Source organism: Streptomyces sp. AC602_WCS936, from assembly GCF_019049125.1.
In the GTDB taxonomy this organism is placed as follows: domain Bacteria; phylum Actinomycetota; class Actinomycetes; order Streptomycetales; family Streptomycetaceae; genus Streptomyces.
In genome coordinates, this window is the sequence record NZ_JAGMUF010000003.1 from 113,556 (window position 1) to 203,454 (window position 89,899).

General features: G+C 69.2%; 64 protein-coding genes, 3 pseudogenes and 3 riboswitches (1 of these 70 running past the window's edge). Of the genes and pseudogenes, 29 read left to right on the forward strand and 38 right to left on the reverse strand.

The genetic code is table 11. The features are described 5' to 3' along the window. Both KUM03_RS01475 and KUM03_RS01480 read right to left on the reverse strand, forming a co-directional pair. Window positions 1-360: the beginning of a 3-keto-5-aminohexanoate cleavage protein gene (locus KUM03_RS01475; RefSeq protein ID WP_217245036.1), read on the reverse strand. It extends 534 nt beyond the left edge of the window; the window shows 360 of its 894 coding nt (coding positions 1-360); the start codon lies at window positions 358-360; its stop codon lies beyond the left edge, outside the window. Between the two features lie 54 nt (window positions 361-414). Beyond that, complete coding sequence (locus KUM03_RS01480) at window positions 415-1,266, reverse strand: TetR/AcrR family transcriptional regulator (RefSeq protein WP_217245038.1); 852 nt, start codon at window positions 1,264-1,266, stop codon at window positions 415-417. Between the two features lie 188 nt (window positions 1,267-1,454). Here KUM03_RS01480 and KUM03_RS38065 point away from each other — a divergent pair, with 188 nt between their 5' ends. Continuing rightward, on the forward strand, window positions 1,455-3,983 hold the full coding sequence (locus tag KUM03_RS38065) for a DUF1963 domain-containing protein (protein WP_254398648.1): 2,529 nt from the start codon (window positions 1,455-1,457) through the stop codon (window positions 3,981-3,983). Window positions 3,984-4,237: 254 nt separating this feature from the next. On the opposite strand, the gene KUM03_RS01490 is transcribed toward KUM03_RS38065, so the two are convergent. Beyond that, the gene (locus KUM03_RS01490; protein WP_217245041.1) at window positions 4,238-5,056 is read right to left on the reverse strand and encodes an isocitrate lyase/phosphoenolpyruvate mutase family protein; all 819 of its coding nucleotides are present in this window, start codon (window positions 5,054-5,056) and stop codon (window positions 4,238-4,240) included. A 919-nt stretch (window positions 5,057-5,975) separates the two neighbouring features. Further along, a riboswitch (cobalamin riboswitch) is annotated at window positions 5,976-6,175 on the reverse strand. A gap of 239 nt (window positions 6,176-6,414) precedes the next feature. On the opposite strand from KUM03_RS01490, the gene KUM03_RS01495 reads away from it, so the two are divergent. The 3 genes from KUM03_RS01495 to KUM03_RS01505 all read left to right on the forward strand — a co-directional run bounded on the left by KUM03_RS01495 (window position 6,415) and on the right by KUM03_RS01505 (window position 8,815). After that, window positions 6,415-7,401 carry a ferric reductase-like transmembrane domain-containing protein gene (locus KUM03_RS01495; protein ID WP_217245043.1) on the forward strand — a complete coding sequence of 329 codons (987 nt, stop codon included), beginning with the start codon at window positions 6,415-6,417 and terminating at the stop codon, window positions 7,399-7,401. Between the two features lie 70 nt (window positions 7,402-7,471). Further along, window positions 7,472-7,599: riboswitch (cobalamin riboswitch) on the forward strand. Between the two features lie 62 nt (window positions 7,600-7,661). Next, window positions 7,662-8,069, forward strand: a complete 408-nt coding sequence (locus tag KUM03_RS01500; RefSeq protein ID WP_217245045.1) for a (2Fe-2S) ferredoxin domain-containing protein — start codon at window positions 7,662-7,664, stop codon at window positions 8,067-8,069. 35 nt (window positions 8,070-8,104) lie between these two features. Continuing rightward, window positions 8,105-8,815, forward strand: coding sequence for a (2Fe-2S)-binding protein (locus KUM03_RS01505; RefSeq protein ID WP_217245047.1), 711 nt, complete (start codon window positions 8,105-8,107; stop codon window positions 8,813-8,815). Window positions 8,816-8,934: 119 nt separating this feature from the next. Here KUM03_RS01505 and metE read toward each other — a convergent pair whose 3' ends face one another. From metE to KUM03_RS01525, 4 genes and pseudogenes are all read right to left on the reverse strand, one after another. Continuing rightward, complete coding sequence (metE, locus tag KUM03_RS01510; protein WP_217245049.1) at window positions 8,935-11,253, reverse strand: 5-methyltetrahydropteroyltriglutamate--homocysteine S-methyltransferase; 2,319 nt, start codon at window positions 11,251-11,253, stop codon at window positions 8,935-8,937. Window positions 11,254-11,422: 169 nt separating this feature from the next. After that, a riboswitch (cobalamin riboswitch) is annotated at window positions 11,423-11,645 on the reverse strand. Between the two features lie 187 nt (window positions 11,646-11,832). Continuing rightward, window positions 11,833-12,327 (reverse strand): annotated as a pseudogene (locus KUM03_RS01515) (3-hydroxyacyl-CoA dehydrogenase family protein); the annotation flags it as partial. Window positions 12,328-12,444: 117 nt separating this feature from the next. Further along, window positions 12,445-12,918 (reverse strand): MFS transporter, encoded by a 474-nt coding sequence (locus tag KUM03_RS01520; RefSeq protein ID WP_254398649.1) that lies wholly within the window; start codon window positions 12,916-12,918, stop codon window positions 12,445-12,447. 291 nt (window positions 12,919-13,209) lie between these two features. Next, entirely contained in the window at window positions 13,210-13,986 is a 777-nt protein-coding gene (locus KUM03_RS01525; protein ID WP_217245050.1) for an IclR family transcriptional regulator, read from the reverse strand. 79 nt (window positions 13,987-14,065) lie between these two features. Between KUM03_RS01525 and KUM03_RS01530 the strand changes: the two genes are divergently transcribed. The 8 genes from KUM03_RS01530 (at window position 14,066) to KUM03_RS01565 (ending at window position 21,202) form a co-directional block, all read left to right on the forward strand. Then, window positions 14,066-15,226, forward strand: a complete 1,161-nt coding sequence (locus KUM03_RS01530; RefSeq protein WP_217245052.1) for a cupin domain-containing protein — start codon at window positions 14,066-14,068, stop codon at window positions 15,224-15,226. Window positions 15,227-15,228: 2 nt separating this feature from the next. Then, entirely contained in the window at window positions 15,229-16,056 is an 828-nt protein-coding gene (locus KUM03_RS01535) for a fumarylacetoacetate hydrolase family protein (RefSeq protein ID WP_217245056.1), read from the forward strand. After that, the gene (locus tag KUM03_RS01540) at window positions 16,053-16,685 is read left to right on the forward strand and encodes a maleylpyruvate isomerase family mycothiol-dependent enzyme (protein WP_217245058.1); all 633 of its coding nucleotides are present in this window, start codon (window positions 16,053-16,055) and stop codon (window positions 16,683-16,685) included. The genes KUM03_RS01535 and KUM03_RS01540 overlap by 4 nt, the downstream gene beginning before the upstream one ends. Window positions 16,686-16,697: 12 nt before the next feature. Continuing rightward, window positions 16,698-17,966, forward strand: coding sequence for an FAD-dependent monooxygenase (locus tag KUM03_RS01545; protein WP_254398650.1), 1,269 nt, complete (start codon window positions 16,698-16,700; stop codon window positions 17,964-17,966). Continuing rightward, on the forward strand, window positions 17,963-19,156 hold the full coding sequence (locus KUM03_RS01550; protein ID WP_217245059.1) for a thiolase family protein: 1,194 nt from the start codon (window positions 17,963-17,965) through the stop codon (window positions 19,154-19,156). Before KUM03_RS01545 ends, KUM03_RS01550 begins: the two co-directional genes overlap by 4 nt. After that, window positions 19,153-19,845: a 3-oxoacid CoA-transferase subunit A gene (locus tag KUM03_RS01555; RefSeq protein WP_217245061.1), complete on the forward strand. Its 693-nt coding sequence runs from the start codon at window positions 19,153-19,155 to the stop codon at window positions 19,843-19,845. The genes KUM03_RS01550 and KUM03_RS01555 overlap by 4 nt, the downstream gene beginning before the upstream one ends. Beyond that, window positions 19,845-20,513, forward strand: coding sequence for a 3-oxoacid CoA-transferase subunit B (locus tag KUM03_RS01560; protein ID WP_217245062.1), 669 nt, complete (start codon window positions 19,845-19,847; stop codon window positions 20,511-20,513). The genes KUM03_RS01555 and KUM03_RS01560 overlap by 1 nt, the downstream gene beginning before the upstream one ends. 80 nt (window positions 20,514-20,593) lie before the next feature. Continuing rightward, window positions 20,594-21,202 (forward strand): TetR/AcrR family transcriptional regulator, encoded by a 609-nt coding sequence (locus KUM03_RS01565; RefSeq protein WP_217245064.1) that lies wholly within the window; start codon window positions 20,594-20,596, stop codon window positions 21,200-21,202. A 7-nt stretch (window positions 21,203-21,209) separates the two neighbouring features. Here the strand turns inward: KUM03_RS01565 and KUM03_RS01570 are convergent, their stop codons facing one another. Continuing rightward, a complete protein-coding gene (locus tag KUM03_RS01570; RefSeq protein WP_254398651.1) occupies window positions 21,210-21,938 on the reverse strand; it encodes a hypothetical protein in 729 nt (242 codons plus the stop codon). 191 nt (window positions 21,939-22,129) lie between these two features. Between KUM03_RS01570 and KUM03_RS01575 the strand changes: the two genes are divergently transcribed. The 6 genes from KUM03_RS01575 to KUM03_RS01600 are packed head-to-tail and all read left to right on the forward strand — an operon-like array spanning window position 22,130 to window position 28,885. Then, window positions 22,130-23,104: a phosphotriesterase gene (locus tag KUM03_RS01575; RefSeq protein ID WP_217245066.1), complete on the forward strand. Its 975-nt coding sequence runs from the start codon at window positions 22,130-22,132 to the stop codon at window positions 23,102-23,104. Window positions 23,105-23,153: 49 nt separating this feature from the next. Continuing rightward, window positions 23,154-24,110, forward strand: a complete 957-nt coding sequence (locus KUM03_RS01580; protein ID WP_217245067.1) for a phosphotriesterase — start codon at window positions 23,154-23,156, stop codon at window positions 24,108-24,110. Between the two features lie 12 nt (window positions 24,111-24,122). Beyond that, on the forward strand, window positions 24,123-25,235 hold the full coding sequence (locus tag KUM03_RS01585) for an NAD(P)/FAD-dependent oxidoreductase (protein ID WP_217245069.1): 1,113 nt from the start codon (window positions 24,123-24,125) through the stop codon (window positions 25,233-25,235). Window positions 25,236-25,239: 4 nt separating this feature from the next. Further along, window positions 25,240-26,163, forward strand: coding sequence for an alpha/beta hydrolase (locus KUM03_RS01590; protein WP_217245070.1), 924 nt, complete (start codon window positions 25,240-25,242; stop codon window positions 26,161-26,163). 20 nt (window positions 26,164-26,183) lie between these two features. Continuing rightward, the gene (locus KUM03_RS01595) at window positions 26,184-27,125 is read left to right on the forward strand and encodes an MBL fold metallo-hydrolase (protein ID WP_217245072.1); all 942 of its coding nucleotides are present in this window, start codon (window positions 26,184-26,186) and stop codon (window positions 27,123-27,125) included. A gap of 17 nt (window positions 27,126-27,142) precedes the next feature. Then, window positions 27,143-28,885, forward strand: a complete 1,743-nt coding sequence (locus tag KUM03_RS01600) for a CocE/NonD family hydrolase (protein WP_217245074.1) — start codon at window positions 27,143-27,145, stop codon at window positions 28,883-28,885. 621 nt (window positions 28,886-29,506) lie between these two features. On the opposite strand, the gene KUM03_RS01605 is transcribed toward KUM03_RS01600, so the two are convergent. The 3 genes from KUM03_RS01605 to KUM03_RS01615 all read right to left on the reverse strand — a co-directional run bounded on the left by KUM03_RS01605 (window position 29,507) and on the right by KUM03_RS01615 (window position 32,031). Then, on the reverse strand, window positions 29,507-30,016 hold the full coding sequence (locus tag KUM03_RS01605) for a hypothetical protein (protein WP_217245076.1): 510 nt from the start codon (window positions 30,014-30,016) through the stop codon (window positions 29,507-29,509). A 590-nt stretch (window positions 30,017-30,606) separates the two neighbouring features. Continuing rightward, entirely contained in the window at window positions 30,607-31,200 is a 594-nt protein-coding gene (locus KUM03_RS38985; protein WP_308406222.1) for a hypothetical protein, read from the reverse strand. 522 nt (window positions 31,201-31,722) lie between these two features. Then, window positions 31,723-32,031 carry a hypothetical protein gene (locus KUM03_RS01615; protein ID WP_217245077.1) on the reverse strand — a complete coding sequence of 103 codons (309 nt, stop codon included), beginning with the start codon at window positions 32,029-32,031 and terminating at the stop codon, window positions 31,723-31,725. Window positions 32,032-32,389: 358 nt separating this feature from the next. On the opposite strand from KUM03_RS01615, the pseudogene KUM03_RS01620 reads away from it, so the two are divergent. The 6 genes and pseudogenes from KUM03_RS01620 to KUM03_RS01645 form a co-directional block, all read left to right on the forward strand. Then, a pseudogene (locus KUM03_RS01620) lies at window positions 32,390-32,653 on the forward strand (transposase); the annotation flags it as partial. A gap of 478 nt (window positions 32,654-33,131) precedes the next feature. Then, window positions 33,132-36,185, forward strand: coding sequence for a DEAD/DEAH box helicase family protein (locus KUM03_RS01625; protein ID WP_217245079.1), 3,054 nt, complete (start codon window positions 33,132-33,134; stop codon window positions 36,183-36,185). Beyond that, window positions 36,179-37,531, forward strand: a complete 1,353-nt coding sequence (locus KUM03_RS01630; protein WP_217245080.1) for a hypothetical protein — start codon at window positions 36,179-36,181, stop codon at window positions 37,529-37,531. The genes KUM03_RS01625 and KUM03_RS01630 overlap by 7 nt, the downstream gene beginning before the upstream one ends. Further along, a complete protein-coding gene (locus KUM03_RS01635) occupies window positions 37,528-39,027 on the forward strand; it encodes an N-6 DNA methylase (RefSeq protein ID WP_217245081.1) in 1,500 nt (499 codons plus the stop codon). The genes KUM03_RS01630 and KUM03_RS01635 overlap by 4 nt, the downstream gene beginning before the upstream one ends. A gap of 34 nt (window positions 39,028-39,061) precedes the next feature. Continuing rightward, window positions 39,062-40,702, forward strand: a complete 1,641-nt coding sequence (locus KUM03_RS01640; protein WP_217245082.1) for an AAA family ATPase — start codon at window positions 39,062-39,064, stop codon at window positions 40,700-40,702. 5 nt (window positions 40,703-40,707) lie between these two features. Beyond that, window positions 40,708-41,823, forward strand: coding sequence for an HNH endonuclease (locus KUM03_RS01645; protein ID WP_254398652.1), 1,116 nt, complete (start codon window positions 40,708-40,710; stop codon window positions 41,821-41,823). Window positions 41,824-42,218: 395 nt separating this feature from the next. Here KUM03_RS01645 and KUM03_RS39155 read toward each other — a convergent pair whose 3' ends face one another. The 3 genes from KUM03_RS39155 to KUM03_RS38080 form a co-directional block, all read right to left on the reverse strand. Further along, a complete protein-coding gene (locus KUM03_RS39155) occupies window positions 42,219-42,500 on the reverse strand; it encodes a transposase (protein ID WP_217245083.1) in 282 nt (93 codons plus the stop codon). Window positions 42,501-42,970: 470 nt separating this feature from the next. After that, window positions 42,971-46,513, reverse strand: coding sequence for a hypothetical protein (locus tag KUM03_RS01655; RefSeq protein ID WP_217245084.1), 3,543 nt, complete (start codon window positions 46,511-46,513; stop codon window positions 42,971-42,973). 164 nt (window positions 46,514-46,677) lie between these two features. Next, a complete protein-coding gene (locus tag KUM03_RS38080; RefSeq protein WP_254398653.1) occupies window positions 46,678-47,190 on the reverse strand; it encodes a hypothetical protein in 513 nt (170 codons plus the stop codon). Between the two features lie 79 nt (window positions 47,191-47,269). Between KUM03_RS38080 and KUM03_RS38085 the strand changes: the two genes are divergently transcribed. Further along, window positions 47,270-48,037: a hypothetical protein gene (locus tag KUM03_RS38085; RefSeq protein WP_254398654.1), complete on the forward strand. Its 768-nt coding sequence runs from the start codon at window positions 47,270-47,272 to the stop codon at window positions 48,035-48,037. Window positions 48,038-48,107: 70 nt separating this feature from the next. Here KUM03_RS38085 and KUM03_RS01660 read toward each other — a convergent pair whose 3' ends face one another. Further along, window positions 48,108-51,683, reverse strand: coding sequence for a hypothetical protein (locus KUM03_RS01660; RefSeq protein ID WP_254398655.1), 3,576 nt, complete (start codon window positions 51,681-51,683; stop codon window positions 48,108-48,110). 499 nt (window positions 51,684-52,182) lie between these two features. Here KUM03_RS01660 and KUM03_RS01665 point away from each other — a divergent pair, with 499 nt between their 5' ends. Continuing rightward, on the forward strand, window positions 52,183-53,280 hold the full coding sequence (locus KUM03_RS01665; RefSeq protein ID WP_254398656.1) for an IS110 family transposase: 1,098 nt from the start codon (window positions 52,183-52,185) through the stop codon (window positions 53,278-53,280). 524 nt (window positions 53,281-53,804) lie between these two features. Here KUM03_RS01665 and ccsB read toward each other — a convergent pair. The 6 genes and pseudogenes from ccsB to KUM03_RS01695 all read right to left on the reverse strand — a co-directional run bounded on the left by ccsB (window position 53,805) and on the right by KUM03_RS01695 (window position 61,636). Beyond that, on the reverse strand, window positions 53,805-54,920 hold the full coding sequence (gene ccsB / locus KUM03_RS01670) for a c-type cytochrome biogenesis protein CcsB (RefSeq protein ID WP_217245086.1): 1,116 nt from the start codon (window positions 54,918-54,920) through the stop codon (window positions 53,805-53,807). Beyond that, a pseudogene (locus KUM03_RS01675) lies at window positions 54,917-55,380 on the reverse strand (cytochrome c biogenesis protein ResB); the annotation flags it as partial. The gene ccsB and the pseudogene KUM03_RS01675, both read right to left, overlap by 4 nt. A 284-nt stretch (window positions 55,381-55,664) precedes the next feature. Continuing rightward, window positions 55,665-57,029 carry an FAD-binding oxidoreductase gene (locus KUM03_RS01680; RefSeq protein WP_217245088.1) on the reverse strand — a complete coding sequence of 455 codons (1,365 nt, stop codon included), beginning with the start codon at window positions 57,027-57,029 and terminating at the stop codon, window positions 55,665-55,667. 172 nt (window positions 57,030-57,201) lie between these two features. After that, a complete protein-coding gene (locus KUM03_RS01685; protein WP_308406223.1) occupies window positions 57,202-58,164 on the reverse strand; it encodes a dihydrodipicolinate reductase in 963 nt (320 codons plus the stop codon). Window positions 58,165-58,630: 466 nt separating this feature from the next. Then, the gene (locus tag KUM03_RS01690) at window positions 58,631-60,028 is read right to left on the reverse strand and encodes a flavin monoamine oxidase family protein (protein ID WP_254398658.1); all 1,398 of its coding nucleotides are present in this window, start codon (window positions 60,026-60,028) and stop codon (window positions 58,631-58,633) included. A 546-nt stretch (window positions 60,029-60,574) separates the two neighbouring features. Next, complete coding sequence (locus tag KUM03_RS01695; RefSeq protein ID WP_217245092.1) at window positions 60,575-61,636, reverse strand: zinc-binding dehydrogenase; 1,062 nt, start codon at window positions 61,634-61,636, stop codon at window positions 60,575-60,577. A gap of 249 nt (window positions 61,637-61,885) precedes the next feature. Between KUM03_RS01695 and KUM03_RS01700 the strand changes: the two genes are divergently transcribed. After that, on the forward strand, window positions 61,886-65,101 hold the full coding sequence (locus KUM03_RS01700; RefSeq protein ID WP_217245093.1) for a bifunctional cytochrome P450/NADPH--P450 reductase: 3,216 nt from the start codon (window positions 61,886-61,888) through the stop codon (window positions 65,099-65,101). A gap of 70 nt (window positions 65,102-65,171) precedes the next feature. Here KUM03_RS01700 and KUM03_RS01705 read toward each other — a convergent pair whose 3' ends face one another. Both KUM03_RS01705 and KUM03_RS01710 read right to left on the reverse strand, forming a co-directional pair. Next, the gene (locus KUM03_RS01705; protein WP_217245094.1) at window positions 65,172-65,798 is read right to left on the reverse strand and encodes a TetR/AcrR family transcriptional regulator; all 627 of its coding nucleotides are present in this window, start codon (window positions 65,796-65,798) and stop codon (window positions 65,172-65,174) included. A 123-nt stretch (window positions 65,799-65,921) separates the two neighbouring features. After that, entirely contained in the window at window positions 65,922-68,102 is a 2,181-nt protein-coding gene (locus KUM03_RS01710; RefSeq protein WP_217245095.1) for a SpoIIE family protein phosphatase, read from the reverse strand. Between the two features lie 153 nt (window positions 68,103-68,255). Here KUM03_RS01710 and KUM03_RS01715 point away from each other — a divergent pair, with 153 nt between their 5' ends. Then, a complete protein-coding gene (locus KUM03_RS01715) occupies window positions 68,256-69,686 on the forward strand; it encodes a diacylglycerol kinase family protein (protein WP_308406224.1) in 1,431 nt (476 codons plus the stop codon). A 66-nt stretch (window positions 69,687-69,752) separates the two neighbouring features. On the opposite strand, the gene KUM03_RS01720 is transcribed toward KUM03_RS01715, so the two are convergent. From KUM03_RS01720 to KUM03_RS01785, 14 genes are all read right to left on the reverse strand, one after another. Then, a complete protein-coding gene (locus KUM03_RS01720; RefSeq protein ID WP_217245096.1) occupies window positions 69,753-70,619 on the reverse strand; it encodes a phytanoyl-CoA dioxygenase family protein in 867 nt (288 codons plus the stop codon). A gap of 177 nt (window positions 70,620-70,796) precedes the next feature. After that, window positions 70,797-72,404 (reverse strand): transporter, encoded by a 1,608-nt coding sequence (locus KUM03_RS01725; RefSeq protein WP_217245097.1) that lies wholly within the window; start codon window positions 72,402-72,404, stop codon window positions 70,797-70,799. Next, on the reverse strand, window positions 72,398-72,631 hold the full coding sequence (locus KUM03_RS01730) for a hypothetical protein (protein ID WP_217245098.1): 234 nt from the start codon (window positions 72,629-72,631) through the stop codon (window positions 72,398-72,400). The genes KUM03_RS01725 and KUM03_RS01730 overlap by 7 nt, the downstream gene beginning before the upstream one ends. A 158-nt stretch (window positions 72,632-72,789) precedes the next feature. Continuing rightward, window positions 72,790-73,890, reverse strand: coding sequence for a phosphotransferase family protein (locus KUM03_RS01735; protein ID WP_254398659.1), 1,101 nt, complete (start codon window positions 73,888-73,890; stop codon window positions 72,790-72,792). Continuing rightward, window positions 73,890-75,128: an acyl-CoA dehydrogenase family protein gene (locus tag KUM03_RS01740; RefSeq protein WP_217245100.1), complete on the reverse strand. Its 1,239-nt coding sequence runs from the start codon at window positions 75,126-75,128 to the stop codon at window positions 73,890-73,892. The genes KUM03_RS01735 and KUM03_RS01740 overlap by 1 nt, the downstream gene beginning before the upstream one ends. A gap of 213 nt (window positions 75,129-75,341) precedes the next feature. Continuing rightward, entirely contained in the window at window positions 75,342-77,021 is a 1,680-nt protein-coding gene (locus KUM03_RS01745; protein WP_217245101.1) for a class I adenylate-forming enzyme family protein, read from the reverse strand. 42 nt (window positions 77,022-77,063) lie between these two features. Continuing rightward, a complete protein-coding gene (locus KUM03_RS01750) occupies window positions 77,064-78,620 on the reverse strand; it encodes a long-chain fatty acid--CoA ligase (RefSeq protein ID WP_217245102.1) in 1,557 nt (518 codons plus the stop codon). Window positions 78,621-78,712: 92 nt separating this feature from the next. Next, window positions 78,713-79,864 (reverse strand): aminotransferase class III-fold pyridoxal phosphate-dependent enzyme, encoded by a 1,152-nt coding sequence (locus KUM03_RS01755; RefSeq protein ID WP_308406225.1) that lies wholly within the window; start codon window positions 79,862-79,864, stop codon window positions 78,713-78,715. Between the two features lie 122 nt (window positions 79,865-79,986). Further along, window positions 79,987-81,102: a Zn-dependent alcohol dehydrogenase gene (locus KUM03_RS01760; RefSeq protein WP_217245105.1), complete on the reverse strand. Its 1,116-nt coding sequence runs from the start codon at window positions 81,100-81,102 to the stop codon at window positions 79,987-79,989. A gap of 29 nt (window positions 81,103-81,131) precedes the next feature. Next, window positions 81,132-82,490, reverse strand: a complete 1,359-nt coding sequence (locus KUM03_RS01765; RefSeq protein WP_254398660.1) for an NAD-dependent succinate-semialdehyde dehydrogenase — start codon at window positions 82,488-82,490, stop codon at window positions 81,132-81,134. A gap of 26 nt (window positions 82,491-82,516) precedes the next feature. Continuing rightward, the gene (locus tag KUM03_RS01770; RefSeq protein WP_217245107.1) at window positions 82,517-83,221 is read right to left on the reverse strand and encodes a transporter; all 705 of its coding nucleotides are present in this window, start codon (window positions 83,219-83,221) and stop codon (window positions 82,517-82,519) included. Then, the gene (locus tag KUM03_RS01775; RefSeq protein WP_254398661.1) at window positions 83,218-84,612 is read right to left on the reverse strand and encodes a flavin monoamine oxidase family protein; all 1,395 of its coding nucleotides are present in this window, start codon (window positions 84,610-84,612) and stop codon (window positions 83,218-83,220) included. Before KUM03_RS01775 ends, KUM03_RS01770 begins: the two co-directional genes overlap by 4 nt. Continuing rightward, the gene (locus KUM03_RS01780; protein ID WP_217245109.1) at window positions 84,596-85,531 is read right to left on the reverse strand and encodes an alpha/beta fold hydrolase; all 936 of its coding nucleotides are present in this window, start codon (window positions 85,529-85,531) and stop codon (window positions 84,596-84,598) included. The genes KUM03_RS01775 and KUM03_RS01780 overlap by 17 nt, the downstream gene beginning before the upstream one ends. Next, on the reverse strand, window positions 85,524-87,062 hold the full coding sequence (locus KUM03_RS01785; protein WP_217245111.1) for an NAD(P)/FAD-dependent oxidoreductase: 1,539 nt from the start codon (window positions 87,060-87,062) through the stop codon (window positions 85,524-85,526). Before KUM03_RS01785 ends, KUM03_RS01780 begins: the two co-directional genes overlap by 8 nt. 599 nt (window positions 87,063-87,661) lie before the next feature. Between KUM03_RS01785 and KUM03_RS01790 the strand changes: the two genes are divergently transcribed. Then, window positions 87,662-89,110: an APC family permease gene (locus KUM03_RS01790; RefSeq protein WP_217245115.1), complete on the forward strand. Its 1,449-nt coding sequence runs from the start codon at window positions 87,662-87,664 to the stop codon at window positions 89,108-89,110. Here KUM03_RS01790 and KUM03_RS01795 read toward each other — a convergent pair. Continuing rightward, the gene (locus KUM03_RS01795) at window positions 89,107-89,706 is read right to left on the reverse strand and encodes a helix-turn-helix domain-containing protein (RefSeq protein ID WP_254398662.1); all 600 of its coding nucleotides are present in this window, start codon (window positions 89,704-89,706) and stop codon (window positions 89,107-89,109) included. The two genes, KUM03_RS01790 and KUM03_RS01795, sit on opposite strands and share 4 nt — an antisense overlap. Window positions 89,707-89,899 lie beyond the last annotated feature (193 nt).

The following is an 89,899-nucleotide window of genomic DNA, read 5'->3' on the forward strand; positions in this document are numbered from 1 at the left end:
CTCGACGTGCGGGAGGCGCTCCAGACCGCTGACGAGGTCGGTGCCGGGGAGGTGGGTGAGCGGGTGGTCCGGGTCGATGACCAGGTCGCCGCCCATGCCGGCGGTGAGGTTGATGACGACGTCGGTGCCGGTCTCCTTGATGCGCTCGACGACCTCCCGGTACAGCTTCGGGTCGCGGGACGGCTCGCCGGTCTGCGGATCGCGTACGTGGATGTGGACGACGGCCGCTCCGGCGGCGGCCGCCTCCACGGCGTTCCTGGCTATCTGCTCCGGGGTGACGGGGACGTGCGGACTCTTGCGGACGGTGTCACCGGCGCCCGTGAGCGCGCAGGTGATGATGACGTTCTCGGTCATGGGCATGCGGGGACCTCCCGGAAGGGCAGGGGCGGGTACGGGACTTCGGTGGCCTCTGGCCTACTGAGCCAGAATCGTGTGGTTGACGTGGGCGGTCAGTGCGGCGTGCATCGCGTCCGCGGCCGCGGCGGACGACGACCCGCTCACCGAGAGGACGTGCGTCGCCAGGCCGTCGATCAGCGCGGTCAGCGTCAGTGCCGCCGCCCGCGGATCGACCCCGGCGCGGAACACGCCCTGTCCGACACCCCGGTGTACGACGTCGGCGACGGTCTCCCGCCACTGTCGGTAGTACTCGGAGTGCAGTCGGCCGACCGTCGTGGAGCGCGCCGCCTCGGCCCACAGGTCGAGCCACACCGCCCACTGGCGGCGCTGCTGCTCGGTGCGCGGCGTCTGCAGCGCGATGAGCTGGCGCAGTTCCTGAGCCGCGTCGTCCGCCTCGGCGAGACGGGCGGCACGCCGCGCGGTGTCCTCGTCCATGCACCAGCGCACGGCCGCCTCCAGGAGTTCGGCGCGGCCCGGGAAGTGGTAGTGGATCGCGGCGCTGCTGGTGGCGCAGGCGCGGGCGATGTCGGCGACCCGCACCGCGTGGAAACCGTGCTCCGCGATCAGCCGGACCGTCTCGCGGACGATCTGCAGCGGTCGCCCGCCCTCGACGCCCGCGACCGGCGCCGAGTCCTTCTCGCGGGGGCGGGTGCCGAGCAGCCAGCCCGCGTCCACCCGGCCCTCGTCGGCGATCCGCGCCAGCTCCGCGGCCGTGAAGCGGCGGGTGCCGCTCAGCGAACGCGAGAGCTTGGACGGGTCCATGACGACCCGGCGCGCGAACTCGCGCTGGCTGACACCCGCGGCCGCGATGACCTCGCGTACGCGGGTGGCGGCGGTCGGTGTGCCTTCGAGGGCGTCGTCGGTTTCCACGAGGCACGACCCTAGGCATGCGTTGCGGAAAACTCAACACGGACGGACAGAGAAGTAGCAGATGGATGATGTGATTGAGATACCTGACTTGCGGATCAGTCAGACGAGCGGCGTCCTGCACGGACCAGCCGCGCGCCGGCCCGGTGCCCGGCGTCGGAGGCTGCCCCGGAGCTCGGTAGGCTCCCCGAATGCCGCAGGACGAGATGGAAAAGACCAGGACCGCTCAACTCGCGACGGGCACACCGGACGACCTCGCAACCGCCTTACGCACCTGCCTCGCGCCACTGAGGCTGTGCCAGGCCTTCGACGGCGCGGCCGGGTACGTCCTGCGGGGCACGGGACCGGAGGCCCTGGCCGCACTGGACGACGTACGATCCACAACGGCCGGGAAGATGGTTTCCGCCGGCGGCAACTGGTCGGACGAGCACGTCGCCGCCGTCGCGGACCTGCAGCCGGGATGGAGCTCCGAGGCCGCCGACGCCGCTCGGCTCATCGTCTACCGCGACGCACCGGCCGACGTCCTCGCCCGGTTCGGACACCTGCTGCACGCGATCGCCACCTCGGACCGGCCGGATTCCACCACCTGGCTCACCACACTGACGGACAACGTCCTCAAAGCCACCGGGCCCCGGTCCGAGGCGGCCCACCAGGCGCGCACGCGATGGACCCCCGACCTGGTGAGCGAAGTCGCCCGAGCCGGCGGAGCGCCCGGCCGCACGCCCGTGCACACGACGCTGACGACGCTGCTGCACATCGACGACGACAGGTACTCGACGCACCGGTACGCGCTCCTGGCGACGGACGCCGGCGACACGTTCCTCGCCCGGCACGCCGACGTCCTCGCCGAGATCGTCACGGCGGCGGGGCCCGGCCCCCGCCGGCTCCTGACACTCCGGTGCGCGCGGGACGCCGAACAGCACGCCGGCCTACTCGCCGCCCTGGCCGTCGACGAGGACCGTTCCGTGCGGGCCGAGGCGCTCGCCGCGCTGGCCTGGCTCGACGGGCCCCGGCAAGTGGAACTGCTGCGCCCGCACCTGCGGACGGCGGCACCGGACCGCCTCACCGGAGTCCTGCGGCGCCTGTCCGACGTCGACGGCGGTCTCGCGGCGATCGGAGACGCGCTGCGGGCACCGGAAGGGCACCCGCTCGACGCGGAGCGCGCGGAGTCGCTGCGCCGGGCGGCCGACCGGGCGTCTCTCGCGAAGGGGCCCGGTGCCGTCGTCCCCCTCCCGCCGATCGCGCCGCCGACCGACGCCGACCTCCTGGCGGAGCTGGAAACCCGCCCCGCCGCCACCCGCCTGGAGGGTGACTACTTCTGGCCCGGCGTCCAGCAGCGGCTGGCGCTGATACCCGACGTCCGCGTGTTGCGGAACGCACTGCGGCAGGCCGGGATGACCGACGCCGACCGCCGGGTCATGGCGCTCCTGACGACCCGGAGCACCAGGGCGTTCGGCCGGAACATCGGCGCGGTCCTGACGCTCGAGGACGCCGGGCGGTGGTGGCCGCTGTTCGCCGAGCGGCCGGACCTGGTGGACGAGTACCTGGAGGGCTTCGACGCCAGGAGGCACCCTGACGACGAGGCCGTCGACACGACCCACATGACGCTGACGATCCTCGAGTGCTTCCAGGAAGTCCCGAAGGCGTTGGCCCCTCGCCTGACGTCGATCGCGCTCGGTGTCTCACGGCACCGCCTGGCCGCGCGCCGGGTGCTCGGCGACGGCCCGGGCGTCCGGGCCGCCGCGCGGGCGGCGCTGGACGACGCCGAGGAGATGACGCGCAGGTCGGCGGCGGAGTGGCTGGCCGGCCTGGGCGAGCCGGGCATCACGGCGCCGGAACCCGGCTGGGAGTTCGGCGACGGGGTGCTGGCCCCGGCCACCCGGACCTTGCCCGCCGCAACGCTCTGGTGGCTCGACCGCTTCAGGGAACAGGCCCTGGACCGAGGCGTTCCGGCGCCGGACGTGGACCGGTGGCTCGGGCTCGCCCGCCCGATGCTGCGGACGGCTCCCGACGGAAGCGGGCCGGTGGTGGGCAGGCTCGGCGGGCCACTGATGCTCCCGCCGGATCTCCCCACCCCCGGCGACAGCTACGGGTCGGCGGGCGAGGAGGACGAGGAATACAGCGACCACCACCAGCTCATCCTGACGCTCGATCTCTCCGCCGTCCCGGACGGGTTGACCGACCTGCCGCTCCCGCCGGACGGCACGCTGCTCCTCTTCGTCAACGCCGACCTGGAACCCTGGCCCGCGGGCGGCGCCGTGTACGTACCGGCCGGAGTCCCGGTGGAGGAACGGGAGTCGTCCCCCGACTACGAGATCTACGAGTACGACAGCCCGGAGGAACTGGACGCCGAGTTGCGCAGGGCCGGCGAGCTGCGACTCGCGCCCGGTGTGTCCCTGCCGTCCACGCCGCCCGACGAGGAGGCGCTCGCCCGGCATCCCCACGCGGAGACCCTGCGGGACGTCTGGTCCGACCAGACCGACGGCGGCGGGGACTGGCAGCTCGGCGGCCACGCCGCCAACTTCGACGACTACGGCGACCCGGTGGCCGCGTCCGCGGACCCGGAGGTGGGTGACCAGGACTCCGACCCCGGCGACTGGGTCCTGCTCGCGCAGTGGGTGGGATTCCCCATGTCGATCGTGTACTGGACCATTCCCCGCCAGGACCTCGCGGCCCTCCGCTTCGACCGGGTCACCGTCCAGATGCACGCCAACCCCTGAACACCGGGACGCCGGCGGCCTTGTGTACCTGGCCGCCCCCGCACTCCCGGGGGCGGAACGGAGTCGCGCGATGGGATGGAGCACCTGGCACTCGATGTCTGGATCACCGACGTCCATGACCTACACGTCCGGAGCAGCCGAAGGCCACGTCACCATGATCAAGAAGGGGCCCCCGGGCTCGCCTCAAATCAGCGACAGAGCCCCAGAGCTGAGCCAGAACGGAACCTCGTGAACAGAGCCGGGCGGCCTGACGGTCAGCGGGGCCCGGGGAACAGGCCGTTGAGTTCGGGGAAGGACATGGCATCGGCGAGCGGTTGGTAGTCGCCGGTGTCGTACAGACGCTGCGCGGCGTGGCGGGTGGCGGTGTAGGCGGTCTGAGCGAGGCCCGAGCCGAGGCTGACGCGGGCGACGCCGAGCGCGCCCAGCTCGGCGACGGCGGGCGCTCCGGGGCCCGCCATGACGTTCAGCGGCACGGAGACGCCCGCGGCCAGTTCCGCGACGACGGCGGGGTCGGTGACGCCGGGAACGAAGATGCCGTCGGCGCCGGCTTCCGTGTACCTGCGCGCCCGCTCCAGGGTGTCCTTCAGCCGGGTGGCGGGGTCACCGAGGCCGAACAGGTAGGTGTCGATACGGGCATTGAGGAAGAGGGACGCGCCTGCTCGCTCCGCAGCGGACCGGGCTGCGGCGAGCCGCCCCTCGAGTTCGGCCGGAGGCCGGGTGCCGTCCTCGATGTTGACGCCCACGGCACCTGCTTCCCACACCCGTGCGACGGTCTCGGCGACGTCGGTCGCGTCCAGCCCGTATCCGCCCTCGATATCGGCGGTGACGGGTACGTCGACCGCCGCGACGATGCGGGCGATCAGGTCCACCACCTGGTCGGCAGAGAGAGCTTCCCCGTCCGGGCGGCCGAGCGACCAGGCGATCCCGGCGCTGGTGGTGGCGATCGCGGGTGCCCCCGCGGCCTCGATGACACGGGCACTGGCTACGTCCCAGGCGTTGGCCAGCGCGAGCGGGTGTGCGGCGTTGTGGAGGGAGCGGAAGAGCAAGGCTTTGTCCATCTGCGCTGTGATCATGCGCTCAGCCAACCAACACTCCCAGCCCTCTGTCCGGCAGGAATCCGACACCACGGTGCCGGCGCAGCGGTCACCGCGGTTCGGACCTTCGGGCCGATCACCCGGACTTCGACGCCGAGCGCGACCGCCTTCCGCATGCCCTCGGGCTTGCCTCCATCGCCGAGGAGGAGACCGACTGCCGTTCGTCTGCGGCGGTGGCTGCATGCACGGCCCCGGACCAGGCACCGCGCGTACCGGAGGACGATTTTCAGCGGGAGCGCGCGTCGGCTCAACTACCGCGGTGACCGGCAGGCGAACGCGGCCCGAACACCGTACCCAGGAGGGCAAAACCCGACGCGTAGTCATCCGATGTCTCGAACGGCATGCCGTCCGAGAGGTCTTCAACCTGGGCACACCGATTTCCCGGCCCTATAGGGGTGCCGACGGCCGGTGTGGCCTGGCCGGCGCTGTCGAGGTCCGGCACGTGAGGAACAGCGCCCCCAACCTCGAACAGGACTTGCACGTAACGCCCATGATGTGCGTACCGCCGCCACCCGCCATGGTGTTCGGTAGCTACTTCGAGGCGGTGGTGGAGAACCGGTGGGAGAGGGAACGTCTGCTGTCGGCGCTGGAGGGGCGCCACGATCTGGGCGACCTGCTGGCTCTCGAGTTGGTTCCGGCCGACGTGGTGGAACTGGTGACGGCCATCGTGACGGCGGACGGGGACCCGGAGGCTCTCGGCGACCTGGAGGCGCGGTTGGGCTACCGGGCCGAGCAGGAGGTCCCGAGCCTCGTGACAAGGCTGCGCGGTGATCCCGACACCTTGGCGTTCCTGCTGGCCGCTTGTGTCTTCGAGGGGCTGGACCAGGAGGCGCGGCCAACGCACGACGTACGACCGCCCATACCGCCGACCCCGTCCACGAGGTCACGTGCACAGCCCGCGGGACGCGGGCGCAGTGGCAGGTCTTCGGACTCGCGGGCACATCCGCCGGAAGGGCGGACACCTACCGGCCGTCTCTTCCCCGGCCCTGACACGGGCCCAGTGACATCGACGGCTTTCGTTCCCACTCACCGCTGCGGGACAGCCCCGGAATCGCACCGGGTTCCCTCTTGCGTCGCACCACCGGGCATCCGGGCGGACGGGAGGCGCGAACCGACTGCGTGCATCAGCGTAAGGGCACTCATACTCCTGCGACAGCGAGGATTCAACGGTTGTCTTGAATGTGGGGGGAAGCAGAAACCAGGTGTGTCCCCGTCCAGTTGCCTTGACGGCTCTGGCCGGAAAACGCCTCAGGAGAGCGTTGCCCCATCAGCCAGACTTGTTGCCTCACGACACATGCACACCGTTGCCGCGGTGGCCCGTGCCCGGGAGGCCCCTGATGACGTCAGACACGAGGCCGGACGAAGACGGGGCAGCAGCCCCGCCCGGAAGGCAACGGTCTCCCGGGGGCCGCGTCGTACTGCGCGGCGACATGCGGTCCGCCCTGCCCGACGCCACGGCGGCGGTGGTGGTCACGGCGCTCGTGTTCGCCCTCCTGTGGACGCGCATGGAGTCGGGTGCTTCGGACACCGTCGCGGTCATGCCGTTCATGGACGATGCGGGCACCTACTGGATGTACTTGCTCAGCCAGGCGTTCGGATGGTCGGGTCTGCTGTGGGCCTGGGGCACGGTCATGCTGGGTCTGTTGCTGTCGGGGCCGCGCCCTGCCCGGCGGCCGGTCTCCCGGCAGGTGCTGGAGCGCTGGCACCGCACCACGAGCCTGACGACGATGGCGCTGATGTTCGCGCACGCGCTGATGTTCGCGGCGGAACTCGTACGCTATGAGACGAAGGTGGACTGGGCCGAGCGGCTGTGGGTGGGCTTCGCCGACAGCTTCGTGCCTGGCTGGTACGACTCCGGCACCGGCCGCGTCGCCATCCCGCTCGGGCAAGGTGCCCTGTATCTGGCGATCCCGCTGGGGCTGCTGTTCTACGTCCGCCACCGCATCGGAGCGAACACCTGGCGACGGCTGCACCGTTTTGTGATCGTCGTCTACGTGCTGAGTGTGTGGCACACGCTGCTGTACGGGACCAACGTCTGGTACGGGGAGTGGCCGCGCACCGTCCTGTGGCTGCTGCAACTCCCGGTCGCGGTACTGCTGTTGCTCCGTCTGCTGAGACCTGCTCGGCGCGCCGAACGGTTGGAGCCGCCGGGAGGAGGCGCGAGCGCGGCCCGTCCGGGCTGGTGGGCGCGCGCGGCCGGACGCGTCATCGCCGGAGCCGTCGTCGTCGGGCTGGTCATCGTGGTGGTGTCCGGCCGGGACGGTGGGCGGGACCGTCCGACCCATCCGCCCGCCACGGCCCCGCACTCCCAGGAAACGGACTGACGGCGGCACGGGGGGCACGGGGGGCACGGCACCCCGGGATGGGATGATGGCCGGCGACAGGGCGACGGCGGAACGAGGAAGCCGGTGTGAATCCGGCGCGGTCCCGCCACTGTGATCGGCGAGCGACTCCCGACAGGCCACTGCCCTGCAGTGGGTGGGAAGGCCGGGACGAGCATCGACCCGAGAGCCAGGAGACTTACGCGGTCGCCTCCTCGACGGACCACCGGGGCGGATCTCCCCGGAGAGAGGGACGGCACCGCATGCCCGCAACGCCGACCGGACGAACGCCGGACGACACGAGGGCCGCAACGGCCACCGCCCCGGTGCCGTGCCGCATCGTCGTGTGCCGCGACTGCTGCTGCGGCAGCCCCAAAGTGACCGGCGTCGACCACACGGCCCAGACCGAACGCCTGCGTGCCGCAGCACCGGTACGCGTCTCCGACTGCCTCGACGTCTGCGACCAGGCCAACGTCATCGTCGTACAACCCTCCGCGGAAGACCGCGCCGCCGGTGCCCGACCGGTTTGGCTGGGGCTGGTCAACGACCCGGACGCGACCGAGGACATCGCCGCGTGGGCACGCGCGGGCGGACCCGGCGTGGCACCGTTGCCGGACATCCTCGACCTGTACGCCATCACGCCGCCGCGCCGACGGCGTACGGCCTCGTGACCGTACGGACGGAAGCCGGAGGGAGGACAAAAGCCGTGCACGGAGCCCGGGCCTCGACGGCGTCCGTTGCCACCGCCCTGCACGACGTGGCCGGCCTCGGCGGCTTCTTCGCCCTGCAGGTCGGCGGGCCGGACGACGGATGGCATCCGGTCGCCCACTCCTACGCGGATGGTTTCACTGAACTTGCCGCAGCCGTCGCACGCCGTCACCGCACTCGGGAACCACGCGTCGCCATATCCATCGCCCAGCTCGGTCACGCTGCCCGCCTCTGGTCACCGGCACTGGCCTGCGTCGTTCTGCACCGGATCGTCCCCGACCTGGAGGGATTGCAGCGCGCCGAGGACGGACCGGCCCTCCGGGTGCCCCGCCCGGACGGCTGGTACGCCGACCGGCTCGACGGCGGCCCCGTCCGCGTCCTGTACGAGCAGGTGACGGATCATCTGTCGGCACTGGCCGACGGACTGCGCGTCAAAGTCGCCCCGCGTCTGCTGGACGGCAACTCGGCGTCGGCGCTCGCCGGGGCGGCCCACGCCCTGCACGCACTCCGTCCCGCCGAACGCGGACCGCTCGCCGACCTCACGACCGCGCTGCTGAACACCGGACGCCTGGCGGGCACCGGTGTACTCACCCGCTCCGACCTCGCGTTCCGCCGTCGGAGTTGCTGCCTCTACTACCGTGCGCCGAACGGCTCGAAGTGCGGTGACTGCGGGCTGGCCGGAGGGGTGCCGCGCCGAGGCCCGCGGTGAGGTACCGCTGCCTCCGCCCGGCCGACGGGCGGACGGAGGCTGGGGCACACCTTGCTCATGGCGGTGCTGTGGGACGGGGCCGGGACGCTTGCGGCGTCCCGGCCCACCGCGTTCCTCGGTCAGGAGGCGGACAGCTCACCGCGGACAGTGCGGGCGGCGGCGACCAGGTTCTCCAGAGAGGCGCGGGTCTCGGGCCAGGCGCGGGTCTTCAAACCGCAGTCGGGGTTCACCCAGAGCCGTTCGGCGGGGATCGCCTTCAGGCCGGTGCGCAGCAGTTCTGCAGCCTCCTCAGCGCTCGGCACGCGTGGGGAGTGGATGTCGTAGACTCCCGGACCGGCCTCGCGCGGGTAGCCGTGGGCGGCGAGTTCCCGGGCCACCTGCATATGGGAGCGGGCGGCCTCCAGGCTGATCACGTCGGCGTCGAGGTCGTCGATGGCCTGCACGATGTCGCCGAACTCGGCGTAGCACATGTGGGTGTGGATCTGGGTGTCCGGCCGCACGCCGGCGGTGGTGAGCCGGAACGCCTCGGTGGCCCACGTCAGATACGTCGCACGGTCCGCGGTGCGCAGCGGCAGGGTCTCGCGCAGGGCGGGCTCGTCGACCTGGATGACCGAGGTGCCGGCCGCCTCCAGGTCGTTCACCTCGTCGCGCAGGGCGAGGGCGACCTGCCGGGCGGTGTCGCCGAGTGGCTGGTCGTCGCGGACGAAGGACCAGGCGAGCATGGTGACCGGACCAGTGAGCATGCCCTTGACCGGGCGGTCGCTCAGTGACTGGGCGTAGGACGTCCAGCGGACCGTCATCGGCTCGGAGCGGGAGATGTCGCCGGCCAGGATCGGCGGGCGGACGTAGCGGGTGCCGTAGGACTGGACCCAGCCGTGCTGCGTGGCCAGGTAGCCGGTGAGCTGTTCGGCGAAGTACTGGACCATGTCGTTGCGTTCGGGCTCGCCGTGCACGAGGACGTCGATGCCGGTCTTCTCCTGGAAGGAGACGACCTCCTGGATCTCGGTCTTGACGCGCTCCTCGTAACCGGCCGTGTCGATGCGGCCCGCCCGCAGGTCGGCCCGTGCGGTGCGCAGTTCGGTGGTCTGCGGGAACGAGCCGATGGTCGTCGTGGGCAACAGCGGCAGGCGCAGGTGGGCGCGCTGGGCCGCGGACCGTTCGGCATACGGCTGTGAGCGGCGGGCGTTGGCGTCCGTCACGGCCTCGGCCCGGGCCCGGACGGCAGGATCGCGGGTGATCGGTGACCCTGCGCGGGAGGCCAGGTCGGCGCGGTTGGCGGCGAGTTCCCCGGCGATGGTGTCGGTGCCCTGGGCGAGGCCCTTGGCGAGGGTGACGATCTCCGTGGTCTTCTGCCGGGCGAAGGCCAGCCAGCGCAGGACCTGCGGATCGATGTCCCGCTCGGCCGCCGTGTCCAGGGGCACGTGCAGCAGGGAGCAGGAGGCGGCGACGTCGACTCGGTCGGCGAGCCCGAGCAGGGTGCCGAGGGTGGACAGCGACTTCTGGAGGTCGTTGATCCAGATGTTTCGGCCGTTGACCACGCCGGCGACCAGGCGCTTGCCGGGCAGCCCGCCGACGGCGGCGAGGGCGTCCAGGTTGGCGGCGGCGGCATCGGTGAAGTCCAGCGCGAGACCCTCGACCGGGGCCTTGGCCAGCACCGGCAGTGCGTCGCCCAGCCGGTCGAAGTAGGAGGCGACGAGCAGCTTCGGCCGGTCGGTGAGGGAACCCAGTTCGCGGTAGGCGCGCTCGGAGGCGTTCAGGTCGGCCGGGGTGCGGTCCTGGACGAGGGCGGGCTCGTCGACCTGCACCCACTCGGCACCGGCCGCCCGCAGGTCGGCGAGGACCTCGGCGTACACGGGCAGCAGACGGTCCAGCAGGGTCAGCGGCTCGAAGTCGGCCGGCACGCCGGGGGCCGGCTTCGCGAGCAGGAGGTAGGTGACGGGGCCGACCAGCACGGGCCGTGCGGTCAGGCCCTGGGCGAGGGCTTCCCTCAGTTCGGCGACCTGCTTGGTGGAGTCCGCCGTGAAGACGGTGCCGGGGCCCAGCTCGGGGACCAGGTAGTGGTAGTTGGTGTCGAACCACTTGGTCATCTCGAGCGGAGCGACCTCCTGGGTGCCGCGGGCCATGGCGAAATAGCCGGCGAGGGGGTCGGATGCGACGGTGGCACGGTGCCGGTCGGGGACGGCGCCGACCATGACGGTGGTGTCGAGGACGTGGTCGTAGTACGAGAAGTCGCCGGTGGGCACCTCCTGGACGCCGGCGTCGGCGAGCTGCCGCCAGTTGCTGCGGCGCAGCTCCGCGGCGGTGGTCCGGAGGGCGTCGGCGGTGACGCGGCCCTTCCAGTAGCCCTCGACGGCCTTCTTCAGTTCCCGGTTCTGACCCTGGCGGGGATAGCCGTACACGGTGGCCCGTGCTGCCGCGGCTGCGGACTTCGCTGTCACGGAGATCTCCTTCGCGAGATGAATCCCTGAGATCCCGGAGACGGGACGAGAGCGCGAAGGGAATGACGAACCTGACGGCAAGGAACCCGCGCGGCAAGGGCACGGTCGTTCCGTCTGGTGTGTACGCCGACCCGCCCTCGAGGTCACCGAGATGTCCGCGTACGGATCGGTCCGCACGCGGGCAGTTGGCAGGTCTTCGGACTTACGGGCACGCCCTCCGTGACGGAGGACCCCTACTGGCCGTCGCTTCCCAGATCCGGTACGTCGGACCCAGTGCGTATGACGGCGGTCGTTCCCGCTCACCGCTGCGGGGCAGTCCCGGATTCCCACCGGGTTCCCTCTTGCGACACCCCGCCTGGCGAACGGGGCGAACCAGCTGCTGCGGTCACCTTACGGGGTGTCGCCGCGAATGGAAGAGCACCGTCCATCATCCGGAAGGCGGGTCGGGCCTCTTGGCAGGTGGCAGCGGTGAGGGGCGGTGAGCGCCGCACTCGCCTCACCGCCCCTTCCCGTCGTGCCGCAGGGGACCCTCACCCCAAGGGGCGCTGCGGGCCCCTCGACTCGCGTCGTACCAGGCCCTCAGCCCTGGTCGTAGGAGTGGAACCCCCGGCCGGTCTTCCGGCCGAGCAGTCCCGCCTCCACCATCCGCTGGAGCAGCGGAGGCGGGGCGTAGAGGGGCTCGCGGAACTCGTCGTAGAGGGAATGCGCGATGGACGCCACGGTGTCCAGGCCGATGAGGTCGGCCAGCCTCAGTGGTCCCATCGGGTGGGCGCAGCCCGGCTCCATGCCCGCGTCGATGTCGGCGGCCGTGGCGAACCCGGACTCCGCCATCCTCACGGCCGAGAGCAGGTAGGGGATGAGCGGCGCGTTGACGACGAAGCCGGCCCGGTCCTTGGAGCGGACGACCGTCTTGCCGAGCGTCCGGGTCGCGAAGTCCTCCACCAGGGCGGTCGTCCCGGCCGACGTGTGCAGTGAGGTGGCTGCCTCGACCAGCGGCAGGACGGGAACGGGGTTGAAGAAGTGCAGGCCGACGACCCGGTCCGCCCGCGCGGTCGCCTTGCCGAGCCGCATGAGGCCGGCCGCGAAGGTGACCTGACCTGCTACGTCGAACTTGCGGCCCTCGGGTGCTTTGGACTCCGTCGCCAGCGCCATGGTGAGCACCATGCTGATCAAGGCGAGTCCGACGAGTACTCAGAAGGAGCCGCGCCACGACCCGATCCTGGCGAACATGCCGCCGAGCAGGGGGGGACACGGCGGCGCCGGCGGACAAGACCCGCTCCAGACCGCGATGGCGTGCGCCCGCTGCCGTACGTCGCGGGTGACCGCGGTGAGTGCGGTGAGCGAGCCGGGGAACATGGCCCCGGCGCCCAGTCCATTCAGGGCGGCGCCGAGCCAGAACACCTGGACGGTCGGGGGGAGCGCGGCGACGGTGCTGCCGGCGGCGACCAGAGCGGTGCCCGCAAGGACGAGCCTGCGCCGCCCGAACAGGTCGCCGAGGACGCCGAAGGTGAACTCGAAGCACACCGCCGCGATCATGAACGCGGCGGTGACCCAGGTGAGTTGTGAGCCGTGGGTGTTCAGATCCTGTTGGGACAGTCCGTTCAGCGAGGCCGGCAGCGCGTTCGCGACTTGGGCCACGAAGACCGCGCCGCAGACGGCAGCCAATGTTCCCGCGTAGCCCGGCTTCCGGGCGGCCCCCGCGGTTGGGCCCGGGGACGTCGTCGTCCCCTTGTTGAGCGTCATTGGTGTTTCTGCCTGACTGGGGACTTCGGGTCTCCCGGAAGCGGGAACCCCGAAGCGTGGAAGCGCTCGGCTCCGCGCACGCGGTGGGGGGAGAGAAGGCACGTCGCGCGTCCGGCGTGGTGCCGTGGAGAATGACACTCGGCTTACGTCGCGTCAAGGAAATGTTCAGGAGATAGAGATACTGTTCTCCGAGTAAGATCGATGGGTCGGGCTCTACGGCTGGTCGGCCAGGTCCTCTTCAAGGGCGTGCGCCGCGGCCTCCAGCGTGGCGACCAGGGAGGGCAGGCGCCGCGGGTCGTAGCGCACGCTGGGCATCGAGACGGAGAGGCCGGCCAGCGCGGTGCCGTCGCGGCCGCGCACCGGGACGCCGACGGCGACGAGACCGCGCTCGGACCGCTCCTTGTTGACGGCGAAACCGTTGCGGCGCAAGCGCCTGAACTCCGTCCGCAGCCGCGCGAGGTCGGGGCGGTCGGCCGGGCGGTCGCGGTAGCGCTCGGGGGCGTAAACCTTCTCCAGCTCCTCGTCGGCCAGGTGGGCGAGCAGGAGGAGTCCCGCCGTGGTGCGGTGGGCGGGGAAGACCATCCCCTCCCGGGACCCGACCCGAAGGGCCTGTCGGCACTCGACGCTGGCGATGAACCGCACCGTCTCCCCGGTGCGCACGATCAGGTTCGCGGTCTCGTCGAGGAGATCGACGACCCGGCGCAGGTGAGGAAGGGCCACAGCGCGCAGCCGTGACACGAGCGACTGGGAGTGGGCGGCCAGCTCCAGCACCGGGCCCGCCCGGTAGACGCGGTCCTCACCCCGCACGGCGAAGTCCCGGTAGACGAGCATCGCGAGGACGCGGTGGGCCGTCGACCGGGCGACACCCAGGCGCTCCGCGAGCTGCGCCACGGTCGCGCCGCCCTCCATCTGCAAGATGGCCGCCGCTCGCAGCGCGTGGTCCACGCTGGCGATGGGATAGGGCGGCGGCGTCTTCAGCGGCTTGTCCATGGCGACCCTCCCGACGCTCCCGAATTCTGCTGTGCAGAATCTACATGTTCCAACAGCAGACGCCATGCACGCTGGCTCCGTGACTGAGTCCTCCCTCACCCAAGACATCGCCACGGGCTCCCCGGTGCGGCTCCAGGCCGTCACCGCCGAGGGGCAGCCCGAGGTCACCCCGGCGCTCGAGGAGCTGTACCGGGGCTTCGAGCAGGAACTGCTCGTGCCGCTGTGGACCGAGATCGGTGATCTGATGCCGGCCCACCCGCGCTCGCGCGCCGTGCCGCACCTGTGGCGCTGGGAGCGCCTGCGCGAGCTGGCCGCACAGGCCGGCGACATCGTGCCGGTCGGGCGGGGTGGGGAGCGCCGCGCGATCGCGCTGGCCAACCCGTCCCTCGGCGGCAGGCCCTTCGCCACCCCGACGCTGTGGGCGGCCATCCAGTACCTGATGCCCGGCGAGGACGCGCCCGAGCACCGCCACACCCAGCACGCCTTTCGCTTCGTCGTCGAGGGCTCGGGCGTGTGGACGGTCGTCGGCGGCGACCCGGTGCCGATGAACCGCGGCGACTTCCTGCCCCAGGCCGGCTGGAACTGGCACGCCCACCACAACGCCACCGGCGAGCCGATGGCCTGGATCGACGGTCTGGACATCCCGTTCCAGTACGTCACCGAGGCGCAGTTCTTCGAGTTCGGCCGCGACGAGATCACCGATGCCGAGCGGATCACCCCCGAGCGCTCCCGCTCCGAGCGGCTGTGGGGCCACCCCGGCCTGCGCCCGCTGTCGGCCACCCCGGCCACGCCCGGCAGCCCGCTGCTGTCGTACAAGTGGGAGTACACGAACGCCGCGCTGCGCGACCAGCTGCTGCTGGAGAAGGAGGGCTTCGGCGGCACCGTCGAGCCCGGTCACGCCGCGGTGCGCTACAGCAACCCGCACGACGGCTCCGACGTCCTGCCGACGATCCGCGCCGAGTTTCACCGCGTCGTCCGCGGCGCCCGGACCGCGCCGGTGCGCGAGACCGGCTCCTCCGTCTACCAGGTCTTCGACGGCTCCGGCGTGGTCACCGTCGGCGACACGTCCTGGACGGTCACGCGCGGCGATCTGTTCGTCGTCCCGTCCTGGGAGCCGTTCTCCGTGAAGTCCGAGGCCGGTGACTCCGACTCCGACTCCGGCGCCCTCGACCTGTTCCGTTTCTCCGACGCGCCCGTCTTCGAGGCGCTGAAGCTCGACCGCACTCAGAAGGACGGCTGACCATGAAGCTCGCCACCCTCCGCACCGCCGACGGCACCCGGGCGGTCCGCCTCGACGGCGACCTCCTCGTCGACCTCGGCTACGCCGATCTGGGCGAGCTGTTCGCCGAGGACGACTGGCTGGGCAAGGCCGCCACCGCGTCCGGCACCGCCTACCCCGTCGAGGGCGCCGACTTCGCGCCGGTCGTCCCGAACCCCTCCAAGGTCGTCTGCGTCGGCCACAACTACACCAACCACATCAAGGAGATGGGCCGGGAACTGCCCAGCCACCCGACCCTGTTCCCGAAGTTCGCCGAAACCCTGATCGGCGCGAACGACGACATCGCCAAGCCGGCCGAGACCGGCACCCTGGACTGGGAGGTCGAACTGGCCGTCGTCATCGGCAAGCAGGTCCGGCGCGCCGACGAGCAGCAGGCCGCCGACGCCATCGCCGGCTTCACCGTCATGAACGACATCTCGCTGCGCGACTGGCAGTTCCGCACCATCGAGTGGACCCAGGGCAAGATCTGGGAGGCCACCACCCCGCTCGGACCGTACGTCGTCACCCCCGACGAGGTCGGCGGCGTACGCCCCGCGCTCGAGGTGCGGACGGTCGTCGACGGCGAGGTCATGCAGCAGGACGACACCGGCACGCTGCTGTTCGACCCGGTCTTCCTCGTGCGGTACATCTCCACCGTCATCACCCTGAAGCCCGGTGACGTCATCGCCACCGGCACTCCAGCCGGCGTCGGCAACGCCCGCGACCCGAAGGTCTTCCTGCTGCCCGGCCAGACCGTCGTCACGGAGATCGCCGGCCTCGGCGCCTGCACCAACAAGGTGGTCGAGGGATGACCGGCGCCCCACGCACCCACGACGACGCGCGCGCCTGGGCCCGTACCGGCACCGAGCTCCTGCTCGACGCCGTCGCGGGCCTGGACGAGGACGCCTTCTCGGCGCCCAGCGTGCTGCCGGACTGGACGCGCAAGCACCTGGTGGCGCACGCCGCCGCCAACGCCGACGCGCTCGGCAACCTGGTGCACTGGGCGGCCACCGGCGAGGAGACCCCCATGTACGCCTCCGCCGAGGAGCGCGCCGTCGGCATCGCCAAGGGGCCCACACTGTGGGCGGACGAACTGCGCTCCTGGCTGACGGACAGCGCGCAGAAGCTCGCGGCGGGACTGGACCGGCTCACCGAGGCACAGTGGGGCCACCAGGTCGTCACCGCCCAGGGCCGAACCGTGCCCGCCACCGAACTGCCGTGGATGCGCGCCCGCGAGGTCTGCGTCCACGCCGTCGACCTCGGCACCGGCGTCGCCTTCGCCGACCTGCCGAAGGGCTTCCTGACCGCGCTCGTCGCCGAGATCAAGGCGAAGCGCGGCCTCGCCGAGCTGCCCGACGGCCCGCTGCCGGAGGTCGCCGCCTGGCTGGCGGGCCGCCCCCACTCGCTCATCGACGCCCCCGAGCTCGGCCCCTGGCTGTAGAGGAGTGCACCCATGTCCCACCCAGATGTGATCGTCGTCGGCGGCGGCATCGGCGGCCTCGGCGCCGCCTTCTCGCTCATCCGCCAGGGCCTGAGCGTCCGCCTGCTGGAGAGCGCCCCCGCCTTCGGCGAGGTCGGCGCCGGCATCCAGCTCGCCCCCAACTGCACCCGCATACTCGACGACTACGGCCTTCTCGACGAGGCCAGGAACCTCGGCGTCGTCCCCGACGCGATGGTCATGCGGGACGCCGTCGACGGCGAGGAGCTGACCCGCCTCGACCTGCGTGACCTGGAGACCCGGTACGGCTACCCCTACCTGGTCATCCACCGCAGCGACCTGCACGGCCTGCTGCTGCGCGCCTGCGAGCGCGCCGGGGTCGAGCTGGTCAACGACGCCCAGGTGACCTCGTACGAGAACACCGACGCCGGGGCCCGCGTGATCCTCGCCTCCGGCGCGACCCACGAGGCCGGGACGGTGATCGCCGCCGACGGCCTGCACTCCGTCGCCCGCAAGTTGTTCGTCGACGACCGGCCCGTCTCCTCGGCGTACGTCGCCTACCGCGGCACCGTCCCCGCCGAGCAGCCACGGGTACGGTCCGTCGACCTCAGCGAGATCGCGGTGCACGTCGGCCCGGGCTGCCACTTCGTCCACTACGGTCTGCGCGGCGGCGAACTGCTCAACCAGGTCGCCGTCTTCGAGTCGCCCAAGGCCCTGGCCGGCCGGGAGGACTGGGGTACGCCCGACGAGCTCGACGCCGCCTTCGCCGGCACCTGCGACTTCGTCCGCGACGGCCTGCCCTTCATGTGGCGGGACAAGTGGTGGCGGATGTTCGACCGGAACCCGATCATGCAGTGGGTGCACGGCCGGATCGCCCTGCTCGGCGACGCCGCGCACCCGCCGCTGCAGTACATCGCACAGGGCGCCATCATGGCCATCGAGGACGGCTGGGTGCTGGGCGAGCACGTCGCCCGCAACCGCGCCGAGGACGGCACCGTCGACTGGACCACCGCGCTCGCCGCCTACGAGGCCGTCCGCCCCGAGCACTGCCGGCGCGTCCTGACCACGTCCCGCAAGTGGGGCGAACTGTGGCACCTCGACGGTCTCGCCCGCGAGCAGCGCAACGCCCTGCTGCGCGCCCGCGACACCTACGACTACTCCTTCACGGACTGGCTGTACGGGCCGACCGCCCTGACGCCGGACCAGGAACCCGAGATGTTCACGCCGATCCCGCTCTCCTCGGCGGCCGTCGGCGAGGCGGCCCTCGCCGGGGGCGCGGCATGAGCGACGCCTACCTCTACGCGGCGGCCCGCACCCCGTTCGGACGGTTCGGCGGCGCGCTCGCCGGGGTACGCCCCGACGACCTCGCCGCGACCGCGCTGACCGGCCTGCTCGACACGAGCCCGGACCTGGACCGCGCCGCCATCGGCGACGTGGTGTGGGGCAACGCCAACGGCGCCGGCGAGGACAACCGCAACGTCGGCCGGATGGCCGCGCTGCTGGCCGGACTGCCGGTGAGCGTGCCCGCCGCGACCGTGAACCGGTTGTGCGGCTCCAGCCTCGACGCGGCGATCATCGCCTCCCGCGCTCTGGAGTCCGGCGACGCGGACATCGTCGTCGCCGGTGGCGTGGAGTCCATGACCCGCGCCCCCTGGGTGCTGCCCAAGCCGGACCGGGCCTTCCCCGCCCGCGACGTCACGGCCGTCTCCACCACCCTCGGCTGGCGGCTGGTGAACCCCGCGATGCCGAAGGAGTGGACGGTCTCGCTGGGCGAGTGCAACGAACAGCTCCAGGAGAAGTTCTCCCTCTCCCGCGAACGCCAGGACGCGTTCGCGGTGCGCTCGCACCGCCTCGCGGCCGCCGCCTGGGACGAGGGCTTCTACGACGACCTGGTCGTGCCGGTGGACGGACTCGCCCGCGACGAGGGCATCCGCCCGGGCACCTCCCTGGAGAAGCTGGCGGCCCTGAAGCCGTCGTTCCGCCCGGACGGGACGATCACCGCGGGCAACGCCTCACCGCTGAGCGATGGCGCCTCGGCCCTTCTGCTGGGCACCGCCGCCGCGGCCGGCCGGATCGGCCGGGACCCCGTGGCCCGGGTCGCCGGGCGCGGTGTGCACGCGGTCGAACCGCAGGGGTTCGGCTACGCCCCCGTGGAGGCCGCCGAGAAGGCGCTGCGCCGAGCCGGCATCGGCTGGGCCGACGTCGGCGCGGTCGAGCTGAACGAGGCGTTCGCCGTCCAGTCGCTGGCCTGCGTGGACGCCTGGGACGTGGACCCGGAGATCGTCAACACCCGCGGCGGGGCCATCGCCCTCGGGCACCCGCTGGGCGCCTCCGGCGGCCGCCTCCTGGGAACGCTGGCCGCGGTGCTGCGCGAACGGCGCCGGCGTTGGGGCCTCGCGGCCATCTGCATCGGAGTGGGCCAGGCCCTCGCCGTCGTCCTGGAGAACGTGACCGACGAGGTGAGCCTGGGATGACCACGACCATCGCCGCCGGCCCCGACGAGGCCGTCGCCGACGTCGAGGACGGCTCCACCGTGCTGGTGGGCGGATTCGGCCTGGCCGGCATGCCGTTCGACCTGATCGACGCCCTCATCCGGCAGGGTGCCGGGGACCTGACGATCGTCTCCAACAACGCCGGCAACGGCGACGTGGGCCTGGCCGCGCTGCTCAAGGCCGGCCGGGTGCGCAAGGTGATCTGCTCCTTCCCCCGGCAGAGCGACTCCTACGTCTTCGACGCCCTGTACCGGGCCGGCGGGGTCGAGCTGGAGGTCGTGCCGCAGGGCACGCTCGCCGAGCGGATGCGGGCCGCCGGGGCCGGCGTCGGCGCCTTCTACAGCCCGGTCGGCGTCGGCACGCCCCTGGCCGAGGGCAAGGAGACCCGGGAGATCGACGGACGCGTCCACGTCCTTGAGTTCCCGATCCAGGGCGACGTGGCGCTGATCTCGGCCCACCGCGCGGACACCATGGGCAACCTCGTGTACCGCAGGACCGCCCGGAACTTCGGCCCCGTCATGGCCACCGCGGCCCGGACCGTCGTCGCCCAGGTCACTGAGATCGTGCCCGCCGGCGGGATCGACCCGGAGACCGTGGTCACCCCGGGCATCTACGTCGACCGCCTGGTGCGGGCCGAGGCCCGCCGGCTGACCGTGCAAGGAGCCCGCTGATGACGACCGCCGCCCCCGCCGTGGAGCACACCGACCGCGGTCCGCTCACCACTGACGAACTCGCCGCCCGGATCGCCCGCGACATCCCGGCCGGCTCCTACGTCAACCTCGGCATCGGGCAGCCGACCCGGATCGCCGAGCACCTGCCGCGGGACGCCGGGGTCGTGCTGCACACCGAGAACGGCATGCTCGGCATGGGCCCGGCCGCCACCGGCGACGCGATCGACCCCGACCTTACTAATGCCGGCAAGGTGCCCGTCACCGAGCTGCCCGGAGCGGCCTACTTCCACCACGCCGACTCCTTCGCGATGATGCGCGGCGGGCACCTGGACGTGTGCGTCCTCGGTGCCTTCCAGGTGTCCCAGCACGGTGACCTGGCGAACTGGCACACCGGCGACCCGGACGCGATTCCCGCCGTCGGCGGCGCGATGGACCTCGCCGTGGGAGCCCGGCAGGTCCTGGTGATGATGAAGCTGTTCACCCGGTACGGCGCCCCGAAGCTCGTGCCCGCGTGCACGTACCCGCTCACCGGGCCGGCCTGCGTCCACCGCGTCTACACCGACCACGGCGTCTTCGCCGTCGGCCGGGACGGCGTCCGGGTCCTGGAAACGTACGGCATCTCCGTCGCCGCCCTGCGGGAGCGGCTGGACGTCGAACTGACCGGCTGAGGACTTTACGCGACGTCGGTGCCGCGGGCTGTGCGTAAGCTGAGCGTTCGCCGTGCCGGGACAGGGTTAGGATCTCCGGCATGGCCACCCTTCGTGAGGCACAGAAGCAGATGACCCGCCGTCTGCTGCTGGAATCGGGACTCAAGCTCTTCAAGGCGAAGGGATACGCCGCCACCACGGTGGACGACATCGCCACCGCCGCGGGCACCACACGCGTCACCTTTTACGCGTATTTCCCCTCCCGCAGCGAGCTGATGCGGGCGCTCATCGACGAGCAGCTCAACGAGGCGCTGCAGCGCGTCCGCTCGCCCGAGCACGGCTCCACCGCCAAGGACCTGGTGGCCACCGTCACTGACGGGACACCGGAGGCGATCATGGCGTGGCTGCGCCGGACCGCCGAGAGCTGGCCGGTGATCCGGCCGATCATCCGGATCGGCCGGGACGCCGCGGTGATCGATCCGGACCTGCCCGACCTGGTGGAGCGCTGGCTGGAGGAGGCCATCAGTGACATCGAGGACGGTCTCACCGCGGGCGGCCGCTTCGACCCCCACCAGCGGCACTTCCGCGGTGTGCTCGCCATGTCCCAGCTCGACTACGTGGCCCAGCACTGGGACGGCTCCGACTGGAAGCTGACCCGCGACCAGATGCTGGAGGAACTCGCCGACAGCTGGGTGCGCCTGCTGAACTGACCGGCGCTCACAGCCCTGCCGCGACCTCCTGGAGCAGCGCCCGCAGCCGAACGACAGATGGTCCACCGGGTTGCGCCCGACGAGGAACGCATCCGGGTTCTCGTAGTGGCGCGGGTCCCGGTTGCCGGCGCCGAACAGGATTGCCACCCGCGCGCCCGCCGGGATGTCGACCCTCGATCGTGACGTCCTTGGTGACGCGGCGGCCCCAGGCGTGCACGGGAGCCCAGAAGCGCAGCACCTCGTTGAACGCTGCGGGCACCAGCGAGGGGTCCTCGCGGACCAGGGCGAGCTGCTCGGGGTGGCGGGCGAAGAGGGCGACGAGGTTGCCGATGGCGGCGATGGTCGTGTCGACGCCGGCCCCGAGGTACTGGTGGATGATGTGGCCGGCCGTGTCCGGCGGGATCGCGCCGCGGGCCTCGGCGTCGAAGATGCCGCGTCCCACGGAGCCCTCGGCGAGGTCGCCGGCGGCGACCTGGGAGCACCAGGCGTACAGCTCGCCGGCGATCGGGAGGTTCTCGGCGGTGCGCTGGTTCATGGGGCCGAGGACCTGCATCGCGGCCTGCCCCCAGCGCAGCATGTTGGCGCGCACCTCGCCGGTGAAGCCGATGAGGTCGGCGACGGCCCCGAGCGGGAAGGCGCGGGCCAGGGCGTCGATGGCCTCGAAGGAGCCCTTCTCCACCAGCTCGGCGACGAGGGCGTCGGCCTTCGCTGTGATGGAGCCCTTCAGGCCGCGCAACGCGCACGACGGGGCCGCGTTTTCTCAGGTCTTCCGGACCCGCGTAAGGCGGTTTCGAAGCGCTCGCGCAACCCATGGCGAATTGTTTTTTCGTGGTGTTCGTTTCATTGACGGCATGTAAAGCGAATCGATACCGTGACGGCAGCCACAGGGTGCGCGGGCACCCCACGCCGGACATGTGAGGCATGCGCATGAGTGTCGAGAGCAACACCGTCAACACCGTCCTGGGCCCGGTGCCGGCCGCCGAGCTGGGCGTCGTCTCGGTCCACGAGGCGCTGCTGTCGGTGGTGCCGGGCGCCGAGCACGCCTACGACATCACCCTCGACCGCGCCGAGATCTTCGAGACCCTCGCCGCCGGGCTGAAGGACTTCAAGGCCCACGGCGGCGGCACGATCGTCGACAGCACCGGCATGTTCCACGGCCGCGACGTCCGGCTCTACGAGACCCTCGCCCGGGCGACGGGCGTGCACATCGTCGCCTCGACCGGGCAGGGCCCCGAGGACATGCTCGGCGGCTACTTCCTCACCCCGCAGACCAACCCGCCCACACCGTGGCCGGCCGAGAAGTTCGCCGACCTCTTCACCCAGGAGGTCACCGAGGGCATGGTCGTCCCGCGCGTCGAGCGCCGCGGCCCGGCGGGCCTGGTGGCCACCACCGCCACCCGCACCGGCATGACCGCGACCGACGAGAGCCTGTTCCGGGGTGCGGCCCGGACCGCGCTCGCCACCGGCGTCCCCCTCTCCATCCGCCCCGGCGCCGACGCCGTGCACGACCTCGACGTCGTCCTGGAGGAGGAGCTGCCCGCCGACCGCGTCGTCGTCGGCGGACTCGACCGCAAGGACGCCGTCGCCTCCGGGGCGGCCCGGGAGATCGCGCGCCGAGGCGCCTACGTCGCCCTCGACCACGTCGGCACGGAGGACGAGGACCGCGTCACCGACGCCGAACGGGCCGCTCTGGTCGCCGAGCTGGCCGGGGCCGGACTCGCCGGCCGGATTCTGCTGTCCAGCAGCGCCACCGGCGTCGCCAAGGGGCACGCCGGCACCGACGTGCCGTACAGCCACGTCCTGACCAGCTTCGTCCCGCTGCTGAAGGCCCGGGGTCTCAGCGACGAGGACGCGCGCCGGATTCTCGTGGACAACCCGCGGGACCTGCTGTCGGTGCGCTGAGCGCACCGGCACCGACGACCATCAAGTCTCTTACTCAAAGGTGAGTGTTGTGTCGAGAGTGAACACGGTCCTGGGGCCGGTCCCGGCCGAGGAACTGGGCCTCGTCGCCGTCCACGAGCACATCGGGTACGGCATGCCCGGCTCCGAGCTGGACACAAAGTGGTGGAAGACGCCCGAGCAGCGGTACGAGGAGACCGTCCCCAAGCTGCGCCGCTTCCACGAGCTGGGCGGCGGCACCTTCGTCGACGCCACCGGCATCTGCAACGGCCGTGACGTCGACTACTACAAGTCCCTGTCCGCGAAGACCGGCGTGCACATCGTCGCCTGCACCGGCTTCGTCGGCGGCGACACCGCCCTGCCGCACTTCGCGAACGCCGACGTCGATTACCTGGTGCGGCAGTTCGTCCACGAGATCACCGTCGGCATCGGCGACACCGGCAGCCTCGCCGGCGTCATCAAGGTCGGTGTGAGCCGGGGCGGCCGGATGACCGACCTGGACAAGCGGATCTACCGGGCCGCCGCCCGCGCCGCCCTCAGCACCGGCGTGCCGATCCTCACCCACCTCGCCATCGACGCCGAGAACGCCGTCGCGATCTTCGACGAGGAGGGACTGCCCCTGGACCGCGTCCTGTTCGGCCACGTCGACGACGGCGTCAACGCCGACAAGACCCGCGACGTGTGGATCGCCGAGCAGGGCGGCCGCATCGGCTTCGACACCTTCGGTTACGAGACCGAGTTGCCCGACCCGCCGTTCTGGGCCCGTCCCCGCAGGGAACGCCTCGACCACTTCCTGCGCTTCATCGACGGCGGCCGCCGGATCCACCAGGTCCTCGCCTCCGCCGACGCCAACTGCTCCCCGCTCGGCTGGCCCGGCGTCAAGGGCCACACCGTCAACTACATCTTCGAGGACCTCATCCCGGACCTCCGCGCCGCCGGCCTCGACGAAACCGCGATCAAGACGATCTTCGTCGACAACCCCGCCGCCTTCCTGACCCTCCAGAAGTAGAGAGAACCAACGATGCAGCTCTCGGACATCAAAGACCTCAAGATCGCCGTCGTCGGAGCGGGGTACGGCGGTGCTGCCGCCGCCAAGGCGCTCAGCCTCCTGGGTGCCCGCGTGGACGTCTACGAGCAGGCCAGCCGGATCCGCGAGGTCGGCGCCGGCATCGGTCTGCGCCCCTCGGCCATGAACCGCTTCCGCGAGTGGGGGGTCTTCGACGCGATCGCCGAGGTCAGCTCGCCCAGCGACTACTTCGAGATCCTCACCGCCACCGGCGACCCGATCATGAAGGAGGCGTGGCCTGCCGCCGGCGAGCAGGTTCACACCCACCTCATCCACCGCGGCGACTTCATCGACGCCCTCATGGGCGTGCTCCCCGAGGGCATGGTGCATCTCGGCCACAAGCTGGAGAGCGTCGAGGACAAGGGCGAGGGCGTCGTCCTCACCTTCGCGGGCGGCACCTCGGTCGAGGCCGACCTGGTCGTCGGCGCCGACGGCATCAAGTCGGTCGTCCGCCACCAGCTGTTCAGCCAGAAGCCCCCGGTGTTCTCCGGCGAGCACGCCTACCGCACGGTGATCTCCACCGATGCCGCCCACGGCATGGTCGTCGACGACAACCTGCGCATGTACATCGGCCGCGGCACCAAGATCTACCTGCTGCCGCTGCGCCACCGCGGCCAGGTGTCCTTCGACATCACCGCCCTGGACCCGGACGGCACCTGGGCGCCGCAGGTCACCAAAGAGAACCTGCTCAAGACGGTCGACGGCTTCGACGAGCGCCTGGTGGCCATCACCCGCGACCTCGACATGGACACCGTGAACATCCGCGCCGTGTACGACATCGACCCCGTCGACACCTGGCACACGGACTCCGTCGTCCTCGTCGGCGACGCCGCCCACTCGATGCTCCACCACCAGGGCCAGGGAGCCAACTCGGCCATCGAGGACGGCGGAGCGCTCGCTGACGCCCTGCAGCAGGCCGACTCCCTGAAGGAGGCGCTCGCCCTCTACCAGGCCACCCGCAAGCCCGTGACCGACGAGCTGCAGCGCATCTCGCGCCAGGGCTGGACCGAGGAGGAGATCAACGACGTCTTCCCCGGCCAGAAGCCCGCCGCCGCAGGACAGGAGTGACCCCGTGACGCTGCACCCCGAGATCGCGAAGTTCCTCGCGACCCTGCCGGCCCCGCCCGAGGGTCCGCTGGACCCGGTCGCCCTGCGCGCCGCCGACGAGGCCCACGTGGCACCGCCGCACGAGCGCCTGCCGCTGCACGCCGTCGAGGACGTGACGGCCACGACGGCCACCGGCGAGGTACCGGTCCGGATCTACACGCCCGCCGAGGCCGAGCGCCACGGCGTCCTCGTGTACGTCCACGGCGGCGCTTTCTTCCTCGGCAGCCTGAACACCCACGACCACGTCGCCCGCTCGCTGGCCAAGGAGACCGGCCTCAAGGTCGTCTCCGTCGGCTATCGCCTGGCACCCGAGGCGGCCTTCCCGGCCGGCCTCGACGACTGCTACGCGGTCGTGCGCTGGGCCGCCCAGGACGGCAACGGGCTGGACTGGGACGGCACGACCCTGGCCGTCGCCGGCGACAGCTCCGGCGGCACCTTCGCCGCGGCCGTCGCCGCCCGGGCCCACGACGACGGCTTCGACCGGATCACCCACCAGATCCTGTACTACCCGTCGCTCGACCTGGACTTCGACGTCGACCGCTACCCGTCGCTGCGGGAGAACGCCGTGGGCTACGGCCTGGAGACCGCGGGCCTGAAGCCGTTCAACGCGTTCTACCTCGACAGCGGCGCCGACCCCGCCGACCCGCTCGTGTCGCCGATCAAGCGGGCCGACCTCACCGGCCTGCCGCCGGCCCTGGTCGTCACCGCCGAGCACGACCCGATGCGCGACGAGGGCGAACTCTACGGCGCGCGGCTGCGCGACGCCGGTGTGCCGGCGACGGTCAGCCGGTACGAGGGCGCGGGCCACGGCTTCGTCCAGCACTTCTCGTGGATCCCGGAGTACCACCGGGTCCTCGAGGAGACCGCCGCCTTCCTCGGCCGGCGCTGAACCCGCAGGGAGGGAACACCATGACGCACGACCCGGTCGCCGTCCACCCCCTGGTCTCGCCGTGGGGCCGGTTCGGGCTGTACAGCTTCTTCATCGACGCGCCCGAACCGGCGATCGTCGACACCGGGATCGCCTCCTCGCCCGCCGAGGGCATGGCCCCCGCGCTCGAGGCGATCGGACGCCGCATCGAGGACGTGCGGTGGATCCTGCTGACCCACGGTCACATCGACCACGTCGGCGGCGCCCACGCCCTGTGGGAGCTCACCGGACGCCGCGCCCAGGTCGTGATCCACGAGGCCGACGCACCGCTGCTCCGCTCGCGCCGCGCCCACGTCGAGGAGTACCTCGCCGGTCGGGGCCGGTACCTGGCCGACCCCGACGGCGAGGCCAAGGTGACGGCCGCCGCGAACGCCGTCATCTCCGGCGAGATGGAACCCTCCCTGCTGGTCAAGGGCGGCGAGACACTCTCCCTCGGCGGTGACGTCACCGTGTCGGTGCACGCGATCCCCGGCCACACCCCGGGCTCGGTCGCGTACGTCGTCGACGGACAGCGCTCCGTCTTCACCGGCGACGCCGTCCAGGTCCACGGCGCCGCCAACGGCTTCCCCGGCTACACGGACCCCGCGGCCTACCGCGCCGGCCTCGCGTACCTGCGCGACGAGATCCGTCCGCGCCACCTCTACCTGGGGCACCCCTACCGCCGCGCCGACGGCACCCCGTACGGCGTCGAACTCGACGAGACGCAGGCCCGGGAGGCCATCACCCAGAGTCTGGACATCGAGGCGCGGGTCGCCACGGCCGCCTGCGGATGCCTGGCCGCAGGCCTGCGGCAGACGGACTCCCCGTACTCCCCGTTCGCCCCCGCCGCCGAGGAACTCGACTACACCGGCGACCCCGCGCTGGAGCCGTCGCCGTTCTTCACCTCGATGCACGGCTACCGCCTGCGCAACCAGAATTCGTGACTCAGGAGCACCCCCTCATGACCGACCCCCAGACGATCCGCGCGGGCGAACAGAGCATCGCCGTCCGCAAGGATCTCCGTGTCCCGATGCGCGACGGCATCACCCTCGCGGCCGACACCTACAGCGGCGTCGACGACACACCCCGGCCCGCGCTCGTCGCCCTCAGCCCGTACGGCAAGGAGCTCCAGGCCCTCGCGCTGACCACCCCGCCGCAGCGCCGGCCCAGCCCCATGTGGGACGGCTGCATCGAGGCCGGCGACATCGCGCGCGTCGTCAAGGAGGGTTACGTCCACGTCATCGGCGACCTGCGCGGCTCCGGCGCCTCCGAGGGCGAGCACATCGGCAACTACAACGCCGGCGGTGTCCCCCTCGGCCAGGACGCCTACGACTTCATCGAGTGGGTCGCCGCGCAGCCGTGGTGCGACGGCAACGTCGGCATGATCGGCATCTCCTACTTCGGCTCGATGCAGGTGCTGGCCGCGGCCGAACGTCCGCCGAGCCTGAAGGCGATCTTCGTCAGCGGCGGCCACTACGACTTCTACGAGACCACCTACCACGGCGGCGTCATGTGGTTCATGCCCCGCGCCGCCCGCGAGGGCCGCGGCGGCGACTCCGGCTGGGCGTTCACCGACGGTGTCAAGTCCCGCATGCTGGAGACGTACTCGCCCGACGAGATCAGGAAGCGGGTCGCCGAGCGCCTGAAGGACCCGGACGTGGCCGCCTGGCCCAACCTCGTCCACGTGCTCAACTACCCGAAGAACCACGAGGCGTGGTTCGACATCGTCATGAACGAGGTCGACGGCGACTGGTACGAGGAGCGCAACCCGATCACTCTCGCGCCGAACATCGGCATTCCGGTCTGGCTCCAGATCGACCAGGGACGCGGCTGGACCGTGGACGGCACCATCGAGGTGTACAAGGCGCTCAAGGGCCCCAAGAAGCTCGACATCGGCCCCTACCCGCCCATGCAGTCGCGGCCGTTCATCGAAGAGCACGACAAGATGTTCCGCTGGTACGAGTACTGGCTCAAGGGCATCGACAACGGCGTCATGGACGAGCCCCCCGTCACCGTCCACGTCGAGGGGTCTCGCGAGAGAGTCACCGGCGCGCAGTGGCCCCCGAAGGACGTCGAGTTCCGGTCGCTGTACTTCCGTCCGCGCCGCAAGCTCTCCTTCGAACCCGAGCTGATGGGCGCCGAACACGCCGCCCCCGACGGCTTCTACCAGGCGCCCCTGACGGTCACCGACAAGGTGGAGATCCTCAGCTGGTCCACCGCCCCCTTCACCGAGCCCACCGAGATGATCGGGCAGGGCGCGGCCCACCTCTTCGCCGAGATCGACCAGCCCGACACCAACTTCATCCTGCGCGTGTGGGACGAGGGGCCGGGCGGCAAACGGCAGCTCATCACCACCGCCTACCTCAAGGCGTCGCACCGCGAGCTCGACGGGGAACGCACCACCGAGGGCGACCCGCACCACCCGCACACCCGCGCGGTGCCGGTCGAGCCGGGGAGGATCGAGGAGTACGTGCTGCGGATCTACCCCTTCGCGGCGACCTTCCTGCCGGGGCACCGGCTGGTCGCGGAGCTGTCCAACGACGAGCCGCTGGCCGACGAGCACAACGCGCTGTTGCCACCGGACGCCTTTCACCTGCCGGTGGGCCGGCCCGTCACCCACAAGATCTACCGGGACGCGGCACACCCCTCACGCCTGGTGCTGCCGTTCACGACGACGGCGGTGGCAAGGGACGCGAGTCGGTAGAGGGCGCGGCACGCAGCAGGGAGACGGCCGGTGCGGGCCCCAGGGGTGCGGCACCGGCCGTAGTGGCGCCGCTGTCATCCCGCGCGCTGGATCCGGGGTCAGGGACGAACTCTAGGCGCCGCAGGGTGACGGTAGGTCGTCGTGCTGCCGTGGGCCGGTGCGCTGCGGCTGTCGCGCATGCGTACCGCCTGCGGAGAGCGACGCGAACATATCGGGCCGGTCGGGTTGACGTGGCGGTTGGTCAAGGACGAGGGCGAATCGGCCGGCGCTCCCGCCGGCCATACGTATTACTGGGCGGTATGACTCGCACGTACGTGCCGACTGGCATTCATCGTGGTCGGTTGAAGGTTTTGGTCCCCTTCCCGCTGGACATCGATCTCGACACGCTCGTGCCCTGACCGGCATCCGGACGCGGATAGAAACGCGGAAGGACGGGGGAGCGGCGACGGATCGGCCGGCTGATCATTGCTCTCCTCCATTCCTCCGCGTTCTGTGGCCGCAGACGCGAGTGCTTGTTGCAAATGGCCGGCTCACCCCCCATCCGCGCGCACTACCTTGGTGACCGGGTTGGTCCTCCGGTTCGTAGGGTGAGGACGTCCAGGGGGGCGCCGGGTGTGGCTGTCAGGCCGCTACGAGCGCGGCGCGGGCGTCGACACGCTGGTGATGGCGGCGCATGACCTGCCGGGCGACCGGCTGGGCGAGCAGCGCCTCGACGAGGAACGCGATGGTGCAGTTCCGCGGCCACAGGTGTGCGAACTGCTCGAGGGGCTCGGTGGAAACCTGCCGCGTGCCGATCCACGTGCCGACCACCGTCATCACGAGGGAGATCAGCGGCACGCTGCACAGGGCGTTCAAGATCATATGGGCGCGGAAGCTGTCGCCCGGGCGCACGAGCCGCGCGGTGAGCATGTGGGCGGGCTTCATCGTCAGCAGCACGACGGCCACGACCGCGACCAGCAGGACCGGCATCACCCGCAGCAGATCGGTCCACATGGCCACGGTGAAGCCGGCGGTCAGGCCGCCGATCACCACCGGGATGGTGTTCACCGAGATCACTGCGATGACCAGCATGAACGCTACAAACTCCTTCGGGTTGCGCGGCAGGTGGGTGTGAAAGGGGTTGTCGCTCACAGGGCGGCTCCTCGTAGCTCGATACGGAGACCGGCAACAAAAAAGCGCCCGCCCCCCGAGTCGGCTCGGGAGACGGGCGCTGTTTCGAAATGCTTGTACGCGCCGGACTTCGCAGCAAAGGATACAGACCCGCAGCGTCTGTCGCTGACGAGGACGGCGACGTGCGGCCTCTGCTCATTCCTACGGCAGGGCGCCTCTGCGGCAGCGGTACGGCGAGTGGCCGCTCCGTCCGCCAACCGGAGTGCGTGATGCAGCCCACCGTGGCTGGCGCGGTCGGCCAGTTCCTGATCATGGTCCCGGTACGTTCATTGGCAGGCCCGGCCCGGGCCGCGCGACAAGTGAAGGAGCACTTATTGTCCCTCCCCCGAACGCCGTCCGCCCCGGCGGCCCGCGCCGCCGGCCGCCGAGCCCGCCTCGCTGGCGCACATCAAGCTCTCCGTGCCCGCCGCCCAGCTGACCTGCGGCTTTCCGGGTCGAGGGAAGCCGGACATGTTTCCTATGACTCACCACGTCGGTGTGCCGCGATCCTTGAACCGGTCGAGAAGAGCTCCTGAACTGCGGTTGTGTGCGCGCAATTGCGGTGCGGGCGTTCAGTAAGTGGGGCCGTAAGGGCTCCAGTGTCCGAGAAAGGGTTTCAGGTCGTCGGCTCGTGGCTTGGGAATGTCGGGCAGCCGGGGCGGTGTGTTCAATGGGTCGAGGCGCTCAACGGAGGCCGCTGCCCAGCTGATCCATTCCTCGGCTTCGGTTCTGGCCTGGCCCGGAGGCATGGCCTCGACTCGCGTGCGTACGGCGCCCACGTATTGGGTCAGTCGGGTGGCGTGGCGCCATGCCGCTTCCTGAGCTTCTAGGTGTCGGACGCGGTGCGCCTCGGCGTACCGGATGCGGGCTTGTTCCATGGCGGCTTCCCAGCGGATGCGCTTCTGGCGTGCTGCTTCGGCCTCGTCCTGGCGTCTGCGTTCGGCGGCTTGGCCGCGAAGCGTGACCTCCTGTGCCTCAACCGCGGCGGCGACCGGCAAGCGAACGCGACCCTGCACCGGATCGTGCAGACCCGCCTGCGCGTCGACCCGCGCACCCAGGACTACTACGAACGCCGCAGCAAGGAGGGCAAAACCCGGCGTGAAATCGTCCGAAGCCTCAGGCGCTACGTGGCCAGGGAGGTCTTCCACCTGGTCAGACCTGTGCACTCGCAACCTCCGTTATAGGGGCAGTCGTGAGACGTGAGAGGGTCTGGGGCGTGAGCGAGACACCACCCAACACCCTGCAATACCGCTTCGACGGGCCGGAAGACGCTCCGGTTCTGATCCTGGGTCTCTCACTGGGCACCACTTGGCACAGGTTGTAGAAGGTGTCCAAGCGCGTCCGCACCAGGTCGCACCGGGCGCATAATGCCAGCTCAGCGCCGTTCTGTCCGGTGGAGTCCGTACAGTCGGTGATAGCGGCGTGAGAGTGCAGTTAGACGTAGAGGCAGGCCCCATCGGCATGATCCCGGCGGGGCCTCGCGTCTAACAGCTACTTGGGTTCGCCTTTCTCGAGCACTCAGGACGGGGGCGCCGTGACGACGCGCGTCGCACGTCCGAGGCGCAGTGCGCGACATGGGAACTGCCCGTTGTCCATCGGGCTGTACTCCTTTGCTCATGAGAATCCGACGGCTCCCTTCGCCCGCCTGTGTGAAGGCTTGCTCAGCGCCCACTGACGTCCAGGGCGCGTCAGTCGGTCGGTGATCCCGTGGTCTTGCGAGGGCACGGGAAGGTGTCCGGCGCCGTGTCCCAGGTCGTGCGGTTCTGCCGGTCGGGCAGGATGCCGCAGCTGAGGAGTGTGGACAGGGTGCCGCGCGGCTGGGTGATCTCTCGGATGTAGACGGCCTTGTCGGGCGGGTACTTGTTCTTGGCGTCCCGTTGCAGCACGCTCGAAGCACCGGGGTACTGGGACACGCCGTGGGCGGTGAGCCACAGGTAGATGTCGTTGGGCCGGACGTCCTGGGAAGCCGGGAGAAGATTCTCGATGACCTTGGACACGATGCCGACGGTGTCGAAGCCGCCGTCGGCGCTCAGGCGCCCGAAGACGGCTGTGGAGTCCTGGTGAACTGGGCGTAGGGATCCCGCGAGTCCGGCGTCGGGGCATTGGTGGTCTCGTAGAAGAGTGTCATATACGGGTAGGTTCGTGCCGTGCGGGCGGGGTGGAGCTGGAAGTCGGGCGCTCTCGGCGATCAGGGGAATGGTGGTGCCTTCCGGTGGCTGGCACTGACCGCAGGCGCTCTGCATGGCGTTGAGGAGGTTGGGCAGCACGCCCGACCGCCCGAGATAGGCGACAACGCCGTGCGTCGCGGAGACCTTGATGCACACGTCGGTGGCGATGCTGTCCGGCGTGGTGGTCCGAGCTTCTCGCTGTAGGGTTCACAAAAAAGGGAACGTCTCGAACGCGCTGCCCAAGTCCGCGCAGCCCGACGCGAAGAAGGCTCTGCAAGAGATCTACAACGCCGAGGACCGTGCGCTCGCTGAGAAGGCGATCACCGCGTTCGAGAAGGCGTACGGGGCGAAGTTCCCCAAGGCCATCAAGAAGATCACCGGCGAGGTCGACGAGCTACTAGCGTTCTACGACTTTCCCGCCGAGCACTGGGTCCATCTCAGGACGACGAACAGTAGGCTCCTGGCGGCGCGAGCCGGCCGTCCGCGAGTTCATCCACCGCACCCGCAAAGAACTCGGCGTCGCCGCCTGAAGCACCATCGCGGCCAGCCGCGTCTCATGAAAGCAGCGTCGGTCGCCGCGGGTCGGCTGGAAGCAGAACCAGGCGGCCCGGGTGGACCGCGAGCCCGGCTCCGCACACATCAGGCCGCCCCTGCCCTCCGCACCCGCCGGTCCCTCCCGCCGAGATGGCCGCGCCCCTCCTGAACGCGGGACCGGACGGGCGGGCACGGCCAGCCCACTGGCTGGTATGGAGGCTTCGGTGCACGCGCGGCTTCTCCCGGCGCATCGAGCGGGCTGATCCACCGAACCCGGTACGCAACCCGCCCATATCTGGCAAAGCGTTAGTGTTGTGCGCAGGGGTCGGACGGTAGGGTGAGAGCCGTTCTGTAGCGGATTCTGCGGCGCCGCAGTGCAGGTAGGGAGGGTCGGCGTGGCTCTGGAGCCGAGCGTGCTCGAAAGCCGGTTCACGGACCTGGCTCTTGCGTCAGCCAATTTCGGGTTCCTGCTTCCCTACGAGCCTCTTCTTGTTCTTCACGGCGCATCCTGTGAGGCCCGCGCGGCTACTGCTCCCGCTGATGCGGTGGCGGCGGCACGCCAGTTCGGTGAGGTTCTCGCCGCTGAGGTCGGCCACCGGACCGGGGTGCGCCTGCCCGCGGGTGATCCGCCGGCCCGTCTGGACATCCTGTCTCGCGCCGGGGTGCTCGTGCCGCAGGTCTTGGACGCGTTCAACGACCTTCACCGTTGCGACGGCAGCACACGCGAGGGGCGGGAGGCGGCGGCGCATCTGGTTGAGCGCTGCTTCATGCTGGCCGCCTGGTTCTTCCGTGCCCTGACCGGCGACGCGGAGTCGATGAACTTCGTCCACGTCGCCGCGTCCGATCTGAGTGTTCTGGCGCAGCGGGTCGCTGCGCTGGAAGAGGCCCTGCCCCGTCTGCGCCGCGAATTCGACCTGCGCGTCTCGTCGGTGACCCTGGCGGTCACCGAACGTGAACAGCTGATCGTCAGCGCGCGCGATGCCGCCTATGAGCCGCTGCGCGAATCCGACATTGCCGCGGAAGTGCAGCGCAGGCTCGCCAAGGCGGGATGGGACGTGCTGGGCGCTGGTGAGGAGACTCAGCTCAACCGCTCCCTGGGCTGCGTCCTGGTGGAGCCCCGCCTGGCTGGAGGACGGCGCGCCGACATGCTGCTGACGGTCGGCGGACAGGTGGTCGGGATCGTCGAGTGCAAGCGGGACGGTGCCGATCTCACCAATGCCATGGAGCAGGCGGGCGCACTGGCCGAGGCCCCGGCGGGCTCCTTGCCGTGGCCCGTGTGGCGCTCGCCGCTGCCGTACCGGTATGTGAGCGATGGCCGGCGTCTGCTGTTCTGCAACGCCAATGACCCCGATCCGCACGCTCGCCTCGTCAGCGGCTTCCACCAGCCCTGCACGCTGGCCCGCTGGCAGCGCGAGGCGGAGGCGGACAGCGCGGCGCCGACCTACCGGGCTCGACAGGCCGCCTACCTGCTGCGGCAGGACGAGGGACTCGACCAGCTCCGCAACCCCCAGCACGGGGCGCTGCGGGCCATCGAGCAGGCCCTTGCGGCCGGTCAGCGGCGGGCGCTGGTGCACATGGCCACCGGCTCCGGGCGGAGTTTCACCGGGGTGTTCACCGCCTACCGGCAGCTCCGCTACGCGCGCGCGGGCCGGGTCCTGTTCGTGGCCGACCGAAAGCTGGCCGTGCACCAACTGATCGCTCAGCTGCGCCAGTTCAGCATGCCGGACGGAGGGCGCCGTCTCGATGACGTGTACCACGTGCAGGAGCTGACTGCGGACGGCCTGGACCCGTCGGCTTCCGTGACCGTGGCCACGGTGCAGCGGCTGTCGGCCATGCTCGCCGGCACGCTGGCACCCGAGGACGGCTCCGACCGCGTGTCGGCGTACGAGACCGCCGAACGGCAAGCGCATCCCGATGCCACACCCCTAGAAGTGACCTACTGCGAGGCGCTGCCGCCCGACGCGTTCGATCTCGTCATCGTCGACGACTGCCACCGCGCGCTCTACGGACAGCGTCGTGCCCTTCTTGAATACTTCGACGCTCCCATCGTCGGCTTCAGCGCGACGCCGACCGCTACCGCTCTCGGATTTTTCAAGGGCAACCTGGTCGACTCCTACACTTACGAACAGGCCGTCGCCGACGGCGTCGCCGTGGACTACTCCGTCTACGAGATCCGGGTCGCCGACGACCGGCAGCCGGCGTTCGCCACCCCCGTCGACGCTGTCGGTGTGAAAGCCAACAGCTCGCGCCGCGCCCGCTACGAGGACCTGGACGAGGAGCTGGCTTCCACTGCGGGGCAGGGCCCGGCGCGAGCTGTCCCCTCCGAGCACCTGGCCGCGGTGGTGACGGCTTTCCGCGACGCGCTGCCGACCTTGTTCCCCGACCGGACGCAGCAGAGCGGCGCGCTCGGCGTGGTCCCCAAGGCCGTGGTGCTGGCGCAGGACGGATCGCATGCGGACGAGGTCGTGGAGCGCATCCGCGACGTGTTCGGCGCCGGCGACGTCTTCTGCCGACGGATCACGCACCGCGACGCTCATGCGGTGCACCTGCTGCGGGAGTTCCGCACAACACCGCAGTTCCGGATCGCGGTCGTGACGGATCTGATCTCCGGGTTCAGCGACATGCGGGCGCTCGAGTGCCTGCTGATCCTGCGTGAGGTGCGCTCCGCCGCCTACTACGAGCAGCTACTGGCCATGGGAACCCAGACCATCGCGTCCGCGGAGCTGCGCGCTGTCACCCCGGGGGCGATTGCCAAGACGCAGCTCGTGGTCGTCGACGCGGTGGGCGCTTCGCGTCACCTCCAGCCGCTGGTGAATGTGACGGATGCATCCGGGCAGGTGGGACGGGCCGCCTTGGAGCGCCTGCTGAGCCGTGCCGCTGACGGGCTGGTGACGCCGCAGGAGACGGCCGAACTCGCCATCAGGCTCGCCCGGCTCATCCCCGCGCTCAGTGACGCCGACGGCGCCGAGATCCGGAAACTGGCGGGCCAATCCCTGCAGGAGCTGGTGACCCGTCTCCTCGACTCCGTCGACTCGGATCACCTGGCACCACTGCGCCAGGCGGGAGGCCAGAGAGCCGTCGAGGACGAGAGGCGGGCGGCCCTTTTCCCGCTCGCCAAGAACCCCGAACTCCAAGAGGCGCTCCTTGGCCTGTACGACGGGCCGGCCCCTTTGCGGGTGGCGGCATCGAGCCGGCGTCGCCGAGAAGCGGAGACGGTGCGCGGGCGTCTGGCCGAGTTCATTGAGCGGGCCGGACCCTTCAGCTCCGCCCAGCTGTGGTGGATCGAGAAGATCGCGGACGTGGTGGCGACCGAGACCCGCTTCGCCCCGGCGTATCTGGACGGCGTCCCCTTCTCGGCGCGCGGCGGCACGGACGGCTTCCTTGACGTTTTCGGGCCCGACGCCGCGATCGACCTCCTGGACGAACTGGGCAGGGCCCTGGCGTGCTGAATGAGGTGCCTGCCGGCTGGAGGATCGTCCGGCTGGCCGACGTGCTGAGTGAACCGCTGGTCAACGGACGGTCTCTGCGCCCCGGCGAGGGCGGATTGCCCGTACTGCGCATGACGGCGCTTCGGGCAGCGACTGTGGACTTCACCCAGTCCAAAAGCAGCGACCGCAGTGACGACGGCCGCGTGATACTGCTCGCTGAACACGGGGATGTGCTGGTCGGCCGGGTCAACGGTTCACATTCCCTGGTCGGCGAGGGCGCCCTGGTGGCCGGCCCCCCGGCCCCGACGGCCATCCCCGACACCATGATCCGAGTGCGCGTACGCCCGGATGCCCTCGATCCGCGCTACCTCGCACATCTGTGGAAGTCGCCGGTCATGCGGCGTCAGATCGAGGCACGTGCCCGTCAGGGCGGCGCAGCGATCTGGCGGATCAATCAGCGTGATCTGGCCGACGTCCTGCTGCCGCTGCCCCCTGTGGTGGAACAGCGCCGGATTGTCGGCCTGTTGGAGGACCACCTCGCTCGCATCGACGCCACCACGATCCGCACCAACGGCGCCCTCGGCCAGGCCGACGTCCTGAGCCGTACTCTGACCGCGCGGGCAGGGCGCGGGGCTCTCGCCGAAGCCGCTCGGATTCCCGCGGACCTGCCCCGGGTGTCGGGTGTTGGTGACGGGACACTGCCCGGCCTGCCCGAACGCTGGCGATGGACCCGCCTCGACGATGTCGCCGAGGTCACCCGCGGCATCACCCCGCCCGGCAAGCAGGAGTGGAATCCCGCCGATGTGGACATCTCCTGCTTGCGAGTCGCCAACGTGCAGCGCGGCCGCCTGGACCTGGACGACGTACGCACGATCCGGCTGCCCCCACCACGGGCCCAGGCAGCTCGGCTGCGGGCAGGCGATGTGCTGCTGACGGGCGGCGGATCGAGCGAGAGCCTGGGCCGCGGCTGGATTTGGGAGGAGCAACTGCCCCACTGCGTCCCCCACAGCCACCTCTTCCGTGTCCGGATCACCGCCCATCAGCTCCACCCCGTCCTGCTGGCCTGGCACGCCAACGGCTTCGGCGGCCAGTGGTGCAAACACAACGCCAACCAGACCGTGGGGCCGGCGTCCATCAGCCTGACCAGGATCCGGCTCATGCCGGTGCCCGTCGCTCCCGTAGATGAGCAGCGCCATCTGGTCGCGGTGGTCCAGGCGCACACCACGGCCCTGAACTCGGCCTCCGCGGCCGCCGAACGCGCTCTCGTGGTGGCCGGACGGCTGCGGCGTAACCTCCTGGAACGCGCCTTCACCGGTCACCTGTCCTCTCCGCTTTCCCCGTCCGGGCAACAGGAGTCTGTGCTGTGAACCCCACCGTCTCCTCCCGCCCCGGATACGACCAGGCCCTGGTGGATTGGCTGTGGAACTTCGGCAATGTGCTGCGCGACAACGGCACCTCGGGCCTGGAGTACATCGAGCAGCTGGCCAGCCTGATCGTCCTCAAGCGCGCCCACGAACAACGCCAACGCCCGCTCAACGGGCAGGACGTACTCGGTTTCGACGCCTGGGCGCAGCTCACCTCGACCGAGCGCGACCACCTGGTCCCGGTCTACGAGCAGATCCTGGACCTGCTCGCCGCCCGGCCCGGAACGCTCGGGCTGCTCTTTCGACGGGCACAAAACCGCATCCCGGACCCTGCCCTCCTGCACCGCTTGATCGTCGACGTGGTGGACCGCCACCAGGGGTCCGCAGGCGACATCGGTGCCGTCTTCGAGGCGCTGCTGGTCCGCATGAGCACGGACACGAAGACCGGTGCCGGCCAGTACTTCACCCCTCGGCCGCTGATCGAGGCGATCGTGCAGTGCGTCCAGCCCGGCATCGACGACACCGTCGCCGACCCGGCCTGCGGCACCGGCGGTTTCCTGATCAAAGCCTTCGACTACCTGGTCGACCACTTTCCTTCAGGTGTCACCGCGGCCCAGCGCAAGCGGCTCGACCAGGGCGCCTTCTTCGGCACCGAACTCGTCGACGCAACCGCACGGCTGGCCACGACGAACCTGGTCCTACACGGCGTCACCCGGGCCGACGAGGCCCACCCGTGCATCACCGTCGGGGATGCGCTGGCCCGCCCGCCGGTCAAGCGGGCGACGCTGGTGCTCACCAACCCTCCGTTCGGCCGCCGCTCCACCAGCGATGAGCCCTACCGGGAGGACTTCTGGACCCTCACCACCAACCGGCAGCTCAACTTCCTCCAGCACATCCACAGCCTGCTGGAGACTGACGGCCGCGCCGCCGTCGTGGTGCCCGACAGTGTGCTGTTCGAAGGCGGGCCCGGTGAGCTAATCCGGCGGCGCCTGCTGTCCGCCTGTGACGTGCACACCCTGCTGCGGCTTCCCACTGGAATCTTCTACGCCGCGGGCCTCAAGGCCAGCGTCCTGTTCTTCGACAAGCCCGACCCGCGCCCCGACGGTAGCCCGTCCACTACACGGCTGTGGGTGTACGACCTGCGCTCACCGCACACGGCGACGGCCAAGCCCATGACGGAGGCCGGCCCCGACTACTGCGACTTTGTGTCCGCCTACCGTCCCGGACGGCCCCGCAGCGAACGAGTCGAGACACCCCGCTTCCGGTCCTTCGCGGTCCAGGAGCTGCTCGCCAGGAGCGGTGTCAACCTGGACCTTCAGGTCGCCGCACCCCCGCACGGTCCCTTCGCGCTGGAAGAGCCCGAGGCCGACCTGCACCGCATGGCCCAAGATATCTCCGCTGAACTGGGCGCCGCCCTGGCCGAGTTCGCTGCCCTGGCCGAAGCGCTGCGCCCCTACGGTGTGGACGCGGACAGCCCGGATCGAGAGGCAGAGCGGTGATGGCGACCAGGAGTGCCACCACCGGGGGGATGCCGTGCGGCTGCTGCGACTGAGCCTTCCCTCCTACCGGGGCCTGCGCCACTTCGAGCTGGACCTCGCGGGTGCCCTCGACGACGGCCATGCCATTGCCACCTTGATCGGCCCCAATGGCGGCGGCAAGTCGCGGGCTCTGCACGCGCTGGCCGAGATCTTCGGTGCCCTGCACCGGCCGGGGCGCCGTGCGGGGTTCGCCTTCGAGCTCGACTACGAGGTCCACGACAGGATGGTCCGGGTGGTTCAGACGTCCCCCGATAGCTCTCCCGAGCTGACCGTGAGTACCTCATTGGGCCCGCCGGTCCGTGTGGCCCGCGCGGTGTGGGCGCGACATCTGCCCGATCACGTCTTCGGCTACCAGGCGCATGCCCAGGCCCCCTGGACCAGCGAGTTCGAGCAGCACCGCCGCTTCGCCGCCCGTCGCATCGGCCAATGGCGGCGGCAGTGGATGAAGGACTTCGACCAGTGGCGCGCACACCACACGCCGGACGAGGGAGAGCTGTGGACCGAGCAGCTCACCCCGCCCATCAACTGCCCCCTGTACACGCCGGTGTTCTTGTGCACGCCCGCGCACCTGCCGCTCCTGCTCCTCGCACAGACCACGCATTGGTCCGACTCGTTCGGCACCTACCTGCGCCGCCACTCCTACCTGCAGCGGGTGGCCTCCGCGGTCCTGCGGATCCGCGCGCCACGCGCCGCACGCGCCCCGCACCTGGCTGCCCTCCCGTACTGGGGCCTGGGCGGGCCCGCCCGCACCCTGTTCGCGGCCGCCGCCGAATCGGGGCGGTTCGGTCTCATCCCCGACGCCGACCCGGTGGACGGAGCCGGCAGCCCCGCCGAAGGGTTCCAGATCGACCTGGGCACCGCGGAGGACGTCCGCGCCTTCCGTAACCTCTTCGACAGCGACCTGTCGATGTTCGGCCTGCTCGCCACCCTGCTGGACGCCGGCTACCTCACCGTCGACGTCCGCGTGGACAAACCCGGCGCGCTCACCGTCGGCCTGGACGACCTGAGCTCCGGGGAGCAGCAACTCCTCACCATTTTGGGCCTGCTGCGACTGCAGCGGACACATGAGTCGCTGTTCCTTCTGGACGAGCCCGACTCCCACTTCCACCCCGAGTGGAGCCGGCGCTGGTATTCCTCCGTGCGCAGCGTGCTGGGACCGCATCAGCACTCGCAGTTCCTCACCGCCACCCACGAACCGCTCCTGGTGGCCAACATGACCCGTGAGCAGATCCGCGTCGTCACCAGCGACGTGGAGGGCCAGACCACCGCGGTGATACCCCGGGCCAACCCGCGCGGACAAGGCGCCGGCGGCCTGCTGACCACCGACCTGTTCGACCTGCCCACCCAACTCGACGAGCACACCCAGGAGCTGATCGACCGCCAGTACGCGCTGCTCCCCGAAGCGGAAGGCGACCCGGTCAAACAGGCCGCACTGCGCGACGTCACCGCCCAGCTGGAGACCATGGACTTTCCCAACTCCGACCGTGATCCGCTCGTAGCGGCCCTCCTCGCCGAGCTCCACCGCAGACGCCTCGCGCTCCTCGAGGCCGCGCAAGGCCCCAACCCGCCCTCGCCCGAACGACTGCAGGCCCTGGTCGCCGAGCTGTTCCACGAGCGCTTCTCGTCGGTGATCTGACACCGATGAGACACGTGAACATGCAAGGGCTCACCGCCCCGCCGGCCTGGGCAACCAAGGCCAAACGCACCCTCGACGCGGTCAGAGCCGCCGTCGCCGCCGGCACCAAGCGCACATTCACTATGCACTGGACCGAGGACGCCGTACGCAACCTTCTCCTCGAACTCGTCGGCGACAAGTGCTGGTACTGCGAGACCCTCATCGTGCGCGCGGACATCACCGTCGACCACTACCGGCCGAAATCCGAGGTACTCGACGTGCCCGGCCACCCGGGTTACTGGTGGCTGGCCTACGACATGTCTAACTACCGCATCGCCTGCAGACACTGCAACAGCGGCGGAGCCCGCTACAACGGCGTCCGGGAAGGCCGCGCCAAGGGCAGCCAGTTCCCCCTCATAGGCGGAACCCGCGCCCGCACGGCAGCCGACGACCTGGACCGCGAACAACCGCTGCTCCTGGACCCAGCCCACCACAGCGACCCCGACCTGCTCGGCTTCGACAGCGCCGGCTACGCCCGGCGCAGCAACACCCCCTACTCGCTGGCCGAAACGAAACGCGGCCTGTGCCGCGCCGACGAAACCATACGGATCCTCGCGCTCAACGACTCCCACCTCGCCCCGCTCCGCAGCCGCCTCATGCGGGAGGTCGGCGTGCTCGCCCGCTACGGTGACAAGACCGACATCCAGCAGCTGATCGACGACAAAGTGGGACCCAAGGCGCCATACAGCTCGGCAGCCGCCATGGCCCTGGCCCTGCATTGCGCTTGCGACCGGCCCGCCGCCGCGCCCACCACCGCAACGACGCCCACACCCGCCGTTGACCCGGCACGCTTCCGAGTCGACCTGCAAGACCTGCGGCAACATCTGGACCCGGACGACCTGAAGGTCGGCATCACCCTCACCGGCCGGCACGAGAAGAAGGTCCACCAGGCAGTCCTGAACCACGAGGGCCAGATCAATGTCCTGGGCCGCCCCTGGCGCACCCCGACCACCGCCGCCAGGGCCGCGACCGGCAGCAACAAGATCGACGGCTGGGATTTCTGGCGTCTGACCATCGCTGGTGTGGAGCAGACCCTCGCCGAGTTCCGCGCCACGCACTTCCCGCCACCCGCACCAGCGTGAGACATGGGTGCCAGCGGTGAGGACGGCGACGCGGCCCATGTTCGCTGTGCGATCCTGAGCGGCAGCCCTATCCGGGTTGGGGTGTTGTTGCAGTGAGCGGGTTCAGTACGTGGTGAGCTTTGCCCCGCCATTTGGACATCTGCGAACTATGCAACCAAGCTCAGGCTACCCGAGTTGATCGAGCGGCCCGTTGACTCCACCAGAGCGACCGCTTGAACTCCTCCGAATTACCGCTGTGCAGCCATGGTGACACCTCCATCTCGGACCCCACGATCCGATCCCCAAGAGACGTCCACAGACGAGGAAACCCCACCTGCGCACTCGACCTGCCGAGCTGGTGGGCGCGGACGATGGTGGAGTCAATCTGGACGAGCCAGTCGACGTCGCCGGCCGCCTCAGCGCATGCTTGGATCTGTTGAAGAGCCCGGGTGAAAACGCCGTTGAGGGCGTAGCGGCGGAAGCGGGTGTCGGGTGTAGACCGTCTTCCACGGTCCGTAGCGTTCCGGCAGGTCACGCCAGGAGATCCCGGTCCGGGTCTTGTACACCATCCCGTTGATGACCTGCCGGTCCGACACCCGCGGCCGTCCTGTGGCAGGCCGCGGTACGAGCGGATTGAGTAACTTCCACTCCGCATCGGTCGGTTCATGGCGACGTAACGCCCCGCCATGATCCACCACCCGACGATTTTTGAAGGCGGACCCTAGCAGCCCTTCGATCCGGTGGTGTGCGCTCGCCTACCGCTGGGACGCATTAGGAGCCGACGGACTCCCATGGCAGTGCAGGGAGCTGCGGAAGTCGAGACAGGGTGGGCAGGAGATCGTCGCGGTTGAACTCGATACCGGCTGTCAGCAGGGTGCGGGTGTGTAGGTCGAGCGCATCGAGGAGGGCGTCGGGGAGGCCGACTGAGATGGGAATCTGCCAGGCGTCCTTGAGGAAGGTGTCGAGTTCCTGCTCTTCAACCTGCAGGTGCGGTGATCAGCACCGCGCGGCCTTCCGTTTCCAACGTTTACTCATCCTTTCTCCGCCGCCGCGAGTGTGTGCCGTGCTGCAGGCTGTTTGGGATCGGCTTTCATGTGGTGAGAACCGCGGTCGCCTTCATTTGCTTACCCCAGCGGTGTTGCCCGTCCCTCACCAGAGACATCTGTGGTCATCGTCCGCGGACTCGTGCGGCACGTTCGCGCTCTTCAGCCTGATCAAGCAGCTCCTTTTGTTGTGCGCGGCCCGCTGCGGCGACCGCGCGCAGCGCAGGTACTCGGTCGGCAAGAGCGGTGAAGTAGTCCAGAAGCTGAGAGTGCATCAGCGAGCGGTCCCCTGACCAGGAGTCGCACCAGGCGACAGCCGCCGCGATCCTGTCGGCGCTCACTCCCCGCTCCAGCAGGAGGGGACCGATCTGCTCTACGGCCGTGTTGCGCTGCCCGAAGAGGGAGTCGACCAGCTTGTCAGGGCTTACGGCGTGTTGGTCGAGCAGGTGATGGACCAGCTCGGTGTCCGAGCCGACGAGATGGATGAGGGCGCTATGGCCGACGCGGGGCAGGCCGATGCAGTGGATGGCCAGGCGTAGCCGGTGGGGACGTGGGAGGTAAGCGAGGATGTGATCGCTGTCGTGCGGGAGCGGCGAGGCGTACCAGCCCTGGGCGGTCATGTCCTTCAGCCGCTCGTGGAACCATGCTTCGAAGGTGTCGGCGTCATGCTCCGCGAGGTGCGCGAGGACTCTGCCCGCTCGCCACTGGTTGTGCGGGGGTAGGTGATCGATGCGCAGGTTTCTTATCGCGCGGCGCCATGATGTCTGCCATTCTGTCGGCAGGGTGGGGCCGTGTGGTGCTCCGACCGAGAAACTGATCGCTGCGCTCGCGGCGATGGCAGGGACGGTGTGGACGAGCAGGCGTTGCATGACATCGTCCGGCTCGTGGCGAATCAGCGTCTCGAGCAGTGCCGCGTCCTCGGCCCGCATCGAGTCGATCACCAGCTCTCCCGTCTGATCCACCACGCTGCGCGCGACGACGGCGCTGATGACAGTGGGTCGGGAGGCCGCATCGTCGAGGGCCGCGAGCAACACGGACGGCGGCACGGTGTCAGGAGCCGTGGTGAGCCATTGCGTCAGGGCAGTTCCCAACAACAGGGTCTCACCTGATTCGGCGGCTGCCTGGTACCAGGCAGTCGGGTCGTTCATCTGCTCGGCCATGCGGATGGCTGTCAGATGGCCGGTGTAGTCACCGACGACGTGTGCCTGCTCAGCCAGTTCGCTGAATCGGGCCACTCCGGCCCGAGGCCCCAGAGCAGTCAGCTTCTTCGCGAGTGTCTGCGCTTGAGTGAGCACTTGCTCGGTGGCTGCCTCGTAGTCATGGGTGAATTCGACGCTTCCCCATTCACAGAAGGACTGAAGTTCGGAGTCGACGTCGAATGTCGGCAGCTTCTGGCCAGCTGTTTGAGCCCGGCCCCGGATCCGGGCGAGTTCGCGGTGAGCGCGCATCGCTGCTCCCGGGCTGTTTTGCAGCAACGGGTGGAGTGAAGCAAGAATGCGGCGTCCTCCCTCGACCCCCCACCGCATCTGCTCGGCGGAGGGAGGCTGGCCACGGGGAGCGACGCCCAAGCCGAGCCGGACCCATCCCAGCGCCATGTCGAGCAGGGCGACCAGCGCGACGGGCGGACAGGGGACGCTGTCCTCGCTTTCCGTATCGCAGGTCAGAAGCGGGACTGCCTGCTCCCACAGACCGAGTAGCTTCGAGAGATTCTCTGCGGCGTCCACGCCGTGGGCGAGTGTGACTTTGTTCGGTGCCCCTGGATCCGGCCAGTTCCCTGATACCTCGACGCTGAAAATGCCCGCCAGGGCCTCGGTGGCCACGCTCCATTGCTCGCCCGAGGCGCGATGGCGGCGCATCCAGTCGAGCACCGCCCGCAGCAGACGGGCGCGGATCTCTGGTGACGTACCGAAGTCGGGGTCGATCACGCCGGCCAGATCGCTGAGCACGCGCAGCGGGTGATCCGGAGTGGAGTTCCGACGCCGCCTGTCTCCCACCGCCAGGGCCAGCAGTCCTCCGATCGCTTCCGGCAGCAAGAACTGACGTGCGCTCTGAATGAGTTGACGGGTAGCTGCATCACCGAAAGGGTCAACGAGTATCCCATAGAGCTCTTCGGGTTCGCGAGGAGTGGCCAGCACGGCCAGAGCCCCGTTCACCGCGAACTGGGCCGCGCGGGGGTCTAGGCGGGCATACTGCCCCACGACGGCGAAGATGCCGACGTCCCAGGACGTGGGGGCCGAGAGCGAGTGGATCCACTTCTCTGCTTGAGCCCGTGCCTGCGAGGAAGGGGATACCTCGGCTGCGGACATCACCGCGGAAGCAAGGTTAAGCGCGTGGTCGGGGAAAGCATCGACCAGCGTGGCCCACGGCCGCCGCACCGGACTGGTGAAGAACCAGCGCGCTACCAGCGGCGCGCACAGGGCCGGCTGCAGACGCCAAACGTCGTCCACTGACTCCACCAGGCCATTGTGTGAAAGGCCCTCCACCATGCCAGACAACTCAGCGGGAGCCACTCCGACCATGGGCGCGAGGGCGTACAGCATTTCCGGCGATGCGCCGCCCAGGGCGGCCACACAGGCCAGCGCATCCAGCACGGTGTGTGATGTTGTTGCCTCACTCAGGTACCGCTCGACGTGCGCTACGTGCGCTCTGCCGCTGAAGACGTCCCCGCCCTGCCCACTGGTGAGTAGCTCGCACAGCGTCACCGCCCACCCCGGCCGCCTGTCCGCTTGGTCGAGTACTGCAGCCCGGGACCGATGACCGGTGACACCCGCGGTGGTGACCAGCGTGTTCATCTCCGTCCGTTCGAGAGGGCCCACGTTGATGACCAGCGCCCCGGGCAGCCAGCCAAGCACCTCATCGAGCCGATCCGGCCAGGTCGTTACCACTGCGGAGAACAGCAGATCGGTCTGTCGACGGGTGTGTCGCAGGACACGCACTGCATCAGGATGAGCATGAGCATCGTCCACGACCACTGCTCTCGGCAGCACCAGAAGCAGGTCGTCATGAAGGTGAGCCAGCGAGGCGGGCTCTATGTAGACCACTTGATCTCCGAGCTGACCGGTGAGTCGAGTTTTGCCCACCCCCGGAACTCCAACGAGCACCACATCCTGGCGGGCATCCACAGCAGCTGACAGGGCCATAACCTCGCTCGCTCTGCCCACCAGCGGCGGTGGGCTCGCCACCTGAGGTGCCTCCAAAGGCTCGTCGAGCAAGGCGCCGAGTCGGCCCTCGATACCCAAGAGACTCCGCCGCCATGCCGCATCACGCACCAACTGGTGAACGAACCACTCCTGGGCGTACACGTGGGCTGGAGGAAGCCCTCGGTCCGAGCACAGTTTGTCCAGAGCCCTCCGGGTGCGAGCGTCGACGGGGCGCGAGCTGGCTACGACAACCAGGTCAACCTGCAAGCCCTCCTCCTGCATCCGCTTCAGGCCGTTGCGCACGTTGGCGATCGGATCACCAGTGGTGACCATAAGGCGCCCCCGCGCCTGAGGATCATTGCTGTCGGAAGGAAAGTAGATGTCTGCGTCACGGCCGAAGTCATGACCGCCCTCGACCGCCGACAACCCCGGATACCGGGACTGCAACAGGGCACAAGCGCACCGTTCGAACTCTGCTGGATGGACAGATTCGTTGAGAGCCTGCCGCACATGAGCCGGAAGATTCACAACGCACATGCTACGCACCATGTGCGTTCTACGGTTGTGGAAAGCCGCTCAGCCAGACGGCTCGCCGTCTGCTGGGAAAGCCGAACCTGCTCGACGCACGGGTCACCGCGCCGGCCGTATTCCGCGGTCGTGCCCGGGCCCGGACCAAGTCCGGCGACGGCCTGCTACCGGATGCTTCTCTTGACTTCGGTGACGATGGTCCCAGGGTTGCATTGTCCTTGGGCCGTGCGGCCGGCGCTCTGGCTGAACTCTCTCCAGACACACGGGTGCTCGGCGGTCACGGGCTGCCGTTCACCGGTCATGCCCTGGACCAGGCAGTGGCCGCTGCGCTCGAGGTAGTGCTCGAGCCACTCTCTGGACGCGAGGAGACTGTAGGCCCTGCCGCTCGGGCGGTCCCATGTCAGGTACTGCACCTGCAGTTGCCCGTCGGTGTCGTACCAGAAGGGGCGGTCCGGGTCGCGCCGCAGCCTGCTGTCTCTCAGGAGTGGGTCACTGAGCAGCGTCACGGAGACGGATGCGTCGAGGGAGCAGTCCAGGCTCTGACCATCCCAATTGTAGGTTTGGTCAGTCGGAATAGCGGTGACGGGTTCCCCATCGGGGTCTGTGGCGAACACCATCCGGCCTCGCGGCTGTGCGGCGAGGGTGCGCTCCAGCCAGTCGTCCTCGTCTTCTTCCATCGGACCGTCCGCCCACTGCTCTGCGAGCTCCAGGAGCAGCTCTTCCCGGCGCTTCTCCCTGCGCTCCCGCCAGATGGCGATGGCGACGCTCCTCTCCGATGCCGGTGGCCCAGGGGCTGGCTCCGGAGAGGAGAGATCGTCGTCCTCTTGGACAGGGGGAGTCGTCCTCACCGTGATCGGGTTCGTCGTACTGAAAGCTACTCACATGCCAGTACTCGGGTTCCGGATCGGTCCAGGGACTGGGGACGGTGGGGAAGCCGGCCAGGAGAAGGCTGTGGCGATCGGGCCCTTCGGGCATCAGCCGGTTTGTGAACGAACGTCCCTTAAGCCATGTGAGCAGGCTGGTGAGTTGGGGGGCAGGCACGAGCCAGCTGTGGATGCGGTGCCATTGCTCCGCCTGGCCACGGGTGACGTTCCATCCTCGGCCGTCGTGGTCGTCCATGGCCTGTTCGTAAAGGACGATCCACTGCCTGCCGTCGCTGTCGGTGCGGATGCCCAGTTCGTCGAGGTCGGGCAGGTTGTCCGGACGGCTGATCCATTCGTCGACGCCCTCGTCGTCGGGCAGGTCGGGGACAGGTGGTGCCAGCGGGTGTGCGGGGTCGGCGGTTGGGAAGGTGGCGTGGTCGGCTTCGTCTGGACTGTTGTCGTCGTCGGTGTCGGAGAAGGGGTGTCGGGCCGGAGGAAGGGAGGGGTCGATGTCGAGCAGCGACAGTCGTGCCGCTCCCGGGTATTCGGCGGCGTCGTGCTCGGTCTGCCGGTGGGGGTGCCGGTGGTTCGCCAGGCGTTCCACGAGCTCGTGGAGGGCCATCCACTGGTACTTCTTGCCGACCCGTTCGCCCTTGTGTGACTGGCGGGAGCCAGAGTGGCGGGAACGCATGTTGTCGAATTCGGCGAACAGTTCAGGCGTCCAGCCCAGGTCAGCGACGCGGGCGAGGACCCAGCGTGCGGCCCACTCGGCGTCGACGTGGGCAGCGGCGAGGCGTTCGTCGTCGGCCGGGGGGCACTCGGCAGGCCCGCAGCAGCGCGTACTGGTCCGGGTCGAGGACGTCCCTTGCCTTCCTCCCGGTGAGGAGTTGTTCAACGGCAGCCAGTGTGCTCAAGGTGGGCCGGACGGACTCCGGAAGGCTTTGCGCGAAGGCCGGAATACGGGCGGGGTCGACTACGACAGGATCGTCGGCGCGCTGCCACGCCGGCCGACGGGGATAGTCGGTCGACAGCGGCAGCAAACTGAAGTGCCTTACGGCCGGCCGGACCTGGTAGTCCGCAAAGTCTCCCAGGGGTGAAAGGGACGAGCGGAGCGATCCCCACAGCGACTTGTTCTGCTCCCGCCGCGGGAAGAGCACGTCGAGGTCTTCCTCCGTAGGAGCCTGCCCGATCGGAGGGCAGGCGTGTGGATGCCTGACCGCGTTTGCTTCCTCGCCGGTGACGGCTCCAGCACGGTGCGCCAAGGTCACAACGCGTGTAGCCGCTTCGCACAGCAGCCCGTTCCGTGAGGCGTGCGCGGGCGAACCGACCGCGCCGTAGGAGTACGTGAGGAGCCGCCGAGCGACTGTCCCGAGGAGGTCGTGCTTGCCGTCGTCCTCGCTGCGACGGGCCAGGACTCCATAAGCAACCCACACCAGACGCTCGAACAGGTAGGGATCATCGATCTTCTCCGCGTCCTCGTGGAGGAATCTGTCCAGGAGGGAGACGAGAACGTCTCCGTGCCCCAGAAGCAGCTGCACCAGGGCCTTGGTGGCCCGGTCGCGCAGGAACCGGTTGGAGGACGTGAGGGTCCACACCAGTGTCGTGGCGGCCAGCCGGACGACTTCCTCGTGGTCGGCTCTGGCCGTCTGCACCGGTCGGCGGGTCCGGTCCCCGAGCCGACGCCGGACCGTGAGGGATGCAGGGTGGAGATGGCGCGGGGTGGGGTACTGCTCGGCCCAGCGCAGCAGCCGGTGCAGTGCCGTGACGTCCCACAGCAAGGAGTAGGTCTCTACGCCCCACCACGCGTCGCGCTCGGGCCGCGGTTTTCGCAGCAGCATCCGGTGGAGACGGTCGGCGTTCAGCAGATGCCCCGGCTCGGCGGTGACCGCTACCGCCGCCTCTAGCACGTCGGAATTGCGTCCGTGGCGTGCGGCGGTCTCGTTGAGGAGCTCGATGGTGCGTTCGTTGACGCTGCGTGTGCTGCGCAGTGGAAGCGTTTCCAGGAAGCTGCGGGCCAGCCGGTAGCCTCGTGCGTCCGCGCGTCTGCCGGGGCCAGCTGTGGCCTCTGCGGATGTGGGAGAGTCGGCCAGCAGGTCGATGAGTTCCGTCCCGGTTTGTTCGGGCAGGAGAATCGACGCTGCTTCCTGGTAGTTCGGGGCAGCCTGCCTCAGCCAGCTTCGCAGCGCGGAATCGGCGGTCAGTGGGTGTCCTTCGCGTAGCGCGTCGATCTCGTCCTGGTGGGCAGCGAAGACCGACCGTGCAACGCGGTCGTCGCCGAACGCCTGGTAGGGGAAACCGATACCGGTTGCCTGGTCGGCCTTGTAGGTCCGCTCGTTGGACACCAGGCCCTGGGCGAGGAGCTGCCCGAGCATCGTGGCCGGCCACGACGTGGCCGCCGGTGCGTACGCGTCGACAAGAGCGCGGGCTTCATCACGTGGCAGCACGGAACGCCGTGCGGCGGCCATGCGCGCCGCCAGGGCGTCCACCGCACGGTGCACGGGCCGCTCCAGGGGGTCGAGTCCGAGCCGGGAGCAGATGGTCTCCGCACGGTGGTCGACATAGGCGTCGAACACCGCGCTCCGGTCACGCGGATGGCCGCCCGAGCCGCCACGCTCCAGGCTCTTGCTCAGACTGTCCGCGTACAGCTTTACGAACAAGGGGTTGGTGAAGACCGAGGCCAGCAGGGGAGTGTTGGGAAGAACCGCCGCCACATCCCGCAGGTAGCTCTCCAGCCCCTCCATCTCCCGTCCTGCAAAGCCGGAGTGCACGGAGACTGGCACATCGAAGCGATCAGGCACGACGATCGACTTGAAGGTCGAGCGGCAGGACACCAACAAAGCGATGTGCTGGTACCCGGCCAGACGCACCTGCAGCGCGAGCAGTTCGCTCTTCCAGTTCCCGGCGTCGTCGGAGTCATTGAGCGCATCGATGATCAACAGGAAGCGGCAACCGCTTGCCGCGCCAGCGGCGTCCATCGCCTGGAGAAAGTCCCGCTCGGCAAGCGGCCCCAGGCCACGCTTCTGCGCGACCTCACTCAGCGTGTTGTGCCCGGTGAGCTCCTGCCCGAACACCACCAGCGCCGGACGGCCCTCGTCTACGGCCCGCCGCGCGGCGTCGACCAGCAAGTGCGTCTTGCCCTGCCCTGCCTCCCCCAGGAGCAGCCAGGTCTTCTTCTCCGCTGTCTGGGCAGCGGGACTCCGCAACAAGCCGTCCAGGCGTTCGCAGGCGTCGAAGGCACGAGCCAGAGCGCGCTCGCACAACCATTGCACGCTCTGCACCGCGGTCACCGGAGCGTTTGCGCCCCGTCCGGCCGCAGGTATGGCGTCGTCGCTTTCACGCTCTTCCTCGGTGAACCGGTCAGCCAGGTCCTTGAACTCACCCAGCCGCTCCAGCATGTCCTCCACCACAGCAGAACTCTGCTCGGCGGGGAAACCGGACGTTGCGGATGCAGCGGACAGGTCGTGGACCAAGGTGTGGGCGCCTTCCCGCAACGCGGGCGTCCACGCGTGCACCCACCGCGCCAGCGCCTGATGGTCGGGGCTGCTGGCCGGCACGGGATAGCTGTCGTACCAGCGTGTCATCTCGGAAAGGAGGGCCACCATAGCGGCCTGCAGATCCCGGGATCGCTGGACGCCCTGCCTCAAGAACTCCTGCGGCAGGGCGCAGGCATCCGCCACACGCGCAAGGGGCAACGTCACATGATGCTCGGGTGTGTACCGCGCCTCGGCCAGACGCTCAGCAAGCGTGACCTGTTCCCTGAACCACTCGCTGCCCAGCGCCCGCCGTTCGAAGAAGAACCACTGACGCCCCTCATTTCCAGGCCGGGTCAACCGCTCCAGCAGCTCACCGCCACCGACGTAGCGGATGTCCACGTCGGCAAGACCGGGCAAGTCCTTCTTCCACCGGGCGACGTTGCTGTTCCACCGCTCCCTCGCACCGGTACGCGCCTTCCCGCGCGGGGTGACAGGGGTGGGGTCGGAGAGGTCGAAGGGGGTGAGGAACTCAAGCCGGACGATCTTCCGGTTCGCGATGTTCTCACCGACTGTCTTGGCGCTCTTCTTCGCCTGAGGGATGAGATCGTCGATGTTGTGGACGAACTTGACCTGGTATCCGTGCGCAGCACTGCCGTCGGGCGCCTGGTCATACCATTCGACGCCGCCGTCCGGAGCAGCAGTCTTGATCGTCTCCCAGCCCGGAGGCGCCGGCGTCCGGAGCTGGAAACAGAGTTCCTCGAACGCGCGATGCTGGCTTCCGTCCCATTCACGGATGCTCTGCCAGTTGTGTGCCCTGCTGTCGTTCGATGCCACTGCCGTCCTCTGACCGTCCCGCCGCCCCACTGTGCGCGTGTCGGATCCCAGCGTAGAGGGCTGCGCTGACACACCAAGTTTTCCTGGGTCGATGGACCGGATCAGGCGTAGGAATTCCGTTGTAGCCGGTGCTGACCCGAGCGCTGCCGGCCATGACGGTCAGGAGTGGACGGTAGTCAACGCCTTGTCAGCGCGCTCAGTCATGTTGAGCATCGGTTCGGTCGAAGTCATCCGGCAGTGGTCGAGTCATGCCGCTGTACCGGGATCGATGGGACGGTTGTGCAGTGCCGTCCCAGGCGGAGGTCTGACTCATGAGATCTATGACCGAAGTGTCCAGTCACAGACCTGTCGACTGTCGTCGCGGGATGCTGCCTGCCACCGAGCCACAGGGCGTGTCCCAATAGGGGCCTTGCCGAGTTCAGGCGCCATCACGGTTCAGACCGCCCATGCGGGCCGGTGCGATCCGCCCAGCACGTCACCACCCGGGAGGCGAACCACCATGACGACCAGACAGCGCAGCACCTCCTCGAACACGGACCCGCCCGTGCGGAGAGAGGTCGTACTGGGCGTGGACACGCACGGCGAGATGCATGTCGCTGCCGTGACCTCCCCGCTGGGGAAGGTCCTGGGTAACGAGTCGTTTCCGGCCACGGCGGCCGGCTATCGGCAGCTGCTCGTGTGGGCCCGCAAGCGGGGGACGGTGCGCCGGGCCGGCGTGGAGGGCACCGGCACCTTCGGCGCGGGCCTGTCCCGCTACCTGGTGACCCAGCAGATCCAGGTGTTCGAAGTGAACCGGCCCGACCGGTCGGCCCGCCGGTTGCTCGGTAAGTCGGACCCGCTCGATGCGCAGGCCGCAGCGCGAGCCGTGCTCAGTGGTCGCGCCCGGGCCCAGGCCAAATCCGGCGACGGACCCGTGCACAGCGCCCGGATCTACAAACTCGCCAAGGACTCCGCGGTCAAGGCCTGCACCCAGGCGATCAACCAGCTCAAGGCCGTCCTGGTCATCGCCGACCCCGCCCTGCGGGAACGGTTGTCGACCTTGGGCAATGCCGAGCTGTTCCGCACCTGCGCGACCCTCAGCCCACCCGATGGTGGGGGAGAAGAGGACGCGGTGGCCCAGGCCACCCACATGACATTACGCATGCTCGCCGAACGCATCGAACAGCTCAGCGGACAGATCAACGAGCTGAACCAACGCCTGACCCGGCTCGTCGAGCGCTACGCGCCGCAACTGCTCGTACCGGTGGGCATCGGCCCGGACAGTGCCGCCACTCTCCTGATCACCATGGGGGACAATCCCGAGCGACTGAACACTGAGGCGTCCTTTGCTGCCCTTTGCGGAGTCAGCCCCATCGAGTACTCCTCTGGCCGACGGTGCACGCGTCGGCTCAACTACGGCGGCGACCGTCAGTCGAACGCTGCCCTGCACCGCATCGTGTTCACCCGCTTGCGCCACGACCCGCGCACCCGGGCGTACTACGAACGCCGAACCCAGGAGGGCAAGACCCGCCGTGAGATCATGCGATGCCTCAAGCGGTATGCCGCCCGCGAGGTCTTCAACCTGGTCAGACCGGTTTCCCGCACCCCCGCGTTATAGGGGTGTCTGTGACAGGGCCGGTGATAGACCGAGGCCCCGCCGGGGAGCATCCCTGGTGGGCCTCTGCCCGGAGCCATGAGACGAGGCTCCGGCGGAGCGCTCCGGTGGGGCATCACCGTGCAGTTGACTGTGCGTACACGCGTGACGTGTTCGGCTCGTCATGCAGTTTGTCTTCCAGCGCTGTTCTCGAGGACGCTGAATTTGCGATCGCAGCCATGACGGACGACCTGGCCCGCAGGGCAACTGGGCGGGCTCTGTCGGCTGGCGAGTGGATGCGCTGTGCCCTGCTCGGGCAGGCCAAGCGGTATGCCGGATGCCCGTGGGTGAGTCGCGTAGCCGCCGTCGATGCTGAACCCCCGTTCGCCTCAGCGGATGCGTTTCTGGCTCCCGGAGGGCCTGTGGTTCGCCGTCCGCTACCCGGACACCGACGTCGCCCACAAGAACTTGAGCCTGTACGTGGAGCGGCTGCGGGACGTCACCGCAGGCGTCGTCCGCGGTGACGTCCCGCGCAGTAGGGGGCCGGTTCAGAAACCGACCGACTGGAGGGCGCCCAGGCCCACGTCCGCGTACGAGTGCTTGCCGGAGACGAAGATGTTGACGCCGTAGTAGTTGAACAGCCAGCAGGCGAAGGCGGCCAGGGCCAGGTAGGCGGCCTTGCGGCCCTTCCAGCCGGCGGTGGCGCGGGCGTGCAGGTAGCAGGCGTAGGCGACCCAGGTGATGAAGGACCAGGTCTCCTTGGGGTCCCAGCCCCAGTAGCGGCCCCAGGCGTCGCCCGCCCAGATCGCGCCCGCGATGATGGTGAACGTCCACAGCGGGAAGACGGCGGCGTTGACGCGGTAGGCGAACTTGTCGAGGGAGGCGGCGGCGGGCAGCCGGTCCAGGACGGAGTTGGCGAAGCGCCCGGGGGTGCCGCCGGCGGCGAGCTTGTTCTCGAAGCTGTCCTTGAAGAGGTACAGGATCGTGCCGACGGCGCCGACGTAGAAGACCGCGCCGCAGAAGATGGCGGTGGAGACGTGGATGTACAGCCAGTACGAGTGGAGGGCGGGCACCAGCTGGTCGCTCGCCGTGTAGAGGACGGTGACGGCGAGGCCGAGGTCGAGCAGGACGGTGGTGGCCAGGGGCAGGCCGAGCCAGCGGATGTTCTTCTTCAGCGCGAGCAGGACCAGGTACACGCCGACGGCGACCGTCGTGAGCGTGATGTTGAACTCGTACATGTTGCCCCACGGCGCCCGCTTCACCGACAGCGCGCGGGTGAGCACCCCGCCCGCCTCGATGGCGAAGGCCAGCACGGTGAGGGAGACGGCGATGCGTCCGTAGAGGTCGCCCTTCTCGGTGCCGCCGTGCGCGCCCGGCCCGTCGGGCACGTCGCGGGAGCCGGAGGCGGCGCGTACGACGACCTCGGGGCGTTCCAGTACGGCGGTGGTGCCGGCCTTCTTCACGGTGACGGCGGGACCGGACGCGGCCTTGGTGGCGGCGTCGGCGGTGAGCGCGGCGGCGGTGCGGCCGACCTTGCTGCGGCTGCCGAAGAGCCACTCGGCGATGTACGCGAAGAAAGCCAGGGTGTAGACGGCCATCGCGGAGTAGATCAGCGTGTTGCTGACGTTCGCGAGATGCTCGTTTGTTGCGGCGGCGAGATTCACTTCTTCTCAGTCTCTTCGGCAGTGACGGCGTGGGTGTCGGTGGATTCGGGGGTGGCGGCGTTCTCGGGCGCGGCGGGCGCCCGGTTGTACAGGACCTCGGAGAGGTCGCCGAGCTCCGCGGGAACCTTCGCGGACTCGCTGCGGCCGAGGCCGGCGATCTTGGCGACGGTCACGCCGTCGGCGCCCCGCACGGCCCGCACCCAGATGCGGCGGCGCTGGATGAACAGGGAGCCGGCCAGGCCGAAGATGGCGACGACGGCACCGCTGAGCGCCCAGCCGCTGCCGGGCGGCCGCGTGACCTGGAAGCCGGCCCACTCCTGGACGCCGTCGAAGGTGACCGAGACCGCGCCGCCTGGGAGGTTCATGGTGTCGCCGACCTTGAGCTGGTGCTTGAACAGCTTGCCGTCGGAGCCCTTGAACTCTCTTCCAGGTTCCTCTTGTCGAGCTGGTAGATGCCCTGCGACCGCGATGAGACGGCGGTGCGGAGCCTGCCCCCCCCGCTAGCGGTACCAGGAGCCGATTCGGCGGCGTCCTCGCCGGTCGACGCAGCTGCCTGCCAAGCCCTCCCGTTCGGCCTGCCGAGATCGGCTTCCCGCAGCGCTGCCTACTGGGTTCTCTCGTCAAATGTCAGATCCACACAAGGAGTGATGCGAGGGGGACGGCTGCTTCGTAGGACTGGGCGGTCTTGCCGTAGCGGGTGGCGATCTCATACCACGCCGTCACAGATCAGGCGCCGCCCGAACTTCAGGAGTCCGCGCGCCTGCGACGACGGAGAGCCCGTCGCGCCAGTGTCCTGCTGCCGTTGAGGAAGTCGTTGAACCGGTCCAGTCCCCAGACGGCTCGGAGGACAAGCGGCTGCATCAGCAGCGACATCGACGGTGGGTATTTCGAGGCGTCCGACCAGATGCCGGCGAGGTCGTCCGGCATCTCACCGTCGACGATGTAGTCGGCGAGCTGGTGGGTCACGTACGGCACCTGGCAGAGGCCGTGGCCGTTGCAGGCCATCGAGTAGAAGACGTTGTCACCCACCTGCCCGGCGATCGACAGCCAGTCCGGGCTGATGCCGATCCAACCGCCCCAGGCCCGCTCGATGGCCACGTCGGACAGCGACGGGAACCGACGGGCCAGATCCTTCCCCATGTCCTGCACGACAATGGGGTCCGGTACCCGGTCCGGGAGCGGGTAGGTCTGGCCTCGCTGCGCTTGGCGGACCCCGCAGACGATGGTGTTGCGCTCGGTGAGCCGGTAGTGGGTCATCAACTGGTGCTGGGTGATGATGCCGGACCGACTGGTCCAGCCCAGCTCGGCGAGCCGCTCCGGCGCGATGGGTTCCGACTCGATCTCGATGACGTACAGCGGCGTCGCGAGGTTCTTGGGCCAGATGTCCCACTCGCCGCCGTAGACGTTGGTTGCGAGCAGCACCTTGTTGGCCCGCACGGTGCCATGCGGTGTCGTGAGCTCGACGGTGCGGCCTGTTCGCCGGACATCGCTCACCCGCGACTGCTCGAAGACCTTGGCCGACGAGGCGAGCAGCGCGCGACGCACACCACGAGCGAGCTTGCCCGGGTTCAGCATCCCGCCGATGGATTCCCGCATACCGCCCACGAAGCCGGCAGGAAGGCCGAGTTTCTCCCTGCTGCCGACAGTCCCATTCCCACCGTAGGCGCGCAGGATCGCCGCCTGGGTGCGCACCCTGAGCATCATGAGGGGTGAGACCGCACCCCACACCAGGCCGTTTGCCACGTAGTCGCAGTCGATGTCGTGCGTCTTGATGAGGTCTTCCACGTAGCGGCCCGCGTGCTCCGCCAGTTTCGCCATGACCGGCATCTTCTTAGGGGACTGGATGCTGAGCATTCGCAGGTCACCGCCCGGCGCCCCGGCGATCTGACCGCCGTTGCGCGAGGCTGAGCCGTAGCCGCAGAACTCGGCCTCCAGCAGGACCACGTCCTGGTCACGCTCCGCGAGGCGCAGCGCAGCCGCCATGCCGCCCATGCCGCCGCCGATGACGGCGATGTCACAGGTGAGGTCGCCGTCCAGTGCGGGCTGCACGTCGTCCGGTCGGTCGATCCAGCCGGTGAAGTTGCTGTATTTCGTGCTGTCGGTCCTCATACCGTTCCTTCAGGTGGGGGGTTTGTCCCATTTCACGATTCGCGTCAAGATTTGCTCGGCATGCGCCGCAAGCCTTCGCTCCGGTCCAGCGGATGAACCGTGACGGGCGTCTCTTCGGCGAGATGTGTGAAGACGGGTGGGCAAGAGGTTTTCCGTCTTGCGTGTCTCCGTCTCAGTCCGGTGAAGTCGTGGCCCCGAGCGAGGCCCGGGCTGCTCGTTGCTCTCCCTTGGCCGCGACCGAGCGGGCCGGGAGGTCTCCCATCGACAGGAGACCGGGACGCGCCTCGACGACCGCGGCGGCGGCGTTGACCGCCGTCGCGATCGTGCTGAGGAAGGAATCGAAGCCCACGGAGGAACCAAGGTCGATGACCTGCTCCTCACCGACGATCCGGTAGTCGTCGCCCGCGGCCATCTCATCGGCCGGCTCGAAGAACCCGAACGTGATCTCCAGGTCGATCACCGGTTCGCCCTTGAGCACGCCCCGGGCGGCATGAGTGACAGCCGTGATCTGTCCCGGTTCGATACGCAGATGGTCCCCGACGCGCGGCGACGTCGTCACGACAGCGGGTTCGACCTCTGCCACGTCCACCGAGTCGAGATCCCACCCGAGCCCTGCCGCGAGCGCCCCGATGGCCTGCTCGAAGCCGTAGTGCCCGACGACCTCGCCCCGGCTGCGAGCCGTCGCGAACTCCTCTGTGGTCGGACCGAGGCCGAACTTCGACAGGATCGCGCCGTAGCGTGACATGTTCGTCCGCCGGCGGATACACACGCTTTCCATGCGCTGGGTCAGTGCAGTCAGCAGGAGAGGAAGGGTGTCCATCAGGAGGCCCGGGTTTGCCCCGCTGCCCAGGACGGTCACGCCATGTGCCTTCGCCGTGTCGTCGAGCCTTCGGGCCAGGCCGGGATGGCTCTGCCAGGGATAGGCCAGCTCCTCGCTGATGCTCAGGACGTTGTACGAACGCTCCAGCAGCGGCAGCAGGGTGTCGGCCACCCTGTGCAGATCCGAGGTGGTCGCCACGATCGCGAGGTCGGCGGCGGGCAGGTCGGCCGGGTCGCTCACGATGACGACACCGTTCGCGGCGCCACCAAGTAGCACTCCGAGGTCTTGACCAGCCACACGGGTGTCCTGGTCCACTGCTCCGACGATCTCCACGTCCGCGCGTTGCAGCAAGGAAGAAGCGATGGCCCGGCCAGTGGCACCGAGACCCACAAGGACAGTCCGAATACTCAAAGTCACTCCCCTGGGCGGGGCGCCCCAGTCGGCACGCCCACGACACGGTGTTCTTGCCTGTGGCGGTTACCTCGCACCTCACTGTCACCAGCCACGGCCGCGGTGGGAACGACACTGAGCACCGGCTTTACCCGGGTATGGTGCACGGTGCACGGGCCGGTCGCGCATTCGTTCACGTCGGTGATCTGCCTCGATCCTGCGGCTGCGCAAGTTGCGTTTGGGCTCATTTCCGGAGCCTGAAGACCGAGGCACGGGCATCCCTTAACTAGCATTGCCAGGAGCCGATTCGGCGGCGTTCTCGCCGACCGCCGCAGCCGTCTGCTACGTCTTCCCGTCCGGCCTTGCCGAAATCGGCTCCCCGCAGCGCTGCCTACTGGGCACCCGCGTCGGCGCGCTTTCCAAGCCGGTGTGCGACCCGCTCGGCGGTCTGCTGACCCGTAAGCACGGCGCCGTTCATGGTTCCGGCCCACTCGCCGGCGGTTTCTACCCCAGCCCAGTGGATGCGCCCGTGGGGCTCCGTGAGGGCGCTGCCGTAACTGACGGATGCATAGGGGGCTACAGCAGGGTTCGGCCCTCCCGGGGCGAACGGTTCGGACGCCGGGCCCCAGCAGTGGTCCACGTAGTCGATGGGGGCGCTCGCCTGAGCGCCGTACAGCTCGACGAGCTGGTCGATCACCCGGCGACGTCGATCCGCCGAGTTGAAACCGTCGAATACGCGAGGGTCGCAGAAGGCCATCAGGACGCCTGGTCCGTTGTCATCGGGCGAAATGTCGAAGGTGATGAAAACGGTCCCGGTGTCGGTCAGTGCCTCACCCGAAAGCCCGCTGCTCCGCCAGAAGGGCTTCTCATAGGCGACGAATGCCTTGCTCAGCGTGCCCAGACGCCACGTCTTCGCGAGCCCTTCCGCCTTGTCAGGCAGGGCAGGCTCGAAGTCGATGTCGGCGCGGTGCGAGGGGGCGGCAGTGACGATGGCGTACTTGGCGTTGATCACTTTCGATTCGGTGCTGACCGTGACGCCGCTGTCGTCCTGGGTGATTCGTCGAACAGGGGCACCGACGACAACCCTGTCGCCGAGTCGCTCGGCGAGCCTCACGGCGATCTCTTGAGTCGTTTCGGTAATGCGCTCCTCTTGCTGACCGTCCTCGACGCTGAGCATGTGCTCCACGCCCCCGGCAGCGCGAATGTAGCGCAAAGCGTGCAGCAGAGAGACGTCCCCCGGGCTGCAGCCCCACTGCACCTTGGTGAGGATCGTCATCAGCGCCCGGGTGCTCGTCGCCGCCTGCTGCTGGTCGAGCCATTCTCCGAACGAGATCGCGTCGAGCTGCCCGGCGTCCGGGGATTCCCAGGCTGCATCGACGTTGATGGTCGAAGTCAGTTCCGCCACGGCCATCTGGATACGGGCCAGGTCTTCCAAGGCTTCAGGTGAGACCTCGGGGAAGGTGCCGGTGTAGGTGCTGCGCTGTCCGTCCATCCACAGGACGTTGTGGCCCTCGTCGAACTGACTGGTCGTGGTGCACCCCAACCGGCTCGCGAGGTCCCGGATCGCAGTGTGCCGCCGTGCGACCCACGTCGCCCCGAGGTCGACCTTGACCCCGGCCACTTCGCCCGAGAACGCTCGGCCTCCGACGCGGTCGCGACCTTCCACAACCAAGACCGACACGCCCATATTCACCAGCCGTTCTGCGGCGGTCAGGCCGGCGAAGCCGGCACCGACGATCACGACGTCGACTGCAGTTTCCTCGGTTCCGCCCTTAAGAGAGTTCGACATGCTTTTCTCCTTCAATCACGCGGTCTGCGTATGGTGAGATGTATTGGGTGATCGGGTCAGTAAGGGATTCGATAATGCTATGGGCCGTGCCAGATATGGTGACGTGCCACCCGAATCCGTGGTTTCTATGTCGGCTTCCGGCTCCTCTCTTAGCTGCGGTTCCGACGTTTCCACCGTCCCAATTGTGGAGTCCGACTGCAACAAAAAAGTGCACCTGTCTCGAGCGGAGCGAGTGCATGATGCACCGACTCCTGAGTTCGGGGCATCGCCGATTGACGAGCCTCATTCGAACAATTCGGCGATCGTGAACGTACTTGCTGTCCGACCTCGTAATCGAACACCGGCTTCGGCTGCTTTCTGTTCCCTCGAAAGATGTCAAAACAGAGAAGGATTTCAGCCGGGCAGGTAGTCGTCGCATTTGAGTGGCTGCCCTGTCAGCGCGGGGTGGCCGAATATCCGGGGTGTCGCTGACCTTCGGGCGGTGGTGGAGGCGGAGGCGGAATCGGCCGTGTTGTGCCTGGTGATCCGGACTCCACCCTGCTGTGCTCAGGGGGTGAGTACGAGGCGGATCGGGTCTCCGACCTTCTTCTCCAGCCGGGCGACGGCGTCCGCGGCTTCGGTCAGGGGGACGTGGGCGCTGACGGAGGGGCCGAGGTCGATCCGTCCGGCGGCGGCCAGCGCGACGAGCTGTTCGACGTGCTCTGGTTCGGAGCCGTAGTGTCCGCGGATCTGCCGGACGTTGAAGCAGAAGTCGATGCTGTCGGCGACGCTGACCGGCTCCGGGGTGAGGCCGGCGAGGACCAGGATGCCGTTCGGGCCGAGCACGGTCGTGGCCTGGGCGCGGGCCGCTCCGACGCCGGCGAAGTCGAAGGCGACGTCGATGCCCCGGCCTGCCGTGGCTTGGTGCACCGCTTCGGTGAAGTCTCCGGCTGTGGGGTCCAGCGCGTGGTCGGCGCCGAAAAGGAGGGCGCGCTCGCGGGCCGAGGCCAGCGGGTCGACAGCGATGACTGGGGCGGCTCCGGCCAGGCGGGCGAGCCGGATGCCGTGGGCGCCGAGACCTCCGGCTCCCCAGATGCCGACTGCCTGCGCGGGGCGGACCGCGCCCGTGTCGATGATCGCGGCGTACGGGGTGGAGACGGCGTCGGGGATGATCGCGGCCTGGTCGAACGGCAGGTGGTCCGGGATGGGGAGCAGCGTGTCCTCCCGGGCGAGGGCGTACTGCGCCCAACCGCCGTCGTAGTCCACTCCTCGGGTCAGAGGCTGGCGGCAGGTCATGTGGCGCAGGCAGTCGGCGCAGTCGCCGCACGCCTGACCGGCCTGCAGTACGACGCGCAGGCCGGGAGTCCAGTTGCCCTTGACGTCGGGGCCGACGGTGTGGACGACACCGGCCACCTCATGGCCGGGGGTGAGGGCACCGGAGTCCTTGACGGTGTCCACGGGGTAGAAGGGGCTCAGGCTGCCGTCGATCAGATGGATGTCGGACAGGCAGACGCCGGCGGCCCGCACTTCGACGAGGACTTCGCCCGGACCGGGAACCGGGACCGGGACCTCTTCGACGGCGAAGGTACGGGTGTCCAGGCGGAGCCGCCCGGCCAGCATGGTGTTCATACGAAACCTCGATGTGCTCGGTGAGAAGCGCGCATGCAGCACTGGCGCACGACATGGTCGGTTGACCATGTCAGTTAACCGTGTCGGTTGACGAGGTCGTCTGTCAAGCTGCTTCCGCTGGACGTTCTCGCAGGATGCCGGGTTCCCTCGGCCGACTGTGTCCTTCAATACAGTCACACGACATGTTCACCCGACAAAGTCGTGTGTAAATTGAATGGTGACCGCTGGAGTGAAACGAAAGGCACGCTCATGACTCAGGTGTCCGTAGGTATGACGCGGGCGATCCCCGAGCGCCCCCCGCTGCCCCTCGTAGGCCACGCGTTCAACGTTCCTGCGGGCGCGGACTTCCTGGCCTACCTGCTGAAGGAGTTCAGGGAGTTCGGGCCTGTGTACCGGCTGCGGGTCTTCGGGAGGGACACCGTCATGATCGGCGGCCTGGACCTCGTGACCGAGCTGTCGGACGAGACCCGCTTCCGCAAGCACGTTCACGCCGACCTGGTCGAGGTTCGGGCCCTGGCCGGGGACGGTCTGTTCACCGCCTACAACCACGAACCGAACTGGCGCAAGGCCCACGACATCCTGATGCCCGCGTTTTCGCTCGGCGCGATGCGCAGCTACCACGCCCCCATGCTCAAGGTCGCCCGCTCACTGATCGGGAAATGGGACCGGCTCGCCGGGGTGCAGTCGGTGGATGTCCCCGACGAGATGACCCGGCTGACCTTCGACACGATCGGCCTGTGCGGCTTCGGTTACGACTTCCAGTCCTTCCGGCGCAACGACCTGCATCCGTTCGTCGAGGCGATGGCCCGAGCTCTCGTCTTCGCCCAGGAGAAGGGCGAGTCCGTCCCGGGCTCCGAGCTGTTCAAGAGGAAGAAGGTCGAGCAGTTCCGCAAGGACGTCGACCTGATGACGGACCTCGTCGACGACGTGATCAAGGAGCGCCGCGCCTCCGGCGACACCAGCACGGACGACCTGATGGGGCTGATGCTGCACACCAAGGACCCCGCCACCGGGGAGCTGCTGGACGACGTCAACATCCGCCACCAGGTGATCACCTTCCTGATCGCCGGCCACGAGACCACCAGCAGCGCGCTCTCCTTCGCCCTCTACTACCTCACCAAGCATCCGGAGGTGCTCGCCCGGGCCCAGGCCGAGGTGGACGCCCTGTGGGGTGACACCGACGACCCGGATCCCGGGTACGGCGACATCGGCAAGCTCACCTACATCCGCCAGGTGCTCAACGAGAGCCTGCGGCTGTGGCCGACGGCTCCCGCGTTCGCCGTCGAGCCGATCGAGGACACCGTCATCGGCGGCAAGTACCCCGTACGCAAGGGCGAGTCGCTGATGGTGATCACCTCGGCCCTTCAGCGTGACGCGGCCTGGGGGGAGAACGTCGAGCTGTTCGATCCCGAGCGCTTCACCCCCGAGCGGGAGGCGGCCCGCTCGGTCCACGCCTTCAAGCCGTTCGGCAACGGCGAGCGGGCCTGCATCGGCCGCCAGTTCGCGCTGCACGAGGCCACCCTGCTGCTGGGCCTGCTGGTGCACCGCTACCGTCTGATCGACCACACCGACTACCAGCTGAAGATCAAGTCGACGCTGACCATCAAGCCCGACGGCTTCAGCCTCCGGCTCGCCCGCCGCACCAGCGACGAACGGCGCCTGCCCGCCGTGACGGCGGCGGATCCCGTCGCGGGCCGGACCGCCACCGTGACGCGCCGTGCGAGCGGCACCGCGCTGACCCTGCTGCACGGATCCAACCTCGGCACCTGCGCCGGTATCGCCCGCGACCTCGGCGGCGACGGCGAGGAGCACGGCTTCGTCCCGTCCGTCGCCGCCCTCAACGAGTACACGGAAAGGCTGGCCGGTACCGAGGGCCCCGTCGTCATCGTCGCCGCTTCCTACAACGGCCGCCCCACCGACGACGCAGCCGAGTTCGTCGCCGCTCTGGAGAACCTCGCCCCCGGCTCGCTCACCGGCCTGCGGTACGCCGTCCTCGGTGTCGGCGACCGCAACTGGGCGGCGACCTACCAGCGCATCCCCACCCTGATCGACGAGCGTCTGGCCGCCGCCGGCGCCGTCCCGCTACTGGAGCGCGGCGCCGCCGACGCATCAGGTGACTTCGGCGGAGTGGTCGACCAGTGGACGGCGGACCTGTGGACGGTCCTGCTCGACGAGTACGGCGCAGCGGTCGCCGGCGAAGCGGCAGGCACCGCACCGAGGGCGGAAGCAGAAGGGCTGTACGAGCTGGAGGACACCTCGGAGTCGGTCCTCGGCGGTCTCGCCGAGCGCCACGGCGTCCAGCCGATGGAGGTCCTCGAAGCGTACGAACTCGTCGACACCGACCACGAACTCGGACGCTCCAAGCGGTTCCTGCGGCTCCGTCTGCCCGAGGGCGTCAGCTACCGCACCGCTGATCACCTGGCCGTCCTGCCCAGCAATCCCGAGGCCCTCGTCCAGCGTGTCGCCGACCGCTTCGGCCTCGACCTGGACCGCACGGTCCGGCTGCGCGCCCGCCGTCGGAGCCGGGGCGCGCTGCCGGTCGACCGGCCGCTGACCCTGCGCCGCCTGCTCACCGACTTCGTCGAGCTGCAGGACCCGGCCACCCAGGAGCAGGTCGCCGTGCTCGCCGAGCACACGTCCTGCCCGCCTGAGAATCAGCCGCTCACCGTCTTCGCCACCGCCGATGCCGAGACCTTCCGGGAGCAGGTGACCGTCGCGGGGCTCAGCGTCCTGGACCTCGTGGAGCGCTACCGTGCGTGCGAACTGCCCTTCGAACGCTTCCTGGAAATGCTGCCGGTGCTGCGCCCCCGGCACTACTCGATCTCGTCGTCCGCCGCGGCCCGGCCGGGCGAGGCGGACCTGATGGTGTCGCTGCTCGCGGCGCCCCACCGGTCGGGGGAGGGTGCCTTCCGGGGCATCGCCTCGCACTTCCTGCAGACGGTGAACGCGGGCGACGTGATCCAGGCCCGGGTCCTGCCGTGCAGCGAGTCCTTCCGCCTCCCCGAGGACACCTCCGTACCGGTGATCCTGATCAGCGCGGGTACCGGTCTCGCGCCCTTCCGCGGCGCGGTCCTCGACCGCCACCACGCCGGCTCGACCGGGACCCTGCTCTGCTACTTCGGCTGCGACCATCCCGACGTGGACTTCCTCCACCGGGAGGAGTTCGAGGCGGCCGAGGCGGCCGGCGCCGTCAGCATGCGCCCCACCTTCATGCACGCGCCCGAGAACGGCGCCCGCTTCGTCCAGGAGCGCATCGCCCGTGAGAGCGAGGAGGTGTGGTCGGTCCTGGAATCCGACGGACGCGTCTACATCTGCGGCGACGGCCGCCGTATGGCACCGGCCGTACGGGAAGCGTTCATGGCGCTCTACCGTGAACGGGCCGGTGCGAGCGATGAGCAGGCCGTGGCGTGGCTCGCGGCGCTCGTCGAGTCGGGGCGCTACGTCGAGGACGTATGGGCCGGCTGAGTCTCACGAGTAGGCAGAGACGGTTGGGGGCGCACCTGGAAGGTGCGCCCCCAACCGTCTTCACGTCGTGTCAGGCCGTCGGCACGTCCGGGAGGTCGAGGCTCCCCTTGGCCAGCGCCACGGTCGCGGCTACGAGTGCCCTCAGGCCCGTCCGCTCCGTGGCCTCGTCCGGCACGCTCAGCAGGACCTGCATTGTGAGTCCGTCGAAGCCGGAGAGGAAGAACCGAGCCACTGTTTCCGGGGACTCGGCCAGTCTCTGTCCCGTCCTGTCCGCGGTTTCGGCGATCACCTGTGCGGTCACCTCGATGACCCGCTGGTAATGGCTCTGCCGGGCCTCGTTGAGCCCGGGCACACGCAGGGCGAACATGGTCAGTTCAGTGAGCAGTTGCTGGTGCGACGTCGGCTCACGCACGGTGCTCCACAAGGCCCCCGCCAGGGCGCTGAAGGTCTTCTCGAAGCCCGCGTCTTCCGGCGCCGCCCGCTGCACCTGCGCGACCAGCTCGTCGGTGATCTGGTCCATCACCGCCCGGTAGAGATCCTCCTTCGTGCCGAAGGTGTAGTGGACGGTGGCCTGTGCGACGCCGAGCTCCGCGGCGATGGCGCGGGTGCTTCCCGCGGCGACGCCCTCCCGGGTCATGAGGTCGATGGCCGCCTTGATCAACTGGGGGCGGCGCTCCGCCGCGGAAACATGAGCCATACGCCCACTATATCGACTTAGTCGATCGATCAAGTCGGTCCGATCGAGGGCTCTGCCACCGGCCGGGGCGAACGCCCTGGTCGCACGCCCTCGCCCTTGAGGTGCGAGCGGTGTTTCGTTCGCTCAGTGGTCGGACCCGCCGGTGGCGGGGAGAGCCTGCTCGGCCCAGATGACTTTTCCCTCACGACCGTGTCGTGCGCCCCAGCGATCGGTGAGCTGGGCCACCAACAGCAGGCCCCGGCCGCCTTCGTCGAAGATCCGGGCGCGGCGCAGATGCGGGGCCGTGCTGCTGGCGTCGGAGACCTCGCAGGTGAGCGTCGACTGGAGGATCAGTCGCAGCTGGATGGGGCTCTTGCCGTAGCGGATCGCGTTCGTCACCAGTTCGCTGACGGCCAGCTCGGTGGTGAACGACATCTCCTCCAGCCCCCAGGCCGCCAGTACGTCGGACGCGAAGCGGCGGGCTCCGGAAACGGCTGCTGGATCGGACGGCAGGTTGATCGCTGCGACATGGTCGGGATCGAGGGCTCGGGTCCGGGCAATCAGCAGAGCGACGTCATCGGCGGGTCGGCTGGGCAGCAGTGCGGCCAGCAGCTGGTCGCAGGTCTCCTCCAGCGACTCCGGCGCCGAGGTGAGGACATCGTGCAGTGTGGTGAGTGCGACATCTACGTCACGCGTGCGATCGGCGATCAGCCCATCGGTGTGCAGCACCAGCAGGCTGCCCTCCCGCAGTTCGAACTCGGTCGTCTCGAAGGGCAGTCCGCCCAGGCCGAGGGGCGGTCCGACAGACACCTCAGGCAGCTTGACCACGTTGGAGGTCCGGGTGTCCTCGCCGGTGGTCGAGGGGGTCACCACGGTCGGCGGTACATGGCCGGCACTGGCGACGGAGCACAGACGGGAGACAGGGTCGTAGATCGCGTACAGGCAGGTGGCGCTGGTCTCACCCTCGTCCCGTGACTCCTCGCGCTGCATCCGGATGACCACGTCGTCCAGATGCGTGAGCAGCTCATCGGGCATGAGGTCGATATCGGCGAAGGCGCGGACGGCTGTGCGGAGTCGGCCCATGGTGGCGGCGGCGTGCAGGCCGCGTCCGACGACGTCGCCGACGACGAGCGCGACGCGGGCCCCGGACAGCGGAATCACGTCGTACCAGTCACCGCCCACACCCGCGCGGGACCCGGCGGGCAGGTAGCGCGAGGCCGCTTCGACGGCCGACTGTTTCACCGTGTGTCGCGGCAGCAGGGTTCGCTGGAGAGCGAGCGCGGTGGAACGCTCACGGGTGTACCGGCGGGCGTTGTCGATGGACACCGCTGCCCTGGAGACGATCTCCTGCGCCAGCAGCAGGTCGCCGTCGTCGAACGGGGCCGAGGTGCGATGGCGTGAGAACTGCACCAGGCCCAGTGTCTCCCCACGGGCGTGCAACGCTACGAGGAGAACAGAGTGGAGGCCGAGGGTGCGCAAAGCCTGACTGTGGGACTCGGACGGGGCCATCCACATGGGCATCCCGGCCCTTCCGACGCGGTGCAGGACGGATCGTCCGGTGGCCAGTGTGCGAGCCGGTTCCGAGTCGTCGGGGTAGGAGTGTGCCTCACCGATGCGGAGCAGGGACTCCGGACAGCCGTCGAGGACGGAGCGCTGGGCGACTCGGCGCTGCGTCAGAGCCTCCGGTGAACCCGTGCCCTGTTCGTCGAGGGCGGAGTCGAACAGGTCGACGGTGACGAGATCGGCGAACTCCTCGGTGCACACCTCCGTCAACTCCTGTGCGGTGCGGGTGACGTCGAGTGTGGCCCCGATCCGCTTGCTCGCCCTGTTGGTGAGGGCGAGTCGGCGCTGGAGGAGATGGTCGCGCTCCTCCTGGTAGGCGGCGACGACCTCTTCCGAGGACCGGTCCACGTAGTCGAAGCCGATCGTGATCAGCCTCATCGCGGCCAGGTGGATCATGTGCCAGTCGCTGGTGAGGCGGGGAGCTTCGGCCTGGACCATTTCGAGGAGGCTGAGGTGGCCGAGCCGGTAGCCACGCAGGAGTCTGCTCACCGGGATCCCCCGCCGGGCGTAGATGCGGCCTACTTCAAGAACGACCGAAGGCGCTTTCGACGCGCTCACGTCAGGTTGGGTCTCCAGGAGATCCAGAATGGTGGTGACGTGCTGGGCTGTCTCCTCCAAGGTCAGAGCCGCGATCTCCCTCTCCTCCCGCAGTTCGGGGAGTTCGCCGTTCAGGCGCTGGAGCAGCAGGCCGGCCAGATTCTCCACCTGTGTCCTGAGGTGGCGGGCCAGCTGACCAAGGAACGCATCGACGTCGGTTCCCATAGTGTGAATGTACGGGAAGCCCTTGACGTACGCCCCTCGTCAGTGGGGGCCAGCCCCTCAGCTGTCTCGCGCCGGGGTTCGACGCGCTCGACTGACCGGCTCACCCGTACGGGCGTCCGGGACGCACTCGGCCAGGGGCGCTACGCCAGGCTGGTGAGGCAGAACGGATCAGAGCCCCTTCAGGAGACGGCCATAGACAGGACACGAAAGGCACGGCCGCGGGCCGGGCTGGCAGCCCGGCTGCTCGCGTGGTTCGCCGTGGTGGCGGCAACCGCCGCCGTGGCAGTGCTGCTGCTCGCGCTGAGCGGGGGCGGACTGCTCGTGGTCATGGCCGGGATCCTCGGGCTCGTGGTCTGCGCCGCAGGCATCTGGTGGCTCGTGGCCCGGCGCGGTCTCGTGCGGCTGCTCGGCGCGTTCGTGGCCGTCGGGGCGCCGGCCGGAGTGCTCGTGTTCTATGCGCGGAGCGGTCTGTGGCTGATCGCGTTGATCTCCAGCCTGTGCTGGGCGACGGCGGTGACCTGCGGCCGCACGGCGCTGCACCGAGCGCGGCCGCCCCGGTCGCAGCGGCCCGTACGCGCACGTCCGCCGAGGCGGGCGGTGCTGATCATGAATCCGAAGTCGGGCGGTGGCAAGGTCGCCCGCTTCGACCTCGTGAAGCGGGCGGAGCGACTGGGCGCGCGGGTGATCCTGCTGGACCCGTCAGCCCCGGTCGACGTGGGCGGACTGGCCCGAGAGGCCGTGGAAGACGGTGCCGACCTGCTCGGTGTCGCCGGTGGCGACGGTACTCAGGCACTGGTCGCGGCCGTCGCCGCCGAACACGGACTGCCGTTCCTCGTGATCTCCGCGGGCACTCGCAATCACTTCGCCATGGATCTCGGCCTCGACCGCGCCGACCCGGCCCGCTGTCTCGATGCCCTGACCGACGGCGAGGTGATCCGGGTCGATCTCGGCGACGTCTCCGGCCGTCCCTTCGTCAACACGGTGTCCTTCGGCGTGTACGCGGACATCGTGCAGAGCCCCGAGTACCGCAACGACAAGACGGGCACCGCCCTGAAGCTGCTGCCGGACCTCCTGGCCAGGGAAGACGCGCGACGACTCGACGCGCTCGCGGACGGTACCCGGCTCGCGGACCAACAGGCGCTGTTGATCAGCAACAACCCGTACGCTTCGCCCGACGAGCTGAGCGGCGGCGGGCGCCGGCCCGTGCTCGACGACGGTGAGCTGGGTGTGATCGGGATCAGGGTGGCGAACGCCGCACAGGCGGCACAGCTGGCCCTGTGGGGCTCACAGGCGCCGGGACTCACCGTGACGACCGCGCGGCGGGTCGAGGTGACGGCCGGGGGCCCGCAGTCCCCGGAGACGGGGGGCGGCGAGGAGGCGCAGATTCCGGTGGCGGTCGACGGGGAGGCGCTGTGGCTGCGCACACCGGTCGTGTGCTCGGTACGGCCCCGCGCGCTACGGGTGCTGCTGCCACGCGACCGCCCCGGCGCACCGCCACCAGCACCCCCGGTCGACTGGCGGAATCTGCTCGCCCTAGCGTGCGGTCCCGTCGAGCGCACAGCATCAGGCGAGAGCCGCACCTGACCACAGCACGGTCCCTGCCTTCCTCGGTGCCTCGCTGCGACGTCGTGCAGTCGATCGGGTCGGCTCTCAGAGACCGAGGTAGTCGCCCAGGTCGGCGTAGTCGACCTGCCACAGGCCCGGCGAGCCCGTCGGGTACTGGGACCGGAACCCGAGGATGCGCTGGACACGCGGCGAGAGCGTCTTCGCGACCTCCATGTCGACCAGGAAGGGGTACGCCTCCTCGCCGGTGAGGAAGCCCGGATTGAGGGCGAAGGCCAGGGCCCGCCGGTACTCGTCGCCGGTCTGGTTCGCGCCGCCACCGTGCGCGGTCTTGCCGCTGAACAGAAGGGCGTCTCCGGCCTTCATGATCGCTGGAACTGTCTGCTCAGGAGTTCCGCGATCCTCGAAGTCGCTCCAGTGGTTGCTCCCGGGGATGACTCGGGTGGCGCCGTTCTCCTCCGTGAAGTCGGTCAGGGCGATCAGGAAGTTGAGGGTGACCTCCGGACCGTCGGGCCCCATCCCGATGAAAGGGAACCAGTTCTCCAGGTCCCGGTGCAGTATCTGCGCCTGGCTGCGGGGGCCGATCTCGATCACCTGCGCGGTGGTCATCCAGTACGTGCCCGACTCCGGGAGGAAGATCCGGTCGCAGACCTCGTGGACCAGGGAGTGTTCGAGGATCTCGCTGCGGAACGTGGCGCTGTGCGTGACCAGGTTGGTGAGGCGCTTGGTGTTGCTGCCGTGGAACGCAGCCACCATTTCGTTCTCGTGGGTCGAGCCCGGGCGAAGCGCCTGCATCGGCGGCTCGATCTCGGCGTTGAAGCGGTTCATCTGCTCGTTCGTCAGGAAGTTCCTGACGATGACGCCTCCGTCGCGGGTCAGGAGCTTGAGGATCTCGTCCGTCGGCGTGTCAGTCTCCACCGACGGCAGGGGCTGGCGCTGCTTCTGTGTCGTCATGTGCCTTCTCTCCCTCAACGTCCTAGCTGTTCCTGTGGCTGGTGGCGCTACTTTCGCCAGCCACGACCGCCGGCGAGAACGACAGCGAGCACCTGCCTTGCCCGGGCCCGGTGCACGATGCACACGCCGGTCGCACCGCCGCTCTCCCACGGTTGTCGAGTCAGGAGTCAGGGCCTGTCACTGACTCCGTGCCTCCCTCATCGCCGTGCGCCGGGCTCGTGCGGTCCCCTCCCACGGTCGCGCGCTGCCGAGCCATCCGAGGAGGAAGGCTGCCGGGACGGAGATCAGCCCGGGGGTGTGAAGCGGGATCAGGTTGAAGTCCTGCTCCGGCAGCAGCGCGTACTTAGTCCCGGACACCGCGGGGGAGGCAAGGGTCAGGAGTGTGCAGATGGACAGCCCTCCGTAGACGAGCCACAGCAGCCCTCGGCGGTTGAAGCCGGTCCACAGGAAGGAGTAGACGAGTGCGGGGAACACACAGGTGGCCGCGAGACTCAGCGAGAAGGCGAGGAGGAATTCAATGGGGTAGCGGTACAGGGCGGTGGCGAGGAGAAGGCTGACGGCACAGAGCGCGACAACGGACAGTCGCGTGACGGCGAGCTCTCCGATGCCGATCCTGGAGCGGCCCTTCTGCCCGAACAGGTCGCGGGCCACGGAGACGGCGGCGGCGAAGGTCACGCTCGCCACGGCTGTGAGGACGGCGAGAAAGGCGACACAGGCCACGAGGACGATGACCACGATCCGGCCCGTGGAGTGGTGGGGGAGGACCTCCGATGCCAGGAGGATCGGGGCTCCCTGTCCCTTCACGTCGACGACCCCGATCTGTCCGCTGCCCACCACCGCGGCAGCGGCGACACCGGCCGTGATCAGGAGCAGGTAGAAGAGGCCGGTCAGCCCTACGGCGACGCTCGATGAGCGTCGCGCGGCGGACGCGTCCCGACTGGCGCTGACGCGCAGGAGCAGGTGGGGCATCATCGCGGTGCCGAGGACGACGACGATGTGGTCGCTGATCGTGCCGAGCGGACCGAAGTCGGCGGTGTGCGCCCACAGCCCTGGGCTGAGGTAGTCATCCGGCGACATGCTCTTGTCCATGGCGGCCGACAACAGCGATTCAGGACTCCAGTCGAACAGGCGGAGTGCCAGCAGGGTCAATGCGGCGAGCGTCGCCAGGGCTATGGGCACCTTGGCGACCTGTATGAAACTGGTGCCGCGCAGATCCGCCACTCCTGCGAAGCATGTGATGAGGAATCCCATCAGTACCGTGCACACCACCTGGGCCGTCTCGGTCGGCATGCCGATCAGAAGAGCGGCGGTGATGCCGCCGGCCCGCAGTTGGACCATGAGCAGGGGTACGGCGATGCACAGCGTCACCACCGCACCGGCGATCCGCGTTCCCGGCCCTTCAGCACGCAGGGCGAACAGCTCACCGAGGGTGTAGCGGCGGGTCGCGCGAATCCTGGAGGCGAGGAGCAGGAAGACACCGAGTGCGAGGGCACTGTCGACGGCGGTCGAGACACCGTCGTAGCCGAAGAGGGCGATCGCTCCCGGCAACGAGACCAGGATGACGACCGTGATCTGTTCCCCCGCCATCGCGACGCCGTTGAAGACGGGCGGGAGAGACCGGCCGGCGACGTAGAGGCGTTCCGGATCGTCGTCCTGAGTGGCGACGGTGAAGACCCACAGGAGGCAGAGGCCGATGAAGACGAAGAAGGCGGTGATGACCGAGCCCCTCGCGGCGGAGCCGATGAGGTCGGGCGAGCCGACGCTCAGGAGGTACGTCGTCACCACGTGCCCCCGACCGTACGAGAGGCAGCGGTCGTCGCCGGGGCCGGCTCGCACGAGGACGCGGCCCGGCTCTCGTACCACCACGTCCCGCCGACGAGGACGACGAGCTGCGTGAGCGCCCACGCCATGCCGAGGGTGAGACGTCCGTACACGGAGACCTCACCGAGGGTCGTGGAGCAGGAGAGCAGGACACCGACGGCGAGCGGCAGCGCGTTGACAGTGACCAGCACTCGTGTGTCACGGGATGAATGCCGGGAGGAAGCGGAGGGCACGAGATCTCTCTCTGAAGATAAGGGAAGACGGACACAGCGCGACGGGCCGTGGAGACGGTCGCAGCCGTTGAGGACGAGCGTTGGATTCGGGTGGCCGTACCGGGACGCGTGTGGTGTCAGCGGCGAGTGGTCGCCGTCAGGCCGGCGTATCGCCCCGCCTGCTCCAGCAGTCGGGGGACACCCGTTTCGAGCGACGGCCCGAAGGTCTTGTCGTGGGGACGCTCCCCACGCTGCCAGCGGGTGTAGATGGCCTCGCAGAAGATCGCTGCCTTCCACAGTGCGAGGGTCTGGTACCAGGGCAACGGGGTCAGATCGAGGCCCGTGCGGCACTGGTAGCGCTCTGCCAGTTGGCGCCGGGTGAGGTAGCCGGGCGACCGGGTCACCCGGGTGAGTTCGAGCGGGGTGGCAGGGCTGCCGGCCTCGGAGTAGGTGGCGGTGAGGTAGCCCAGGTCGGCGAGCGGGTCACCGAGCGTGGCCATTTCCCAGTCCAGGATCGCGAGGACTCTGGCCGGCGCCTGGGGTGCGAACATGAGGTTGCCCATGCGGTAGTCGCCGTGCACCACCGATGCCGCCTGGCTCGTCGGGAGGTTACGGCCGAGCCAGTCCCCGATGTGCTCCACCGCGGGCAGGCTGCGTGTGGTGTTGACCTCCCACAACCCGTGGAATCTGTCGACCTGGCGCCGGAGATACCCCTCGGGGAAGCCCAGGGAGGCGAGTTCCGCTCCGGTCACGTCGATGCCGTGCAGGGCGGCGAGGGTGTCGACGACCGCCTCGCTGGTGGCCCGGCGCTGTTCGGCGGGGGAAAGACGGGGCGGGATCGTGTCGGTGATGACGATGCCGTCGAGCGTGGACATGAGGTAGAACGGCACCCCCAGAAGCGACTCGTCCTCGCATACCGCGATGATCTCCGGCACCGGCACTCCGTGGCTGCCAAGGATTTTCTGGACACGGGCCTCGCGCATCATGTCGTGCGTCGATTTGGGCAACGGCGGGCGCGGTCCACGGCGTAGTACGACGCACTCACTGCCTCGCTGGAGCAGGTAGGTGATGTTGGAGTGGCCGTCGCCGATGCGCTGCCACGCGAGCGGACCGCTGCCGATGCCGTGTGTGTCGAGGAAGCCGGTGACCGCGTCGAGGACCAAGAGTGGAGGGCTGTCGAGGTGACGGGCCCCGTCCCAGCTTGCGACGACCTCCACGCCGTCGGGGACGGTGTGCATCACGAGCCTCCGTTCCGGCCCGCGACAGCGTCGCCCCGGTACCGCTCACCGGCCTGGACCGCTGCGCTGCGGCCGGCCGATGCCCGGCGGGCGATGGCCCACCGGTGGGTCTCGTTGGAGCCGTCGTAGATCCGGAACGGGCGGACCTCGTTGAGGTACTGCGCCAGTGGAAGCCCGTCGGAGACCCCGTCCCCTCCGCAGATCTGCACGGCACGGTCGACCACCCGGAAGGCCGCCTCCGAACAGTGCACCTTCGCCACCGACGACATCGCCGAACCCGCCTTCGGGTCACTGTGCAGCAGAGCCGCGGTCTTGGCGATGATCGCGTCGGAGGTCTCGATGTCGATCACCGACTCGGCGATGAGGTGCTGTGCCAGGCCGAGCGAGTCGATCGTGTCGCCGAACAGCTCACGCCGCGCGGCCCGGTCCAGCGCGATGTCGTGCGCCCGCCGCGCCAGCCCCAGCCACCGCATGCAGTGTGTGAGACGCGCAGGTCCGAGCCGTACCTGTGCGTACCGGAATCCCAGCCCCACCTCGCCGAGCACCGCGTCGTCGGCGACGAAGCAGTCCTCTAGGTGGACGTGCGGGTGACCGCCGTCGATGGAGCGGTCGACGGTGTGGATCGCCTCGCCGACCCGGATTCCGGGGTTCGTCATGTCGACGAGGAACATGGTGGCCCCTTCGGGGGAGCCGTCGACGGCCGGCGTCCGCGCCATCACGATGCAGAACCCGGCACCGGCAGCCCCGCTGGTGAACCGCTTGTGGCCGTCGATGATCCAGCCGCCGTCGGCGCGCACGGCTGTGGTCCGCAGCGCCGCCGGGTCGGATCCCGCTCCGGGGTGGGGCTCGGTCATGCCGAAGCAGGACCGGACGTCCCCGGCCGCCAGGGGCGCGAGGTAGTGCTTCTTCTGCTGTTCGGTCGCGATGAGGTTGAGCATGTGCATGTTCCCCTCGTCGGGTGCCATGCAGTTGAGCGCCACGGGACCGATCGGCGAGTAGCCGGCCTCCTGCAGGATCGGTGACCAGTGCTCGATGGGCAGGCCCTGTCCGCCGTACTCCGTCGGCACGAGTGGCGCGAAGACACCGGCCTCCTTCGCCGCGGCCTGCAGCCGGTCACGGGTGGTCTGGTCGAGACGTCGGCCCGGTGCGGGCTCGGCGTCTATGACGACCTCGCGAACGAACCGGCGAGTACGCTCACGAAGCTCCGCGATCTCCGGCGGAAGGTGAGGGAAAGTCATGGATGTCCTTTGTCGGATGGGCGCGGTCGTCACGCGGCGCCGTTGGCGACCGTGAGGCCGATGTGGCCGGTGACCTCGGAGGAGTCCTCCGAGGTCAGGTACGCCACGGCGGAGGCGATGTCGGTAGGCACGCCCGGACACCGCAGGGGGCGGTCGGCGGCCACCTCCTTGCCGACGCCGGTGATGGTGCTGCTCCAGGGAAGAGCACAACGATCAGTCCGTGGACGGTGGTACCGGTCCGGCGACATCGATGTGGCGTAGTTCGGCACGCCGGATCTTGCCGCTCTGCGTCTTGGGCAGGTCGGCGAGGAAATGGACCTCGCGAGGACACTTGTAGGCGGCCAGACGATCCCGGGCGAAGACGATCAGCTCCTCCGCCGTGGCGGTCAGACCCGCCTTGAGCGAGACGTAGGCGACGACGGTCTCACCGCGATACGCGTCCGGCTGCCCGACGACGGCTGCCTCCAGCACCGACGGGTGCTCGTACAGAGCGTCCTCGACCTCACGCGGCCAGACTTTGTAACCGGACACGTTGATCTGGTCCTTGAGCCGGTCCACCAGGTAGACCCAGCCCTCCTCGTCGATGACGGCGACGTCACCGGTACGGAGCCGGCCCTCCGGCATCGTCTGGCGGGTGACCTCGGGCTTGTCCCAGTAGCCGGGCACCACCTGCGGCCCGCTCAACTCCAGTTCGCCCTGTTCCCCGCTCGGCACCGGATTGCCGTGCGGGTCCACGACGCGCGCGGTGAGGTGCGGCAGGGGCTTGCCGATGGAGAGCGTGCCGCTCGGCAGATGCACGGGGGCCCTGTCCCCCGGAGGCACGGCGATGACGGCGGACGTCGTCTCGGTCATCCCGTAGCCGTTGTGGAGGTAGACGCCGAATCGCTCCTGGAACCGCTCGACTGTGGCCGGGGGGATCGGCGCGCCGCCGGAGTACAGGGCCTTCACCGACGCGAAGTGCTCCGGTCCGGCCTGCGGCAGCTCGTAGAGGGCGTTGTACGCGGTGATGGAGCCGATGGTGTAGGTCACCCCGTGCTCGGCGAAGGCGTCCAGGGCGACTGCGGGGTGGAACCGCCCCGTGAGGACGAGCGTGGTGTCGGTGAGCAGGGAGATCGCCGCGTTGACCACCGCGCCCGTGATGTGGAACAGCGGGGCCACGGCGAGCACGACGTCCCCGTCGCTCACGCCCATCCACGACGCGCACGTAGCCACCACGCTCAGGACGTTGCCGTGGGTGTTCATGGCACCCTTCGGCGGCCCCGTAGTTCCCGAGGTGTACGTCAGGAACGCGACGTCGTCGCGGGTCAGCTGCACGGGTGAGGGGCTGCGGCCCTCGAACTCGCCGATCAGGGCCACCAGGTCGCCGTCCGGTGCCGGAGCGTGGCGCTCCGTCGTCATGAAGACCCGCGGATCGTTCCTCGACTGGTAGTCCAGAGCCGACGTGCTGACCAGCCATCGGACCGTGCTCCCCGCCAGCGTGCCGAGCGTCTCGTGGACGTCCGAGTCCGCACAGACGACCCCGACCGCCCCGGAGTCGTCGATGATCCGGCGCAGCTCCTGACGTCGGTACATCGGATTGAGCCCCAGTGCCGTGGCCCCCAGCTTCCACAGGGCCAGCAGCACCAGCGCGTACTGCGGAAGGTTCTGCAGGTACACGCCGACCCGATCACCCCGACCGGTTCCGCGGGCCTGGAACGCTGCGGCCAAGGCGTCCGACGCCGCGTCCACCTCCCGCGCGGACAGAGCACCATCGAAGAATCGGAGCGCTGTGCCGTCCGGGTTCCTCGCCACGCGTGCCTTCCAGGCGGCCACGAGCGGGTCGGGGGCCGCGCCCGTCCCCGTACCGAACGCGCCGGGGAACGTGCCCCGCCACCGGCCCTCGTCCACTGTCATCTGCCGTCCTTCCCACTCGTGTCCATGCGCTTGGCGTGCCGGTCACGTGAGTTCGCGCTTGAGGATCTTTCCGGTGGACGTCATCGGGAGGGACTGCACGATCTCCACGATGCGCGGGTACTTGTAGCCGGCCATCTGCTCCCTGCTCCAGGCGATCAGCTCCTCGGGACGGGCCTCGGCGCCGCGGTCGAGGATGACGAACGCCTTGATCTCCTCACCGTGGCTTTCGTGCGGCACGCCGACGACCGCGGCCAGGCTGATCGCGGGGTGCGTCATCAGGAGCTCTTCGATCTCGCGCGGGTACACGTTGAAGCCGCCGCGGATGATCAGGTCCTTCGCCCGGTCGACGATGTAGTAGAAGCCGTCCTTGTCCCTGCGGGCGAGGTCGCCGGTGCGGAACCAGCCGTCCCTGACTGCTTCGGCGGTGGCCTGGGGGCGGCCGTGGTAACCCTTCATCACGTTGTGGCCCTTGACCGCGATCTCCCCGATGGCGCTGCCCGTGCCGTCGTCCTCGACCTCCGACCAGTCCGAGTTGACGAGTTTGAGCTCCACGCCCCAGACCGGCACGCCGATGGAGCCGGGCCGTGGCTCTCGCGCCGGATCGCTGAAGGTCACCACCGGCGAAGTCTCGGAGAGGCCGTAGCCCTCCAGAACCTGGACCCCCAGCCGCTCCCTGACCTGTTTGATGATCTCGGCAGGGAGAGAGGCACCGCCGGAGACGCCTACTCGCAGGTTCTTCGCGATCCTCGCGACGTCGACATCGTCGGTGAGCGCCTGCAACAGGCCCCACCACATGGTGGGAACGCCCGCGAAGAAGGTGATGTCCTCCTGTTGCATCAGGGAGACCGTCTGCCGGGCGTCGAACCGCGGCAGCAGCACCAGTGTGCTCGCCGTCGACAAGCCGGCGTTCATCTGCACGGTCGCGCCGAAGGAGTGGAACAGCGGCAGCACAACCAAGTGGGTGTCCAGGGCAGGACGGTTCTCCAGCAGCCGATTGCACGAAAGGGCGTTGAGAACCAGGTTGGCGTGGCTGAGTTCGGCACCCTTCGCCTGTCCTGTCGTACCACTCGTGTAGAGCAGCACAGCCGGGTCGTCCCCCGTGGTCCCCATGCTGTCGAACGTCGTCGCGCTGCCCTGCAGCGCGGCGCCCATGGTCTCGACACCTTCGATCGGACTTTGCGCCTCGGGATCGGCGGTGACAAGGAAGAAGTGCTCGCAGCCCGCGGTCTCGGTGAACCCGGCGTGTCCCTCCGCACCCATCGGCAGGCCCGCGTCCCCCTCGAAGCAGAAGTAGGCCTTCGCCTTCGAGTCGGCCAGGTGGTAGGCGATCTCCCGGCTCTTGAGCAGGATGTTGAGCGGTACGACGACGGCGCCGGCCTTAAGGATGCCGTAGTAGACGATGGGGAACCAGGGCACGTTCGGACAGCTGAGCGCGACCTTGTCGCCGGGCCAGATGCCGCGGTCGACCAGGAGGTTGGCGACCCGGTTGGCGGCTGCCTCGACCTGGGCGTAGGTGAGGCGTGTCGTGCCGAGGACGACGGCGTCCCGGTCCGGGTGTGTGCGGGCGGAGTCCTCGAGCAGGACCGAGAGGTTCAGCATGGTGTCTTCCGGGGAGGTGGACCGGCCGCGGGGAAGGGAACACGCGGCCCGGCTCGGAGCGGTTGGGGATTACGCGCGGCTGGACGCGGACGTCACAGCCGCCGCAGCAGCCGGTCGAGGGCCTCGGCTGTCGCCTCGATGTCGGTGGTGGTGTGTGCCGTGCTGATGAAGACCTTGCCGGACGGCATGAACAGGAAGCCTTGACGCAGCATCTCTTCGAGGATCACGGTCCAGAGCCCGCTGGTCCCGTGGAGCCCGGTGGTTCCACCGGCGGGGACGTACTGGAGGAGCGAGCCGACCCGGTTGAAGCGGCCGAAGTCGGCAGATGAACCGAGAGCGCCGCCGACGAGAGCTTCGAACTCGGACGAGGTCCCTTCGAGCAGCTCGTAGACCGAGGGGTCGGCCAGGACGCGCATCGTCGCCGTGACGGCCGCCAGTGCGACCGGGTTGGCGTTGAAGGTTCCGGCGTGCACGACGCCGGTCGTCACCTGATCGATCAGGTCGGCCCGGCCGACGACGGCGCTCTGGGTGAACCCTCCGGCCATCGCCTTCCCGAAGACGGACAGGTCGGGCCGCACACCGTACCTCTCGGCCGCCCCGCCCCGTGCGATCCGGAACCCGGCGATCACCTCGTCGAAGACGAGGACGACACCGTGCCGGTCGCAGAGGGCCCGCAGCGTCGACAGGAACTGCGGTGAGGGTGCTTCGACGCCGGCATTACTCATCACCGGGTCCACCAGCACGGCCGCGATGTCGCGCTCGACGGCGTCGCTCAGCAGACGCTCGGCCAGCTGTACGTCGTTGAAGCGCGCCACGACCAGGTCGTCAAGGACGCTTGCCGACTGTCCCGGTCCGCCCGGGGTGGCGGGGCGGTCGCAGTCGTCCTCGGACATCCCGGCGTACACGGTGTCGTGCCAGCCGTGGTAGCTCTTCGCGAACTTGAGGACGCGGCGCCGCCCGGTGGCGGCCCGCGCGAGGCGCAGTGCCACCTGCACCGCCTCGGTCCCCGTGTTGCTCCACAGCAGTCGCTCGCCGTGCGGCACGGCCTCGAGAACCGCTTCCGCCGCGAGATACTCGAGCGGGTGGCCGGTGCCGACGACCTGCATCTTCGCCGCGACCTCGGACACCGCGGACACCACGCGCGGGTCGCCGTGACCGAGGACCAGCGGGCCCCAGGCCATCACGTAGTCGACGTACCGGTCGCCGTCCAAGTCCCAGACGTACGCGCCCCGGGCCTCCCGCACGAAAAGCGGATGGGGAGGCATCGCGGCGCGCAGGCCCGACCCCACACCCCCGCCGACGCTGCGGCGGGCTCGCTCGAAAGCCGAGCGTGATGATTCCAGGGCCATGAGATCGCCCCTGCCTTTCAGTACGTGATCACCGAGCGGATGCCGATGCCGCGCTTCATCTGGTCGAACGCCTCGTTGATGTCCTGGAGACCGATCACGCTCGTCACGAGGGAGTCCAGGTCGATGTGGTTGTTCATGTAGTGGTCGATCAGCATGGGGAAGTCGGTATCCGGCTTGCTGGAGCCGTAGTTCGAGCCGATGAGCGACAGTTCCTGATCGGACATGACGAAGGGGTCGATGGAGATCCTCATGCCGTCCGCCACTTGCCCGGCGACTACCGCCGTGCCGCCTCGGGCCAGGACCTCGTAGGCCGACTCGATGGTGCGGGGCAGCCCGATGGCCTCGATGGCGATCTCCACGCCGCGTCCGTCGGTGAGTTGCTGCACCCTGTCGGCGAAATTCTCGCGGGCGTTGTTGATCAGGTCGGTCGCACCGAAGACGCGTGCCTGCTCGAGCTTCTCGTCGGAGATGTCCGCGGCGATGATCCTCCGGGCGCCTGCGAGCCGGGCCCCCTGGATCGCGTTCAGCCCGACGCCTCCGCAGCCGAGGACCAGCACGGTGTCGCTCGGCCGCACGCTCGCGGTGTTGACGGCCGCGCCGACGCCGGTCGTGACGGCGCATCCGACCAATGCCGACTGCGGGAACGGGGCGTCGTCCCGGATGGCGATCGCGGCCGACTCGGGTACGAGGGTGTACTGGCCGAACGTTCCGAGGCCCGCGAAGCTGTAGACGTCGCTCTCGTCGACGGACGTGATTCGGGTACGGCCGTCGAACGAGAGGTGGTTCGCCGAGTGTTCGCTGACCATGTCACACAGGACCGGCCTGCCGCTGATGCAGTAGGAGCAGCGGCGACACGAAGGCGTCCAGGACAGCACGACGTGATCGCCCTTCTTCAGGGTCGTGACGCCGTCTCCGACGCTTTCGATGATCCCGGCCCCTTCGTGGCCGAGGATCATCGGCGAAGGGACCTCCCAGTCGCCCACGAGCACGTGCAGGTCGCTGTGGCACACTCCGCTCGCCTTGAGCCGCACCAGCACCTCGCCGGGCGGAGGCGTCGAGGGAAGATTCACTCGTTCGATGGTCAGTGGTTCGTTCGGAGTCCTGAAGACAGCGGCGTCGAATTCGATGGTCATGGTGGGTTTCCTTCTGCGCGGTGCGGCGATCACGTCCGGGCGGTGCGGATGAGCTTCTTGTTGGCGAACTCGTCGATTCCGGCCCGCCCCAGTTCGCGGCCAAAACCGGACTGCTTCACCCCGCCGAAAGGCAGTTCCGCGCCTTCGAGGCCGACGCCGTTGACGAAGACCATGCCGGCCTCGATCCTGTCGGCGACGCGCAGCGCCTGCTCGGCGTCCGTCGTGAACACGTAGGAGCCCAGCCCGTACGGGGTTCCGTTCGCCAGCTCGACGGCCTCGTCCTCGGATCCGACGCGGTAGACGGTCGCCACGGGGCCGAAGAGCTCCTCGGTGGCCGACGCCGACGTCGGCGAGACGCCCGTCAGAACGCCGGGCGGGAAGTACGCTCCTTCGCGCTGTCGTGCGGAGACGAAGGTCGCCCCGTCGGCGACAGCTCGCTCGACCTGCTCCTCGAGGTACTCGGCGGCGGCGACCGAGGAGAGCGGCGTCAGCCCGTCGGTCAGGGCGAGCACCTTCTCGGTGAACTTGTCGAGGAAGGCGTCGTAGAGGTCCTCGGCGACGATGAAGCGCTTCGCGGCGTTGCACGCCTGCCCGGTGTTCTCGAACCGCGTCTCGACCGCCGCCTGGACCGTGGCGTCGAGGTCGTCGGCCGACAGCACGATGAAGGGATCCGAGCCGCCCAGCTCGAGCACCACCTTCTTGAGGCTGTGCCCGGCCTTCTCGGCGACCTCCGCGCCGGCCCGCTCCGAACCGGTGAAGGAGACGCCCTGCACCCTGGGGTCCGCTATGGCCCGAGCGATCTGCTCGCCGGTGGCGTGGACGTTGACGTAAGCGCCCCGGGGGAAGCCTGCGTCCGTGAACAGCTGCTGGAGCGCCTCGGACGACTCCGGACACTGCGACGCGTGCTTGAGCACGATGGTGTTGCCCAGCGCGAGGTTGGGCGCGGCGAACCGGGCAACCTGGTAGTACGGGTAGTTCCAGGGCATGATCCCCAGCAGCACGCCGACCGGCTGGCGACGGATGAAGGCGGTGCCCTCTCCCTCCAGGAGCTCGATCGGTTCGTCGGTGAGGAACTTCTCCGCGTTCTCGGCGTAGTACCTGTAGATCGAGGCGCTGAACTCGACCTCCGCGACGGCCTCGTCCACCGGCTTGCCCATCTCCCGGTGGATGATCTCGGCAAGCTGCGCGCTGCGCTCGTCGTGGAGGGCGGCGACGGTGTTCAGCAGCTGGGCACGCTGTTCCACGGAAGTCCGACTCGACCACTGCGCGTAGGTTTCCGCCGCCGCGTCGACCGCCCCCTCGACGACCTCGTCCGTCGCGGTCGGGTACTCCTTGACCAGCTTTCCGCTGGCGGGGTCCACCACCGCGTACACGTGCCTCTTGGCCATGCTGACTCCTTCTTCGTTGTCGGGGTTCATGCGAGGGTTCCGGTCGTGCGGACCGGGTTCGCGTCAAGAGCCGCGTTGTGGTCGTGCAGCGCGCGGTAGGCGCGGAAGTAGACGAATCCCTGGGTGCCCCACGTCGCCAGTGCGGCGGTGTAGAAGATCGTGCGGTCCGCGTCGTCGAAGGGCAGGGGGAAGAAGTCGTAGGTCAACGCGATGGTTGTTCCTGCGGCCGTGACCAGGCCCGTCCAGATCGCGGGCCGCTTCGCGCCCGCGTTCCAGAGCCGTTTCGCGAAGTACGCGAGGAAGACCGCCGTGAGGAGGTTGGCGACCACGTAGAAGACGGCGACCCAGAACGCGGCGTGGTCGGTGTGGAGGTCCGCGCCGTGGAACTGCCGGAGGAAGAGGCCGGCCACGATCGCGACTCCGAACACGGCGACGTCGACGCCGAGGCTCGGCTTGTAGCGTTGGGTGACCTTCATCAGGCCCATGACCAGGATGAGCGTGATGCCGACTGCCCGGGAGAAGGCGTCGAGGAAGTACGCCAGGTCGTACAGGACGCTGTCGTTGTCGGCTCCGGACAGTGACCAGAGCAGGAAGTTGCTGCCCGATGTGGCGACGACCATCCACTCGAGGCCGAGGAGGTAGTTGCCGTAGCGGCGGATGAACTTCCATCCGTAGAAATAGCCGGCGAAGATCATCCACAGGTCGGCCAGCAGGAACAGCGCTTCCTTCATGCCAACGCCCCCTCTCGGACGCCGCGGGACAGGAGGGCGGCGATGCTCTCGGCAGTGCGCTGGCCGGTCAGAACCGCGCCGTTCATGGTGCCGGCCCATTCGCCGGCGGTTTCGCTGCCGGCCCAGTGGATTCGCCCGTGGGGCTCGGACAGCGCCTTGCCGAAGCTCGTGGTCGCGTAGGGGGCGACAGCGGGATTGGGGCCGCCCGGGGCGAAGGGCTCCGCTCCCCAGCAGTGGTCCACGTAGTCGATCGGAGTGCGGGCCTGCGGACCGTAGAGGTCGGCCAGCTGCTGGACGGCCCGGTCGCGCCGGGTTTCAGGGCTGAAGCCGTCGAAGACGCGCGGATCGCAGAAGGCCATCATGACGCCCGGTCCGCTGTGGGCGGGAGACACGTCGAAGGTGATGAACACGGTTCCGGTGTCGGTCACCGCCTCACCGGAGAATCCCTCGGCCCGCCAGAATGGCTTCTCGTAGGCTACGAAAGCCTTGCTCAGCACACCCATGCGCCAGGTTCGCGTGAGCCCTTCACCCTGCTCGGGCAGGGCGGGCTCGAACTCGATGGCGGCGCGGTGCGCCGGCGAGGCCGTGACGACCGCGTACCTGGCGTGGATCTCGCCGGAGTCGGTGCGAACGGTGAGACCATGGTCGTCCTGCGTGATACGGCGCACCGGTGTCTGCAGGCGTACGCGGTCGCCGAGCCGCTCCGCCACCCGATGGGCGATCTCCTGGGTGGTTTCGACGATCCGGTCCTGCTGCTGACCGCCGTCGACGTCCAGCATGTGGTCGAGTCCGCCCGCCGAGCGGATGTAGCGCAGTGCGTGCAGCAAGGAGACGTCTCCCGGAGTGCATCCCCACTGCACCTTGCTGATGACGGTCATCAGCGCGCGGGTGCTGGGCAGTGCGTTCTTCCGGTCGAGCCACTCACCGAACGAGATGGCGTCGAGCCGGTCGGCCCCGGGCGTCTCCCAGGCGGCGTTCACGTCGACGGTCGCGACCAGCTTGTTCACCGCCGTCTGCATGCGGGCCATGTCCACCAGGGCAAGGGGGGAGATCTTGGGAATGGTGCCGCTGTAGGTGCGGCGCCGACCCGCCATCCACAGCACGTTGCGGCCCTGGGCGAACTGGTCGGTCGTGGTGCACCCCACCCGGCTCGCGAGGTCTCGGACGGCGGTGTGGCGCCGCGCCACCCACGTCGCTCCAAGATCGACCTTCACGCCCGCCACCTCGCCGGAGAGCGAACGCCCTCCGACCCGGTCGCGGCCTTCCACGACCACGACGGACCGCCCGATGCTCACCAGCCGCTCGGCAGCGCTCAGACCGGCGAAGCCGGCACCGACGACCACGACGTCGACCGGCTTGCCCTTGGCGCGGGGCTCACGAGATCCGGACATGGCTTCCTCCTTCACCCACGCGGTTCGCGTGCTGCGAGATGTAGCTCGTGATGGGATCGACGAGGGTCTCGGGAATGTGATGGCCCATGCCGGGAATGACCACGTGCTGGGCCGAGCGGATCGCCTGGACGGTCGCGGCGCCGCCGCTCGGGTTGACCAGCGGGTCTCGATCGCCGTTGATGACCAAGGTCGGGGCCGTGATCTTGCTCAACTGGGCCGTCCGGTCTCCGGAGCGCTGGATGGCCTGTATCTGGCGCGCGGTGCCGGCCGCCAGGTCACCAGCGCTGCGATCGCACCCGCGCGCCGCGATGGCGGCCTCGGCCGCGTCGTCGATGGGATGTTCCGTTCCCGCGATGTGCCGGGTGAGCCGCAGGTGGGCACGGACCGCCGCGGTTCTGGTCCTCGCCGGCGGGGCGGCGAGGAGCCGGATCGTCGACAGAGCCGGCCGGCCCACCTTCTTCGCCCCGGTGGTCGAGTAGAGGGAGGTCAGTGACAGAACGCGCTCGGGCACCGTGGCCGCGATCGTTTGCGCGATCATCCCGCCCATTGACCGCCCCACCATGTGCACCCGCGAGATCCCGAGATGGTCGAGTACGCCGATGCCGTCCCGGGCCATGTCGGCCAGCGCGTACGCGTCGCCGCGCGGACGCCCCGCGATCTGACGCCAGAGACCGGGAGGGGGAGCGGCGACGAACGTCGACTGACCGGCGTCGCGGTTGTCGATCGCGACGACCCGGAAGCCGCGGGTGACGAGTGAGCCGACGAACGAGCCGGTCCAGAAGGTGAGGTCCTCGCCCAGTCCCGCGACGAGCAGCATCGCGGGGTCGGCCTTGTCGCCGTAGTCCCGGAAGCAGATCCTGATCCCGGACGGCGAGGTCGCGTACTGGTCGACGCCCTCGGCGCCGCTCGTCTCAGGCATGGGTGGCTCGCCGCCCGTCGGATGACTGCGCGGCGGCCGTTCGACGGGTGCCGAACTCGAGGTTCTCGTCGGCCACCGGACCGCGGAGCGCCCTGGCGTCCTCGGGGTAGGACATCGCCATCCGCCAGGGTTTCTCGGGGCCCTGCTTGGGCAGGAGCTTCTCGCCGCGCTTGGCGTACCCGGCCTGAAGGTCCATGACGGGCCTGCGGTTCGTTCCCGACGGCGCGACCGGAACCACCGTGTCGTATCCGCGGGAGTCCATGTGCCGGACCAGGTCGATGAAGTAGCGACACATCAGGCTCACCTTGAGCGTCCAGGACGAGGTGGTGTAGCCGATCGCCATCGCCCAGTTCGGGATCCCGCTCAGCAGCATGCCGCGGTAACAGAGCGCGTCCGCGATGTCGACCTGGCGCCCGTCCACCACGATGGGCATGCCGTCAAAGAGCCGCAGGTTGAGCCCCGTGGCGGTGATGACGACGTCGGCTTCCAGTTCCTCGCCCGACGCCAGGACGATTCCGCGCTTGCTGAAACGCGCCACGGCGTCGGTGACGACGGAGGCCCTTCCTTCCTTGATCGCGTCGAAGAAGTCCCCGTCCGGTGCCACGCACAGTCGTTGGTCCCACGGGTTGTACGGCGGGTTGAAGTGCTTGTCGACGTCGAATCCCTTGGGAAGGCGCTTGACGTTCTCGCGCCGGATGAATGCCCGCCCGGCCTTGGGGAAGGTCCGTAGGCCCTTGACGACGGCGTGTTCGGTCCAGATGTTCTTGAACCGCGTCATGGCGTACCCGCGCTCTTCTCCGAGCAGCTTCGTGAGCGCCAGGGCGACCCTGTCGACACGGGGGAGCGCCATGACGTAGGTGGGGGTGCGCTGCAGCATCGTCACGTGCCGGGCGGCGCCCGCCCCGGTGGTCATGGCCGGCACCAACGTGATCGCGGTCGCGCCGCTGCCGATGACGACGACCTTCTTGCTGCCGTAGTCGAGGTCCTCCGGCCAGTGCTGCGGATGGACGATCCGGCCCTCGAAGTCGTCCCGCCCCGGGAACTCCGGGGAGAATCCCTCGTCGTACCGGTAGTAGCCGGTGGCGGCGAAGACCCATCCCGCGTGGATCGTCTTGGTCCGGGTCGCTCCCGTGGCGGGGTCCGACGTCTGGACGGTGAGGGTCCACCGTGAGTCCGCCGTGGACCACTCCGAGCGGACGACCCGGTGGCCGAGCTTGAGGACGCGCTCCAGGCCGTTCTCCTCGACGGTCTCGTGCAGGTAGTCCTTGATGAGGGGAGCGTCGGCGATCGCGGCTTCGTGGCGCCAGGGCTTGAACGCGTATCCGAACGTGTGGAGATCGGAGTCCGAGCGGATACCGGGATAGCGGAACAGGTCCCAAGTGCCTCCGATGTCATCGCGCGCTTCCAGCACGACGAGCGACTTTTCGGGGAGCTCTCGGCTGAAATAGGTGGCCGCGCCGATCCCGGAGATCCCTGCTCCGACGATCACCACGTCGAACTCCTCGACGGCGTCCAACACCTCAGCTGTCATGGCGTTTCCTCGCTGTTCCTGTGGCGGTCGCTTCACTGTCCCCAGCCGCGACCGCGGTGAGAACGACAGTGAGCACCTGCTTCGCCCGGGCCCGGTGCAGGATGCACAGGCAGGTGAGACGCTGCGCTCATACGGTGGTGGACGTCCGGGCAGTGACCTCGGTGGAGGTCGTGTTCGGCTCTTCGAGGCGCAGGACGCCTGGCGGCGCCTCAGCAGAGGCCGGCCTCGCCGCAGCCATTGCGGTGCCGTCATCGGCGTGATAGACGTTTGCCGCGTTTAGTAGCACTAAACACCTCGTCGCGGTTGCGCCGGCATCGCTGTCGTCACGTCTTCGCCGCGCCTCGGGGACCACCTACGTATCGAGCCGAGGCGGATCGCGCTGTCACTCATGCTGTCGCGGCCGAGAGGAAGCGACGAGCAGACCAGCTCTCGCTCGGGGTCACGACTCTCAGAACTGAGCCGGAGCAGCAGAAGCCGGGTCCCTCGCCCTGTTGCTGAGGTGCCGCGCCGGTCCGCTTCGTGTGGCCGTACCACCTCACGCACTCATTCATCCACCCATGACGAGCCGGAACCGGCCCGTGAGCTGAAAGGTGGTCGACATGACCGACCTCCCCAAGACAGGGCACCCCGAAGCACTTGGCGGTGAAGCAGGATCGGGCAACCCGCTCAACCGCAGGCTCGGCGTATCGCAGGTCGTGTTCATGGTCGTCGCCGCAGCGGCACCGCTCGGACTCGTGGCCGGCGGGGTGCCGCTTGCCTTCGCCGTGAGTGGCAGTCCGGGGATGCCGCTGTACTTCGCATTGTCCACCGTGATGCTGCTGATCTTCGCCGTAGGCTTCACGCAGATGGCCGGACGGGTACGCAACGCGGGCGCCTTCTACGCCTACGTCCAGGCGGGGTTGGGCCGCATACCCGGCCTCTCGGCCGCGACCCTCGCGCTCTTCTCCTACACTCTGCTTCTCGTCGGGGTGAATGCCTATGTCGGTGTCGCGACGAGCAATGTCATCGAGCGGTACGCCGACGTCGGCTCTCCGTGGTGGATGTGGGCATTCGTCTCGCTTGGCATCATCGCCTTCCTCGGCTATCGCGACATCGAGCTGAGTGCCAAGGTGCTCGGTGCCGTGCTGGTGCTGGAAACCCTGCTGCTCCTGGTCATGGACTTCGGAATCCTGGGCCATGGTGGCGCTCACGGCCTGACGGCCGAGCCGTTGTCACCTTCCATCGTGGGGAACGGCTCCCTTGGCCTCGGCGTCATGTTCGCCATCTTCGGGTTCATCGGCTTCGAGGCGACGGCCGTGTTCCGCAACGAGACCAAGGATCCCGATGTCACGGTCCCGCGGGCGACGTACGTCGCGATCCTCATGATCGGGGTCTTCTACTCGTTCACCGTGTGGGCGATCGTGGTGGGTGTCGGCGTCGAATCGGTGACCGGCGCCGCGAAGGCCGACCCCGAGGGCCTGGTCCTCACGCTGGCGCGGAGCTACGTCGGGTCCGTCTGGGCCGACGTGATGCAGGTGCTTCTGATCACCAGTCAGTTCGCGTGCGTGCTGGCCTTCCACAACGTCGTGACGCGCTACCAGTTCGCGCTGTCCCGGTCCGGCGCCCTTCCTGAGCCGCTGGGCGTCGTTCACCCCCGGCACCGTGCGCCGTCGTCATCCTCGGTTGTCGCCTCGGCGGTCGCGTCCGTCACCACACTTGTCGTCGTCGCGCTCGATCTCGACCCGATCGGGGACCTCTACACGTGGTTCTCCGGCGCCGCCACCCTCGGCGTCGTTCTGCTGATGGCGGCCACCAGTCTCGCGGTGATCGGCTATTTCCGGCGCGCCGGCGACCAGCAGTCGGTGTGGCGCACGAGCGTGGCCCCGGCCGTGGCCTTCCTCGGTCTGGCCTGTGTGGTCTACCTGATGGTCGCCAACTTCCCGCTCCTCGTCGGCACCACCGGGGGTGCCTGGGTCATCGGTGGGTGCGTCGCCCTCTCGGCCGTGGTCGGCGCGGTGCAGGCCCTCGTCCTGCGGGCGCGCCGGCCGGCCGTCTACGAGCGGATCTAGGCGGGTCCTCGCGCGACGCGCAGCAGTGGAGGCGACAGGACCCACAGGACCTCGCTCACCGACGTACCCGGGTTGTCGAACTGGTGAAGCGTCTGACCGGAGAACGAGGTGGACACGCCGGCTGACAGCATCCGGGTCTCGCCCCCGACGATGAGACGGGTCGAGCCACTCAGCCCCATCGCGAAGATCGTGGCGTCGAGCCGATAGGAGCCACCAGTGCCTCCGCCTGGTTCGATCACGGATCGGAAGACCTGGAAGGCCGTGGTGTCGGCGGGCGTGAGCAGGTACTCGGCTACGCCTTCACCGCCCATGTCGATCAGGCTTCCGCCCTCCACGACCTGCTCGTAGGGGTACGAGAACAGCTCGCCGACCCCGATCTGCAGCACATCGCAGACGCGCAGCAACGTCGGGACGGACACGCTGGTGAGCCCACGCTCCAACTGACTCAGGAAGCCCTTGGTGACCTCTGCCCGGTGCGCGACCTCCGTCAACGACAACCCGCGGCTGAGCCTGATCTTCCTCAGCTGCGCGCCGGTGGATGCTTCGGAGGCAGCGGAGCCCTTGGCCGCTCCGCCTGCTCTCCTGCTGTCATCCATGGACATCGCCGCTCACCGCCCGTCCCGAGGCCGAGGTCGTGTGCCCGTCGGGTGACAGGCCGACCCAGACGAGCCCTCTCCGTGGCACGAGGCTAACTGGCTCTAACAAAAGCGGCTGATCATGAGTCTGTCGGCCTCTCTGCTCGTAGGTGTGGGTATGGGAAACCGTCAGTCGCGGCCGTGGATCGTGTCG

Coding starts and splice junctions, on each gene's coding strand:
- KUM03_RS38065 (WP_254398648.1), top strand. CDS start 1,455: ATGCCGCAGGACGAGATGGAAAAGACCAGGACCGCTCAACTCGCGACG.
- KUM03_RS01490 (WP_217245041.1), bottom strand. CDS start 5,056: ATGATCACAGCGCAGATGGACAAAGCCTTGCTCTTCCGCTCCCTCCAC.
- KUM03_RS01495 (WP_217245043.1), top strand. CDS start 6,415: ATGACGTCAGACACGAGGCCGGACGAAGACGGGGCAGCAGCCCCGCCC.
- KUM03_RS01500 (WP_217245045.1), top strand. CDS start 7,662: ATGCCCGCAACGCCGACCGGACGAACGCCGGACGACACGAGGGCCGCA.
- KUM03_RS01525 (WP_217245050.1), bottom strand. CDS start 13,986: ATGGACAAGCCGCTGAAGACGCCGCCGCCCTATCCCATCGCCAGCGTG.
- KUM03_RS01535 (WP_217245056.1), top strand. CDS start 15,229: ATGAAGCTCGCCACCCTCCGCACCGCCGACGGCACCCGGGCGGTCCGC.
- KUM03_RS01540 (WP_217245058.1), top strand. CDS start 16,053: ATGACCGGCGCCCCACGCACCCACGACGACGCGCGCGCCTGGGCCCGT.
- KUM03_RS01545 (WP_254398650.1), top strand. CDS start 16,698: ATGTCCCACCCAGATGTGATCGTCGTCGGCGGCGGCATCGGCGGCCTC.
- KUM03_RS01550 (WP_217245059.1), top strand. CDS start 17,963: ATGAGCGACGCCTACCTCTACGCGGCGGCCCGCACCCCGTTCGGACGG.
- KUM03_RS01555 (WP_217245061.1), top strand. CDS start 19,153: ATGACCACGACCATCGCCGCCGGCCCCGACGAGGCCGTCGCCGACGTC.
- KUM03_RS01560 (WP_217245062.1), top strand. CDS start 19,845: ATGACGACCGCCGCCCCCGCCGTGGAGCACACCGACCGCGGTCCGCTC.
- KUM03_RS01565 (WP_217245064.1), top strand. CDS start 20,594: ATGGCCACCCTTCGTGAGGCACAGAAGCAGATGACCCGCCGTCTGCTG.
- KUM03_RS01575 (WP_217245066.1), top strand. CDS start 22,130: ATGAGTGTCGAGAGCAACACCGTCAACACCGTCCTGGGCCCGGTGCCG.
- KUM03_RS01585 (WP_217245069.1), top strand. CDS start 24,123: ATGCAGCTCTCGGACATCAAAGACCTCAAGATCGCCGTCGTCGGAGCG.
- KUM03_RS01595 (WP_217245072.1), top strand. CDS start 26,184: ATGACGCACGACCCGGTCGCCGTCCACCCCCTGGTCTCGCCGTGGGGC.
- KUM03_RS01600 (WP_217245074.1), top strand. CDS start 27,143: ATGACCGACCCCCAGACGATCCGCGCGGGCGAACAGAGCATCGCCGTC.
- KUM03_RS01645 (WP_254398652.1), top strand. CDS start 40,708: ATGAGACACGTGAACATGCAAGGGCTCACCGCCCCGCCGGCCTGGGCA.
- KUM03_RS38080 (WP_254398653.1), bottom strand. CDS start 47,190: ATGGAAGAAGACGAGGACGACTGGCTGGAGCGCACCCTCGCCGCACAG.
- KUM03_RS38085 (WP_254398654.1), top strand. CDS start 47,270: ATGGCGACGCTCCTCTCCGATGCCGGTGGCCCAGGGGCTGGCTCCGGA.
- KUM03_RS01665 (WP_254398656.1), top strand. CDS start 52,183: ATGACGACCAGACAGCGCAGCACCTCCTCGAACACGGACCCGCCCGTG.
- KUM03_RS01680 (WP_217245088.1), bottom strand. CDS start 57,029: ATGAGGACCGACAGCACGAAATACAGCAACTTCACCGGCTGGATCGAC.
- KUM03_RS01690 (WP_254398658.1), bottom strand. CDS start 60,028: ATGTCGAACTCTCTTAAGGGCGGAACCGAGGAAACTGCAGTCGACGTC.
- KUM03_RS01695 (WP_217245092.1), bottom strand. CDS start 61,636: ATGAACACCATGCTGGCCGGGCGGCTCCGCCTGGACACCCGTACCTTC.
- KUM03_RS01700 (WP_217245093.1), top strand. CDS start 61,886: ATGACTCAGGTGTCCGTAGGTATGACGCGGGCGATCCCCGAGCGCCCC.
- KUM03_RS01705 (WP_217245094.1), bottom strand. CDS start 65,798: ATGGCTCATGTTTCCGCGGCGGAGCGCCGCCCCCAGTTGATCAAGGCG.
- KUM03_RS01710 (WP_217245095.1), bottom strand. CDS start 68,102: ATGGGAACCGACGTCGATGCGTTCCTTGGTCAGCTGGCCCGCCACCTC.
- KUM03_RS01720 (WP_217245096.1), bottom strand. CDS start 70,619: ATGACGACACAGAAGCAGCGCCAGCCCCTGCCGTCGGTGGAGACTGAC.
- KUM03_RS01735 (WP_254398659.1), bottom strand. CDS start 73,890: ATGCACACCGTCCCCGACGGCGTGGAGGTCGTCGCAAGCTGGGACGGG.
- KUM03_RS01740 (WP_217245100.1), bottom strand. CDS start 75,128: ATGACTTTCCCTCACCTTCCGCCGGAGATCGCGGAGCTTCGTGAGCGT.
- KUM03_RS01745 (WP_217245101.1), bottom strand. CDS start 77,021: ATGACAGTGGACGAGGGCCGGTGGCGGGGCACGTTCCCCGGCGCGTTC.
- KUM03_RS01750 (WP_217245102.1), bottom strand. CDS start 78,620: ATGCTGAACCTCTCGGTCCTGCTCGAGGACTCCGCCCGCACACACCCG.
- KUM03_RS01760 (WP_217245105.1), bottom strand. CDS start 81,102: ATGACCATCGAATTCGACGCCGCTGTCTTCAGGACTCCGAACGAACCA.
- KUM03_RS01765 (WP_254398660.1), bottom strand. CDS start 82,490: ATGGCCAAGAGGCACGTGTACGCGGTGGTGGACCCCGCCAGCGGAAAG.
- KUM03_RS01770 (WP_217245107.1), bottom strand. CDS start 83,221: ATGAAGGAAGCGCTGTTCCTGCTGGCCGACCTGTGGATGATCTTCGCC.
- KUM03_RS01775 (WP_254398661.1), bottom strand. CDS start 84,612: ATGTCCGGATCTCGTGAGCCCCGCGCCAAGGGCAAGCCGGTCGACGTC.
- KUM03_RS01780 (WP_217245109.1), bottom strand. CDS start 85,531: ATGCCTGAGACGAGCGGCGCCGAGGGCGTCGACCAGTACGCGACCTCG.
- KUM03_RS01785 (WP_217245111.1), bottom strand. CDS start 87,062: ATGACAGCTGAGGTGTTGGACGCCGTCGAGGAGTTCGACGTGGTGATC.
- KUM03_RS01790 (WP_217245115.1), top strand. CDS start 87,662: ATGACCGACCTCCCCAAGACAGGGCACCCCGAAGCACTTGGCGGTGAA.
- KUM03_RS01795 (WP_254398662.1), bottom strand. CDS start 89,706: ATGGATGACAGCAGGAGAGCAGGCGGAGCGGCCAAGGGCTCCGCTGCC.